The organism is Sinisalibacter lacisalsi (assembly GCF_014640115.1).
Taxonomy (GTDB): Bacteria; Pseudomonadota; Alphaproteobacteria; order Rhodobacterales; family Rhodobacteraceae; genus Sinisalibacter; species Sinisalibacter lacisalsi.
The window spans coordinates 57,672-166,846 of record NZ_BMGI01000004.1; the positions used below are offsets into that span (position 1 = coordinate 57,672).

Below are 109,175 nucleotides of genomic sequence, written 5' to 3' on the forward strand. Positions count from 1 at the left end.
ATCCGCATCGCGGGGGGCACGGCGATATAGGACGCGCTCGCCGCCAGCACCGCCACGAGCATCGTGCCGCCGACGTCGAACCCGAGGGGGAAGGCCCCGACCAGCGCGCCGATCGTGCCGCCGATCAGCGGCATGATGATCCCGAAGGCGACGAGCACCGCGCCGACGCGGCGGAAATCGGCGATCCGCCGGGCCGCCTCCATGCCCATCTCGAGCAAGAACAGGCACAGCACGCCCATGAAGATGTCGTCGACAAAGGGTTTGACCGTTTCGAGCGAGGCCGGCGTCGCGATCGCCGCGATCGCCATCGAGCCGAGCAGAAGAACCACGCTTCCGTTCGTGAATGCCTCGTGCAGCAGCTTCGACACCCCGAATCGCGCGCCCGGATCCTGCGCCGGTTCCGCCGCCGACCGAGCCTGGCGACGGGCCCAGGCGGCGAGCAGGATCCCGATCACGATGGCGGGCGATTCCATGATCGCGAGCATGATGACGGGGTAGCTGTCGTATTCGACGCCTGCGCTTTGCAGGTAGGCGATGGCGGTCAGGAAGGTGCCGGCGCTGACCGAGCCGTAGTGCGCGGCGATCGCCGAGGCGTTGAGCGCGTCGACCTTCCCGGTCGCCCGCATCAGCGTATAACCGATGACGGGAAGCGTCAGCCCCAGGACCATCGCCCAGAAAATCGCGTTCAGGGCGGTGCCAAGATCCGCTTTCGCGAGTTCGTAGCCGCCGTGAATGCCGATCGACACCAACAGGTAGATCGACAGGATCTTCGCAAGATCCGGGGGAAAGCGCAGGTCTGACCTGATGATGCGCGCGAGAAACCCGAGCGCGAAGAAGAGCACGGCGGGGACAAGAAGGTTCTGAAGGCCGGACATGGGGATGTCCTTCTCTGGTTTGCAGTGGAGTTGCCGGAAAACCTAGGAACATGAGGCGAAAAAATTAAATAGATAATTGAGATATACAATATTTATTAAAATCTATGATAAGGGATTAGCTGTCTGCCGGGCGGGTATTTTGAAGATCGCGCAATGTTCCATAAATATATTAAATATATTGGTTTTAGTCGCGATATGTGCCGACGGCATAAAAAAACATTATCCAGCCGCCCCGCGAGAAGTCGCTGAATAGGCCATTTGTTTAAATAGATACATGATATAGTGATAATCTATTTCCGTAATGATCCGCGCGCTCATATTCTCCGTCGTTGAGAATTGCAGGGCGGTGCAGGTTCATGTGCCGCGTCAGGAGAAAAGAGGGGCTGGCACGCGGCCATGGTTCCGGGAAGCAACCTGTCTTTCCGCGAAAACCTGGCCGAGCCGCCGCCCACCAAAACGGGCGCATGGCGTCGGAACGCACGTAACTCGGAATCGAAATTCACAGGAGTCGACGATGGCTGAAAAGAAATACCAGGCTGGTGTAAAGGACTACGCGGCAACCTATTGGACCCCCGACTACATCCCCTTGGACACGGATCTTCTTGCCTGTTTCAAGGTGGTGGCCCAGGAGGGCGTGCCGCCGGAGGAGGCGGCGGCGGCCGTCGCGGCCGAATCGTCGACCGGCACCTGGACGACCGTCTGGACCGACCTGCTGACCGACATGGATTACTACAAGGGCCGGGCCTACAAGATCGAACCGGTTCCGAACGATCCCACCGCATTCTATGCCTTCGTCGCCTATCCGCTCGACCTGTTCGAGGAGGGCTCGGTGGTGAACGTGCTGACTTCGCTGGTCGGCAACGTGTTCGGCTTCAAGGCGCTGCGCAGCCTGCGGCTCGAGGACATCCGGTTCCCGATCGCCTATATCAAGACCTGTGGCGGCCCGCCCAACGGCATCCAGGTGGAACGCGACAAGCTGGCCAAGTATGGCCGTGGCCTCCTGGGCTGCACCATCAAGCCCAAGCTCGGCCTCTCGGCCAAGAACTATGGCCGTGCGGTTTATGAATGCCTGCGCGGCGGTCTCGATTTCACCAAGGACGACGAGAACATCAACTCGCAGCCCTTCATGCGCTGGAACCACCGTTTCGATTTCGTGATGGAAGCGGTGCACAAGGCCGAGGCCGAAACCGGTGAGCGCAAGGGCCATTACCTGAACGTGACCGCTGGCACCGCCGAGGAAATGCTCGAACGCGCGGAATACGCCAAGTCGCTCGGCGCGCGCATCATCATGCACGATTTCTTCACCGCGGGCTTCACCGCCAACACCACGCTGGCGAACTGGTGCCGCAAGAACGGGATGCTGCTGCACATCCACCGCGCGATGCACGCCGTCGTCGACCGCAACCCCTACCACGGCATCCACTTTCGCGTGCTGACCAAGTGCCTGCGCCTGTCGGGCGGCGATCACATGCACTCGGGCACCGTCGTCGGCAAGCTGGAGGGCGACCGCGAGGCGACAATCGGCTGGATCGACCAGATGCGCGAATCCTTCGTGCCGGAAAACCGCGCGCGCGGGCTGTTCTTCGACCAGGACTGGGGCGCCATGCCCGGGGTTCTGCCGGTCGCCTCGGGAGGTATCCACGTCTGGCACATGCCGGCGCTGGTCTCGATCTTCGGCGATGATGCCTGCTTCCAGTTCGGCGGCGGCACGCTCGGCCACCCCTGGGGCAACGCCGCCGGGGCGACCGCCAACCGCGTGGCGCTGGAGGCCTGCGTGGCCGCCCGCAACATGGGCCGCGACGTCGAGCGCGAGGGCAAGGAAATCCTCCTTGAGGCGGCGAAGCACAGCCCTGAGCTGAAGGTCGCCCTCGAGACCTGGAAGGAAATCAAGTTCGAGTTCGACGTGGTGGACAAGCTGGATATCGCTTGAGGCAACGCCGCAACTCCGCCGCACCGATCAGAATTCAGAAAGGACACACGTCATGACCGCGATTCAGCCGTATAACGCCACTGAGCGAAAGGGCGAAACCTTCTCCTACCTGCCGCCGATGACGCCGGAGCAGATCCGCCAGAACATCCAGTTCATGGTGTCGCAGGGATGGAACCCGGCGATCGAGCACACCGAGCCGGAAAAATCCTTCTCCAATTTCTGGTATCTGTGGAAGCTGCCGTTCTTCGGTGAAACCTCCGTCGACCGGGTTCTTGCCGAGATCGAGGAGTGCCGCCGGATGAACCCGTCGCACCTGATCCGCCTGATCGGGTTCGACAACTTCACCCAGAGCCAGGGCACCGCGTTCATCGTTCACCACGGGTAACGAAAGGCCGATGTCGGGAATGGCGTTGTCTCCGCGCGGAGGTCGCCATCGTCCCGGTCCGCAAACCAAGTCGTTCGGAAAGAGAGTGGGATAATGCAACAGCAAGGCAGCCAAACGATGGCGAGGGGCGGTCGCGCAGCCTCCCGGCAACGCCGACAGCAGATGGCGGGCGGGAAGGTGGCCCTGCCGCCGAAAGCCGAGCGGACCCGGGTGTCGGTCCGCGAAACCGACGCTGTGCGCAGTGCCCTCGCTCCGGCCCCGGCCGCCGACGCCAGGCCCGCGGCCACGCCGCAAGCCTCTGCGGCCGCGCCGTCGCCCGCATCCGCGCCGGCCCCGGCCATGCCCAAAGGCGGCCAGGCGGCCTCGCGCGCCCGCCGCCGGGCCCTGGTCCAGGGCAAGAGCGGGCTTGCGCAGGTGTCCGGCGCGGCGGCGAAACCCGCGCCGACCCATGCGCCTGACGTCGCCCCGGTCAAGGCCGGGACCGGCCTCTCCGGCGGCCGCCGGATGGCGCAGGCGATGCGGGCCAGGCGCGCCCTGCAGGGCGGCGAGGCCGCCGAGGCATCGCGGCCGACCGGGCGCGTCCGCAACACCGAGGCGCTCGTCTATCCGGCCAAGGTCGAAGTGACCAGGACCTACGGCGCACAGAGCGTGACCGGTGTGCGCATCGGCCGGGGCCGCAACGTCACCGGCGACGAGCCGGGCGTCGACAAGCCGATCAGCGGCACGCAGTACATCGCCGCCGACGGGCAGGCGGCCTATCGCCCCCCCGGGGCGAAGGTCGGTGCCTCGAAAACCGTGAACGGCAAGGTGGTCACCGGCACGCAGGTGCGCAGCAAGGTGACGATCACCGGCGACGAGTTCCGCAACGCGGTGACGATCACCGGCGAGGCCGATCAGACCCTCGACGACGACGTGATCGAACGCGGCGGACCGGGGGTCTCGACCGCCGCCCAGTTCCGCCGCCAGAACAACCCGCACGGTGCCTCGGTGTTCGGCACCAACCTCGGGCGCAGCATCAAGCATGTCGGCTCGCGGGAGCGGGGAGTCGATGATCCGGCGATGGAGACCTCGCTGGGCGGCCACCGGATCTCCGGTTCGGCGATCGGCCGAAGCCCGATCGTGTCCGGTGACGAGTCCGGTGCCTGCCGTACGGTCACCGGCAGCCAGTATCTGCGCGCCGCCACCGACCAGCCGCTGTGCGAGATGCCGAACGCGCCCACCCCGGCGCTGGCCCGAGCGGGCTCGATGGCGGCGCGCGGCGAAACCGAGACCTGGGCGCGCCAGCGCATCACCGGCGTGGAAGTGGAGTTCAAGCCCGGTGTCACCGGCGATGAGCCGGGCACCTGTTCGCCGATCACCGGCACGCCCTATTCGGGCCCGGCCCAGTACGAGACCTATTGCGAGGCCGACATGGCCGAGCAGGCCGCCGCCCGGGTGGGGGCAAAGGGCAGGGGGCGTCCGCAGATCACTGGAAACCTGCCGCTGAACGCGGAGGGCGTCACCGGCACCCAGCGCGGCGCCGGGCGAGACATCAGCGGCACGCCCTATTACCGCCGGGGTGCGGAAGTCGCGGCCGGCGCGCAGGACGTGGGCGCCGTCGCCGGGAGGTTCAGCGTGAAGAGCCCGCAGCGCGACGCGCAGCTCGCCGGCGAGGGCCCGGGCCAGATCACAGGCTCTTTCGCGGTGGGTTCCGGCAAGGTGACCGGCAACAGCGAGTTCGATTACGTCGGGCGCTGGCAGGGCCGTGGCCCTGACGGGGCGCCCCCGGTCACCGGCGAGGGCCGCATGGAAGGGCCGAATATCACCGGCTCGGCCTGGAGTGCCAACGGCAAGGTGACCGGGACGGAAGGCTTCACCGCCGCCGGCCGCAACCCGACCGAGCGCACCGGCCAACCGCGGGCCTTTGCCGGCGCCGGGGCCTTCAAGGGCCAGGGCAATCCGAAATCGCCGACGCATGACGTCACCGGCATGGCGGGCACCGATCCCGTTGGCGGCGGCGACAAGCGCGCGGCACGTGTCACCCTCTCGGGCGGGGCCCGGGGTTAGTCGGAAGCGCCAGACAGGTAGTGTGGGATCAGGATCGTGACCAACCTTCTGAAAAATACGGGCAGCATGGCCGCGGCCGCGCCGAACCCGCTCCGGGCTTCGGCGGGCCATGGCCCCGCCGGGCCGCGCCCGGGCCGCGTCGGCAGTTTTCCCGTGGCCGCGCCCATCGCCCCTGCTACGCGCGTTGCACAGCCGCGCCCCCTGTCATCGGGCGGCGATCACCCGCTGCACGACACGCGCCACAATCGGCGCCTGCTCGACCAGGAAAACCGGATCCGGCAGGCCTTCGCCGGCATCGAGGCGGTGATGGCCGATATCGCCGCCGGCATCACCGGCGAAGACGCCGCCGACCGCATCCAAGCGATCGCAAAATCCCGGCTCGGCTTCGCCTTCCCCTCCGAATGGCTGCGCGGTTCATGGAGCCGCCCGGTCAACCTGCGCCGCCTCTATGCTTTCAGCGTGTTCAAGGCTTTCGAGAGGCTGGTGGCGCACCGCTTCGACCGCGCCCATGCCGAATGCGCCGACGGAGAGAGCGCGCCCGAGTTGATCCGCAAGTGGGGCTTTCACGCGATCGACATCACGCCCTGCGCCGACGGTCGGCTTGCCGGGGTGGTGGATTTCATCCTGCGGGTGCCGCCGACGGTGGTCACCAGCCGCCGCTCCTTCGCCGGGGCCATGTTCGACGTGGAGGAAAGCGTGCAGGATTGGGCTGATGTCGAGTTGCGCCGTCACCGCGATGGCCTGCCCAACCCGGCCGACGAGCCCACCCGCTATCTCAAGATCGGCGTCTATCACGGCAGCGGATCCGACCCCTCGCACGAAGGCTGCGCCGCCCATGGCAGCGACGAGCGCCAGGCCGCGCAGGCGCTACTCGACCGGCTGAACGCCTTCCGCGATGCCGTGGAAACGAGCTATGGCGGCGGCGCCACGGTGGCGACGCTGCTGGTCGGGGTCGATACCGACACAGATGCGATCACGGTGCACCTGCCTGACGCCTCGGGACGGCTCAGCCTCGACCGCGCCATCGACAACGCCGCGCTTTACCGGGCGACCCAGGGGCTTGAACGCGAGGCGGCCAAGGACGCGATCCGCGCCGAGGTGGCGCGGGTTACCGGCGTGGCCGAGGACGACGCCGCGACGGAGGGCATGCGCTGGTTCGCGGCCTACCTCCTGAAGAACAACATGGCGCAGATCGACTACGTCCGCGCCTACCATGACGGGCGCTACCCCGACCTCGGGCACACCGAACGGTTCATCACCGTCGGCGATGGTTTCGACGGCGTGCAGATGCGCAACCTGTCCTACCAGGCGCAAATGGCGACGGTCGAGGAGGGCGCGGCGGACATGGACGTGGGGATCAAGGTTTTCCGCGCCGTGAACCTCGCGCGCGGGCTGCCGATCCCGGTGTTCGTCCAGTTTCACTACAACGGCGGCGTCCCCGGCGCCCGCGATCGGGCCGCTGCCCGGGGGCTTCGGCTGGAGCGGGCGATCCGGGCGCGCTACGCCGATCTCGTCAACCAGGAATGGCTCTACACGTTCGTGTCGGTTCGCGATCAGGCCTCGGCCGGTGATCTCGAGATGATCGAGGGGGCCGAATTCGCGGCCGCGGGCGAGCGTTCGTGCGGCTGTGAAAAGAAGGGCTAGGAACCATGAAGATCTGTCAGGTCGAGAAAACCCTCGTTGCCACCGCACGGATCGGCGAGCTGGGCAACAAGCGCCTCCTCGTCGTGCAGGAGCGCGGCTCCACCAGCAAGCAGGTGGCGGTCGATCCGGTGGGGTGCAAGCCCGGCGACTGGGTGATCGTTTGTGGCAGTTCCGCGGCCCGTGATGCGGCCGGCAGCAAGGAGTATCCGAGCGATTTCACCATCGTCGGGATCATCGACTACTGGGAAGACGACGCGGCGGCGGAAGGGGCGCATTGACCATGGAGATTCAGCGCGTCGTCCGCGACCTGGTGACGACGAAGCGGCACGTCCTTCTTGGCAGCAAGTCGCTTCGCCTCGTCGAGGACAACAAGGGGGATCTGAGCGTGGCGCTGGACCCGGTCGGATGCAAACCGGGAGATTTCGTCATCACGATCGGGATCTCGGCGGCCCGCCTGGCCGCCGGCGATCCGAAGACCACCACGGATCTGACGATCGGCGGAATAATTGACGAATGGAGCGAGGCGGACTGGCGGGCCTAGCCAAGACCCGACACGAGGCCGGACGCAAAGAAGGCAGAGACAAGACCAACTTCAACACCGAAAGGAGAAAGACAATGGCAACTGAGAAAATGGGCATCGCCCTCGGCATGATCGAAACCCGCGGCCTGGTGCCCGCCATCGAGGCGGCGGACGCGATGACCAAGGCGTCGGAGGTCCGCCTGATCGGCCGCGAATTCGTCGGCGGCGGTTACGTGACCGTCATGGTCCGTGGCGAAACCGGGGCGGTGAACGCCGCCGTGCGCGCGGGCGCGGATGCCTGCGAGCGGGTCGGCGACGGCCTCGCGGCGGCGCATATCATCGCCCGTCCGCACTCGGAAGTCGAAAGCGTGCTGCCGTAAGGCAGCCGCACCGAGGCGAAACAGATCAATCAAGCCCATGAGCCTGGGCATCAAGAGGAGCGTAAGAGAATGGCAAGCGAAAAGATGGGTATCGCGCTGGGCATGATCGAGACCCGCGGCATGGTGCCCGCCATCGAGGCGGCGGACGCGATGACCAAGGCGTCGGAGGTCCGCCTGATCGGCCGCCAGTTTGTCGGCGGCGGTTACGTGACCGTCATGGTCCGCGGCGAAACGGGGGCGGTGAACGCCGCCGTGCGCGCGGGCGCGGATGCCTGCGAGCGGGTCGGTGACGGCCTCGCGGCGGCGCATATCATTGCCCGTCCGCACTCGGAAGTGGAGTCCATCCTTTCGGTCGAGACCGGTGGGGTCGACGGCGGTGGCGCAAGCACGGCCAAGACGAAAGGCTGATGCGGGCGAGGGGGTCGGGGAAGGAACGGCGCCTGCGCGTCCTTCCCCGCCATCCCGGCCCGGGGCCCGGCAGCACCGCCGTGGCTCGGTGCCAGCATGTCATGAGCAGGTGCAACAAGGGGAAGTGTGATGGGAAACCACGGGAACGACGACGCGACCTGGGCCGAACGCGAACGCCCCGCCACGCTGTCGAAACGGTTCACCTTCGCGAGCTACGCCGAGAACCGCGATTTTCTCGACCGGGTCGCGGCGCTTTCCGAGCAAACCGGTATTCACCCCGATCTCAGTTTCGGCCGCGATTACGCCAACCTGTCGGTCCACCCGGCCGAGGGCGAGGTGCTTCGCGACGAGGAGCGCGACTTCGCCCGGCGCGTCGATGCGATCGTCGCCGGGTCCGGTTGAACGGGAAGGAACACCCCGGCCATGCCCACACCCAAGAAACGGACGCTGTTGAAAAAACTCTTCGTGTTCGAGGCGATTGCCCGAAACCTGAGTTTCACCCGCGCCGCCCAGGAACTCGGCGTTTCGCAGCCGAACGTCTCCATCCAGTTGCGGCAGCTGGAAGAGGAGATCGGCGCGCCGCTGATCGAGCAGAACGGCCGGAAGCTGTCGATGACGCGGATCGGCGAGACGCTCTATCCCCATTGCCAGGCGATCCGGCAGGAATTGCTCAATACACAGGTGTGCATCGAGCGGCTGAAAGGGATCAAGCAGGGGCAGGTGAGCCTCTACATCGCCGCGCCGGCCAAGTATTTCACCCCGACCCTCATCGCCGCGTTCCAGCGCGACAACCCCGGCACGCAGTTCGATCTGCACGTTTTCGGGCGCGCCGAGATGATCGCGGGCCTGCAGGACAACGCCTGCGACCTGATCGTGATCGCCGACCTGCCGGACGAGACCGGATTGACCGCGGTTCCCTTCCTCGAAGATCCGCTGGTGCTGATCGCCAACCCGGGCCATCCGCTTGCGAATGCGCAGGAGATCTCGCTTGCCGAGGTGGCGGCGTTCCCGTTCCTGTTGCGGGAAGAGGAGGCGGAAACCCGGGCCGGGGTGGACGCCTTCCTCGCCGAGCATGATCTCGACGTCGCCTTGATCGCCAACAGCAACGAGGCGATCAAGAGCGCCGTGGCCGCGGGCATGGGGCTTTCGTTCGTCACCCGCCAGAGCGTGATCCCCGAAGTCGCCGCAGGACAACTGGTGATCCTCGACACCGCCATCGCGCCGCCGCGCCGGACCTGGCATCTGGTGCACCGCGACAACAAGCGCTTCTCGCATGTCGCCGAGGCCTTCCACGAGTTCGTCACCAAGCAAGCCGCCCGCGTGATCGACGAGAGCAACTCGGAGGTTTGGGGGCTCGCGGGTGTCAACGCGGCGGGATCGACATGATCTCGAACGCGCGCAAGCCTGTGGTCAACGTCGCTGCCGGTGTTCTGATGCGAGCGGACGGCAAGGTGCTGCTCGCCGAGCGCCCGGCCAGCAAGGCTTCGGGCGGGCACTGGGAATTCCCCGGCGGCAAGTTCGACGCCGGCGAAGACGAGCACCAGGCCCTTGCCCGCGAAATCGCGGAGGAAGTTGGCGTCGCGATCGGCGCGGCTGTGCGCTGGCTCACCTATGACCACGAATATGCCGACAAGGTCGTGCGCCTCCACATCCACAAGGTGTTGAACTGGCACGGGTCCCCACGCGGGCGGGAAGGTCAGCGCATCAGCTGGGAACACCCCGCTGAACTCTCCGTCTCCCCGCTCATGGAAGCCTACCGCCGCGCGCTCCAGGCGCTGCGCCTTGCGAACGTGATCGCGGTTGCCCGCGCGGAGTGCTGCGACCGGTCCGAATTGCTCGCCCGCATTGAACGGGTCCTGCGCGCAGGCGTGCGAACGATCGTGCTGCGCGAGCGCCGGATGCTGCCGGCCCAGTTCGCGCAAGTGGCGCGGCGGGGTGCGGAACTGGCCGGGCGATACGGAGCAACGATGCTGGTCGAGGGCGGCAAGGTTCACAGCGCCCACAGCCACGCGGATGGCGTTCACGTCTGCAGTGGTCGGCTGCTCACCATGGCGCCCCCGCCCGCGGGCGCGGTCTGGTCGGCGTCGTGCAGGACGGCCGACCATCTCGCCCGCGCCGGGGCCCACGGCGCCGCGTTCGCGCTGGTGCCCTCGCACGCCGAGGATGGCACCGATTGGGAGGCGTTCGGGCGGCTGATACGGCACAGCGCCGTGCCGGTCTTCGCCTCGGGTGAGGTAGCCCCGGCCGACATGGCAAACGCCCTCGGCGCGGGGGCCCATGGTCTGGCCGTGCCGCTTTCGGCGTGGTGAGCATGGGCCGTCACGCCATTCCCGGCGCTCAGCCAGTCGGCAGGTTTTCCTCGGGTCCGAGCCGGAAACGAAGGTCTTTCATGCCGGCTTCGAAATTCTCGATCGAGGTCCGGCCCTCGTTGCGCACGAAATCAATGAAGGCCTGGGCGACGATGCTCAGCTTGCGGCCTTTCGGATAAAGAACATACCAATCGCGCTCGATCGGGAACCCCTGGACATCGAGGATCGAGATCGGCCCGTTCTCGCCTTCCAGCACGAGCGACTGGCGCGACATCACCGACACCCCGAGATCGGCGACGATGGCCTGCTTGATCGCCTCGTTGCTGGCGAATTCCATCTTCGCCGGCGGCAGCGACATGCCCTTGCTGGCCACCAGTTGTTCGAACGCGGCACGGGTGCCGGAGCCCTGTTCGCGCATGATCAGCGGCTCCTGGATCAGCCGCTTGAGGGGGATGTGCTTTTCGCGCGCCAGCGGGTGGTCATAGCGGGCCATGACGACGAGCGGATTGGGCAGCAGCGGAAAGGCCTCGGCGTCGAGGCCCTCGGGCGGCTTGCCGAGAATGTAGAGATCGTCATCGTGGCGGTGGACACGCTTGAGCAGATTCTCTCGGTTCGTCACCTTCAACTCGATGTCGATCTCCGGGTAGACCCGGTGGAACCCGCCGATGACATGCGGGCCGAGATACTTGGCCGAGGTGAGGACCGCGATCTTCAGCCGGCCCCGCTTCATCCCCTCGACGGCGGCGATCTTCATTTCGAGGTTTTCCAGCGCGCCGAAGACATCGTGGCAGGTGGTATAGACCTCCTTGCCCATCTCGGTCATCTGGATCCGCCCGCCGGCCTGCTCGAACAGCGGGTGGCCGATGCTGTCGGCGAGTTTCTTGATCTGCATCGAGACGGTCGGCTGGGCCAGATACAACTCGTCGGCGGCGCGGGTGAAACTGCCGAGCCGGGCGACGGCCTCGAACACCTGCAGCTGGCGCAAGGTGGTGTATTTCACGAGGGTTCCGACAGGAAGCGTGCGGGCCATGGGTTCCGTTCCCTCAACGTGAAGCGCAGCCGTGGCCTGCGCGCGGGTCGACGTGGCAGAAACTATGCCACGCATCCGAACGGCGAGAAAGCGAAACGACCGCGCGCAAACGGCGCATCCAGGCACCGGAGGGTCGGGGGAATTTCCACGAGGGCATGAAAGAGGCCATGCAACCGGCGCTCTCGGCGCAGACCCGGTGATGCGGGGCTCGGAGGCCGGAAATGGAGGCGAGTACCGGAATCGAACCGGTGTGCACGGATTTGCAAGACTAGGTATGTAATTGTTTTGGCAAGGAGAAATGCTTAGACTTGGACAGGAATAGGGCGGAACATAGGAAGAATGCCTAGACGCGAGGTGGCGTGATCTAGCACCAAGTTGGTTGAGGGAATTGGCGAGGTTGTGTTCCGGCCCCGCACCGGACGGTCGGCGCGGGGCACCGCATTCCCCGAACCGGTCAATTTGGCAAGTTGCCGCAAATGCCGGAGGCCAGCCGCTTTCTTGACGTTCGTCCGGCGCGGGCACAGCATGGCCACAACATGCAAGACTGGGCGGATAGGAGACGTTCGCTGCGGCTGCGAAGCCCAGGACGTGATCTCGAAAAGCGGCCATGCAAAAGGAATCTTTCCGACTTTCGGGGGATGGAACGGACCATGCTGCGCAAATCGGGCCACCGTTCACCTGTCTGCGGGTCATTGAGTTCAGCTCAAAGCGATGTTCGCTCAATGAACTGCTACATCTCGCCGCATCCGGGCGGGATGTCACGGGGCTGTGATGAGACTCTGTCAGGCAGGCGGCACCGAAACCACTCCTGGAAGGAATCAGGAACCATGAAAAAGCTTTCGCTATTTTGCAGCACTGCCGCCCTCGCGCTGAGCGCCGGCACCGCCTTTGCGGCGGACATCGTCTCCGTCGAGTTCACCGACACCCCCGCGCCCACCGAGGCCGTTGAAATGGTGACGACGCATTCGAAATCTTCGGCCATCGTGCGCTACAGCGACGGCACCACCAAGGAATTCCCGCTGTCCTACGTCTCGATGTTCAAGAACACCGACGCTGTGGGCGCCGACACCGCTGCGGGTCAGCTCTTCAACGCCGAGGGCGAGCCGCTGACCGACATGAACGGTGACCCGATCATCGCCGAGACGCCGGATGCCAACAGCCTGCTGAACGTTGACGGCAACCTGTTCATGGTCACGCACTATGAATACGACTGGATCCTGGGCAACGGGGCCGAAGCCCGTCGCACCGAAGGCTGGTATTCGCGCATGCCGATGTCGATGTCGCTGGCTGCGGTCGAGCAGGACGCAGATGGCACGTTGACGGCGACCTCGGTCAAGCCGATCGACTTTTCCGGCGTCGATGGCCTGTGGATCCCCTGCGCCGGTGGTCCGACCCCGTGGAACACCCACCTTGGCTCGGAAGAGGATTACGATCTCTACTACCAGGCAGTTTCGGGCGAGAAGAATCTCCAACGGGCCACCGAGGGTCTGCGCGCGCTGAGCGAGATGTATCTCGATGGCGAAGAGGCCAACCCCTATCACTACGGCTTCATCCCCGAGGTAACGGTCAAGGCCGACGGCTCGACGGAAGTGGTCAAGCACTACTCGATGGGCCGCGCCACCTGGGAAATGGCCCGCGTGATGGCCGACAGCCGCACCGTGTATTTCGGCGATGATGGCGCCTATGTCGCGATGTTCATGTATGTTGCCGACACCGCCGAGGATCTGTCGGCCGGTGCGCTCTATGCAGCGCGCTGGAACCAGGTCTCGAGCCAAGGCGGCGGTTCTGCCACGCTCGACTGGGTCAAGCTGGGCCATGCAACCGATGCCGAGGTCAGGGCGATCATCGACAGCGGCGTGACATTCGACGACATCTTCGACTCCACCACCGCCGAAGCCACCCCGGACTGGGAAGCCCAGGGCTATCGCATGATCCGCGCCGGTCATTCGGGCGACGAGATCCTGCGCCTGAAGGACGGCATGGAACAGGCCGCGGCCTTCCTCGAATCGCGTCGCTACGCCGGCTACCTCGGCGCCACGACCGAGTTCAACAAGATGGAAGCCCTCGACGCCGACCCGAAGAAGAAGAACCTCTACCTCGCCATTTCCTACAGCGAGAAGGGCATGCAGACCGAAGAGGGTGCCCCGCAGGACCACATCCAGATCGACAAGACCAAGGCCGGTGCCACCTACGAGATCGCCATGGACGGCGGCCGCGTCGACATGAATGGCGAGCCGATCAACTCGGACTTTGTCGGCACCGCGATGCGGGTGCCCGCCGCCCTGCTGGGCGAGGATATCCCGGTCGACGCGCTGGGCAACATCGCCAACCCCGACAAGATCGCCAACCCCGACAACGTGTTCTTCTCGAACGAGATGCGCACGCTCTTCATCGGCGAAGACTCGGGCACCCATGTCAACAACTTCGTCTGGGCCTACAACGTCGATACCGGCAAGCTGAGCCGGATCCTCAGCCAGGCGTCGGGCGCCGAGGCCACCGGCCTGCAGGTCGTCGACAACATCGGTGATCACGCCTACATCATGAGCAACAACCAGCATCAGGGCGAGTGGATTTCCTCGATGCCCGAGGATCTGGTGGCAGAGCTGGAAGCCGCGGCGACCGAGCTTTACGGCACCAACGACAAGGGCACGATGAACTACAAGCTGGAGGCCCACATCGGCTACCTGGGCGGCATGCCCGGCCTCTGATCCGCTGACGTGACATCGGGGCCGGGCCTGTCACAGGGCCCGGCCCCATTCATTCTACCCATCAGCCCAAGGGGAAGCCCCATGCATCGCACAACCCTTCGCACCGTTCTTCTTGCCGGCACCGGCCTTGTCGCGATGACCGGCGCGGCCCCTGCGGAGGAGTATGCCGCACCGCTGATCGGCACCTACATTTCGCGCGCGCAATTCCCGAATCCGTACGCCCATATTCCCGCCCAGTGCTATATCGAGACCGCCGGCGGCACTCAAAACCCTTGCCAGGTTTGCCATACCGATGGTCTGGCCGACCGCAGTTTCGGCAACAACGCGCCGCAGGGCGGGGCTTCGCCCTTCATCGGCGATCTCACCGCCGAATACGCCTTTGCCGCGCTGAATTATCCGTTCCAGCCCAACGGTTCGATCAACCCGTGGGAAAACACCCTGTTCCCCGAGAAACTGCGCGCTGCCGTAACCGAGGCCGGGCATGACCCGGCCGCCTGGGACATGGAAACTTGGGTCCGGCAAGACAACTGGACCGCCGCCGCCGTGCGCCGCCCGGGTGATGCGCGCGACTGGGACAGCGGCGCGAAGGACGATCCGTTCCGCCTGTTCCCGGCGCTGTCGCCCGCCGACCTGCCCGCCGATGCCGATGGCTTCGTGCGCTCGGGCCGCGAAGTGGGTGCGTTCTTCAACGACGGGCGTGGCTGGATCACCGGTTGGCGGTCAGTCAATTTCGTCCCCCACGGAATATTCACCCCGCTGACCGGCTCGGTCTCCGGCATCTACATTCGCCTGCCCGACCGCTTCATGCGCGATGCCGAAGGGCGGTATGATATCAAGACCTATGCGGCCAATCTCGACCTCGTGGCCGCTGCTGTGTCCGACCATCTTCCCCAGGACGCGCCTACCACCTATCAGGGCGCAGCCGCAGACATTCCGGTGCAGCCCGGCCTTTACCCGCAGGGAACCGAGTTCGCCCACCCGCTGCACTACGTCGATACCGCCGCCGACGGCAGCGAGGGCGCCCCCGGCCGCTTCCCTGGCGCGCGCGCCGACCGGGTGAAAGAAATCCGCTACATGTACAAGATCAGGGCGTTCGACCCCGACTATGCCGGCCCCGAGATCAAGGAGGAAAGTGCCCCCGCCTATGCCAACCGCAAAGAGGGCTGGATCGACAACGGCGCGGGCTGGATCCTTGCCGGCTGGATCGAGGACGCAGGCGGTGCGCTGCGCGCCCAGACACCCTCGGAACTGGTGCAATGCGTGGGCTGCCATTCGGGGCATGAACCGCAGCGCGAAACCGGGGGCCATGCAACCTTTCAATCCGGCGTGGGCGTGACCATCGACGGCACTTGGGCGATGCCGCGCCGCCTGCCCGGCGAAGCCGGCTGGGGCGAGATGACCGCGATGGGCTATCGTGCGCCGGCCGATGCCGACGCGGTGGGCACAGCAGCCTATCCCGACCCGATCAACCGCGCTATGGCGACGGGGGAGTTTGCGCATTTCCTGGAAAATGTCGTGGGCGTAAGCCTTTACGGCGATATGCCGGCCAGCGTCGAGGCGTTCCTGTCGAACACGATCCGCGCGCAGAGCGGCTATTCCGCCGATTGGCCCGCGTTGGAAACCGCGTCGGCAGAGGCTTACGTGGAAACCCAGCGCCTTCGTGCCCGGCTCTTGAAAGAGTTGACCGCGAACGGCGCGTATCAGGATACCGAGGGTAACCTGGTCGGCGCGTTGCTTTATCCGCCACGATCCTCCGCGCTTGAAGCCGCGCGGGGCTACCGCATGGTCGTGGCCACCCAGCGATTTGATTTCGGCAAGGATGTGTTCCCCGAAACGCCCGTGACTTTCCGCTATTTCCGCGAACCCGAGACCGCATTCGCCCATCAGGATGGCCGCCCCTACGAGGTCGGCGAGACTGTCGTGGACCGCCCTATCGACGAGGATCGCACAAGCCTGACCTGGGGCGTAGGCATCGCGCCGACGGAAATCACAGACTCGCCCGACTACCAACCGATCCTCGACTACTTAGCCGAACATGCGGGGCCAAACAGGTGATGCCGACGACGGCCAAGCCTGAACTTGCCGCCGTCTCAAAGAGATTTTCCGGCAGGCTCGAACACGCTGTACCAACACTGACGAACTGTCGGTCGCGTCCGGAATGGTTGTCTGTTCTAGAGGAACTGCCACGCAGCGCAAATACCTCACTAAAGGGCGGGAGTGGGCCGTCCGTGAAGACGGCCCATGCCTTTAGATTTCGATAGCTTCGGCGATAGCCAGCGCATCTTCAAGCTCAACGCCAAGGTATCTGACAGTGCTGTCCATCTTGGTATGGCCCAACAACAGCTGGACTGCCCGAAGGTTGCCCGTTTTCTTATAGATTTGGGTCACCTTCGTTCGCCTCATCGAGTGCGTGCCATAGGCGCTGGCCTCCAGGCCAATGGATGTCACCCACTCACGGACAATACGCGCGTACTGGCGGGTCGAGATGTGAAGCCGTTCGTGAAAACGACCAGGCCAGAGGTATTCGGATCCGACCATGAGCGGCTCCCGCATCCACCTTGCGAGCGATGCCCGCGTGCCTTCTGAGATTTCGAAGCGGACGGGTTTCTGCGTCTTGCTCTGCAGAACCGACGCGCGTTCCTTGATTTGGCCTGACGCCATGACATCGACCACCTTCATCTTCACCAGATCGCAGCCGCGCAGCTTGCTGTCGATGGCAAGATTGAAGAGGGCCAGATCACGATGGTTCTGGGCCAGCTCCAGACGCACCCTGATCGCCCAGACGTGTTTGGGCTTGAGCGGCCTCTTCTGGCCGACAATTCGACCTTTGTTCCAGGCTGGGCGCAACGCGCGGATAGCGGGTAAGTTTGGTGTTTCCATGATGGTTCCTCCGATCCACCACGCCCCCCCCCACATCGACAACCCGACGTTGACAAGACATCATATCACACAATGCTGCACCGCACCCGAGGTCGGCTTCGAGCCCAGAGCGGACAGCGTTCTCGCTCAGGAAAAAGCAGTTCGCTCACCTACTTTTTTTTTCTGGTGGACCGTCTGCAAGCCTCCAGTGCGCCTGGTAGACCACGCCCGAGTTGATCGAGTCATCCGCATTGCGTCGATGATCTGGAAAGGCTTCGATGCCCGCGACGACCATGCTGATAGGCAAGGCTTCGCTGAGAAAGATTTGGAAGGCATTGTCGCGTGTGACCTGTATTCGGTTCGGACGGTCCAGCGCACCTCGATAGAGACCAATTTCCGGAAACCGCTCACCGGTCACCCACAGCGCGGAACCGCATTCTCCACAGAAGTGCCGTTTCAACCGTTTTCCGCTGCCGCCGAGATGTACGAATGTAGTGCTTTCGCCCTCGACCAATCGGAACTTGTCACGTTTGAAAAGTAGCTCGTGATTCACCTCAGTTCCCAACGACATCTGGCAAGATCGGCAGTGACAGACAACGACGAAGTCGGGTTTGCCATCCGCCTCGAACCGAACGGAGCCGCAAAGGCAACCGCCAGTATGAGGTCCTTCGGTCGGGTCGAGATCGTCGTGCAGAATATGAGCTTCAGAGACCACTTCCTGCGCAACAGAACCATCGGCTGGGTCGCAATGCCCGCGATATGCACGATAGCCAGCGGGCGTCACTGTGCCGGACTGCGCACTCTGCAGGTAAAGAAACAGGAGTGTTTCAGAACCGTAATCTACCGACTGTGGTCGGTCGAGCGACGTCGTGATGATGTTTTGAGAGTCGGGATACCTTTCGAACGTCATAAACAGGTGCGTGCCGCAATCCTCGCAGAAGTGGAGAAAGACCTTCTTGCCACTTCCCTGTGAGATATGCGTGTAGGTCTTGGGGTTTCCTTTGACGACTTCTATGTCACCTCTGAAAAAGCAATGTTCGAGGAGATACGGGCCTCCCGTAAATTTCTGGCAGAACCGGCAATTGCAGACAAAAGCATTGGCCGTGTGCTTGACGGTTCGATATCTGACTCGGCCGCACTGGCAGCCACCAGAGTGACCATCGGCGAAGTCTCGTTCCAAAATTTGTTCCCCTTGAACAGGCTTTCGAAAACTCAAGCGAAGCTAGGGCTTCGCCCCCAAGGCTAAGCAGCACGGACCGGCGTGTCAAAGTCTCTGCTGTCTCGAGGACCCAATCAAATCGAGGCGAAGTCCGAGAAGGAGTCATTCATCAGGGCTTTCCATGCGGCTTACATGAACGGCGGTCATGTCCCGCTCTGCCATCATTCGCCGATTGAAAATGCTGCGCGAGGCATGAATGGCCGCTTCGACGGGCCGCACCGCAGCATTGGGCTGGGTCGACCAGCGGCGGCTCTGGGCCGGTCGCGTCGCGAAGGGCGACCACAGTTCGCATCTTTGCACCGGCGGCGTCCTGCCATTAAGGTCGGTTGTTCCGGGCGACTCTAAGGGCAGCTATTGTGGGTGCTGCAGGTGTTACCCAGCACGGTTGCAACGTAGCTCCGCGCTCGAAGTTGTCATGATGTGGGAAAAACTTGTGCGAGGTGAGTTTAACCTGTGAGTGGGAAAACAGATCGGCCTGGGCAGTCTCTGAAGGCATCTATTGGAAATACGCATACGGTTGATACACAGGCACGGGAATGTAAGTCGGTCGGACTGACTGGGCTGCGATTATGGCGCTGTCGTCCGTCTTTGTGGCTTCACAAGCGAATGTGTGGATTTCCTCAGCGCTGAGGGGGCTGACTGCATTGCCACCTTTGTAGTTGGCGTATTTTCCAAACTTTGCGCAGTGCTGCACGGCGATTTCGCGAGCTTCCGGTGTAAGTGTCAATACTTCGTCATACGCCTCATAGCGCACCGCAATGCCGTTTGCCGACGCATGATGCAGAACTGGCGGAGTCGCGGCGCAGGCCGCCAATGCCGGAACAGCGACTGCAAGATAGATGATCTTCAATTTGTTCTCCTTGGGTTGCGGGTCAGGTGGGCGACCGGCAAAGTGCGCTAGCCGTGACAGGTGGAACGTTGCATTGATCCTTAACGCAAGTAAAGTGTCTGTCGGCGTATTCCAACCTATCGAAGCCGGAGCTTTCGACTACGCGAGAAAGTCGCCCCCGCTTTGCGGTGGATTTCGACCGGGCCGGGGAGAAATCTCGTATCGCCGCGCCGTTCTCCGCTATAGATCCGTCCAAATCGGCCTTGGGGCGCTGCTAAGGCACCAAAGTGCTCCGCAGGTAGAAATCAGCACGACCCGCAGCCCCGATCCCCCGTAGACGCCAGTCATCGGAGGGGGAGCGGGGCGGCACTCTATGCCCCCCTTGTTCCAGCATACATTTACTGACACCCCTACCGGCACTTCGGCGGCTTGGTGTGCGTCGCAATCCTGTGAGCGCGGCATAGCCGGAAGTCGTGGGTTTGGGCTAGCAGAGGTGGGTGCTGGTCAGTTGCATTGAATTCTTGGAAGTCAATCGAAAAAGAGACCTGCCCATCTTTGACGGGCATTTTCTATCTGAAAAGTTGCCCAAAAGTCACAAATCTAGCATGCAGTTACTGACACTCTCCAGCCAATTCCAACACGAAGGTTCGCGGCCTGCTTGCCGCTGAATCAGGCCCGGTCTAGATTCTTCCCTATAACAGTTTGCATGGGCGACTTGAGCACATTCAGCCAAATCGGATGCGCGAACTTTAAGTGATAGAAGGGCCTGCGGGTTGGTGAGAGATGGCAACGACAAACATAGAACAAAAAGCACTTGGCTTGCTGAACGCGTTTGAGCAAGCCGGAAAAGCGGTAAGTCGTGTCACAGTGGAGGGCCGAAAGATCGAAATCGTACTCTCGGCACCCAAAGTAGAAGACGAATTCGACAGGATTGATTTGCGCCATGACCAAACGTGAGCTTCCCAAGCACGTCTACCGGCAAAGAAATGGGCTTTATTTTCAGCGCCGCGGCTGGTCTTCCCAAAAGTTCCGAAGTGAATTCGGGACGCCGGAATTCTGGCAAGAGTACGCGGAAATTCTCAACGGAGATAGGAAGCCTGTGCGGGTGAGTTCGTGCACCTTTGATGCGTTGATTTCAAGCTATCGCGCCTCGCCGCGCTATAGGCACCTCAAGCCTCGGACAGCGCTCGACTATGATAAATACCTGGACTTCTTTCGGTCCCGTATGGGCGCGGCGAACCCAACCAAAATGAAACGTAAGGACGTGATCCGGCTTCGGGACACAAACGCGACCAAACCCTACTTCGCCAACTACTCGCTGCGCGTGTTGCGGGTGCTCATGGAGCATTGCGTCGATCTCGGCTGGCGCGACGACAACCCGGCCAAGGGTGTGCCGGAAATCAGGGTCAAGACCACGAAAGAGCGCGAGCCTTGGCCGCGTGACCTGCTCGCGGCCTACCGCGCGAGGTGTCCGATCAGCTCGCGGGAGCGGCTAGTGATGGAGCTGTGCGTTGGCACTGGCCAACGGATCGGTGACGTGTTGGAAATGCGGTGGTCCGATATCGAGGATGGGTCGGTCTTCGTGCGCCAGAACAAAACCCGCAAGGAACTGTGGGTGCCGATCCTTCCTGAACTTCAAGAGGCGCTTGACGCGGCCAGCCGCCATTCGGTCTTCATCGTGACCAATGAGCGGGGCACTAATCGCTGGTCCTATCGCGGGGCCTCGCAGGCTGTGCGCAAGGTGCGCGCCGAGATCGGCGCTTTGGACTACGACATTCACAGCTGGCGCTACAACGCCGCGACGGAGCTGCTCGAGGCCGGGTGCGCCGACGATCTGATCGCCGCCGTGACCGGGCAAAGCCCGGCGATGGTGGAGCATTACACGCGCAAGATTCGCCAGAAACTTCGTGCGGCGCAGGCGCAGCAGATGCGAACGGAACAAAAACGGAATGTTTAGACAGATGTTTAGACGCACTGGGCAATGCCCGGCTTCTGTCGTCTAACCCATTGAAAGATTGTGGAGGCGAGTACCGGAATCGAACCGGTGTGCACGGATTTGCAATCCGCTGCGTAACCACTCCGCCAACTCGCCGAAGCCAGTCGGCATTTAGCCCAAGCCGGGGAGCGGTGCAAGGGGCGTGATCTGTCGCCGGGATGCCGCAGCCGGGGCGATTGCGCGTCGGGGCGTGTTGCGGGGGGCGCGGATTCGTGGCAAGAGAATCCGACCCCGTAGCAATGGCAGTCCGGCAGGTTCAGACATGAGCGATTTTCAAGCCCTTCGCACGATGATGGTCGACACCCAGGTGCGCCCCTCCGACGTGGCGAAATACCCCGTTATCGAAGCCATGCTCACCATCCCGCGCGAGGTGTTCGTGCCGGACTCGCTGCGGTCCGCCGCCTACGCCGACACCGCGATCGATCTTGGCGCGGGCCGCGCCATGCTCGAGCCGCGCACGCTCGCCAAGTTGCTCGACGCGGTCGATATCGGCGATGACGACATGGTGCTCGATCTGGGCTGCGGGCTGGGCTATTCGGCCGCGGTGATCGCGCGGATGGCCGATTTCGTCGTCGCGATGGAGGAAGATGCCGGCCAGGTCGACGAGGCCGAGGCGCGGCTGAGCGCGGCCGGGGTCGACAACGTGGCGGTGATTGCCGGCCCGCTCGCCGAGGGCGATGCGCGCCATGGCCCCTACGACGTGATCGTGGTCGAGGGCGGGGTCGAGACGCTGCCCGAGGCGCTGGCCGACCAGCTCAAGGAAGGCGGCCGGATTGCGGCGATCTTCATCGAGGGACGGGTGGGGGCCGTGCGCATCGGCCACAAGCAGGATGGCCATGTTTACTGGCGTTTTGCCTTCAACGCCGGCGCCCCGGTGCTGCCCGGGTTTGAAAAAGTGACGGAGTTCGCGCTCTAGGGCGTAACAGATCTGCGCGTTCGCTGCGCGCCAAGACGAAGGACGTTCGCAATGCGACTGAGTGTCAAACGGATCGCCGCCGCCGCGCTGGCCTCGATGCTGGCCTTCGCCCCGGTGTCCGGCAGCGCCGAAAGCCTCTCTGACGCACTGGTCTCGGCCTACCGCAATTCCGGCCTGCTCGCCCAGCAGCGCGCGCTCCTGCGGGTGCGCGACGAGGATGTGGCGGTGGCCGTGGCTGCCACCCGCCCGGTGCTGAACTACGCGCTGAGCTCGACGTGGAACCTGACCGACAACGCCCTCGGTGTCTCGACCTCGCTCACCAACAGCCTCAGCCTCTCCTCCAGCCTCACGCTCTACGATTTCGGCCGGAGCCAGATGCGCATCGACCTTGCGCGCGAGAACGTGATGATGGCGCGCGACGCGCTGGTGGGGGTGGAGCAGAGCGTGCTGCTGCGCGCGGTGAAGGCCTTCCTCGATGTGCGCTCGGCGCATGAAACGGCGATGTTGCAGGCCAACAACGTGCGGGTCATCACCGAACAGCTGCGCGCCGCGCGCGATCGGTTCGAAGTGGGCGAGATCACCCAGACGGAGGTTTCGCTGGCAGAGGCCGCGTTGGGCGGGGCCAAGAGCGCCGAGGCCGCTGCGCGGGGCCAGTTGATGATCGCGCGCGAGGAATACAAGGCCGCGATCGGCCATTATCCCGACGGGCTGCAGGTGCCCCCGGCGGCCCCGATGGCGGCGAAAAGCCTCGACGGCGCCAAGGCCATGGCCCGCAGCCGTCACCCCGACGTGCTGTCGGCGCGCCGCTCGGTCACTGTGGCCGAGATGTCGACCGAGCTCGCCCGCCGGTCGATGCTGCCGACGATGTCGGCCGATGCCTCGCTGTCGCGGAGCTTCACCGACCCGACGACCCCGCCGACCGGTGCCTTCAGCACCAATGCGCGCGTCGGTGTGACCCTGTCGGGGCCGATCTACCAGGGCGGCAAGCTGTCGGCGCTCTACCGCCAGGCCAAGGCCCAGACCGAGGCCGCGCGCGCCGCGTTGCACATCGCCGCGCAGGGTGTTGAACAGCAGGTCGCCAATGCCTGGGCGCAGCTTGCGGTGGCGCAGGCAAGCCTGCGGGCGACCGATCAGCAGATCCGCGCCAACCGCGTGGCGCTGAGGGGTGCGCGCGAGGAGCAGGCGCTCGGCACCCGCACCACGCTCGACGTGCTCAACTACGAACAGGATCTGCTCGACGCGCAGGCCGCCCGGATCCGGGCGCAGGCCGACCAGTATCTCGCGGTCTACACCGTGCTGTCGGCCATGGGTATGCTCACGGCCGATCACCTCCGCCTCGGCATCGCGAGCTATGATCCCGAGGCCTATTACCGCGCGGTCAAGGATGCCCCGGTGTTCGAGGTGAGCCCGGAGGGCAAGCGGCTTGACGCTGTGATCGAGGCGCTCGGGCGGAAATAACCGCGCATTTCTTGGCCCCCGTTAAGGGTTTGTTTGCCAAAGCGTTGTGTGATGGCGGGGCGCTGGCTATGCTGCTCTACAAGGTGAACAGGGAATCTGCGATGTCCGAACCCGTATCCAATGCTGAAATCGAGGATGTTCTGTCGTCGATCCGCAGGCTCGTGTCGGAGAACGCCGGGGCGGGCCGCCGGGGCGACGCGGCGCAGGGCGCCCCCGAAAAGCTCGTTCTGACACCGGCGTTCCGCATCGACGAAGGCGAAGCGGAGGACGCGTCGGTTGCAGCGGAGGAGAGCGAGGTTGTGTCTCTCGATCGCGATCGTTGGACAGATGGCGGCCCTGAGGCGGTGGAGGAAGCCGTCGCCGCCGCGGTCGAGGATCTGGCCGGCGTGCAGGTTGACGACGAGGGCGCGGACCCGGTCGCGCAGGCGGGCGAGGACACCGCGATCGAATCGCCGCCGTCGGATGACGCCGCCGAGTTTGACCCGGCAACCGATGCCGCGCCGGAGAGCTACCAGTCCGAACTCGAACGCCGGATCGCCGAACTCGAAGCGGTGATCGCGCGCAGCGCGTCGGATTTCGAACCCGATGGCAGCGAAGACGATGCGATGGATGACCCGGTGATGTTCCACCACGGGGTGGAGATGGCCGAAGCCGAGCCCGAAAACGATATGGACGCGCCGGTCGATGACGCGGCGGACGAGGCCGGGGACCGGACGCGGCCCTGGACGGCGGAAAGCTTCGCCACGCCCGGAGAGACCGGGCAGCCCGAGTTCGCCGACGACGAGACCGGGGCGACCGACGAGGCACCGGCGGAAGAGTTGGCATCCTTCGAGGATGACCTGGTCACGCCCGAGGCACTGCATGCCGCCGGGGAGGCGGGCGCTGCGGATGCGTGGGAGGATGTCGAACCCACCGACGAGCCGGGCGAAGACGAAGACGCGGAAGCGGTGCTCGACGAGGATGCGCTGCGCGAGATGGTGTCGCGCATGGTGCGTGAAGAGCTGCAGGGATCGGTTGGCGAACGCATCACCCACAACGTGCGACGCATGGTGCGCCGCGAAATCGCCCGCGCTTTGGCGCTGCAGGACTTCGAGTAGACCGGCGCGGCCCGCTCACCCCGGGCCATCCCCCGTCGTAACCCCCGAAACAGCTGAACGGCGTTGGCTGGGCAATGGCGCACGAACGGCTTTTGTCCTTCCCCCGGACATACACCGGCGGCATCCGGCACGGCGCGCCACCGATCTCCTCGCCACGGTGCCGGCCCGAAGGTGGCGCGGCGGATCAGACCTCGCGCGCCAGCGCCAGCAGGGCGTCGAGGTCGATATGCGCCTCGATGTGTTCGGCCAGGGCGTTGAGCGTGGCGTCGAGCGCCTCGGAATAGGCAAAATCGGATGATCCCGCTCCGAGCTTGGCGAGAAAGGCGCGGCGGAACGCGTCGGAGGTGAACAGGCCGTGCAGGTAGGTGCCCATCACCCGCCCGTCGGCGCTCGCCGCCCCGTCCGTGCGCCCGTCAAGCCCGAGCCAGCCACGCGCCCGGTCGGGCCCCTCGGTCTGGCCGAGGTGGATCTCGTAGCCTTCCACGAGGTCGCCCGATGGCAGGTAGGTGGCGGTGGTCCGCGCCAGCGTCTTGGCCGGTTCGAGGCGGGTGGTGACGTTCAACAGCCCGAGCCCCGGCGCATGGCCCGGCGCGCCTTCGATCCCGTCGGGATCGGCGATCTCGGCGCCCAGCATCTGGTAACCGCCGCAGATCCCCAGCACCCGCCCGCCGCGCCGGACATGGGCGGCGAGGTCGATATCCCAGCCGTTGCGGCGGAAATCGGCGAGATCGGAAATCGTGCTTTTCGAGCCCGGGATCAGCACCAGGTCGGCGTCGCCCGGCAGCGCCCGGCCCGGCTCGATGATTTCCACCTGAACCTCCTGCTCCGCCGCCAGCGGATCGAGATCGTCGAAATTGGCGATCCGCCCGAGCCGGGGCACCGCGATCTTGATCGTGCCGCCCGGACGCAGGGTGGCAAGGTCCATCACGTCTTCGGCGGGCAGCCGCCATGCCTCGGAGAACCACGGCAGAACGCCGAGATCCTGCCAGCCGGTGCGGGTGGATATCTCGGTGCGGCCGGCGTCGAACAGCGTCACGTCGCCGCGAAACTTGTTGACGATGAAGCCGCGGATGCGGTCGCGGTCGGCGGCGGGCAGGATGGCGTTTGTGCCGACGAGCTGGGCGATCACGCCGCCCCGGTCGATGTCGCCCACCAGCACCACCGGCAAATCGGCGGCCTCGGCGAAGCCCATGTTGGCGATGTCGCCCTCGCGCAGGTTGATCTCGGCCGGGCTGCCGGCCCCCTCGACCAGCACCAGGTCGACGCCCCCGGCCAGCCGGTGAAAGCTTTCCATCACTCGTGGCAACAGTTCGGCCTTGGCGCGGCCATAGTCGCGCGCGCGCATGGTGGCGAACCGTTTGCCCTGCACGATCACCTGCGCACCGGTGTCGGTTTCGGGCTTGAGCAGCACCGGGTTCATGTCGATCAGCGGTTCGAGTCCGGCGGCGCGCGCCTGCAATGCCTGCGCCCGGCCGATCTCGCCGCCATCGACGGTGACGGCGGCGTTGTTCGACATGTTCTGCGGTTTGAACGGGGCGACGGAAAGCCCCCGCCGCAGGGCCGCGCGCGCGATGCCGGCGACGAGCAGGGACTTGCCCACGTTCGACCCCGCGCCCTGGATCATGATCGACCGTGTCATGGCATCCTCCCCCGTGAAAAGTTTACCGCTGGTCCCGGCAAAAGAAAAGCGCGCCACAATGGCGCGCCTTCCTTGTCGTCTGCATACTTGCGTGGGGGTCAGGCCGCTTCAGCCGCCTCTGCGGCATGGCGCCGTTCGCTTTCCTCGCGCGACAGCGCCACGGAGGTGCGCACACCTTTGCCGACGAATTCCATCAGGCCTTTCACAACACGCTCGTTCGGGTCGATCCCGGCGCAGGACAGCACCTCGCGGCCATCGCGCGAGCGGGCCCAGCGGGCGATCTGCTCGGGGCCGTTGCCGTACTTCTTGTCATCGGCGATCGCATCGTCGAGCGCCGCCAGAACGACGGCGGCAAAGAGTTTACGCGCACGGTTGCCCTGTTCGTGGTTGAACGCGGTACCGTCAACAGTGTCAAACATTCGGCGTCCTTTGTTTTTCTTGCTCTTGTGATTTCGGGCGTGATGGCCAATATGACGTTTCCTCGCCGATTCGATATCCCCCCAGGCGCATGACTGCCATGCTCTGGGCGCATACCTGAGAAGCGAGGGCACCATATTTGGCCCGCTTGCTTCGGGCGAACCGCCAAGATATAGGTGCCGCCGAATAAACGTCAACCTTTCGACACGGTTTTGCCCCATGCCAAAGATCAACGGAAACGAGATACGCCCCGGTAACGTGCTGGAGCATAACGGCGGCCTCTGGGTGGCCGTGAAGGTCGATCACGTCAAGCCCGGCAAGGGCGGTGCCTTTGCCCAGGTCGAGATGAAGAACCTGCGCAACGGCTCCAAGCTCAACGAGCGCTTCCGCTCCGCCGACAAGGTCGAGCGCGTGCGGCTCGAACAGAAAGACATGCAGTTTCTCTACGAGACCGACGGCATGCTGGTGTTCATGGATACCGAGACCTTTGACCAGGTCGAACTGCCCGCCGATATCCTCGGCGAGCGCCGCCCCTTCCTGCAGGACGGGATGACGATCCAGGTCGAGTTCCACGAGGCCGAGGCCCTGAGCGCGGCGCTGCCGCAGAAGGTGACCTGCACCATCGAGGAAACCGAGCCGGTGGTGAAGGGCCAGACCGCCGCCAACAGCTTCAAGCCCGCGCTGCTTGACAACGGCGTGCGCGTGAGCGTGCCGCCCTTCGTCGGCCCCGGCGAGGCGATCGTGGTGAACACCGAGACGATGGAGTACGCCGAACGCGCCTGACGGCGCTGTCGCGGCCACAGATTGAAGCCCCGGTCCCGTGCCGGGGTTTTTTCATGCCCTGGCGGCGGTGAGGAAGCCTTCGGCCATGGCATGATAGCCCGCGCCGAACAGCCGGACGTGCACCAGCGCCGGAAACAGCGAGTAGACCGCGCGGCGCAGCTCCCAGCCCGGGGCGAGCGGGCCGTAGGCTTGTGTGAAACCCGGCCCCGGTCTGCCGAAGAGATGCAGCATCGCGAGATCCACCTCCGCGTCGCCGTGGTAACAGGCCGGGTCGATGAGGTGGAACCGTCCGCCGGGGCCGGCGAGCAGGTTGCCCATCCACAGATCGCCGTGCAGCAGCGCCGGGGGCGGGGCCTCGGGCAGAAGATCGGCAAGGCGCATAGCCAGTCGCTCGACGCGTGCCGCGAGGCCCCGGGGCAGGTGCGTCAGGAACGGCAGGAGCCTGCGCCCGGCCCAGAAACTTGGCCAATCGTCGGCGGGCGCGTTGGGGATGTCGACCGCGCCGAAGGCGTAATCCTCGGGCCAGCCATAGCCCGCGCCGGTGCTGGCGTGGAGGGTGGCGAGATCGCGCCCGAAGGTTGCCCAGGCGCTCGGGCCCGGTGCGGCTTCGTCCAGCGCCTCCATCAGCAGCACGTCGCCGGCCACGCCCCACACCCGCGGGGCAGGGGCGCCGGCACCGGCCATGGCGGCCAGCATCCGCGCTTCCCGGGCGACCATCGGCCCGGTCTTGGCGACCACGTCGCGCCCGTCATCGAGCGTCAGCCGCACCACCTCCGACAGATCGCCGCCGTGCAGCGGGCGGCGGGAGACCGGCCGCGCCTTCAGCACTTCGGCGCAGGCGGCGGTCAGGGCGTCCATGTCACCGTGGCGTCGCCCGCCCGCATCGGACCCTTGGCGCGGTCGAAGCGCAGGTAGGCGATGGCCTTGTCGCCGGCAACGGTGGTGAGCTGCCCCGCCTCCTTGCCGTCTTCGGTGGTGATCGCCGTGCCCGCTTCGGCGGTGCCATCGAGATCGACGGTCACGAAGCCCTTGCGCAGCTCGGTCTTGTGCTTCATCCGCGCCGTCACTTCCTGGCCCACGTAGCAGCCCTTGCGGAAATCGACTCCGTGCAGCCGCTCGAACCCGGCTTCGAGGATGAAGGTGTCGGGGCCCAGTTCCGCCCCGGTCTCGGGAATGCAATGCGCCACCCGGATCGCGTCCCAGTCGATCTCGGGGGCGTCGCCGGGCGCGTCGGTGTAGAGCCGCCAGCCGAGCGCAGGGTGGCGCGGATCGGCATGGGCGCCCGCCGGCGGCGCGCCGAGGCCGCGGATGACATGCAGCCTGTCGTCTTCCTCGATCGTCACCTTGGCGCGCAGCTTGTAGAGCGCGAGCCTCTGGGCCACGGCCGGGGCGAGGTCGGCGGCCACGTCGAGCAGGATCGACTCGCCCTCCGGCACGAGGAAGAAATCGGCGATATACTTGCCCTGCGGCGTGAGCAGGGCGGCGTAGACCATCTGGCTCAGGCCGGTCACGTTGTTCGACACCACCCCTTGCAGGAAGGCCTCGCGGTCCTCCCCGCCGATCCTGAGCAGCTTTCGGTTCGCTTGCATCTCGCCCATGATTTCCTCCTGTTGCGCGTCCCTGCCAATATAGGTGCGCGGGCGGCAGAGGGAAGCCGGGGAGATTGACGCGGGCGCGGACCGGGCCTAACGCTTTCTGGCCCGATTCAGGAGATTGCAATGACGCTTGCCCACGGCCGCCCCTATCTCGCCATTCCCGGCCCTTCCGTGATGCCCGACCGCGTGCTGAACGCGATGCACCAGCCCGCGCCCAATATCTACGAAGGCGCGCTGCTCGACATGGTGGCGGGGCTGGCGCCCGACCTCAAGGCGGTGGCGCGCACGTCCGGCCACGTGGCGATCTACATCGCCAACGGTCACGGCGCCTGGGAGGCGGCGGCGAACAACACGCTGCGCCCGGGCGAGAAGGTTCTGGTGCTGGTCACCGGCCGGTTCGGCGCCGGCTGGGGCGAGGTCTTCACCCGGCAAGGGGTGGAGGTGCAGGCGATCGACTTCGGCAAGCGCGCGACGGTGGACCCGGCGCAGCTGGAGGCGGCGCTGGCGGCGGATGCGGCCCACGAGATCAAGGCGGTGGCGGTGGTGCATGTCGATACCGCGACGAGCGTGAAGAACGATATCGCCGCCGTGCGCGCGGTGATGGATCGGCTTGGCCACCCGGCGCTGCTGATGGTGGATTGCATCGCCTCGCTGGCGGTGGACCGCTTCGAGATGGATGCCTGGGGCGTCGACGTGATGGTGGCGGCGAGCCAGAAGGGGCTGATGACGCCGCCGGGGCTCGGTTTCGTCTTCTTCAACGACAAGGCCGCGGCGCGGCAGGTGGAAAGCCCGAGCTTCTACTGGGACTGGGGGCCGCGCGCGAACCCGGCGATGTTCTACCAGTATTTCGGCGGCACCGCGCCCACCCATCACCTGCTCGGCCTGCGCGCCGCGCTCGACATGATCGCCGAGGAAGGCGGGATCGAGGCGGTCTGGGCGCGGCACGAGAAACTCGCGCGCGCCGCCTGGGCCGCGTTCGAGGCCTGGGGGCAGGAGGGCCGGCTGGAGCTGAACATCGCCGATCCGGCGCTGCGTGCGCACGCGGTCACCGCCCTGCGCATCGGTGGCGACGACGGCTCGCGCCTGCGTGCCTGGGTCGAGCAGAAGGCGGGGCTCACGCTCGGGATCGGGCTGGGCATGGCCGAACCGGACGATCCGGCCTGGCACGGGTTTTTCCGGCTCGGGCACATGGGCCACATCAACGCCCACATGATGATGGGCGCGCTGGGGGTGATCGAGGCAGGGTTCGTGGCGCTCGGCATCCCGCACGGCAAGGGCGCGCTGGCAGCGGCGGCGGCGGTCATCGCGGAGGCTTGAGTTGCCGCCCTCGATGCACTTTTCGAACAATTTGGCCTGATCCTGTCGTGTCAGGCCAGGTAATCTTTCACTATTCCTGCATTTCCCGCGCAGCGGCGAGCGCCTTGGGCAGAGCGCTCGCGAAAACGTCGAGCATTTCCGGCGTGCCGGCCGAAACGCGGATGCAGCGATCGAGCGGGGCGACGCCGGGCATCCGCACGAAAACGTCGCGCTCGGCCAGTTCCTCCAGCACCCGGCGCGCGAAGGCGCCATCGCCGCCGCAATCGACGGCGACGAAATTGGTGGCCGAGGGCAGCGGCTTGAGCCCGTTGGCGGTGGCGATCTCGGCGATCCGCCCGCGCGCGACCGACACCTTGGCGCGCACTTCCGTTAGCCAGTTGCGATCTGCGAGCGCCGCCAGCGCCCCGGCCTGGCTCACCCGGGACAGGCCGAAATGGTTGCGCACCTTGTCGAAGGCGGCAACCAGCTCCGGCGCGCCCAGAGCGTAGCCCACCCGCGCCCCGGCGAGGCCATGGGCCTTGGAGAAGGTGCGCATGCGGATCACCCGCGGATCGTCCGGGTCGACCTCGGGCGCGGTGCCTTCGGGCGCGAACTCGATATAGGCCTCGTCGAGCACCATGAGCGTGCCCTCGGGCAGCGCCTCGATCATTGCCGTGATCCGCTCGGCGCCATGCCAGGTGCCCATCGGGTTGTCGGGGTTGGAGATGTAGACGAGCTTGGCCCCGGTCTCGCGCGCGGTGGCGATCAGCGCGTCGGGGTCTTCGCGGTCCTGCGAAAAGGGCACGGTGACCAGCTCGCCGCCGAAGCCGGTGACGTGGTAATTGAAGGTCGGGTAGGCGCCGCGCGAGGTGACCACCTTGTCGCCCGGGGCCACGGTGAGGCGCACGAGGTTGCCGAGCAGCCCGTCGATCCCCTCGCCGATGGTCAGGTGCGCCGTGCCCACCCCCAGCTCGGCGGCCAGCGCCGCCTTCAGCTCGAAGCTTTCCGAATCGCCGTATTTCCACGTGTCCGCCGCCGCCTCGCACATCGCCGCCACGGCATGGGGCGAGGGGCCGAAGACGCTCTCGTTGGCGCCGAGCCGGGCGCGGAACGGGCGCCCGCGCGCGCGTTCAAGCGCCTCGGGGCCGACGAAGGGCTCGCTGGCGGGAAGCGCGGCGACGAGCGGGGTGAAGCGGGGTCCGTGTGTCATGCCCGCATTTCGCCCGAAAGCGGGGCCGGGGGCAAGGGGGGGGCGCGCCGCGCTTGCAGGCCGGGCGGCTGCCGTCCTAAGATGAGGGGCAACTATCGACGTGGGGAAAGGCGATGAAAACGAGGTCAACCGGGCGTTTCGCCCTGGCCGCGCTGTTCGCCCTCGCCACCGCGGGCGCGACGGCCCAGGGCCGCAGCTTCAGCGCCGAAGGGTCCGACACGATCATGGGCGTCGGCGCGCGCCACATCGCGATGGGCGGCACCGGCACCGCCACCGCCGACGACCCGCACGCGGTGTTCTACAATCCCGCCAGGCTCGCCGGCATCGACTCGGTGATCGTCAGCGGCACCCGCCAACTCGACGCCACGCTCCGGCCCTACACCTTCATCGGGGCGACCCTGCCGATTGACCTGTTTTCCGACGCGGGCCTCGATCTCACCTTCGGCGTGGCGCGCTACAACCGGGTGCACGCGCGCTCCAGCGGCGCCTTCGGCGCGGGGGAGCCCGAGAGCATCTTCCTGCGCCTTCTGCTGCCCGGCATCTCCGGCACCTTCGACGGCGATATCGATTCCAAGACACTGGTAAACCGCTTCGCCGTCGGGCTGCGGCACGAGGCGATCCCGGGGCTGAGCATCGGCGCCAACGTCGACTGGATCGACTGCAAGACCGAAACCTGCGGGGTTCACGGCACCTCGAACGGCTTCGAGAGCCGCTCGGTGCACGCCACGGCGCTGAGCTTCGGCCTCGGGGTGAGCTATGAACTGACCGAGCGCCTCACGGTCGCGGCCTCGTTTTCCGACATCGCCACCACGCTCGACGTGAGCACCATCGTGACCGACGACAACGGCACGCGTGCGAGCGGGTTCCAGGCCGACCTGCCGCGCAAGCTGAACATCGAAGCCGCCTTCGCGATGACCGACCGGCTGCTCTTCGCCGCGGGCTACCAGAAGTTCTGGGGCACCTACGGCAATTACGCGCTCAATTTCGAAACCGTCCACGCCGGGGTGGAATGGGCGCGCAGCGACGCCCTGACCTGGCGCGCCGGGTTCTGGGCGCCGCTCGACCTTTCGGCGACCAATGGCTTGAGCTTCAACCCGCCGTTCCCGCTGGCGCCGACGCTGGGCATGGGCTGGCGCTGGGGCGCGATAACGACCGACCTGGCGCTCTACGCCCATCCGCTGATGACGATGCACGAGAAGGCGCCCGCGCTGTCGGCCGACCTCACGGTCAGCTACCGGTTCTGAGCCAGGGTCTCAGCGGCCGAGAAAGCGCAGCCGGGCCTCGCGGGCGATGGCGTATTTCAACTCGAGATCGGCGATCGCGGTCATCAGCCGCTTCTTGTCCGCCGGGTCGGTGGCCGCGGCCCAGGCCTTGCGGGCCTCGTCCAGGCGGGCTTTCAGCTTCAACTCCTCCGGCATAGCACCGGCCTCGGCCATGATCCGGTGGCCGATAGCGTCGCCGGGGTCGATGAAAGCGTCGCCGGGCCGGTCGGGCAGCGGCTTGCCCTCGCCGGCGAGGCCCTTGAGCTTGCCCTCGGCCTCGGCTTTGCGGATCTGCTGTTCGGTCAGGCGGTGCCAGCTTTTGATCATGTCACACCTCTCCCGGCATATGTCGGTGTTCCCGGGCGGGCGTGCAACAATGGAGCGCCTTCGGCGCGCTCTTTTGTCTCGGCCCCGTCCTGGCGGACGGGGCCTCGGGGGCCTCCGGCGGAGGTATTTTCGCCAGGATGAAGCGGCTCAGCCGATCTCGGCGAGGCGGGCGAGCGCCTCGCGCAGCTTGCCGGCTTCCTCCTCGCGCTGGGCGAGGTTGTCGCGCGCCTCGGCGACGATTTCCTCCGGCGCGCTTTCGGCGAACTTGGGGTTATCGAGCCGGCCACGCAGGCCGCCGATCTCCTTTTCGAGCTTGGCGAGGCTTTTCTCCAGCCGGGCCTTTTCCTCGCCGACGTCGATGATGTCGGCCAACGGCAGGGCGAAGGTGGCGCCCTCGGCGGGAATGGTGACGCAGCCCTTCGGCAGGGTTGCGAGATCGGCGAGGCTGTCGATCCGTGCCATACGCTTGATCAGTGCCTCGTTGGCGGCCCAGGCGGCGCGGGCGGCCTCGTCGCTTTCCTGCCGGATCACCGGGATTTTCAGCCCCGCGGGGACGTGCATCTGGGCGCGTGCCGAGCGGATATCCTCGATCAGCCGGATCACCCAGTTCATCTCGCGGTCGGCCGCCGGGTCGATCAGGCTGGCGCCGTATGTGGGCCAGTCGGCGTGGACGAGCAGTTCGTCGCGCCGGGTGATCTCGCCCCAGAGCTCTTCGGTGATGAAGGGCATGAACGGGTGCAGCAGGATCAGGCACTGGTCGATGACCCAGGCCATGGTGGCGCGGGTTTCGGCCACCACGGCTTCATCTTCGCTTGCAAGCAGGGGCTTGGAGAACTCGACGTACCAGTCGCAGACCTTGCCCCAGACGTAAGCGTAGAGGCCGTTCGCGGCATCGTTGAAGCGGTAGGCGGCGAGGGCTTCGTCGACGGTTTCGCGGATGCGGGCGGTTTCGCCGACGATCCAGGTGTTGACCGTCTGCTCGACCGAGGCCGGATCGAAGCCCTCGACGGGCTTGCATTCGTTCATCTCGGCGAAGCGCGCGGCGTTCCACAGCTTGGTGCCGAAGTTGCGGTAGCCCTTGATGCGCTCTTCCGAGAGCTTGAGCACGCCGCCGATCGCCGCCATCGAGGCATTGGTGAAGCGCAGCGCGTCGGCGCCGTATTCATCGATGATCTCCAGCGGGTCGATGACGTTGCCGGTGGTCTTCGACATCTTCTTGCCCTTCTCGTCGCGCACCAGCTGGTGCAGGTAGACGGTGTGGAAGGGCACTTCGCCGGTGACGGCGAGCTGCATCATCATCATCCGCGCGACCCAGAAGAACAGGATGTCGAAGCCGGTGACGAGCACGTCGGTGGGGAAGTATTTCTCGAATTCCGGCGTTTTCTCCGGCCAGCCCAGCGTGCCGATCGGCCAGAGGCCGGAGGAGAACCAGGTGTCGAGCACGTCCGCGTCGCGCCAGACCGGGTAGACCAGCCGGGTCGGATCCTGGTTGACGACGTAATCGGCGAGGCTCTCGGCCATCATCTCGACGGCAGCCGCCTTGTCGGCGACCTCGACGACGCGGGCATGGGCCAGAGGCGCCGGGGTGTCGGCGTTGTCGTCGAGGAAGCGATCCTTCACCGCCTCGAAAGTGGCGGCGCAGTGGTAGACCTCGCCGAGGTTCACCAGCCCGCCGTCGAGGAACATGCGCAGCACGTCGAGATGGTCGATCTCGCCGTCGTCGTAGACGTTGCCCTCGTAGGACAGATCGAGCCCGTACCAGACCGGAATCTGGTGGCCCCACCAGAGCTGGCGCGAGATGCACCAGGGCTCGATGTTCTCGAGCCAGTGGTAATAGGTCTTCTCGCCCGAGGCGGGGATGATCTTCGTGCGCCCCTCGCGCACGGCGTCGAGCGCGGGGCCCACCACCTTCTCGGCATCGACGAACCACTGGTCGGTGAGCATCGGCTCGATCACCACCTTCGAGCGGTCGCCGAAGGGCTGCATGATCGGCTTGCTTTCGACGTAAGGCACGCGGTTGCCTTCCTCGTCGGTGACCATGACGGCGAGGCCCTCGGCGTTGATTTCCTCGATGATCCGCTTGCGTGCCTCGAACCGGTCGAGTCCGCGCAGGTGGTCGGGGATGAGGTTCAGCGTGTCGACCTCTTCGAGGGTGAAGGAGGTGCCGCCGGCGATGGCCTGGGCGCGGCGGGCGCAGTCTTCGTAAGGCAGGCCGTCGTCGCGCATGTGGCCGCGCGTGTCCATCAGCCGGTACATCGGGATGCCGTTGCGGCTGGCGACGGCGTAGTCGTTGAAATCATGCGCGCCGGTGATCTTGACCGCGCCGGAGCCGAAATCCGGATCGGGGTAGTCGTCGGTGATGATCGGGATCAGGCGCCGGTGTTCGCGCGGGCCCACGGGGATCTCGCACAGCTTGCCGACGATCGGGGCGTAGCGCTCATCGGAGGGGTGCACCGCCACCGCGCCGTCGCCCAGCATGGTCTCGGGCCGGGTGGTGGCGATGGAGATCCAGTCGCGCTCCTCCTCGAAGACGACGTTGCCGTCCTCGTCCTTCTCGACGTAGGTGTAGGTTTCGCCGCCCGCGAGCGGATACTTGAAGTGCCACATGTGGCCGGCGACCTCGATGTTCTCCACCTCGAGATCGGAGATCGCGGTTTCGAAATGCGGGTCCCAGTTGACCAGCCGCTTGCCGCGGTAGATCAGCCCCTTCTGGTACATGTCGACGAAGACCTTGATCACCGCGTCGTGGAAATCGGGGGAGTTCTCGTGGCCGGTGCGCTGGTCGCCGGGGGCGCCGGCCATGGTGAAGGCGTTGCGCTCCCAGTCGCAGGAGGCGCCGAGGCGTTTGAGCTGCTCGACGATGGTGGAGCCGTACTTGCCCTTCCATTCCCAGACCTTGGCGAGGAAGTCCTCGCGGCTCAGGTCGGTGCGGCGCAGGTTGCTCTCGGCCTTGAGCATCTTTTCGACCTGCAGCTGCGTGGCGATGCCGGCATGGTCCTGCCCTGGCTGCCACAGCGTGTCGAAGCCGCGCATCCGGTGCCAGCGCACGAGGATGTCCTGCAGGGTGTTGTTGAAGGCGTGCCCGACGTGCAGCGCGCCGGTGACGTTGGGCGGCGGGATCATGATGCAGAAGCTCTCGGCCCCCGGCTTGGCGTTGGCGCCGGCGCGGAAGGCGTGGGCTTCGTCCCACTTGCCGATGATCCGCGGTTCGGCGGCGGCGGCGTCGAAGGTTTTTTCCATGGCCATGGCGGGATCCCGTTCTCGTCTGTCGCTTGTCGTCGGGTGTTTACCCGAGGGGCGCGGTGAGGGGAAGGCGAAAGCCCCGTTTGCGCCCGGTTTCGGGTGACAGGGCCGCCTCGAGGGCTATGCTGGCGCCGGGAGGTGCCCGGATGAACGATGTGCTCGCCTTTGCCTTCGCGCCCGATGGATCGGGCGGGGCGGTGGCCCCCGCGCCGCGGGCGGCGGATCAGCCCGTGCCCGAAGGCGGTTTTGCATGGGTGCACGTAAACGCCTCGGGGCCGGTGGGGCAGGGCTGGGTTGCCGGTGCGGGGTTCGACGCGATCACCCACGCCGCGCTCACCGCCACCGAAACCCGGCCGCGCGCCACCGTGCATGGCCAGACCGTGCTGATGTCGCTGCGCGGGGTCAACCTCAACCCCGGTGCCGAGCCGGAGGACATGGTTTCGCTCAGGATCTACGTTTCGGCCCGGCTGGTGGTGACGGTGGAGCGGCGCGAGCTGAACGCGGTCGATGACGTGATCGCCGGGTTCGAGCGCGGCCCGGGCCCGACCAGCCCCGGTGAACTCATTGCCCGGATCGCGCTGCGCAGCGCCGACCGGACCGAGCCGGTGGTGGCCGCCCTCAACGAGCGCATTGATGATCTCGAAGCGGGAGAGCCCGGCACCCGGACCCGTGCCGACCAGCGTGGCGAACTCGCCGATATCCGCCGCATGGCGATCCTGATGCGGCGCTACTTGTTTCCCCAGCGCGATGCGCTGTCCTCGCTGGAGATCGAGGATCTTGCTTGGCTGGACAGACACGCCCGCTCGCGGCTGCGCGAGGCGACCGAACGGGTGACCCGCCTCGCCGAGGAACTCGACGCGATCCGCGACCGCGCCCAGGTGGTGCACGACATGATCATCGACGCGCGTTCCGAGGCGATGAACCGGCAGATGCTTCTGCTCTCGGTCGTCTCGGCGGTGTTCCTGCCGCTCACCTTTCTCACCGGCCTGCTCGGGATCAACGTGGCGGGCATTCCCGGCGCCGCCTCGCCGCTGGCTTTCTGGTCGGTGGCCGGGCTGCTCTTGGCGCTGGCCGGCGGCCTGGTGTGGTTGTTCCGCAGGCTCGGGTTCCTCGGTGAAAGGCGAGCGAAGTGATCGGCCCCGCGGCGTTTCAGTTGCGCCGGTCGATCCGGGTGGAGAGGTGGATCAGGCTTTCCGAGCCGCGCACCCCGTCGAGCGCGCCGATCCGGTCGAGCGTGTCGTCAAGCTCCGCGGTCGAGCGCGCGGCGAGGCTCAGGATCATGTCGAACCGGCCCGAGGCGGTGTGGGCCGCCTCGACACCGGCCATCGCTTTCAGCCGGGTGAGGACCGCCGCGGTGGCGCGCGGCTCCAGCGTGAGCAGCACGGTGGCACGGATCGTCTCGCGGGCCGCGCTCTCGCCGAGCCGCAGGGCATAGCCGGCGATCACACCGCGCGCCTCCAACCGGTCGATTCGCGCCTGAACGGTGGAGCGCGCGAGCCCGAGTTTGCGCGCCAGCGTGGCCACCGGGGTGCGGGCGTTTTTCGAGAGCAGGCGCAGGAGCGCGGTATCGGTTTCGTCCATCTGTCGCTTCCTTCGGCGATATGACGACAAAATGTCGCGGATTCGCCGGTCTGTCACTTTGAATCGGCGGCACCGCTTCGCATTCTGAAAGAAACAGCGCAAGCGAGGTGAGCATGAGCCGGTTTCCACAGGTCTGGGCAAGCGAGAGCGAGCATCTGCGCGCGGCGCGGCCCGAACATCCCGTCTATTATTTCGCCCCCGAGGCGCTGGCGCGCACCGCGCGGCGCTTCCGCTCGGGCTTTGACGGGCTGGTGACCTACGCGGTCAAGGCCAACCCCGAGCGCGCGGTGCTGGAAAACCTCGTGGCGGCGGGGGTGACGGCATTCGACGTGGCCTCGCCCGCCGAAATCGCGCTCGTGCGCGAAATCGCGCCCGATGCGGCGCTGCATTACAACAACCCGGTGCGCTCGCGCAGCGAGATCGCGGCCGGGGTGGCCGCCGGTGTCGCCTCGTGGTCGGTCGACGGGATGGGCGAGTTCGCCAAGCTCGTCGAGCAGGTGCCGCGCGGGGCGGAGGTCTCCGTTCGGCTCGCCTTGCCGGTGACCGGCGCGGCCTACGATTTCGGCTCGAAGTTCGGCGAGGGGCCGGAGGGGGCTGCAGAACTGCTCACGGCGGTGGCCGAGGCCGGGTTCACCCCGTCGATGACCTTCCACCCCGGCACCCAATGCGCCGATCCGGCGGCCTGGGCGCATTATGTCGAAACCTGCGCCGCGATCTCGCGCGCCACCGGTGTGCGGCTGGCCCGGCTCAACGTCGGCGGCGGCTTTCCCTCCGACCGGGGGAAGGGGGCGACGGCGCTCGAAGAGGTGTTCGACGCGATCCACGCCGCGCGCGACGCGGCCTTCGGCGCCGAGGCGCCGGGGCTGGTCTGCGAACCGGGGCGGGCGATGGTGGCCGAGGCCTTCACCCTCGGGCTCCAGGTCAAGGCCGAGCGCGCCTGCGGCAGCCTGTTCCTGAATGATGGCATCTATGGCGCGCTCGCCGAGGCGCCGCTGATGGGAGCGGTGGAGCGCCTGCGCGTGGTCTCGCCCGAGGGCCGGCGGCGCCAGGGCGCGCCGCGCGCCCGGGTGCTCTACGGACCGACCTGCGATTCGATCGACCGCCTGCCCGAGCCGATCGACCTGCCCGGCGACGTGGCGGAGGGCGATTACATCCTGATCGACGGCATGGGCGCCTATTCCACCGCCACCACCACGCGGTTCAACGGCTACGGCGCCTACGAGGTGGCAACGGTGCGGCGGGCTGGACATCGCCGAGGCACGCTTTAGGGTCTCGAGCGACACAACGCGCGAGGCAAGGATGCGGAAATTCGGCAAGAGCCAGCCGGTGCGGCGGGTGGAAGACCAGCGTTTTCTGACCGGCACCGGCCGCTACATCGACGAGGACGCCCCCCGGGGCGCGCTGCGGGCGGTTTTCCTGCGCTCGACGGTGGCGCACGGGGAGATTTCGGCGCTCGACGTGAGCGAGGCAAGGGCGGCGCCGGGGGTGCACCTGGTGCTGACCATCGACGATCTGGTCGCCGCCGGGCTCGATGTCGAGATGACCGCGTCGCTGGTGAAACTGGCCGACGGCAGCCGCGGTGCGGCGCCGGCTCGGCCGGTGCTCGCCCGTGGCAAGGTGCGTTTCGTCGGCGAAGCGGTGGCGCTGGTGGTGGCCGAGAGCCTCGATGCCGCGCGCGACGCGGCGGAGTTGATCGAGCTGGAGATCGAGACGCTGCCGGCGCATCTCGGTCTCGCTGCCGGGGGCGAGCCGATCCATCCGGATCTGCCCGACAACATCGCCTTCGATTGGGAAACCGGCGAGGCCGACGCGGTCGATGCCGCGATCTCGGGCGCGGCGCATGTCGTGACGATGGAGATCGACGACAGCCGCCTCGTTGCCGCTTCGATGGAGCCGCGCGGGGCCTGGGCCGAGGTGATGGACGACGGGCGGCTGCATCTCGCGTTTTCCGGCCAGGGCGTCTGGGAGCCGAAGCGGCAGGTTGCGCGCGCGCTCGGCCTCGCGCCCGACGATCTGCGCGTGACCATCCCCGATGTCGGCGGCGGCTTCGGGATGAAGGCGCAGATGTATCCCGAGTATATCGTGATCGCCGAGGCGGCGCGGCGGCTCGGCCGCGCGGTGCACTGGATGGAAGACCGCTCCGAGGCGATGCTGGCCGACAATGCCGGGCGCGACCTCACCCACCGCGCCACGATGGCCTTCGACGCCGATCTGCGGATCACCGGCTACCGGGTTGAAACCGTCGCCAACCTCGGCGCCTACAACAGCCAGTTCGGCCAGATGATCCAGACCAGCCTGTTCGCCCGGGTGCTGACCGGGGTGTATGACATTCCGGCCGCGCATCTCGCCGTGCGCGGGGTCTTTACCAACACCACGCAGGTGGACGCCTATCGCGGTGCCGGGCGGCCCGAGGCGATCTATGCGCTGGAGCGGCTGATGGATCACGCCGCGCGCGAACTGGCGGTGGACCCCTGGGATCTGCGCGCGCGCAACTTCATCCCGCCCGCGGCCTTCCCCTACACCACCCGCACCGGCGAAACCTATGACGTGGGCGATTTCCCCCGCCTGCTTGCCCGGGTCGAAGAGGTGGCCGACCGCGCCGGCTTCGCCGCGCGCCGTGACGAGAGCGCCGCGCGGGGCAAGCTGCGCGGGCTGGGGCTGTGCTATTACATCGAGGCGATCCTCGGCGACCCGTCGGAAGACGTGACCGTGGAGTTCACCGATGACGCGCGGGTGCGGCTCTACGTCGGCACGCAGTCGAACGGGCAGGGGCACGAAACCGTCTTTGCCCGTTTTCTCGCCGACCAGACCGGCATCCCGATGGACCGGATCGAGGTGGTGCAGGGCGATTCGGACCGTATCGCGCGTGGCGGCGGCACCGGCGGTTCGCGCTCGGTGACGGTGCAGACCCACGTCACGCTGAAGGCGGTGGAGACGATGGTGCAGGGATTCGCGGATTTCCTCGCCGGCGAGTTGGGCGTGGCGCCGGGCGACGTGAACTTCGATGACGAGGTGTTTCGCGTGCCCGGCTCGAACCTGGCCCCGACGATGATGGACGTGGCCGCGCTGGCCCATGCCGCCGGGCGCAGCGATCTGCTCAAGGTGAGCGAAACCGCCAGGCTTCCGGCGCGCAGCTTTCCCAATGGCGCGCATGTCGCCGAGGTGGAGGTGGACCCCGAGACCGGTGCCGCGCGCGTCGATCGCTACAGCGTCACGGATGATTTCGGTAACCTCATCAACCCCTTGCTGGTGGAAGGGCAGGTGCATGGCGGGGTGGTGCAGGGGCTTGGACAGGTGATGATGGAGCGCGTCGTTTTCGACGACGACGGCCAGCCGCTGAGCGCCAGCCTGATGGATTACGCCCTGCCGCGCGCCGGCGACGTGCCGGAGATCTCTTTCACCACCGAGCCAGTGCCTTCGACCGCCAACCCGATGGGCATGAAGGGCTGCGGCGAGGCGGGCACCGTCGGGGCGATGGCCGCCGTGGGCAACGCCATGGCCGACGCGCTCTGGCAGGCGGGGGTGCGCGCGGCGCAGATGCCGTTCACGCCGGAGCGGGTCTGGCGGATGCTGGAGGACGCCAAGGGGCGGTGACGGGTCGGGCCGTGGCGTAATCTGCGGCGCCGGGCGCGTCCGTCACTTCGCGTAGAGCACGTACATGTCGTTGCGCCGCACCTCGGTGAGGGAGGTGCCGGCGGCATCGACCGCGTCGAAGACCAGCCCGCGCACCTTGGTCGAGACCGGGCAGCGGGGCACGATCAGGTAATCGGCTGCCTCGAACCCCGGCAGGCCGCCGTAATACCACGGGCTGGCCCCGGGCAATGGCTCGAACGCGCCGAATATCCAGAAGCCCGAGAGCACGTCGGCGGCGAAGGCGGTCTTGCCCTCGGCGAGGCCGGAGGCCAGAAGGTCGGCCGCGATGGCCTCGTGCCAGGCGATCAGGCCGTTCTCGACCATGCAGTCGGGCCAGGTTTCGCCGTTCCACTCGGTTCGGGTCGGGCGCAGGCTTGCGTCGAAATAGGCGGCGAAGGGTGATCCGGGCCCGTCCAGGGCCTGCCGGGCGTCGACCCTGAGCGCGCGCACCCGCGCGGTGCGCAGGTCTTCATGGATGCCGGAACCGGGCAGCACTGGCGTATGGGTCGAGACATCCTTCACAAGATGGCGGAACGGGCTGTAGGCGAGGTTGAAGGCCGAGGGCGCGGCGAAGGCGAAGACGGCGGCGGCGAGCAGGCCGAGCCCCTTGGTCACGTCCCACCCCAGCGCGTTCGTCACGCTGTGGGCGGGCTTGAGGGTGACGAGCAGCAGGCCCAGAAGCCCCAGCCATTGCGGGTCGTTGCCGTAGTTCTGGAACTGCACGTAGAAAAAGCCCGGCACCAGCAGCAGCAGAACCAGGCCCTCCAGCCGCCGCCCGGCCTGGCGCAGGAAGATCACCCCGAAGATCAAGGCAAGGCTGCCGCCCATGTAGGCGGGCGCGCCGAGGATGGCGGCGAAAGGCAGGCCGGGTTGCGGGCGGACCTCGGAGCCCGCGACGGTGGCGAGATCGCGCAGGTAGGCCAGCCAGAACAGCGGCGTGCCCGCCATCAGCGTTACCGCGAGCGCCACCGCGAGCCCGGCCAGGAGCGTGACCACCAGCGCGCGCCAATCCCTCCGGCCGATCAGCGCTACCGCGACGGGCAGCGCGAAGGCGGCGAAGTAGGTCACCTTCACCAGCGCGAGAAAGGCGAGCGCCACGCCGATCACCAGCCCGTCGGCGGTGGGCGCCGCGCGCCCGGGCCGGGGGGCGATCATCGCCGTCGCGATGGCGAGGTAGGCCGCCGCCCAGGCCCAGCGGTTGTAATGCATCGAGATCGAGACCGAGCGTTCGGTGGCGCCGTGCACCAGCGCGAGGATGAGCACCAGGGTGAAGCCGCCGAAGATGTAGGCCCAGGGCGCGGGAAAGCGGCTTTCGGCAACTCGCCAGATCGCCGGCAGGGCGATCGCGGCCACCAGCACCTGGGCGAGCAGGATCGCCATGCCGGCGCCGAAGCCGAGCTTGACGAACAGCGCGATCGGCGCGGTGGCGAGCACGCCGATCGGGGTCTGGAAATCGAGGTGCGGCCACTGGCCTTGCGCCTCGCGCAGCACGATCTGCAACAGGTGCAGCGTGTCGCCCTCGTGCTTGCCGATGTAGAACCCGCCCTTGGCGAGCGTCGCCCCGGCCAGCACCGCGAGCACCGCCAAAAGGAAAAGGCCGAGCTTCGCCCGGTTCACACTGCCCATGCCGCCTCTCTCCGTTTTTGTCTTTCGTTCATCGCGCGGGGGCGACAATGCCATAATATCGGCGGATTTTGTTGTTCAAATGGCGTCTCGAAGCTACGATTCAGGAAAAAATCAGGCACCCGAGCAGGCAAAGCGAACAGACCCATGAACATGCAGCCCACGTCCCGCGTGCAGGCCCCGCCGCCTTGCAGATCCATCGCCGATACCGGGCTCAGCCCGGTGATGATGCGCGATATCCTTCTCAAGACGATGTTCCGGATGAACATCGAGACGATCAGCGCGCTCGAACGCGTGCTCGCGGTGCCCGCCCGGGTGGTGCAGGAACTGATCGACGAGGCGCGCGGGCAGGCGCTGGTCGAGGCGCTCGGCACCCTGCACGCCAACTCGGGCGGCGAGATGGGCTACCGGCTGTCCGACAGCGGCAAGGCGCGCGCGCTCGATGCGCTGTCGCAGTCGGAGTATTACGGCGCCCTGCCGGTGCCGATGGAGGCTTATGCCGAACAGGTCAAGCGCCAGTCGATCCGCAATATCGAGATCACCCGCGAACAGCTGACCAAGGCCATGGGCCACCTGATCCTGCCGCCGGAACTGCTCGATCACCTCGGCCCGGCCGTCGGTTCGGGCCGCTCGATCCTGATGTATGGCCCGCCCGGCAACGGCAAATCCTCGATCTCCAACGGGATCCGCGACGCGCTGGGCGACAAGATCTACATCCCCCGCGCGATCGAGTACCACGGCCAGGTGATCACCGTTTACGACCCGATCGTGCATTCGCGGGCGGAGGAAACCACGGACGATCCGACGGCGATCCGCCGAACGGCCAACCGGTTCGACAAACGCTACGTGCTGTGCGACCGGCCCACCGTCGTCACCGGCGGCGAGCTGACGCTCGACATGCTCGATCTGAAATACAACCCCACCGCGCGCACCTACACCGCGCCGTTGCAGTTCAAGTCGACCGGCGGGGTCTTCATCGTCGACGACCTCGGCCGCCAGTCGGAGCCGCCGCAGGCGCTGATCAACCGCTGGATCGTGCCGCTGGAGGAAAACAAGGACATCCTCGCGCTGCAATCGGGCGAGAAATTCGAGGTGCCCTTCGACACGCTGGTGATCTTCTCCACCAACTTCCACCCCAACGAGATATTCGACAAGGCGGCGCTGCGCCGGATCTTCTTCAAGATCAAGATCGACGGCCCGAACCAGGAGGATTTCCTGAAGATCTTCGCGCTCGTGGCGCGCAAGAAGGGCATCCCGCTCGACGAGGCGGCGCTGGTGCACCTGCTGAAGAAGAAATACCCCACCATCGACAACATCTATGCCAACTACCAGCCGGTGTTCCTGATCGACCAGATGATCGCGATCTGCGAGTTCGAGGGCCTCCCCTACCAGATGACCCCCGACCTGATCGACCGGGCCTGGGCCAACATGTTCGTGCGCCAGGAGGCGATCGAGCACTGATCCGCCCGCGCGACGGACGCCCGGTCACGCGCAACCGCAGAATAACGGCGCGATGATGCGCGGGAAGAATTGATTCTCCGGGCTTTTGAGCCATATCAAGGATTGGCCCGCACCGCGGTGCGAAGTTGCCCGGGAGGGGATGATGGCCAGCCGCGTATTTCACACCGAAGGGATCACCAAGGTCTATCGCACCGGCAATGTCGAGGTGCATGCGCTGCGCGGCGTCGACGCCGAGTTGTTCATGGGTGAGTTCACCGTGCTGCTCGGGGCGTCCGGGTCGGGCAAGTCGACCCTGCTCAACATTCTCGGCGGGCTCGACAGCGCCACCGCGGGCAAGGCCTGGTTTCGCGACAAGGAGCTGACCGCGATGCGCGAGCGGGAGTTGACCCGCTACCGGCGCGATCACGTCGGCTTCGTGTTCCAGTTCTACAACCTCGTGCCCTCGCTCACCGCGCGGGAGAACGTGGCACTGGTGACCGAGGTGGCGAAGGACCCGATGAGCCCGGAAGAGGCCCTGGAGCGGGTTGGCCTCTCGGCCCGGATCGACCATTTCCCGGCCGAACTTTCGGGCGGTGAGCAACAGCGCGTGGCCATCGCCCGCGCCATCGCCAAGCGCCCCGAGGTGCTGCTTTGCGACGAGCCCACCGGGGCGCTTGATTCGAAAACCGGGGTGCAGGTGCTGGAGGCGCTCGACCGCATCAACCGCGACCTGGGCACCACCACCGTGATCATCACCCACAACGCCGGCATCCGGGCCATGGCGCACCGCGTCATCCAGATCGCCGACGGCGGCATTGCCGACGTGGTCGTGAACGAAACCCGCATCGACGCCAGCGAAATCGAGTGGTGACGACATGCGCGCGCTCGACAAGAAGCTGGTTCGCGATATCCGCCGCCTCTGGGCGCAATCCCTGGCCATCGCCGCGGTGCTCGCCGTCGGCGTGATGATCATGGTCATGGCGTTCGGCACCCAGCGCAGCCTGACCGAAACCCGCGATACCTACTACGAACGCTCCCGCATGGCCGACATCTGGTCGGGCGCCCAGCGCGCGCCGAAATCGCTGCTCCCCGAGATCGCCGCGATCGAGGGGGTGGCGCGGGTGGAGGCGCGGATCAGCCAGTTCGCCATTCTCGACATTCCCGGCATGGACGATCCGGCGATGGGCCAGTTGCTTTCGGTGCCCGCCGGCGGGGTGCCGGAGATGAACGTGCCGGTGCTGCGCGAGGGCCGCTTTCCCGAGATGGGCAAGGAAAACGAGGTGATGCTCGCGCTCGCCTTCGCCGAGGCCCACGGCTTCGGCCCCGGCGACAGCTTCGCGATCACGCTCAACGGCCAGAAACGCGAGGTGGTGGTCACCGGCGTCGCCCTCAGCCCGGAATTCATCTACACCATCGGCCCCGGCTCGATCATGCCCGACGATCAACGCTTCGGGGTGATGTGGATGGCCGAAGACGTGCTCGCCGCCGCCTTCAACCTTTCCGGCGCGTTCAACTCGATCACCCTCGGGGTGACCCGGGGAACCGATCTCGCGCCGGTCAAGGACGCGCTGGAGAACATCCTCAAACCCTACGGCGGCACCGGCCCCTATGACCGCGAGCAGCAGGTGTCGAACGCCTTCATCCAGGGCGAGCTGGACCAGCTCGACGTGATGGCCCGGGTCGTGCCGCCGATCTTCCTTGTGGTGTCGGCCTTCCTCGTGAACATGGTGCTCGGCCGTCTGATCACGTTGGAGCGTGAACAGATCGGGCTTTTGAAGGCGCTTGGCTACGGCGATGCCGAGATCGTCTGGCATTACCTCAAGCTCAGCCTCGGGATCGGCGCGATCGGCGTGCTCATCGGCTGGGGGGCGGGCTACGTGCTCTCCAGCGTGATGGCGAACATCTACGTCGAGTATTTCAAGTTTCCCTACCTCGTGTTCATGCAGCGCCCCTCGGTTTATGCCATCGGCGCGGCGGCGGGCCTGTTCTCGGCGATGCTCGGCGCGTTGTTGTCGGTGCGCAGGATCGCGCGACTGAGCCCGGCGGTGGCGATGAGCCCGCCGGCCCCGACGCGGTTCCGGCGCGGCATCTTCGACCGGCTGATCACCTTCTTCCGCCCGCGTCAGCCGACGATGATGATCCTGCGCTCGATCGGCCGCTGGCCGGTGCGCGCGGCGCTCACCAGTTTCGGCATCTCGCTCTCGGCAGCGATCATCGTGGCCGGGCTGTTCATGTTCGACAGTTTCGACGAGTTGATCGACATCGCCTTCGTGCAGGCCAACCGGCAGGACGCGATCCTCGATTTCGCGATTCCACGCCCCGAGTCGGTGCTCGACGATATCGAGAACCTGCCGGGGGTGATGGTGGCCGAGGGCGCGTTGACGATGCCGGCGCGGCTCTATCACGAGCATTATTCGCGCACCATCGCGGTCGAGGGCTACCGCGAGGGCAACCGGCTTGTGCGGGTGTTCGACGGCAACGAGCGGGTGGATGTGAAGCCCGAGCATGGCATCGTGCTGGCCGAGCGGCTGGCCGACCACCTGCAGGTGCGGACCGGCGACATGATCGAGGTCGAGTTCCTGCAGGTCGACGATACCCGCCACAAGGTGATCGTCACCGGCACCGTTTCACAGTTCTTCGGCCTCTCGGCCTATATGGACAACGACAACCTCGCGGCGCTGACTGGCCGCGCGCCGCAGATGCTGATGGCCAACGTGGTCATCGACGAGGCGTTCGAGAAGGAGCTCTACCAGGCGATCAAGGATGCGCCGGCGATCTCGGGGATCACCCTGCTCAGCCAGGTCCGCCGCGGGTTCGACGAGACGATCAAGGAGAGCGCCGGGATCACGCTCACGGTCTATACCTTTCTCGCCGCACTGATCGCGATCGGCGTGGTCTACAACTCGGCCCGGATCCAGCTGTCCGAGCGCGCGCGCGAACTGGCGTCGCTGCGTATCCTCGGCTTCACGCGGGGCGAGGTGAGCTACATCCTGCTCGGGGAACTGTTCATCCTCACCATCGTGGCGATTCCCCTGGGCCTGTGGATCGGCTATGGCATGGCGGCGGCGATGATCGAATCCTTCAAGTCCGACCTCTATGCATTGCCGTTGATCGTCACCGACAAGACTTATTGGCGCGCCGCGCTTGTCGTGGCCGGGGCCTCGCTTGCCTCGGCGCTGATCGTGCGCCGCCGGATCGACCGGATGGACCTCGTCTCGGTGATGAAAACAAGGGAGTAAACCATGGCATTTCCGATCAGGAAAATCCTCTTTGGCGCGGTCGTGGTCGCCGGGATCGGTGTGGTCGGCTGGCAGATCAGCCGGCCGGAATACGTGCCCGTCGATATCGCGACGGTGACGCACGCGCCGCTCGAGGTGACCGTCAACGCAGATGGCATGACGCGGATCAAGGACGTCTACGAAGTGTCGGCCCCGGTTTCGGGGCAGGTGCTGCGCAGCCCGGTGCGCATTGGCGACCAGGTCGAGCGCGGCGAAACGGTCGTGGCCCGGATCGAGCCGGGCGAGCCGGCCTTCCTTGACGAACGCGCCCGCGCGCAGGCCGCGGCCGCCCTCGGGCAGGCGCAGGCCGCGCTGGTGCTTTCGGAGGCCAACCTGCGCGCCGCCGAAGCCGACATGAACAACGCCCAGCGCCAGTTCGACAGGATCTTTTCCCTGCACGAGCGCGGAACGGCTTCCGACAGCCAGCTCGAACAGGCCGAGGTGGCGCTCGATCTCGCCGCCGCGCAATTCGACAGCGCCCTTGCCAACAGGTCGATGCGCGAGAGCGAGGTGACCGCGGCCGAAGCGGTGCTGATCGAACCCGGCGCGGCGAACAGCAGCGGCGACGAGTCCGGGGATTGCTGCATCACGCTCACCGCCCCGGTTTCTGGGCAGGTGCTCTCGATCACCAACGAAAGCGCGCGCATGGTGGCCGCGGGCGCGCCGCTGCTCTCGATCGGGCCGCAGAACGACCTCGAGATCACCGTCAACCTGCTTTCCACCGACGCGGTGCGCATCGCCCCCGGCGCGCGCGCCTATGTCGAGCGCTGGGGCGGCGAGAGGGCGCTCGAGGCGCAGGTGCGCAAGATCGAACCCGCCGCCTTCACCAAGGTTTCGGCGCTCGGGATCGAGGAACAGCGGGTCAAGGTGTTGCTCGACTTCGTCACGCCGGCCGAGGAGCGCCCCGCGCTCGGGCACAATTTCCGGGTCTACCTGCGTATCGTCGAATGGCGCGGCGAGGACGTGCTGCGGCTGCCGATCAGCGCGTTGTTCCGCGACGGCGGCGACTGGGCGGTTTTCGTCGTCGAGGATGAAACCGCGCGGCTCACGCCTGTCGAGATCGGGCGGCGCAACACCGAGTTCGCCGAGGTTCTGGGCGGGATCGCGGAAGGTGCGCGCGTCATCACCCATCCCTCCGACCGGGTCGACGATGGCGTTCTCGTGGTGAATCGCGAGAGCCTCGAGTAACAGTCTTGAATTATTGAGCCTTCGGCGGGAGTATTCCCGCCAGCACAAGGGGAGGCTCACATATGGATCAAGGCAGGGCGCCGTTTTCGCGCGCGGAATATGACCGGCGGCTGGCGCTTGTACGCGCGCAGATGGCGACCCGGGGGATCGACGCGCTGTTCGTTGAAGACCCTTCCAACATGGCCTGGCTGACCGGCTACGACGGCTGGTCTTTCTACGTCCACCAGGGCGTGATCCTGACCCACGAGGGCGAGCCGCTGTGGTGGGGCCGGGCTATGGATGCCAATGGCGCGCGCCGCACCGCCTGGATCGACGAGGAGAGCCTGCACGCCTACCCCGATCGGTTCGTGCAATCGACAGAGCGCCACCCGATGCAGCATCTCGCGGCGCTGCTCAAGGAGCTGGGCTTCGAGCGCGCGCGCATCGGTGTGGAGATGGAGAATTACTACTTCTCGGCCAAGGCCTACGTGACGCTTCTCAAGGAATTGCCTGATGCGGACCTGGTCGATGCCACCGCCCTGGTCAACTGGCAGCGGGCGGTGAAATCCGGCGAAGAGATCGCCTTCATGCGCAAGGCGGCGCGGATTTCGGAGAAGATCGTCGACGGGATTTTCGAGCGCGCCGAACCGGGGCTGGCCAAGAACGAGCTCGTGGCCGAGATCTACCGTGATGCGATTCGGGGCGTGGGCGATGATTGGGGCGATTACCCCGCCATCGTGCCGATGGTGCCCTCCGGTGCCGATGCCTCGGCGCCGCACATCACCTGGAACGGCGACCGGCTGCGCGAGGAACAGGCGACCTTTTTCGAGGTCGCCGGGGTCTACCGCCGCTACCATGTGCCGTTGTGCCGGACGGTCTATCTCGGCGAGCTGCCCGAGGAGATGCGGCTTGCGTCCGATGCGCTCGTCGAGGGGCTGGAGGCGGGGCTGGTGGCCGCCCGCGCCGGCAACCGGGCCTGCGATATCGCGCAGGCGTTGGGCGGCGTGCTGGAGAAGGCCGGAATCAAGCGCGGCGCGCGCTGCGGCTATCCGATCGGCCTGAGCTACCCGCCGGACTGGGGCGAGCGCACGATCTCGCTGCGGGCGGAAGACGACACGGTGCTGGAACCCGGCATGACCTTCCATTTCATGCCCGGGCTCTGGATGGATACCTGGGGGATCGAGATCACCGAATCCATCCTGATCCGCGAAAACGGCCCGGCGGAGTGCTTCTGCGATCGGCCGCGCGGCGTCTGGGTGAAGGACTGAGCGCCGGGCAGGGGAGGGCGGCGCCGGTCTCCGGCCCCGATTTCTGACCGAGGTTTGTTCGGCCGGCAGCCGGCGCAGGGCGCTGCCGGTCAGAGCCCCCAGGCGGCCCCGAGCGCGAGGTAGAACACCAGCGCACCGCCGAGGCAGAGACCCATGGGAAAATCCTTGCGCTGCCAGCTTTCCCAGCCCGGCGTGCGCGCCCGCACCCAGCCCGAGGCCCGCGCGATGCGGTGGACGGCGAAGCCGGCGAGCACCACGGCGGCGAAGAGATAGCCGAACATGATGAGGTCTTCGCGCAGCACGAACGGGGCCATGGCGGCGGCGAATTTCGCGTCGCCCGCGCCCATCAGCCCGGCGGCGTTGGCCACGAAGCCGAGCACCAGCACCACGACGAGATGAACCCAGCGCCAGGCCCAGGCCTCGAGCGGCAGCGCCACCAGCCCGACCACCGCGAAGACGGCGACGAGCGCCATCACCGCCTTGTTGGGGATCTTCATCCGCGCCATGTCCGACCACGCCACCCAGATCGCGATCGGGATCGCGAAGGGCAGGAACCACAGGGCGGCAGAGGCGGTCTGCGCGGTCATCGGCTCAGCCGCGCTGCACGTTCGCCTCAAGCGCGCGCAGGGCGCGCACGGCGGCGTCGAAGTGCTGCGGGTGGGTGTCGATCGCCTCTTCGAGCAGGGTCTTGCCCATGGTGAGATCGCCCTGCTTGATTGCGGCGAGGGCGAGGGTGTGCAGGAGCTGCGCGCGTTCGGTCTGGCTGCCGGCGAGCACCGGCATGTCGTATTTGCGCTGGGCGCCGCGTGCCATCATCAGGTTGTTCTTGGCGGTGAACATGCCGTCGTCGTAGGTGATTGCTTCGAGGAAGAGCTTTTCGGCGCCGGTGAAATCGCCGCGCGTGAGCTTGGAATAGCCCCAGTTGTTGAGAACCCGCGCGGGGTTGGTGGTCAGCCCGATCGCGGTTTCATAGAAACTGTCGGCCTTTTTCCAATCCTCGCCCGCGTCGGCCACCATCGCCTCGAGCCGGTAGCGGTCATAGGTTTCGACGGTGGGGGGAATCCGGTTGAGCACGTCTTCCGCCTTGGCCCAGTCGCCGGCGCGGATCAGCGCGTCGGCGTATTCCACCTGGTCGTTCGGTGTAGACTCGGCGCTGGCCACTACCTCGGCCCAGACCCGCGCTGCCTCGCTCGGCTTTTTCGCACGCACCAGCGATTGCGCGAGCCCGCGCTTGAGGTCGACCCGGTCGGGGTTCACCTGAACCGAGCGGCTGAAATAGGCCACCGCCTCGTTCGGGTCGCCGGCCTGGAGCATGATGTCGTTGAGCCCGGTCGCGTCGATCACGTTCACGCCGGCGACGGCGCGCTCCACTTCCTCGTCGCTCATCTGGCTTTCACAGCCCGACAGCGCCACCGCGCTGCCGAAGCAGAGGGCAAAAACATAAGTATGGCGCATTTGCCTGCGTCCTTTTTCCTGCTCGTCGGCGCTTCGCGTTTTTTATTGCTGCGCGAGGAGCAGGTAATCTCCCTGGCCTCTGCGCATCAGTGCGAATGTCGCCTTATCGGGGTCATCATACGAAATGTTTTCGGCTTTTGCGAGCGCCAAGGTGAGGTTGTCGCGGATCGAGTCGGTTTTGCCACTGTCGAGCCCGAACGCCACCCGGAACACCCGCGCGGCCTCCGCCACCTTGCCGCGTTCGATCAGCACCACGCCGAGGTTGTTCCAGGCCGCGGCGAAGCTCGCGTCTTTCTCGGTGGCCTGGCGGAGCAGGGTTTCGGCCTGCCCGAGACGGCCGAGCATGAGGTTGGCCGAGCCCAGTGCCGAGAGCACGTCGACGGTGATGCCCTGTTCGGCCGCCGAGCGGGTGTAGAACTTCAGCGCCAGTTCGTATTCGCGCGCCGCCATCAGCCGATGTCCTACGATCAGCCCGTCGACGCTGTCTTCCCCCATTGGCTGCGCGTCGGGGGCGTAGGCCCCGCCGCCGCGGTTGCCCAGGCCGTCGGCTTCGTCGCAAGCCGAAAGCGCCAGCAGAAATGCCAGCGCCGTCGACCATGTTATGCCCCGATGTGCGATGCTGCCCTCAGAAACTGATGTTTTCCAACGTCACGTAGACCTCGTAGACCGACGGCCCGATCAGGATGATCAGCAGCGGCGGCACGGTCAGCATCATTGTGGCAAGGGTCATCTTCGTGGGCAAGGTATTTGCCTTCTCCTCGGCGCGCATGACCCGTTTGTCGCGCATTTCGCCCGAATAGACGCGCAGCGCCTCGGCGATCGAGGTGCCGAAGGTGGCGGACTGGATCATCACGGTGGCAAAACTGGCGACGTCCGACACGCCGGAGCGCTCGCCGAAGTCGCGCATCACCTGCGCGCGGTCCTTGCCGGCTTTCATCTCGTGGGCGACGATCTCGAATTCCTCGCCGAGCGCGGGAAAGCCCAGCCGGATTTCCTTGGCGACGCGGATGATAGCCTGGTCGAAGGACTGGCCTGCCTCGACGCAGACCAGCAGCATGTCGAGCGCATCGGGAAAGCCGTTGACGATCTCTTCCTGGCGTGCCTCGACACGGCGGGTGACCCAGTATTTCGGCGCCATGTAGCCGACCGCGCCGGGGATCAGGATCGACAGGATCGTGGCCTGTGTCGACGGATCGCCGGTGGCGGATTTGAGCACGGCGTAGCCGACGCCGAGCAGCAGAAAGATGATGCCGAGGGAGAACTGGGCGAAGTGAAAGCTGCGCACCGCGTTCTTGCCCGGATACCCCGCCCGCAACAGCCTGAGCTGGATTGCGGAATATTCTTCCTTGTCCTTCGGTTCGAGGAAGGCGGCGTATTTTTTCAGCTTGTCGGGCGCGTTGGAATGGGCGCGCAGCGATTTCTTGTTCTCTTCCTTCGCCGTTTCATTGGCGGAGCGCTTGAGCTTGTCGAGCGGGTCTTCCGGCCGCTTGAGCATCATCGGCAGCACGGCGACGACGAGCAGAAGCCCGAGCGCGCCCACCGCGATCAGCGGGCCGAGCGGGCCGAGCATGTTGGTGAGCATCGTGTTGAGCGCGTCCATGTCGTGACCTCAGACCTTGATGTCGACGAGCGACCGCATGACGAAGACGTTCGCCACGAGGAACGCCCCGGCGACCAGCGCGGCGGGGATGAAGACGGCGGTTTCCTTCACGTCGTCGTAGTAATTGGGCTGGATCACGTTGATCATCACCAGCGCCACCAGCGGGAAGCCCGACAGGAAGGTGCCCGACCACTTGGCCTCGGCGGTGATCGCCTTGACCCGGCGAAACAGCTTGAAGCGAGCGCGGATCACCTTCGACAGGCCTTCGAGGATCTCGGCGAGGTTGCCGCCCGATTGCTGCTGGATCGAGACCGCGACGGCGAGGAAGCGCAGATCCTGCATGTCCATTCGTTCGGCGAGGTGCTTGAGGCTTTCGGCCACGTCGCGCCCATAGGCGCTTTCGTCGGCGATCACGCCCATCTCCGAGCCGAGCGGATCGGGCACCTCGCGCGAGACGATCTGCACCGCCGAGGAGAACGGGTGGCCAACGCGCAGGGAGCGCACCATCAGTTCCACCGCGTCGGGCAGTTGCTCCTCGATCATCGAGAGGCGCTTCTTGGCCTTGTTGTTGATCCAGACGTAGACGCCGCCGAAGCCCATCGCCAGCGCGAGAACGATGCGCACCGCGCCGCCGGCGGAGGTGCCCACGGTGAGTCCGATGTAGGCCACGAAGGACACGCCGACCATCAGCATGATGATCTGCCTCGGCGTGAAGGCGATATTGGCCTTTTGCGCCTTCTCCGCCAGCAGCGAATAGAGCGGGATGCCCTTCGCGTTCATGTGCTGGTGCATCTCCTTGCGGAGCTGTTCGAGCACCTGCTCGCGCGCGGCGCCCTTCTCGAGCATCTCGAGGCGGCGGTTCACCCGGTTGTTGAGCGAGATGGATTTGCCGAAGACGGTCAGGTAGATGCCCTCGACGAGCACGATCACGGCGATGAAGATCAGACCGTAGATCAGGGGTTCTGCGCTGAGGACCATGCGGGCTACTCCAGGGAGACGGGTTCGAAGAGCGAGGCGGGCAGATCGTAGCCCCACTGGCGGAAGCGTTCGGAGTAATGCGAGCGCACCCCGGTGGCGGTGAAATGCCCGAGGATCTTGCCGTCGGGTTCGAGCCCGACGCGCTGGAAGCGGAACACCTCCTGCATCGAGAGCACGTCGCCCTCCATGCCGGTCACCTCGGTGATCGAAGTCATCCGGCGCGAGCCGTCCTGCAGGCGGCTGGCCTGCACGATGAGATGCACGGCCGAAGCGATCTGCGCGCGCATCGCCTTCAGCGGCATCTCGATGCCGGCCATCGACACCATGTTTTCAAGGCGGCTGACCGCGTCGCGGGCGTTGTTGGCGTGGATCGTGGTCATCGAACCGTCGTGGCCGGTGTTCATAGCCTGCAGCATGTCGATCACCTCCTCGCCGCGCGTCTCGCCGACGATGATGCGGTCGGGGCGCATCCTCAGCGCGTTGCGCAGGCAATCACGCTGGGTGACCGCGCCCTTGCCCTCGACGTTGGCGGGGCGGCTTTCCATCCGGCCGACGTGGGTTTGCTGAAGTTGCAGTTCGGCCGTGTCTTCGATGGTGAGAATGCGCTCGCTGTCGTCGATGAAGGATGACAGGGCGTTGAGCGTGGTTGTCTTGCCCGAGCCGGTGCCGCCCGAGACGATGATGTTGAGCCGGCAGGCGACCGCGGCCTGAAGGTAGGCCGCCATCTCCTCGGAAAAGGCGCCGAAGCGCACCAGGTCGTCGATCCCGAGCTTGTCTTTCTTGAACTTGCGGATCGAGACCAGCGAGCCGTCGACGGCCACCGGCGGCACCATGGCGTTGAAGCGCGAGCCGTCGGCGAGGCGGGCGTCGACGTAAGGATTGCTCTCGTCGACCCGGCGGCCGACCGCGGAGACGATCTTGTCGATGATGCGCAGCAGGTGGCGCTCGTCCTTGAAGGTCACGTCGGTGAGGGTGAGCTTGCCGTCGCGTTCGACGAAGATCTGGTGCGGACCGTTGACGAGGATATCGTTGACGCTGTCGTCCTTGAGCAGCGGCTCGAGCGGACCGAGGCCGGTGACCTCGTCGAACAGCTCCTTGTTGAGCTGGGTGCGTTCCTCGCGGTTGAGGACGACGTTCATCTCCTCCAGCGCCTCGACGGCCAGATCGGTTATCTCGGCGCGCAGATCGCGCTCGGAGGCGGTTTCCAGCGCCGAGAGGTTCAGGTTGTCGAGCAGGTACTTGTGCAGCTCGCCCTTGATCTCGCCGAGCCGTTCCTTGCGCTTGCGTTCCTTGTCGGGCGCGGGGGCCTGCGTGGGCGCGCGTTTTTCACGGCGGTGCACCGCGGCCTTGGGCGCGGCGCCGGCGGCTGCGGCTGCGGCGGGGCGCGCGCTCTGCGGCGCCGGGCTTGCCGGCGCGGCGGGGGCGGCGGCGTGCAGCTTTTGCCTGGCCCCGGCATCGGCGGGCTTGGTCAATCCCGATTTCTTGTAACGCGAAAACACCTTCGGGCCTCCTATTTCGCTGCCGCTTCGGCGGAAACGCTGATTTCGTGCAGCGACTTGGCGATTTTAATGATGTCCTTGCGCAGGGCCAGCTTGGCGTTGTTTTCCGCCAGCGGCAGGCCATGGTCGCAGGCTTGCGTGACCGGCTTGCCGCCATCCGAAAGCTGCACGCCGATCTCGATGTCGAGGCTCTCGGCCATGCGCTTCACCCGGCCCTTGCCCGACAGGTCGGTGAATTTCGGCGCGCGGTTGAGCACGAAGCGCATCTTGTTGAAGGGCAGGTCTTCCGACTTGAGCAGGCGGATCATCCGCAGCGTGTTCTGCGCAGAGCGCATGTCGAGCTCGATCGGCGTGAAGTAGACATCGGCGGCGTTCAGCACCGTCTCGGTCCACATCACCAGCGTCGTCGGCATGTCGATCACGACGTAATCGAAATAGGCCCGCGCCATGTCGATGATCCGCTGGATATCCTCGCTCGAGACGAGGTCGAGCGGCAGCATCTCGCCTGGCGCGGTGAGCACGTGGAGCTTGTCGTTGAACGAGACCAGCGCGGCCTGGAAGCTTTCCTCGTCCGCCGTTTCGGTGTCCGACAGTAGCTCATAAACCGCATCGCGCCGGGGCAGGTCGAGATAGGTCGAAACCGAGCCGGTCTGCAGATCGAGGTCGATCAGGCAGACCCGCGGCGGCTTGTCCTTGTCGATATTGGCCAGTTCCCAGGCGAGGTTGACGGCGAAGGTGGTCGCGCCCACGCCGCCGGCGAGGCCGTGCACGCCGAACACCGCGCCGGAATGGCCGCCGCCGTGCTTCTGCAGCGCCGGTTGCGCGGGCTGCGGCGGGGCCTCCGGCTCGGGTTCGGGGCGGCGCAGCCGCTCGATCGCATCGTGCAGGGCGCCCTCGGGCAGCGGGTAGGGGACGAACTCCTCCGCGCCCATCTTCAAGAGCTGGTGCAGGGCGATCGGGCTCACCTCCTCGGCGATCACGATGGCCTTGATCTTGCGCTTCGCGGCCTGGCGGATCACCTCGGCGAAGCGGGCAAGATCGGCTTCGTCGCGGTCGTCCATCGCGACGGCGATGAACTCCAGCGTATCCGACTCGGGCTGGCCGAAGAATGCCAGTGCGTCCTCCACGGTCAGGTCGCCCCAGCCTTCGCCGAGCTCCGTCTCCATGTCTTCGATCAGGAGGTCGAATTCCTGAACGTCCCGCGAGATCGTGCATGCGATGATTGGCGCCGGATCTCGCTGGATGGCCGCGTTCCCACTCATATGCCTCGTTCCTTTTGCTGAGGGTGCGGCCGGTTACGGTGGCCCGGGTTTTCCCGTGACCATCCGGCGCACCCCCCGTGCGACTCGCACACGGGTCTGCTCGTTACGGGGAACAACGTCGCAATCAATCTCGGCAACATTACGGCGGAAAGCGCGAAATTATGCGGTCTTTCGACACGAACCGCCGGGTGCCGAGCGGGCTGTTTCCGGCTTGCCAACTCTGCCCGGACGCAAACGGCCGACACGAACGGTCGGCCGGTGCGCTTCTGTGAGGTGCGACGTGGCGGCGGCCTCAGCCGCCCCCATCGAGCAACCCGCTGCCGCCGCCGCAGTTCGAGCCGCATTCCGTCGCGGAGTCGACGTATTCGCGCCAGACAACGCGGGCGTATTTTCCGTTCAGGATCAGCGGGTGATCCTGCACGAAGCCGGAAACCTCGGTCACGGTGCGCCGGTTGCGGCGCTCGCGGTCTTGCGTGTTCACGAGTGGCCGGGTTTCGCCGTAGGAGACCATCGCCTCGAGCCGCGAGCGGCTCACGCCGCGGCTGGCGAGGTGGTTCACCACCGCCTGCGCCCGGCGCAGGCCGAGCGACTTGTTGTAGGCGTGCGAGCCGACGAGATCGGTGTGGCCGTAGACGCGGAAACGCACCTCGGGGAACTGGCGGATGAAATGGGCCTGACGGTCGAGCGCCGCGCGGGCCTGGGCGTCGAGCGTGGCGGAGTTGAACGCGAAGGTGATGGTGTCGGGCACTTCCTTCGCGAAACGCTCGGCGAGGCTGATCACGTAGATCTTTTCGCCGGTGTGGTAGGCGGTGTTGTTGGCCGTCGCGTCGCCGAAACTTCCCTGGTCGAGCCCGCTGCCGGCCTCGCCGTAGTTCGACAGGGTTTCCTCGCAGCCCGCGAGCAGGGCGATCACCGCGGTGGCCGCGACGAGAGATTTCACCGGGGTCATGGCCATGATCAATCCTCCATCACGTAGCCGTAGGAACCGCCGAAATCCTGCTGCGCCACCTCGCCGGCCGCGCCGGTGGTTGGCCGGTTGGGCGCGGCGGTGCGCCCGTAGAGGAACAGGTCGGCTTCCGAGGGCGGCCGGATCCGGTCGGTCGGCAGCGCCAGGGCCTCGCCGCGCGTTGGCGTGACCAGGTGCGGCGTGATGATGATCACCAGTTCCGATTGCGACCGCTCGTAATCGACGGAGCGGAACAGCGCGCCGAGGATCGGGATATCGCCGAGCCAGGGCACCTGTCCGTTGAGATCGCGGAAATCGTCCTGCAGAAGCCCGGCGATGGCGAAGCTCTGGCCATCGCGCATCTCGACGGTGGTCGAGGTTTCGCGCCGCTTGAACGAGTTCACGGTGAAGTTGCCCGAGCCGAAGGAGGCGGCATTGTCGAGCGCCGAGACCGCAGCGTTGAGTTCGAGGTTGATGATGTCGCCGTCGACGACGCGCGGCGTGAACTCGAGTTCGACGCCGAATGGCTTGTAGTCGATGAACACCCCGCCGTCCTCGTCCTGCACCGGGACGGGATATTCGCCGCCGGCGAGGAACCTGGCCCGCTGGCCGGAGAGCGCGGTGAGGTTGGGTTCGGCCAGCGTGCGCACCATGCCCTTGTTTTCAAGGGCTTCCAGCATCACCTGGAATTGCAGCGCGCCGGTGCCGAGGCCGAAGCCGAAGGCCCCTGCGCGGTCGTTGTTGGAGGCCACCCCGAGCGGATTGCCCACGGTGCTGCCGGAAAAGCTGGTGCCGCCGGTGAGGTTGCCGGTGCCGAAGGCCAGCCCCGCACCGATGCCGGTGCCCGCCAGTTCGCCGCCGAAGCCGAGCGATGTCGAGAGGCTTTTCGTCACCGAGCGCTGCATTTCGGCGAAGCGCACCTTGAGCATGACCTGCTGGGTGCCGCCGACGCTCATCAGGTTCGAGATCCGGTCGGGGGCATAGCGATTGGCCAGGTCGAGGGCGCGATCGAGCGCCGAGGCCGAGCTGACCGTGCCCGAAAGCACGATCCCGTCATTGGCCGTGCGCACCTCGATGTTCTCGCCGGGCAGGATCTGGCGCAGCCGTTCCTTGAACTCGGTGATATCGGGCGAGACCTGCACCTCGACGTTGGCGATCAGCGTGCCGTCGGGGGCGAGCAGGGTGAGCGTGGTGCGCCCTGGGGCCTTGCCGAGCACGTAGATCGTGCGGTCCGAGAGCGTCGATATGTCGGCGATGCCGGGGTTGGCGATCGAAAGCTCGGCGAAGGGCTCGTCGCTTTCCACCACCACGGCGCGGTTCATCGGCACGCTCAGCGAACTCGATACCGCCCCGGACAGCACCCGAAGGCCTTGCGCGCCCGCGGCGCCGGTGTACGCCGACGCCAGGGTCAAGCCCACGAGGGCCGCTCTAAAAGCGTTTTTGAATCTCATCGTGATCCTGCCTCTCCGATCACAGTTTCCGGGCGTGGCCCGCTGCCGATTGACGGCCGTTCTGCTCTGCTCTTGCCGCCCGCTTCGCGCGGGTCTGTGCAATTGGTCACTATCAGGATGCGCTACTTTTCTCTTTTTTGCAAGAATCAAGGGCTTGGGTCTCATTCTTGCTGCGTCCGGGGTGCAACACCGCAGCATTTCACCGGATGCCTGGCGCAAAATATGGGGGCGGAGCACGCTCCACCCCCCTGATTCTGCCCCGGTCTGGCTCAATTGGTCGGGCAAGGAATTTCGGTCACGATGATCTCGCCGCCGCGCCGTGTGCGCACCGTGCAGGTGGGTTCTTTCGGGGCTTCCACCGTTTCCTCGACTTCGATCCCGAGCAGGGCGTTCTGGTCGATCAGCACGTCGCGCGCCACGGTTTCGTCGCTGTGGCCGACGAGGGCGAGGGTGAGCCGGCCGGTGTTCTGCGCGAGGTTGAGCCGGCCGACCTGGTCGGGCGTCGCTTCCACGGTGACGGTGCGCGCCACCAGCGGCGCGGTCCGGTCTAGGTCGGCGCGCTGGTCGATGGCGATGATGTGCACGTTGGTCAGGATCAGCTGGGTGACCTCGCCGCCGCCGGCTTCGCGCCGCGACCCGGTTTGCCCGGTCCAGTAGACGTCGACCCTGTCACCCGGCGAGATGAAGCCCGAAACGCCGGAGGCGACGTCGACCTTGATCGCGAAGGCGCGCTTGCCGCTGGCCAGCCGGGCCGAAACGCCGGCGTCCTCGCCCGGTTCGGTCACCTTCACCTTCATGATGGCCTCGTCCTTTTCCATCGCGCGCAGCACGGTGCGGAATTGTTTCTCACCTTCCGGGAACAGTTCTTCGAACGCGGTATAGGTGCCTTCCGGCACCGCGCTCTTCGGCCACATGACGGCACGCACGTTTTCCTTGGTGATCTGTTGGCCGTAACGCATCGCCTGTTCGACCACGTAAACCTCGGTGGTCGGAACCACCTGGCCGCGCGCCGCGCGTTCGGTGGCCAGCGCTTTCTGGTAGTCGTCGAAGACGCCCTTGGCCATGTAGACCGCGAAGCCGGCCAGGCCGACGCCGATGATGAGCACGAATGAAAATACCGCGCGCATGGTGTGTCCTTTCCCGTTGCGACCGGGGACCGGCCATCAAGCTGTGGTTCACGCTGTCGCAAGAATGGGGCGAAAATCGGGATAAAGCGTGGATTTGCGGTGGTTTGTTCTCAGGCGGCAACCGCGTGGCTGCGGCCCACGCGTGCCGCGAGAGGCAGAGAAGGGCCGCATCCGGTCGGGATGCGGCCCTGTCTGGATCACGCGATCGGCGAGTGGTGTCGAGGATTACTCGACCACCTCTTCGCCGCCGGCTGCGCCGCCGTGGTCCATGATTTCCATCGAGCCCAGCTCACCCGAGATCGCGTCGGCGAGCGAGGTGGTGCCGCCGGACACCGAGGTCAGCACGGCGATGCCGAGGCCGACGATGGCGGCGGTGAGGACGACCCAGTCCACCGTCACGGCGCCGGATTCATCGTTCTTGAAGGTCTTGAAGAAGTTCACGATTTGCATGTCTTTGTCTCCTGGTTCGGCCCGATATGGACCGGTTGTGATGTCAGTCTCGAAGCGGTTCAGGCTTCAGGGTGATGGCCGCGAGGATTACTCGACGACCTCTTCGCCGCCGGCTGCGCCGCCGTGGTCCATGATTTCCATCGAACCCAGCTCGCCCGAGATCGCGTCGGCGAGCGAGGTGGTGCCACCGGACACCGACATCAGCACGGCGATGCCGAGGCCGACGATGGCGGCGGTGAGGACGACCCAGTCGACGGTTACCGCGCCGGATTCGTCATTCTTGAAGGTCTTGGCAAGTTTGAACAGTTTCATCTCTAGTCCCTCCGAAAGGATATACGCTCGTTTGGTTCCCGCCCTGCAGACCCCCCGAACCGCCTGTGAACCGATCCGATGCCCTGCTTGGCATGGTGCAAATACAACCCCAGATTGGGGCAGGAGTTGGACGGGTTTCGTACAATTTTTGGCGTCGGCCGGCGGGGCAGGGTGGAGCCGGTCAAGTATCTGAAAAGGCGATAAACTTTTTGGTAACTTTTTTAGGCAAGGGTGCTTTTCAAAGGCTGAAAGGGGGGCGAATCGCCTTGGCTGGTGAGAAAAACTGGCCTTCGGGGCGGAATTCTGAGACAGTTCAAAAAAATATAACAACCGGGCAGAGCAGGATTTCCCTTGCGTGGGCTGGCAGCAATGTTGATCGGCATGGCCGTTGCGACGGGTGCGCCCGCGTGGGCGCAGTCCAAGGCGCCCGCGCCGCAGGGCGATTTCACCTTCAAGCGCGTCGCCGCGCCGCCGAAAGGGCAGGGGCCGAAGATCACCGTGCAGGTCGATCCGGCCGACTACGCCGCCTGGATGAAGGGGCTGGAGAAGCCCGCCGCCAGCGAAAAGCTGCTGCCCGCCTCGGCGGCCCTGCCCGTGCCCTCGGGCTGGGACTGGTTCTGGCGCGAGGTCTCGACCGAGCTTGCCGATGCCGGCCCGGCCAACCTGGCCCGCGCCCTCGACGCGCTGGCCGGCGCAGAGGATGCGCCCGCGCCGCGCCTGCAGGCGCTGCAGGACATCGCCGCGCGGTTCGGCACCGAGATCCTCGCCGCCACCGTGGGCACCGACGTGTCGCCGGCGCTGGTGGTGGCGCTGATCGCGATCGAGTCGAGCGGGTACACGGGGGCCGAGAGCCATGCCGGGGCGCAGGGGCTGATGCAGCTGATCCCCGACACCGCCGCGCGCTTCGGCGTGGCCGACGCCAATGACCCGGGCGAGAACATCAAGGGGGGCGTGGCCTACCTGGCCTGGCTGATGGGGCATTTCGGGCGCGACCCGATCCTGGCGCTGGCGGGATACAACGCCGGCGAAAACGCGGTGACCAAGCACGGTGGCGTACCGCCCTTCGCCGAAACCCGCGCCTACGTGCCGAAGGTGCTGAACGCCTGGCGGGTGGCGCGCGGGCTGTGCCGCACCCCGCCGGAACTCATCACCGACGGCTGCGTCTTCACCGTTCAGGGTTGAGGCGCGGGCGCGCGCCCGCGCGAGGGGGCTGTCCGCCCCCTCTTGGCCTCAAGGCCAATTCACCCCCGAAGGTATTTGCGGACCCAAGACGCCGGTCAGATCGACAGTTTCTTGAAGATCCGCTCGGGGATCAGCTTGATGATCGTCATGATCACCCACCAGAAACCTGGCGTGTAGATCACGTTGCGCTGCTTTTCCACCGCCTTGACGATGGCGCGCGCCACCTTCTCGGGCGCGGCGACGAGGAACATGCCCTCCACCCCCCAGGTCATCGCGGTATCGACGAAGCCGGGTTTGACCGTGACGACGTGGCCGCCGGCGCGGGTGAGCCGGTTGCGCAGCCCGGACAGGTAGGTGGCGAAGGCGGATTTGGCGGCGCCGTAGGTGTAATTGCCGATCCGGCCGCGATCGCCCGCCACCGAGGTGACGCCGACCACCGTGCCGCAGGCGCGCGCCTCCATCACCGGCAGGAGCGTGGCGAGGAAGCGGGCGGGGCCGCTGAAATTGTCGGTGGCGACGGTGTCGATCAGGCTGGGGTCTGCGTCGATCTGGGCTTGCGGCGGCATCGAGCCGACGAAGACGGCGACGTTGATCTCGCCCGGTTCCAGCTCGACCTTGCGCAGGATCGGGGCGAAGGTTTTCGCATCGCGCGCGTCGAAGCGGATGGCCTCGGCCCCGGCCGCGCCGCGCGCCGAAAGGTCGGCGGCGAGCGCCTTGAGCTCGTCCATGTCGCGCCCCGCGAGCAGCAGCGTGTCGCCGCGTTCGGCGATCTGGCGGGCGAAGGCGCGCGCCATCGCCGAGGTGGCGCCGAGGATGATCCAGGTTCGTGTCATGCCGTCCCCCTGAGGTGCAGCCGGCGCACCATGTCGGTGATCAGAAGGCCCTCGGGATCGGCCTTCTCGGCCTCCGCCGCCCAGGCCTCCCATTCGGGATACATCGCCTTGATGGTGGCGCCCGACGCGAGCGCGTCCTTGCCGAGGTAGAGCCGCCCGCCGGCCTCCACCGTCATCGCCTCCAGCTCCGCGATCAGAACCTCGGCCTTCTCGCGCGCCGGGAAGTCGATCGCCAGCGTGTAGCCCTCCATCGGGAAGCTCAGCATGCCGGCGCGGCCTTCGCCCATGCGCTTGATCACCGCCAGCGGCGAGGCGAGGCCAGAGCGCGAGATCTTCGCCACGATCTGTTTCAGCACATCGGCGTTTTCGACCGGCACCACGCATTGGAACTGGTGGAAGCCGCGTTTGCCGTAGAGCCGGTTCCAGTCGTAGAGCTTGTCGAGCGGGAAGACATGGGCGGCGATCGGCATCACGCTGACGTTGCCCCTGCTGGGCACCTTGCGCCAGTAGGCGGCGTTGAACAGCTTCACCGTGGGCGCCGAAAGGGCGAAGGAGGGCAGATCGAGCGGCACGGTGACCGCCGGCAGCGCGCGGCGCTGGGGGCCGTCGGTGAGTTCGGCCTCCTCGAGGATGCCCCGGCCCATCGCCGCCCCGGTGGCGGTGCCGTCGATCCAGCCGACGTTGTAACGGAAGGTGGAGGCGTCGAGCAGGGCGAGGAACTCGTCGAAGTTTTCCACCCGGGTTTCCTTCACCCGCATCGAGGTGCCGGGCGTGGCGATCATCTGGAGCCTGGCCGAGAGGATTACCCCGGTCTGGCCGATGCCGCCCATGGTGGCGCGGAACAGCGTCTTGTTGCGGGCCGGCGAGGCCACCACGCGGCCGCCGCCCGGTTGCAGCAGGGTGACCGAGAGCACGTGCTGGCCGAAGGAGCCGAGGACGTGGTGGTTCTTGCCGTGGATGTCATGGGCGATGGCGCCGCCGACGGTGGGAAAGCCGGTGCCGGGCACCACGGCCGGGATCCAGCCGCGTGGCGCGAAGAGGCGCACGAGCTCGCCGATCTGCATGCCTGCCTCGACCTCGACCACCCCGGTTTCGGGATCGAAGGCGAGGATCTTGTCCATCCGCGTCATGTCGATGATCCGCCCGCCGTCGTTGAGCAGCGAGTCGTTGTAGCTGCGCCGCATCCCCATGGCGGGGGCGGGGGTCTCCTCCATCAGCTGCGCCAGTTGCGCGGCGCGCTCGGGGCGGGCGATCTGCCCGCGCGCGGTGTGAACCCGGCCCCAGCCGGCGTAGTCAGCGGTTTTCCACAGCATGTGCGTGCCTCAGCGAGAGTTTTTCGGCGATCGGGAAGATGGCGAAGCCGATCGCGATGGCGAACCAGAGGGTGGTGACCCGGATGATGGCGGTGGCGGGGATCGAGGCCTCCAGCGGCACGCCTTCGAGGCTCAGCAGCGCCACCATCGCGGCCTCCGCCCCGCCGACACCGCCGGGCGCGCCGGTCAGCCCGCCCGCGAGCCCGGAGAAGATGAAGATCGCCACCGCCTTGGCCACGCCGATATCTGCTCCCATCCACATCAGCAGGAGGTGAAAGGCATAGCCTTCCGCGAACCAGCCGGCAAGGCCGAGCAGCCCGGCAAGGCCCATCACACCCGGCGACGAGAAGGCCTTGAGCGAGCGCGCGGCGCGGCGCAGGCTGGCGAAGAGCCGCGCGAAACGGCCGGTGAGGCGGTGGCCGAGATCGGCGAGGCCGACGAGAAGCGCGGGGCGGGTGGCGATGACGGCCCCCGCCAGCGCAAGCAGCGTCACCGGCAGGCCGAAGGCGATGCCACTGGCCGAGAAGGCCAGCGCCGCGCCCAGCAGGACGCCCATGGCGGCGAGATCGGAGGCGCGGTCGACCAGCATGAGCGGCGCGGTGCGCGCGAAGCGCCAGCCGGTTTCGCGCCCGATCCAGCGCATCCGCACCAGTTCGCCCAGCCGCCCCGGGGTGACGCTCATCGCGAAGCCGCCGAGAAAGTGGCGCAGGCTCGCGCCGAGCCGCAGGTCGAGCCCGAGGTGGCGCGCGAACAGGTGCCAGCGCAGGCCGCGACCGAGGTAGTTGACCAGCGAAAGCGCCAGCAGCACCCCGAACTGCCAGAAATGGAGCCGCGCGATCTGGGCCAGGGTTTCTTCCCACCCGGTGGCGGCGGCGAGGGCGGCCAGCCCGGCCAGCACCAGCGCGAACAGCCCGGCGAGCACCAGCGTGTCTCGCAGGCGATGGCGGGGCGCGATACGGGCGCGGGAAAGGGGTTCGGTGCTCGACATGGGCCTGTGCCGCCGATCTACCGGCGGATTACGTCGATAGTATGAAATCGCGGCGCGAATGGAAACCGCTTTGCGCGCCGGTCCTGCCCGCACCGCGGCGCGGGCGCGGCCGGCCGGGCCAGGCTCACAGGTCCAGGCTCGCGTGGCGGTTCACGTCCTTGTAGAGCAGGTAGCGGAACGGCTCGGGGCCGCCGGCGTAGCAGGCCTGTGGGCAGAAGGCGCGCAACCACATGTAATCGCCCGCCTCGACCTCGACCCAGTCGCGGTTCAGCCGGTACACGCCCTTGCCGTGCAGCACGTAAAGGCCGTGCTCCATCACGTGGGTTTCGAGGAACGGGATCACTGCGCCGGGCTGCAGGGTGACGATCGTCACGTGCATGTCGTGGCGCAGATCATCGGGCGAGACGAAGCGGGTGGTGGCCCAGCGGCCCTCGGTGTCGGGCATCGGGGTGGGGTCGATCGCGGCCTCGTTGGTGACGATCGGTTCGGGCGCGGCGATCCCCTCGGCGGGGATGTAGCGCTTGCGGATCCAGTGGAACACCGCCGGGGCCGGGCCTTCGTTGTGCAGGGTCCAGTCGCAGCCGGGGGGCAGGTAGGCGTAGCCGCCGGGCTCCATCGTCTCGGGCTCGGCGCCGTCGATCGTGAGCGCAAGCGCACCGGCGGTGACGAAGAGCGCGGCCTCGGCCTGCGGGTTGGATTCGGGCTGGTCTGATCCGCCGCCGGGGGCGATCTCGCAGATGTAGTGCGAGAAGGTTTCGGCAAAGCCCGTCATAGGCCGCGCGATCACCCAGACGCGGGTGTCGCGCCAATGGGGCAGCGCGCTCACCACAATGTCGCGCATGGTGGCGCCGGGCAGCACGGCATAGGCCTCGGTGAACACCGCCCGGCCGGTCAGCAAATCGCTCTGCGGCGGAAGCCCTCCGGGGGGCGTGGCATAGCGGCGCTCTGTCATCGGTCATCCTTCCTTGCCTTTGCCTCGTATAGAGCGCGGGGAACGGCGCGCCAAGCGTGCGGTTGCGCGCGCGGGTGGTCGCGGCAACCACGGCCGGGACCGGAGAGAGGGGGCGCCGATGGCCGCAGCACGGCAGGAGGAAACGGTTGATTTCCTCGTCGCGGGCGTCGAGGTGAACGGCGGAGGGCGATTTCGACCGGGCCGGGAAACCCGCGATGGTCAAGGCGCTGATCGCGGATTATCCTTTCCTCGGCGAGACATGGGCGCGGCGGCTATGGCGCCACGCGCATCGAGGCGGAGGGGTGCCACGTGATGGCGCAGGAGTTCGCCAAAACGGCGGAGGAGATCGCCTGGCGGCGGTCGAAACCGGGGCTGAGGATGAATGCAGGCGAGATCGCGGCGCTCGACCGCTGGATCGCCGGGGAGGACAAGCCATGAGCCATATTCTCGCGATCGACCAGGGCACCACCTCGTCGCGCGCCATCGGGTTCGACGCGCGGATGCATCCCGTGGCGCAGGCGCAGGAGGAATTTCCGCAAGTCTACCCGCAAAGCGGCTGGGTCGAGCATGATCCGGAGGACATTTGGGCCAGCACGCTCGCCACCGCCCGCAAGGTCGCGGGCGAACTCGGCCCCGAGACCATCGCCGCCATCGGCATCACCAACCAGCGCGAAACCACGCTGATCTGGGACCGCGAGACCGGCAAGCCGATCCACAACGCCATCGTCTGGCAGGACCGCCGCACCGCCGACACCTGTGCGGCCTTGCGCGCGGAGGGATTCGAAGACGTGGTGCGCGCCCGCACCGGGCTGCTGCTCGACCCGTATTTTTCCGCCACAAAGGTGAAATGGCTGCTCGATCACGTCGAGGGTGCGCGCGCCGCCGCCGAGGCGGGCCGGCTCGCCTTCGGCACTGTCGATACCTACCTCGTCTGGCGGCTCACCGAGGGCCGGGTGCACGCCACCGACGCCACCAACGCATCACGCACCTTGCTCTATGATATCCACCGGGGGGAATGGGACGCGGAGATCTGCGACCGGCTCGGTGTGCCGATGAGCCTCTTGCCTGAGGTGCGCGATTGCGACGGCGATTTCGGGAGCACCACGCTTCTCGGCGGCGAGATCCCGATCCGCGGCGTGGCGGGCGATCAGCAGGCCGCCACGATCGGGCAGGCCTGTTTCGCGCCTGGCATGATGAAATCGACCTATGGCACCGGCTGCTTTGCGCTGCTCAACACCGGCGCGCAGGCGGTCATATCGCAAAACCGTCTGCTCACCACCATCGCCTACCGCATCGGCGGCCAGACCATCTATGCGCTCGAAGGCTCGATCTTCGTGGCCGGCGCGGTGGTGCAATGGCTGCGCGACGGGCTGGGCATCATCGGCAAGGCGAGCGAGGCCGGCGGCATGGCGCGCAAGGCCGACCCGGGGCAGGAGCTGATCCTCGTGCCCGCCTTCACCGGGCTGGGCGCGCCCTACTGGGACGCCGAGGCGCGCGGCGCGGTTTACGGGATCACCCGCAATACCGGCCCGCACGAGTTCGCCCGCGCCGCGCTCGAAAGCGTCGGTTTCCAGACCCGCGACCTGATGGAGGCAATGTGGGCCGACGCCGGGCGCGGCGAGGGCGTGCTCCGGGGCGCTGAGATGGCGACCCTGCGGGTCGACGGCGGCATGTCGGCCTCGGATTACACCATGCAATTCGTCGCCGACATCACCGGCGCGCCGGTCGACCGGCCGAAGGTGGTGGAAACCACCGCGCTCGGCGCGGCCTGGCTCGCGGGGCAGGCGGTGGGGCTCTACCCCGACGCGGGCGGCTTTGCCGAAACATGGGCGGTGGATACCCGCTTCACCCCGCAGATGGACGAAGCGATGCGCGAGGCGCGCTACGCCCGCTGGCGCGATGCGGTTTCGCGCACGCTGAGCCGGTAGCCACGGGTTTGCCCTTGCGCCCCGGCGCAAATCTCGCCAATGGCGGGCCCATGCTCGCCTTTCTTCGCCAGAACGCCCCCTTTCTCGCCGCGGGCACGCTGCTCACCTTCCTGTCGAGCTTCGGCCAGACGTTTTTCATCGCGGTGTTCTCGGGAGAGATCCGTGAAGCCTTCAGCCTCAGCCACGGCCAGTGGGGCGGGATCTACATGCTGGGCACGATGGCCTCGGCGGCGGTGATGGTCTGGGCCGGCGGCTTGACCGACCGGTTCCGCGTGCGCGTGCTGGGGCCGGTGATGCTGCTTGGCCTCGCCGCGGCGATGATCGCGCTGGCATTCACCCCCTGGGTCTGGGCGCTCGCCGTCGTGATCTTCGCGCTGCGGTTCTTCGGCCAGGGGATGCTGGGCCATGTCGCCGTCGTGGCGATGGCGCGCTGGTTCGTGAAAACCCGGGGGCGGGCACTCTCGATCGCCTCGCTCGGTGTGGCGCTCGGCGAGGCGAGCCTGCCCCTGCTTTTCGCCGCCCTCCTGACGATGGCCGACTGGCGGACGCTCTGGCTCGGCGCGGCGCTGGTGCCTGCGCTGGGCGTTCTGGTGATGCTCTGGCTGCTCGGCAAGGAGCGCACACCCCAGTCCCACGCCGAGAGTGACGTGAGCTTCGGCATGGGCGCGCGGCACTGGACGCGGGGCGAGGCGCTGCGCGGGCCGCTGTTCTGGCTGATGCTGCCGGCGATCCTCGGGCCGGCCGCATTCAACACCGCCTTCTTCTTCCACCAGGTGCATCTCGCCGAGGTGAAGGGGCTGGCGCATGTCCAGCTGGTGGCGCTGTTCCCGCTCTACACCGGGCTTGCGATCACGGCGATGCTGGTGACGGGCTGGGCGCTCGACCGGCTGGGCACCGCGCGGCTGATGCCGCTGTCGCAACTGCCCGTCGCGCTGGCCTTCGTGATCTTTTCGCTCGCCGAGGGGCAGGGGGGAATGTTCGTCGGCCTCGTCTTCCTCGCGCTCACCAGCGGGGCGAACGCGACGCTGCCCAACGCGTTCTGGGCCGAGTTCTACGGCACCGCCCATATCGGCGCGATCAAGGCGCTGGCGGCGGCGGCGATGGTGCTGGGCTCGGCGATCGGCCCCGGGTTGACCGGGCTTCTGATCGACCTCGGCATCGGCATCGAACGCCAATTCATCGGCGTCGCGGGCTATTTCCTGTTCGCGACCCTGCTGATGCGGCTGGGTATCCGCCGGGCCACGCGCCGGTTCTAGGCGCTCCCCTTGCCGGGGCTCAATCCACGCCCGCGCCCGATTTCTCGTCGAGATCGTCGCCCGAGATGTGCTCGGGCAGAACGAGGTTCAGCACGATCGAGAGGAAGGCCGCCGGCAGCAGGCCGGACGACAGCAGGATCTGCGCGGTCTCGCCGGTGTGCTGCAGCGCCGAGGGTTCGAGCTGCAGGCCGAAGCCGAGGCTGAGGCTGATGGCGAAGATCACCATGTTGCGCCGGTTCCACCTGACCTCCGACAGCATGTTGATGCCGCTCGCCGCCACCATGCCGAACATCACCACCACGCCGCCGCCGAGCACGTTGATCGGCACCGTGTTGACCACCGCCCCCACCTTCGGCACGAAGCCGGCGAGGATCAGGAACAGCGCGCCGAAGCTGACGACGTGGCGGCTCATCACCCCGGTCATCGCCACCAGCCCGACGTTCTGGCTGAAGGTGGTGTTGGGCAGGCCGCCGAAGGCCCCGGCGAGCGCCGAGCCGATGCCGTTTGCGAAGGTGGCGCCGATCACCTCCTTGTCGGTCACGTCGCGGCCCGCGCCGCTCTTGCAGATCGCCGAGGTGTCGCCCACCGTTTCGATCGTCGAGATGATCGCCATGAAGCACATGCCGATGATGATCGCCCAGTTCAGCTCGAAACCGAACTTGAACGGGATCGGCGCGGCAAGCAGGGCTGCGTCGCCGACGCCGGCGAAGCTGACCTGCCCCATGACCAGCGCCACCACGTAGCCCGCGACGATGCCCACCAGCACCGCTGCGACCGAAAAGAAGCCGCGCAGGAAGAACTTCGCCGCCAGCGTCACCACGATCACCACCAGCGCGGGGCCCCACATCTCGAGCGTGCCGAAGGCGGGGGTGCCCATCTTCGGCGCCCCGCCGGCGGCATACTGGACGCCGACGCGCAACAGCGCGAGGCCGATCATCAGCACGATCAGCCCGGTCACCAGCGGCGGCAGCGCCTTGCGCACCGGGCCGACCACGAAGCCGATCAGGATGTGGAAGATACCGCCGATCAGCACCCCGGTCATCAGCCCCGCAAGCCCCGCCGTGCCCGCGCCCGCCACCGCCGGGATCATCACCGGCACGAAGGCGAACGAGGTGCCCTGCACCAGCGGCAACCGCGCCCCCACCCGGCCATAGCCGACGGTCTGGATCAGCGTGGCGATCCCGGCGAACAGCATCGACATCTGGATCATGTAGGTCATGTCGGGAAAGCCGAGGCCCGCCTGGTCGGAGCCGAAGCCGATGCCGGCGGCGCCGGCGACGAGGATCACCGGCGTGACGTTGGAGACGAACATCGCCAGCACGTGCTGGATGCCCAGCGGCACCGCCTTGGCGAGCGGCGGGGTATAGTCCGGATCACGCAATTGTTCCGGCGTTCCGATCGAACTGTCGGCCATCGGTCTCTCCCTAGTCTGGCGGCGCGGTGACCACGCAAGCCTCGTCCAACCAGTGTTCCTCGAGGTTCGCGGTCTCCCCGATCCGGTCGATCACGGCGAACAGGCCGGGAGGCGCGAGCGGGGTCAACACGCCGTGCCACGTGCCCCGGTGCAGGTTGATGCCCTGGCCCGGCGCGGTGAGGAAGGCGCGGGGCGTGCCCGGTGCGCCGTCCGCGTCGGGGGCGACGATCACGAGGAAGGGATCGCGGCTCATCGGGATGAAGGCCTGGCTGCCCTCGGGATGGCGCTCGAACATGTCGAGCCTGTAGGGCAGGGCGCGGGCCTGCGCCTTGAACAGGCTGATCCCGGCGCGGCCATCTGGGCCGAAATCGAGCGCGGCACGGTCGTGGTAGCGGCCGCAAAGCCCCTGGTTGATGATCCGGTCGGGCGCGCCCTCGGCCTCCAGCACGTCGCCGAACGGGGCGAAGGCGTCTGCAGTGAGCGGCTCGGCGACGATTTCGCGGCTCACGGAAGCATCTCCTTCAGCCGCAAGAGGGCGATGCGCTCGACCTGGCGGCAGGCTTCCTCGAATTCCGCGCCGGTGGGGTTGTCGAGCCGGCGCTGGAAAGCGTTCAGGATGCCCGCCTTGTCGTGGTCGCGCACCGCGATGATGAAGGGAAAGCCGTGCTTCGCCACGTAGGCGGTGTTGAGCTTGGTGAAGGCCGCGCGCTCGGCGTCGGTGAGCGCGTCGAGCCCGGCGCTGGCCTGCTCCGCCGTGCTCTCGGCGGTGAGACGGCTGGCGGCGGCCAGCTTGCCCGCGAGGTCGGGGTGGGCGCGGAGCACCTCCAGCCGGGCCTCGTGGCCGGCGCTGCGAAACACCCGCGCAAGCGCGTTGTGCAGGCCCACGGCGCTGTCATGCACGGGGCCGAGCTCAAGCTCGAAGGCGCCCTCGGCGATCCATGGCGAATGTTCGAAAACGCCACCAAAACGCGCCACGAACGCCGCTTTTTCCAGCATCGAAGGTTGGATTTGTTCAACTGGCGGATGCACCTCGGCCCAATGCTGTGCGATCTCGATGCGGCGCGGGAACCACACGCCCTCGTGGCTTGCGGCATGCTCCATGAACCGCCGCAGCGCCATGATCCGCCCGGGCCGGCCGATCAGCCGGTTGTGCAAGCCGATGCTCATCATCTTCGGGCTGCCCGCCAGCCCCTCGGCGTAGAGTGCATCGAAAGAATCGCGCAGGTAGTCGAAGAAATGCCCGGCGGTGTTGAACCCCTGCGGCGTGGCGAAGCGCATGTCGTTGGCGTCGAGCGTGTAGGGGATGATCAGCTGATCGCGCCCGCCGATGCGCACCCAGTAAGGCAGATCGTCGTCATAAGTATCGGAAATATAGGCGAATTGCCCGGTTTCGGCGGCGAGGCGGACGGTGTTGACCGAACAGCGCCCGGTATACCAGCCCTCCGGGGCTTCGCCGACCACCTCGGTGTGCAGCCGGATCGCCTCGGCGATCTGGGTGCGTTCCTCGGCCTCGTCCATGTCCTTGTGTTCGACCCATTTGAGGCCGTGGCTGGCGATCTCCCAGCCCGCATTCTTCATCGCCGCCACCTGCTCGGGGCTGCGCGCCAGCGCGGTTGCCACGCCGTAGACGGTGGGCTTGATGCCGAATTCCTCGAACAGCCGGAACACGCGCCAGAAGCCGGCGCGCGCGCCGTAGTCGTAGATCGATTCCATGTTCCAGTGGCGTTGGCCCGGCCAGGCCTGCGCGCCGACGATCTCCGACAGGAAGGCCTCGGAGGCGGCATCGCCGTGCAGCAGGCAATTCTCGCCGCCCTCCTCGTAGTTCACCACGAATTGCACCGCGATCCGCGCGCCGCCGGGCCAGGCCGGGTCGGGCGGGGTGGCGCCGTAGCCGCGCAGGTTGCGAGGATAACGTGTCATTTCTCTCCCTCGGAAAGTTTCGCTTCCCGAAAGGGATAGGGGCTTGTGAAGCGGAGGGAAACTGTTTTCACTTGGTCCGAACCGCGCCCGACGGGCGCAACCGGGAGACCAGAACGATGAGCGGATACCTCACCACCCATGTGCTCGACACCGCCCGCGGCCGGCCCGCGGCGGGGCTCGCGATCGACCTCTACCGCGTCGAGGGCGAGGCGCGCGCGCATCTGCGGCGGATGGAAACCAACGACGACGGGCGCACCGACGGGCCGATCCTGCCCGAGGCCGAGTTCGAGATCGGCGACTACGAGCTGGTGTTCCACGCGGGGGCCTATCTCGAGGCCCACGCCGCCGCCCCGGAGGCGCCGCGCTTTCTCGGCGATGTGCCGATCCGCTTCACCATGTCGGAGCCGGCGCATTACCACGTGCCGCTGCTGCTCTCGCCCTACGGCTATTCCACCTACCGCGGCAGCTGACCCGGACCGCGCCAGAGGAGACCCCCATGCTCGACCCCACCGTGCTGATGGAATGGCTCGAATTCGCCGTGCGCTGGCTGCACGTGATCACCGCCATCGCCTGGATCGGCTCGTCGTTCTACTTCATCGCGCTCGATCTCGGGCTGCGCCCCTCGACGGATCGGCGCGCGGGCGTGTCGGGCGAGGCGTGGCAGGTGCACGGCGGCGGCTTCTATTTCATCCAGAAATACATGGTGAGCCCGGCCCGGATGCCGACCGAGCTGACCTGGTTCAAATGGGAAAGCTACGCCACCTGGCTGTCGGGCGCGGCGCTGCTGATGGTGGTTTACTATGCCGGATCGGAGCTTTACCTCGTCGATCCGTCCAAGGCCGATCTCCTTGCGTGGCAGGCGATCGCGATTTCCGCCGCCTCGCTCACCATCGGCTGGCTGGTCTATGACCGTCTGTGCAAATCCGGCCTTGCCGAAAAGCCGACGCTGCTGATGCTGCTGCTCTTCGTGCTGCTGCTCGCGATGGGCTGGGGATACAACGAGGTGTTCACCGGCCGCGCGGTGATGCTCCACCTCGGCGCCTTCACCGCCACGATCATGACGGCCAACGTCTTCTTCATCATCATCCCGAACCAGAAGATCGTGGTGGCGGACCTGATCGCGGGCCGCACGCCGGATGCGAAGTATGGCAAGATCGCCAAGCTGCGCTCGACCCATAACAACTACCTCACCCTGCCGGTGATCTTCCTGATGCTGGCCAACCATTACCCGCTGGCCTTTGCCAGCACGTGGAACTGGGTGATCGCCGGGCTTGTGTTCCTCATGGGCGTGACGATCCGGCACTTCTTCAACAGCCACCACGCCCACAAGGGCTACAAGTGGTGGACATGGCCGATCACCGCGGCGCTGTTTCTCGCCGCGGTCTGGCTCTCGACGCAAGGGCAGGAATACCAGAGCTGGGAAGAGGCCGAGGCGCGCGCGCTCACCCCCTACGAGCAGCGCTTCGCCGAGGCCGAGGGGTTTGAGGACGTGGCCGGGCTGGTGATGGGGAATTGCTCGATGTGCCACGCCCGCGAACCGGCCTGGGAGGGGATCGGCACCGCGCCCAAGGGCGTGCTGCTGGAAACGCCGGGCGACATCGCGCGCCACGCGAAGACGATCTACACCCAGGCGGGGCTGACCAACGCCATGCCGCCGCCCGCGGCGAGCTTCATGTTGCCTGAAGACCGCGCCGCGATCGTGGCCTGGTTCCGCGCCGGGCGGGGTTAGTGTTTCGGGTCGGCTGCCGCCGACCCGACCCGCTGGGGGGCAGAGCCCCCCAGACCCCCCGAGGTATTTTTGGACCCAAGAAGAGGGGCCGCGCGACCAGGGCGACCGACGTTCGGCCCGGTCCGCCCCCTGTTGCGGGGCGGTTGCGGGATCGGCTCAGAACGCCTTGAAGGTGAGCGTCGTGAGCGAGCGATCTATATTGGGGATGTCGAGCAGGTGGCCGTTGATGAACTTGCCGATATCCTCGTCCTCGGGAATGTAGATCTTCATCAGCAGGTCATACTCGCCCGAGGTGGAATAGAGCTCGGAGTGGATCTCGCGCTGGATGATCTCCTCGGCGACCTTGTAGGTGGTGCCCGGTTTGCAGCGCAGTTGGATGAAGACGGGTGTGCTCATGATCGGCCTCGCGGTGGTTCGGCCGCAAGGTGACACGGGCGCGCGGGGCGCGGCAAGCCCAATTGCCGCCTTTTCAGCCAGCCTCGCCGCGCCTATAAGCGCGGGGAAACCAGCGGGAGGGCGCCATGCGCAAGGCCAGCGTGAGCCGCAAGACGGCGGAAACCGAGATCAGCGTCGAGATCGACCTCGACGGCAGCGGTGCTTACGACAACCAGACCGGCGTGGGGTTCTTCGACCACATGCTCGACCAGCTTGCCCGCCACGCGCTGATCGACATGCGCGTGCGCGCCGTGGGCGATCTGCACATCGACGATCACCACACCGTGGAAGACACCGGCATCGCGCTCGGCCAGGCCCTGCGCGAGGCGCTGGGCGACAAGCGCGGCATCCGGCGCTACGGCGAATGCCACCTGCCGATGGACGAGGCGCAGGTGCGCTGCGCGCTCGATCTCTCGGGCCGGGCCTTCCTGGTGTGGAACGTGGACTTCCCGACGCCGAAGATCGGCACGTTCGATACCGAGCTGGTGCGCGAGTTCTTCACCGCCTTCGCCGGCAATGGCGGGATCACCCTGCATGTCGACCGGCTGCACGGGTTCAACAGTCACCACATCGCCGAGGCCGCTTTCAAGGCGGTGGCGCGGTCGTTGCGCGACGCGCTCGAGGTCGACCCGCGCAAGGCCGACGCGATCCCTTCGACCAAGGGCGCGTTGTGAGGATGGCCCGAAAAGTGGGAACCGGTTTTCGGGCCAAGCCATGCGACCAGGAGGCGTGACATGCTCACCGCGCTGATCGACTACGAATCTGGCAACCTGCACTCCGCCGAGAAGGCTTTCCAGCGCATGGCGCGCGAGACCGGCGCGGGCGAGGTGGTGGTGACCGACGACCCCGAGATCGTTTCGCGCGCCGACCGGATCGTGCTGCCGGGCGACGGTGCCTTCCCGTCGTGTCGGCGGGCGCTGTTCGAGCATTCGGGGCTGTTCGAAGCGATTGACGAGGCGGTGAACCGCCGCGCCCGACCGTTTTTCGGGATCTGCATCGGCATGCAGATGCTGGCAGATACCGGCCACGAATACGAGGAAACCCCCGGCTTCGGCTGGATCGGCGGCGAGGTGACGGCGATCACGCCGGCTGACCCCTCGCTGAAAGTGCCGCACATGGGCTGGAACGACCTGGTGATCGACCACGCCCACCCGGTGCTCAAGGGGATCGAAACCGGCACCCACGCCTATTTCGTCCATTCCTACCATTTCCGGGTGACCGACGCGGCCGAGCGGCTGGCGCATTGCGACTACGGCGGCGAGATCACCGCCATCGTCGGGCGCGACAATATCTTCGGCACGCAGTTTCACCCGGAGAAGAGCCAGGCCCCCGGCCTCGCGATCATCGCCAACTTCCTGGGCTGGCGGCCGTAGCGGGCGCCGGGCGGCTTCGCGAAAGCGCCCGGCACCGGCGAAGCAGGGCGCCGTTTATCGCCGCTATTGCAGCCGCGACCAGGTTTGCGTCTTGCACAGGAGCCCGCCCAGCACGCAGCCGTCGAGGAAGAGGCTGTCGCCGTTCATCTCCATCTTGCCGACGTAGGTCTTGTCGTTCGACGGCCGCCAGACGTTGCCCTCGTAACGCCCGCCGCCTTGCGGCTCCATGTTGATCACGATCACCTTGCCGATGTTTTCCGACTGGTATTCGCCGCTGTCGTCGAAGGTGCGGCGGATCCAGCCACAGACCTTGCCACCCGAGCACCCCGACATCTCGACATAGGCATAGGCGCCGTCATCGACCTCGGTTTTCCACATCCCGTGCACCGGGTCGGCGGCGAGGGTGGTGGGGGCGAGCGCGAGGAGCGCGGCGATCAGGGTTTTCTTCATCTCTTTCCTCCCGTGTTTGCGCCATCCTGCCGGGGGGCTGGCGCGCTGGCAAGCCTCTGCCTTGCCGCCCGGGGCGGGGCATGCGAAAAGCCCGCGCGAACGGCAAAGGAGTGGCCCGATGATCCTCTACCCCGCGATCGACCTCAAGGATGGCCAGTGCGTGCGCCTGTTGCGCGGCGAGATGGCGGCGGCGACGGTCTTCAACGACGACCCGGCCGCCCAGGCGCGCGCCTTCGAGGCGGCGGGCTGCGACTGGATCCACCTCGTCGATCTCAACGGCGCCTTCGCCGGCGAGCCGGTGAACGCCGCCGCCGTCGAGGCGATCCTCGCCACGATCACCGTGCCGGCGCAACTCGGCGGCGGCATCCGCGACATGGCCACCATCGAGCGCTGGCTCGACAAGGGGCTCGCGCGGGTGATCCTCGGCACCGTGGCGGTGGAAAACCCCGCGCTGGTGCGCGAGGCCGCCGCCGCCTTCCCCGGCCGCGTGGCGGTGGGAATCGACGCCCGGAACGGCATGGTGGCCACCAAGGGCTGGGCCGAGGAAACCGACGTTGACGCCACCGAGTTGGCGAAGAGCTTCGAGGATGCCGGCGTGGCCGCGATCATCTACACCGACATCCTGCGCGACGGCGCGATGCAGGGGCCGAACGTAGAGGCCACCGCGGCGCTCGCGCGTGCCGTCTCGATCCCGGTGATCGCCTCCGGCGGCGTCTCCTCGCTCGACGACCTGCGCGCGCTCAAGGCCTGCGGCGCGCCGCTAGATGGCGCGATCTCGGGCCGGGCGCTTTATGACGGGGCGCTCGACCTTGGCGAGGCGCTGGCGCTCCTGCGGGGTTGAGCGGTTTCGCATCGCCTGGCGGCGATCCGACCGGGCCGGGGGGCTCTGCCCCGTCGTGCCCAAGGCACGCCTCCCAGTCGCCGGGGGGCTCTGCCCCCCGGACCCCCCGAGGTATTTGTGGACCCAAGAAGACCGGAAACGGGCGCGGGCCGGAGGTGCGGCCATTCTTGCGCCCGTCCGGCTGAAGCCCTAAACCGGCGCCAAAAGGAGCCCGCATGCTCAAGACCCGCATCATCCCCTGTCTCGACGTGGCCGACGGCCGCGTGGTGAAAGGCGTGAACTTCGTCGACCTCGTCGATGCCGGCGACCCGGTGGAGGCGGCCAAGGCCTATGACGCGGCCGGGGCGGACGAGCTGTGTTTTCTCGATATCCACGCCACCCACGAGAACCGCGGCACGATGTATGATCTGGTCACGCGGACGGCGGAGCAATGCTTCATGCCGCTCACCGTCGGCGGCGGGGTGCGCAGCCACGAGGATGTGCGCCAGCTGCTGCTCGCGGGTGCCGACAAGGTGAGCTTCAACTCCGCCGCCGTGGCCGACCCCGAGGTGGTGGCCGGGGCCGCCGACCGCTTCGGCTCGCAGTGCATCGTGGTGGCGATCGACGCCAAGACGGTGGAGACCGACGAGAACGGCCAGGGCGTGCGCTGGGATATTTTCACCCATGGCGGGCGGCGCGCCACCGGGGTGGACGCGCTCGACTTCGCCCGCACCGTTGCCGCCAGGGGGGCGGGGGAGATCCTGCTCACCTCGATGGACCGCGACGGCACCCGGGCCGGCTTCAACCTGCCGCTCACCCGCGCGATCGCCGACGCGGTGAGCATTCCCGTCATCGCCAGCGGCGGTGTGGGCAATCTCGATCACTTCGTCGAGGGCGTGCGCGAGGGCCATGCCAGCGCCGTGCTCGCCGCCTCGATCTTCCATTTCGGCGAATACACCATCCGCGAGGCCAAGGAGCACATGGCCGCCGCGGGCATCCCCGTGAGGCTGACATGACCGCGCTCGACCGACTGGCCGACACCATCGAGAAACGCCGGGGCGTGAACCCGCGCGACAGCTGGACCGCGGCGCTGCTCGCCAAGGGGCCGGAGAAATGCGCCGAGAAATTCGGCGAGGAGGCGGTGGAGGCGATCATCGAGGCGGTGAAAGGGGACCGCGAGAAGCTTGTCGCCGAGGCCGCCGACGTGCTCTACCACATGCTGGTGATGCTCACCGCCCGCGACGTTTCGTTCGAGGATGTTCTGGCCGAGCTGGAACGCCGTGAAGGCACCTCGGGCATCGCCGAGAAGGCGTCGCGCCCGGACGGCTGAGCCGGGCGCGGGGTCAGCCCAGGAGCCGGGCGTGCTCGATCTTCGGGCAGCGGTCCTCGACGAAATCGAGCCCCTTCGCCTCTGCCATCCCCTGCGCCTCGGCGGAGGTGACCCCGATCTGCAACCACACCGTCTTGAGACCGGGCAGGTTTTCCAGCGCCGATTCGACGATCGGCATCACCATGTCGGAGCGGCGAAACACGTCAAGCATGTCGACCTGCGCATCGCCCGGGATCTGGCCGAGATCGGCGACGATCTCTTCGCCCATGAAGCTCTGCCCGGCGAGCCCGGGGTTGACCGGGATCACCCGGTAGCCGTTTTCGGCGAGGTAGCGCGCCACCTTGTGGCTCGCACGGTCGGGCTTGTTGGAAAAGCCCACCAGCGCGATCGTGCGGGTGCGCGCGAGAATGGTTTTCAGGCGTTCGTCGGTATTGGTGCTCATGCTGCCCTGATAATCCCTGCCCGCTGCGAAGGAAAGCCCGCGCCGGGGCGGAAAAGAAAGCGCCCGGGAGGGGGCCCGGGCGCAGTTTGTGGAACGAGGGACAGTGAATTGAGACTACGGGCGTTCCACGGCCCGCTCTCACACCTCTAGGTAAGATGCCCCCGGCTTTGCGGTAGGGGGAATAAAGATTCCGTGAACATCCGTGCCGAAAACGGCAGAAAACCGCCGATCTCGCGGTCAGCCCCGCCCGAGCGCGGCGGCGTAGAGCGCGACGGCGCCGGCGTTGGAGACGTTGAGCGATCCGAAGGCGCGGGCGTAGGGGATGCGCACGAGGCGGTCGCAGGTGGTGCGGCTGCGCTCGCGCAGGCCGGGCCCCTCGGCGCCGAGCACCAGCGCCACCGGGGTTTGCGCGAGGTCGGCCAGCACCGGGCCGAGCTCCTCCTCCGCCTCGCCGTCGAGGCCGATCACCGCGTAGCCCATGTCCTTGAGCCGGAGCATGGTGTCGGCCAGGTTGGTGACGCGCAGGTAGGGTTGGCGTTCGAGCGCGCCCGAGGCGGTCTTGGCGAGCGCCCCGGTTTCGGGCGCGGCGTGGCGCTTGGTGGCGATCACCGCCGCCGCGCCGAACACCTCCGCCGAGCGCAGGATCGCGCCCGCGTTATGCGGGTCGGAGACCCTGTCGAGCAGGACGACGACGGGCGCGGTGCCGGGCGGCGCGGGGCAGATCTCGTCGAGTCCGCCCCAATCCAGCGGGCGCACCTCGAGCGCCGCGCCCTGGTGCACGCTGCCCGGATCCAGCGGCGCGGGAAACTTGCGTGCATCGGCGATCTCGGGCTCGAGGTTGCCGGCGTCGATCGCGGTGCCGAGCCGGTCGGCGGCGTTGCGGGTGACGATCAGCCGGAGCTTTTCGCGGGCCGGGTTCATCAGCGCGTCGCGCACCGCGTGAAGGCCGAAGAGCCATAACGTCTCATCCGCCGCGGCCCGCTGCGTGCGTTCCTTCTGCACGACCCATTTGGGTTTTTTCGCCACCGTCGCCCCCTTGTTCACATCGGGCCGGACAATGGGCCGGGGCGCGGGGCGGCGCAAGGGATTTTCGGCTTGACGGACGCCGGGCGCCCGAGTATCCCCGCCCTCGTTCCGATGCCTGAGGCGTCGGCACGGGCGACGAGCTGCAAGGTGCGGCAGCGGACTGTAACTCCGCCGGGGAGACCCATGCCTGGTTCGATTCCAGGGTCGCCCACCATCCCCCCCCCTCCTTCCATCCAATGGGCGTTTAACCTTGCGGTTGAGTGGTGTGGGGGTGAATCCCTTGCTCTATGAGGCGTGTCTATCCGCGCTGTCACATCTGCGACGCCCCGGACGTGGCAACCTGTTTGCAGCCAACGGTTAGGTATCGCCTGCCGCAGCCACAATCGCGTCATGGCTGCGATCCAGCCGTTTCAGAAGCCCGTCGGCAACCGCAAGCCGGAGAAGGCGCAGGTAGGTCCGCCTTGCTCCTTCGTGATGCCGGACCTTGAGGATCCATTTCGGCATCAGAACGATCAGCACCGGCCAGAACAGCCAACCCGCAGCCTTGTGATACAGCAACAGGAGATTCCTGTGGTGGTAATAGGCCTTCCACAGAGGGCGAAACCGCTGGCCGGAATCGTTGTTCGTGAACGTGGTGAAATCGTGTTCGAACCTGATCTGCGGCGCAAAGCCTATGCGCCCGCCACGGCGGGAAAGTTCGAGCGTGTAGATCGCATCGTCGCCGTAGATGAACAGAGCCGGATCGGGAAAACCGCCGCGCTCAATCCCGGCGCGGGAGATGAAGAAGCCGACGAACGACGTCACGTCGATCGGGGCCATCGGCCCTTGATAGGCGGCATGTGGAATGTGAAAGCCGTTGCGTCCCTTGCGGACCGTTTCCCAGAAGCGCCGCCAGTGCCAGAAAGGGTTGCGGGATGGGCGGTTCATCTCGCAGATCTCGCCGCTCGGAAAATAGACAGCAGCCCCAAGCGCCTCCCAGCCTTCCCGCGCGGTCGCGTGGAAAGCGGCAAGCGCGCCCGGGGCAGGGCGGGCATCGTCATCCATCACCACCAGCCAGTCGGGATCATGCGCCTCGACCGCGTGACGCATGCCCATTTCGAAACCGCCGGCGCCCCCGCGGTTGTGCCGGCTGGTCACGATGTCGAGGCGGCTATCGGTCAGGGTTGCGAGCCAGGCCCCGGTGCCATCGGTGGAGGCGTTGTCGACCACGACCACCGCGCTCAACTCTTCCACCGGGCTCTCGAGCAGCCTTGCGAGAGTGGTCTTCAATTTGTCGAGCCGGTTGTAGGTGACAACCACCGCCACCAGCTTGTTCGGCACCGTGGGGTGTTCGTCAAAGGGCGTGGCGTCGGCCACGCCTGTTGCGTCCAGATTCACGGCATGACCCTTCTCGTTCGGCGCTTGTTCAGGTTCGGGCACAGAACCCACAAATGCCGCTGCGTGTCAATTCGAGCAGGCACGCCTTGCCCCGCGGTCGCGGTTTTCCACCCCGTCCGCTCATGCCCTTTGCCCCGTCGCGCAGGGCCTGCAAAGCCAAGAGCACCGAGGCAGCCAGACCTCACTTGTCGGCCATTTCCTTCGCTTTGCGCAACGCGGCCACCTCCGACCGCAGCTTGCGCAGTTCCGCCTGCAAGACCACGAGCGCCGCCATGATATCGGCGTTGTCGATATCATTCCGCATGCGCTTCGCTTCCGGCGAAACCAGGGGTGCTCGACGGCTGAGGCGCAGTCGTCGAGCTAAGTATCTCGCCGTCATTGCCGCGGCCCGCTTAGGTCCAGCCCTGCGCAGGTGGAACATCCCACGTTTGAAGAGCCGTAGAATTCTTGTTGGCAAAGACGGGAGGGCAGTGGTCGAGCCCGGAGGTTTTCGGTGCGATGTGGTCAAACGGCTTTGGGGATTATTCATCGGTCCTGTCCTTGAGAGCATCGCGCCTTGTCACGTCCGGATTCTTGACACCTGGCATCCGCGGGCGACGGCCCTTCGTCAGCGTATCAGGTGATTGACGATCCGTTTCGCGAGGCCGCCGGAGCCCTGTGTCCGTATGCGGGCGAGATCCGCGAGGTGGATGCGGCAGAGCAAATCACTGTATTGCATATCGAAGCGTGTTTTCAGATCGGGATCAAGCCGAGGCCCCGCCCAGTCGACCATGCGTTGGGCAAGCCCCCAGAACTGACGCGCATACATTCTGCTCCATTCCGGTCGATCCTCCAGGAAATCAAGTAGCTCGGACAGGGCGGCAAACATCTGGAGACGGTCTGCATTGAATCGGCTCGTCAAATTGCTGCCGGACTTGGACACCCGATGTGTGCAAAGCGTCTTGTTCATGAGCAAAACCTGTCGTGCATGGAGAAGCGCGTGCCAATGGCCCAGGAGATCATTGTGAACCTGGGTTTTGCCAAACTTAAGCCCGGCCTGGCGAAACCGTTCGGTGCGTAAAATCTTGTTCCATGGAAAGTTGTTCATCGCCAGTAATCCAGCCATGGCGTTGGGCGGACCCATCGCTTCGTCTCGACCGCCAAGACATTCGAGCAGAAGATCTTGATCGATCCGGGCCATGCCGAGAATCTCGGATGTCTCTCTCTTCTGACGGCTGTAGAACAAGATCGCTGTATCGAGAGTAGGGTGCATATCCATCCGGGCAAGGACTTGTGGAACAACGTCTCGGTGAATCGTGTCGTCCGCGTCGAAAAAAAGCGTGTAACGGCCCGTCGCCATCCGCCAGCCGACATTTCGCGCTATCCCTGCACCACGGTTCTGCCCATTGAAAGCAGAGACGATACTTTCGCTGGACCTGGCCAGATCTGAAATGACCTCCCGGCTCCCGTCGCTCGACCCATCATCAACGAAAATGCATTGGCAGGAAATGTTGTATTCCCTCAGAGCAAGGAAGTCTTCGGCCAGTTTCTCAAGGTACTGTGCTGCATTATACACCGGAACAACAACGCTGAGATCAGGACAAGACTTGCTATTCCCCTTGTCTTCGGGTGCGCTCATCAAAATGATCTCCAGGCTACTCGTGACATCACCTCAGCCGAACCTTCAAACCGGCGCCGAGAAAAATGCCGGCGGCGCTTCGCCTCGCTCCAGGCGGTCGATAAATCCGCGTGCTGTATCGAGGGCTTCGCGGATGGTCACGTCCATGTCGAGGTAACGATATGTCCCGAGCCTGCCCACGAAGGTAACCCCCGCCGTCTTTTCGGCCAATTCGACGTAGTCCGAGAGCAATGCCTTCTCTTTCACCAGCCGAATGGGATAATAGGGAACGTCGCCGGGTTCACAGGCGCGTGAATATTCGCGGTAGCAAACAGACCCCTCGTGGCACTCCCAAGGCGCGAAGTGCTTGTGCTCGGTGATCCTGGTAAAGGGAACCTCTTCCTCACCGTAGTTCATGACCGCACAGCCCTGGTAATCGCCATCGTAGCGGAATTCCTCGAAATCCAGTGTGCGATAACCGAGTCTGCCGAGCTCGTAATCGAAAAAGCCATCTAGGGGCCCCGAGTAGAAAACGTGGTCATAATGAGCGGCCATGTCTTGCTTGAAGTCGGTTTCAAGCTGAACCGTGATTCCGGGATGGTCGAGGATCTTCTCGATCAAAGCGGTATAGCCGTTCTCGGGCATTCCCTGGAACTTGTGAAAAAAGTAATTGTCGTCGTAGTTGAACCGCACCGGAAGGCGTTTCAGGATCGATGCGGGAAGCTCGCTTGGATGGCAGCCCCATTGCTTCAAGGTATAGCCTTTGAAAAAGGCCTCGTAGAGATCACGGCCGACAAAACGCAGCGCCTGTTCTTCGAAGGTCTTGGGGTCCTCGATCGACGTATCTGCCTGCTCCTCCTGGATGAAACGTCGCGCTTCGTCTGGCCGCATCGTGCGCCCGAAAAACTGGTTGATCGTGTGCAGGTTGATCGGAAGCGAGAAGACCTGCCCTCGCGCCGTCGTTTTCACGCGGTTCTTGTAGGGTTTGAACGGCTCGAAGGAATTGACGTAGTTCCAGACCTCTTCGTCGTCGGTATGAAAGATGTGGGGGCCGTAGACGTGAACCAGGACGCCGGTTTCCTCGTCGCGCCTGGTTTGGCAATTGCCGCCGATGTGATTGCGGCTGTCGATCACGTCGATCTCGTGACCAGCCTCCGCGAGGCAGCGCCCGATAACCGCGCCGGAGAGGCCCGCGCCGACCATGAGGTATCGTCCGGTAGGCATCTTTTCACTCTCCAGTAATCGTCGCGCTGATATTGGCGTGCACACTCTGAGATTGCACTATGATTGACATCACAATCTTAAGATCACGCCTGCGTTTCAAGCGCCGGTTGGTGGCCTGCGTTTCCTTGTTGCCCGGGTCGTGCCCGATTGGAGCAGGGTTTCGCACAAAACGGGCTTGAATGCCAAGTTCTCCAGCCGATCAATACGCTTGTGAGGCCGCATTCGCGCGGTTTCGGTCCGGGATCATGGACGCTCGTCGGCGTGCAGGCAGGTCGAGCGCAAGAAAAAACCGCTGCATCCATCCTTGCAAACGGAACGGCAACGGGGCCGAACCGCTTGCAAACAAAGTCATCCGGGCGATGCGACCGTTGGCTTTAGCCCCCACAAGAGCATGAGCCGTAACCGTCGCTCCGAGATCGCATGCCACTGAGATCTGGCGTGGCGGTTGACGATCTAGATGCGGTTCCGCGGCCCACCCACGCCTTGGCGGTCCGGTGATGTGTTTACCGGTCGCGGTCACCGTCCGCGCAAGCGAGTCGCCAGATCGCTTGGCTTTGCAGAACATGACCTTGTTTGTGCGGCCAACACAAAGGAAGTTGGCGATCAAGTTGACTCTTTATCACTATTCATCTGATGCGAAACACTTTTTGCCGAGTCTTCGCCGAACTGCTTTTCCCAGAAATCGGGCCGGCTCAGCCGCGCGTAGCCAGCCCGGTGAGCCTCGCGCAAGGCCGAATAATTCCGGAGCCATCGCACGGTCGCGCGCGCCGAACGCCAGATTATTGCCCAGGCGCGGCGCTTGTCATGTGTCACCGTGTAACTCTTCCTGCCGTCCGCATCATAGAAGGTCGCTTGACGGGCCCTCCATATCGGCCAAACCGCCGAGCGCAAGCGTACCGGGACTGTCGCGTGACGTCCTAGAAGACTCCAAAATGGTACGACATGGCCGTTGAGTAGCGCCAAGTACCACTTTCCCCATCGAGGACCGGGGTCGCGCGGTGGGGGTGCGTCGGACGAAAGTGGAGCCGTTTCGCGCCATTCTTCTCGCTCAATCAGCGACGAGATCTTTTTCCGTCGCGCCGACATATCGATTTCGTCTTCGAATAACGCGGGCCCCTTCATCAGATCATGCCATGCCAGAAGCTGCGCCTCGGCCGTCTCGTAATGCATGCGCACGATGGATCTCGCGATGAACCGCCATGCGATACTGGCAGTGCCGAGCGGACCGATCTCGAGGTTCGGGTGGACCAAATGGTGATGCAGGTGGTTTCGCAGATCAAGGTAGAGGGTATGAGGGCTTTCCTTGGCCGAAAAATCCTCTTGGAACGATACTACGCCGTTGATCGGAGAGATCTCGAAATCGTTGGCGAGCGAGAAAGAAATGTCGTCGCCGCGGACGAAGAACGGGAACGGGTCATGGGTGACCGCTGAAAGGGGGAAGGCGAAGTACCACCACCCCCCATAGAAATTGTGCGGCTTGGGCCGGGCGGAGCTCAGTTCCATTCTGCCAACCTCATCCGCGTGCCGCAGATCGGTGCCAAGAAACTGGGGACGGCAGACACGGTTGAAAGTTGCGCCGTTTTCCCACATCGCCCAGGGTGCGCCGGCTGAGATCATCGCACCGGCGACGGCGGCCCGGGTACTGCGGGCGAGTCGCAGAAAAGCGATCGTCCGGCGTAGGCTTTCAACCATGAAGGCGGCATCGTCATCGCAAAACAGCACATGGGTATGGCCGCCGGTCCGGGCTTCAGCGAGCCCGCGCGCGAAGCCACCGGACCCGCCAAGGTTCCTGTTCGGAACCAGGCGAAGGTGGGGATGGGGGGGCAGGTCCAGCGTCTGGCCGTTGTCGACAATGATCAGGTCCAATTGCGCGCCGAGTTGGGGGCCTTCGGCGTCGATGAACGCGGTCACGCGGCGCGCGGTCGCAGCCGTCTCGGCCTCGCGACGAAAGCTGGTAACGCTCATCGCGAGGCGGATGGAGGGCTCTTCCGGCGAGGCGTCGGCCAACCACGCGCCGGCCGTCAGACGGGCACCTTCCTCCAGGGCAGCGACGTGCAGGTGAACCAGTCCGGTTTGCGCGGGCACTTCGCCGGTCTCGTCCAGCGCACCGAGCAGCTTTGCCAACGGGATCTCGATGCCCTCTTCCGCAAGATCGTACTCGGCCTCATGGATCACGCTCTGGTCACGGGTCAGCCGGGTCTTGTCGTGATCCAGCTGTTCGTCGCTGTCGGGTTCTGGGGGCTCGTTGATGATGCTTCCGCGAAGTAGCCGCACGGAAACCCGACCGCTGCCCGCAAGGTGCAGGGCAAGCCCGGAGAGCCGGGTGCGCACGGTCCAGACCCCGAGGTTGAACAGGTTGAAATAGGTGTCGAAGCTCACCTCCGATCCGATCGTCAGCCGCAGTGCACCTGTTCCCAGGTCGAGCGAAACGCCGCCTCTACGCCGAAAGAACATCTCGTCGTCGGCGCAGATCTCGGGCTCCGGCATGGCAAGGCTCTGGATCCGTATCCTCGAGCTGTCCGCCGCCAAACGTGTCATGCTGTCCTGCCCTCTGCACGGCCTGCGCGCCACGACGGGTGCGCGATGGGTCGGTTCGATTTGGCCGGACCCTACATGCGCCTGCGCGCGGAGGTCCAGTGCTTCCGGCCGGTGCGACGAAACTGCTCGAATGAGGGATCGTTGCGGCATCGCGAACCCCATGCTAGGCAACGCCGGTTACTCCGCAGGAAGGGAAGCAGATGTTGCGATCCTGGCTTCGCACCATGATCGGCAAGGACAAGCGAAATACCGCGCGTCCGTTTCGCGTGGTCGTGTTCTTCGGGCATCACAAGGTTGGCTCTTCGGCTCTTCAGACCCACCTCGCCCGGATCGCCCCGGCCGCGTTGCGACAAGGCGTGCTGTATCCGGCGGTGACAGCTCAGGATCTCAAGCTGCTGGTGAAGCAAACCGAGTCCGGCGCGCAGGTTCAAAGGCTTTCGCGGAATGTCACCGAGGCTCATAACGCGCTCGCCTTCTCGATGCTTGGTGATCGCACCGGCGCGCCGATCCCGGCGATCCACCAGGGTCTGCCGCCGACCGAAGAGATGTTCGCGTTGATCCGCAGGCAAATTCGGGAATTCGCGCCGCATACCCTGGTTCTGGCCTCCGAGGTCTTCGCCAATTTCGCGGCGGTGACGCCCGAACTGATTGACGAGTTGTTCCGGGGATTGGGAATCGACAAGGATTCTTCGCAGATCGAACTGTTCGCCTATTTGCGCCGGGTGGATGACTATCTTGCGTCCTGGCACGCCCAGCGTGTGCGCTTCGGAGAGAGGGTGCGCGCGCTTCCGCAAGGCGCGCTCGGCCATTACCGCAAGGGGATCCATTTCGACTATCGCCTGATGGTTGAAGGCTGGATGGAGCAACTGCCGACCGCCCGGCTTGTTCTTCAACCCTATGACCAGACCGTGCGCGATGCCGGGTCAAGTCAGTTCTTTTCGGACCTGATGGGGATCGATCTTCCGAAGCTGGCCGATGCAGACAAGCAAAGGGTCAACGTTGGCCTGCATCGTGGACTTCTCGATATTGCGCGGCACGCGAATTTCGAGCTTGAGCCCGCCGAGCGCGGCAAGATGTTCAACGCGCTTCTCAGGATCGGGCCAGACCTCGATCTGCCACCCGGCCGCAATGTGGAGCTTTTCGGCCCTCGGGCACGCGCCGAACTCGCCGAGCATTTCGCGCCGATCCACGGCTGGCTCTCCGACATGCGGGGGCAGCCGTTCTTTGAAGATATTGGCCAGATCGGCACCTGCGCGCCGATCGATGAGTTCGACGTAAACCAGGAGGCGCTTGCGCAGATTCGCGAAAGGCACATCGGGGCTTTCACTTCCGCTGGATCGTCGTTTATCAGGGCTTTCGAACCCGCCCGAAATTTCCCGAATGAAACGCCAACCGGTTCAAAATCCGGGCAAAAACCATAACATCCTAGGAGAAAGAGCCCATGGTTGAAGAACTCGTCATACACATTGGCGATTGCAAGACCGGCACAACCTCGATCCAGACCACGCTGGCGCTCGGTCAGTTCGTGGCAGATGGTCGCGATCTGGTCTATCCGACGCGATTCAACCACATCCCCTTCGCCAAGAAGGTCGCAAAAGGGCCGTCTGAGGCACTTGGGGAGGCGCGCCAACTCGCTCGGGCGTTTCACAAAAGCGATGCCGCGATCGGCGTGATCTCGGCCGAGCACTTCGAATACGCGGGGCCATCCCACCTTGCCGCGCTCTTCGACGGGCCATTCAAACCCTGGCGGGACCGGGTGCGCGTGATTTCCTATATCCGGCCCCATGCGGAACGATTTCTCTCTTCGTTCGCCGAGCGATCCAAAAAAGGTGGGTTCGGGGAAAACATGGAGCGGCTGGCGGAAAACCTGTTAAACCAGGAACTCCTGTTCTATGCGCCTCGGGTTGCCAAGTGGCAGGCAGCCTTCGGCGAGCACTACACCGTCCGCCCCTTCATCCGCGACCTGCTGGAAGACGGCGACGTGGTGCGCGACTTCTTTTCCTTCGTATTCGGCGAGACCCCGGTCAGCTTCAGGAACAGGACCGCGCAGAACGAGTCTCTCTCGCTCGAAGACCTGGTCCTCATGCGGCACACTCAGTCGTTGATTCAGGAGCACCATCCGAACGCCAAGGAAGCAGGCAAAGCGCTGGGTTGGAATTTCTCGCCGATACTCTCGGGGCTGCCGGCGGAGAAATCCACCAAGATCCGTCTGCACCAGAGCCTCGCACGGCAGCTGCAGGACACCTATGCCGAAGACGCCGCCGCGCTCGATGCGCTCGCCTTCGAGGGCACGCCGATGACCGACCGGCTGTCCCGCGCGGTTGAAGATGCCATCGCCGAGCCGCAATCCCTGCGCCCGGAAGATCACCATTCGCCCGAGGTGCTGCGCCTCGCCGAGGCCCATGCGCTCATGCTCGGCCGTATCATGGCGGCAAACCCCGCGCATTTCCGCTGGGCCACCCGCCCAAGGGAATTCCGCGCGCCATTGAGGGAGATCGCCCGGCAGGAGCCGCGCCGAATGTTGCGGATTCTGTATCGTATGATCAGGAAAAAATGACTATCAATCCGGTCGGGGCCCGGGCCCGCCTCTCCTGAGGAGAACAAGGAACACCGCTATGGCCGACGATTCGAGGGCCGAGACAGCCGCCGGCATGGACGACCCCGACAGCCGTTTCGAGGCCGAGGTTCAGCGGGTTTGCGATATCTATCGCCGCTTGTTTCCGGGCCGCGAGATCAGGATCGCCTTCTATGAAGGCGACGACCCGTCGCACGGGCATCCTTCGGTGTTCGACGAAGACTTCTCGTTCAAGCAGGAGCACTACCGGCAGACCTATCGTGGCATGGTGATCCTGCCCAGCCCGGAGCCGCATGGCCGGACGGTCACCGTTGCGGTGTCGATCCCGCGAGTCCCGACCCCGGGCGAACTCGCGGATTCGGTCGTGACATGGTCCCCCCGGCTTCGTTTCAGGCCGCTGCTGGCGGTTTCGCCCGTGATACATGAGCAGGTGCACCATGCGCTCGAAGCTCGCCGAAAGCACAAGGTTGCATCGGTTCACCGTTTCACGCCGCTGCCCCGGCCAGACACCCTGCCGAGACTCACAGGGAGGCTCACCGAGGCCAACATGCCCGTGCCCGATCGTCCCGCGGTCCTGATCGGGTTCTACTGGCTCGAGATGGGTGGTGCCGAGAAGCTCGCCTTCGATACCGTCAATTGGGCGCTCGCGGCGGGGCTGCGCGTGTTCGTGGTCGCCGCCGTGCCGGCGGTCCAGCGGCTGGCGGGCAAGTTGCCCCGCCACCCGGACGTGATCTTCCTGCGGCTCGATCGCTACCTGGCGCACCGGCATTGGCCGAAATACCTGGAGCACCTGGTCAAGCAGGAGGGGATCCGCCTCATTCACATCCACCATTGCATGCCGCTCTATGCTTCTCTGGTGCACCTTCGGATGACCGCGCCCTGGGTGGAGGTGATCGACACCACTCATACCATCGGACACACGAACGGAGGGTTTCCGCGTGTCTCCGGGGTGCACACCAACCTGATCGACATGCACCACGTTATCAGTCTCGACCTGAAGGATTTCTACCACGACAGGTTCCATGTCACCGACAAGGTGAAGCTGGGCCGGATCATGGAAGTGGACGCCGATCCGCTCGACCTGCCCGACGTTTCGTTCACGGCTCGGGGCGAGACCCTGACCGCGGCCTTCATCGGGCGCATGGTCTACCAGAAACGCCCCATCGTTCTGGTCAAGATCCTTCAGCGGCTGGCGGCGTGGGCCGCGCGTAACGGCGTGAATTTTCGTGCGACGGTGGTCGGCGACGGCCCGTTCAAACCAACGGTCGCAAAGCTGGTGCACCGCTATGGCTTGAGTGACGTCGTGACGCTTGCGCCGGGGCACGTCGATGTGCCAGCGCTTCTGCGCGAGGCGGACATCCTTCTGCTGCCCTCCAACAACGAGGGCCTCGCGCTGGTCTGCTACGAGGCGATCGAACAAGGTTGTATCCCGATTTCAACTGATGTCGGTGCGCAGCGCGAGATCGTGCCCGAAAGCCTGTTGGTGCCTTGGAACCCGCTGGGAACGATCAGGGGCACGATGGCCGTGGTTGATCGGCTGTGGCGCGACGCTGCGTTTCTTGAGGAAAGCCAGAAGGCGTTGCACGCCCGCTACCGTGCCCTCGCCGCGGACACTACCGCCAAAGCGCTGTTGACGGAGGTCTATCAAAAAGTGGCCGAGGGCGATGCAATAACCACGGAGGTGGACGATGCCAAGTGATGTGACGGCCGTCATCGTTACATTCAACCGCTCGGCGAAACTGATGAATGTTCTCGACGCCCCCGCCGCAAGATCCGACGCATCCGTGTTTTGGCCCGGCGAATCGCACGCCGCGCAAGAATAGGCGGTGTGGGGGTGAACCAGGTCTCGAGATCATCATAGAAGACCTCGAGTCCGCCCTTTCGCCCATGCAGCAAGACTCTTTGCGGTAACCAGGACTGCACCGCCACGAAGGGTGCACTCGCCTCGTCAAAATGTGAGCGGGTGTATCGGCGATCCTTGTCGATGTAGGCTTTCCTAGGGTACCAAGCCGAAGCTTCCAGCGCCAGGAGCACATCCTCGTAACCGATCAGGTGATACTTGGCCCGCGCGTCGATCATCGACAGGAAGGCATAATAGAGCGCGTATTCGGTCCAGCCTTTTCGCTCGCGCAAGACATCCGCGAGAGCGGCGCCGTGTTGCGCCGAATCGGGGCATGGCGGCGCGTGCCGTTCGGTGGAATCGGGGCCGTTCCGCGCCCGGTTTTGGGCCTCTCCTGCAGCGCGGGGGCCGGTGCGGTTTGGTGCGGGAGATCGCGAGGCTCGGAGGGGCGCCCGGCAAGATTGTTACGCCTGCGCCCGCACGGTGGGCAGATCGTTGCGGGTGAATTGGACCGCTTGGGAAAAAACTCGCCCGCCGCGCCGGTTCCTTGTTCCAGATCATGGTTCGGCCGCGGCCAGGCCCGGTAAATGCCCGCAGTCCGGCGGGTCACGAGGCGCGTCGGCCTGCCCTGCGTGGGGCGGATGCAGCCGGAGAAAAAGACCATGATCGAATACCGAATTCACGGGCGGGGCGGGCAGGGCAGCGTTGCCGCCGCCTACCTGCTCGCGGCCGCCGCGTTCGAAGCGGGGTTCACCTGCCAGGCCTTTCCGGCCTTCGGCGCCGAACGGCGCGGCGCGCCGGTGATGGCCTTCGTGCGGATCGACGAAAAGCCGATCACCCTGCGCAGCCAGGTGCGCAACCCCGATTTTCTCATCGTCCAGGACGAAACCCTGCTGCTCGACCCGACGCTCACCAACGGTCTCAAGCCGGGCGGGGCGATGCTGGTCAACAGCCGCAAGACCTCCGACGAGATCGCCGAGAAATTCGACACCCGCGTGGTGGCCTTCCCGGCGACCGATCTCGCGGTGAAGATCATCGGCAAGCCGATCCCCAACACCGCGCTGCTCGCCGCATTCCTCGCGCTCACCGAGCATGTTCCGCAGGATGCGCTGGCCGGCGCGCTCAGGGGCCGGTTCCACGGCGCGACGCTGGAGAACAACCTCACGCTCATCGCCGAGGCGGCCGGGGCGGTGGAAGCCGGGGCATGGAAGGAGACAGCCGATGCGTGAAGCCCTCGAAGGATCGCTTGCCATCGCGCGGGCGGTGGCGCTGACCAAGCCCGACGTGGTCGCGGCCTATCCGATCACGCCGCAGACCCACATCGTGGAGAACATCTCCAAGCTCGTTGCCGACGGCGACATGCACACCGAGTTCGTCAGCGTCGAGAGCGAGTTCTCGGCCGCTTCCGTGGTGCTGGGGGCCGCCGCCGCCGGGGCGCGGGCCTACACCGCCTCCGCAAGCCAGGGCATCCTGCTTATGAGCGAGGTGATGTTCAACATCGCGGGTCTGCGCGTGCCGCTGGTGATGACCATCGCCAACCGCGCCGTGGGCGGGCCGCTGTCGATCTGGAACGACCAGTCCGACAGCATGGCGGTGCGCGACTCCGGCTGGATCCAGATCCACTGCATCTCCAACCAGGAGGCGGTCGACACCACGATCCAGGCCTTCCGCATCGCGCAGGAAACCGATCTGCCGGTGGCCGTCTGCATGGATGGTTTCGTGCTCACCCACACGATGGAGGTGATCGACATGCCGAGCCAGGAGGAAGTCGACGCTTTCCTGCCGCCATTCGAGTTCGCCGGTGCGCTCGACACCGCCAATCCGCGTTCGATGGGCACGCTGGTCGATCCCAATTATTTCGCCGAGGTGCGCCACAGCCACCACGCGGCGATGGGCAAGGCGCTGGCCAAGATCGAGGAGATCGACGCGGCTTATGCCGAGGTCACCGGCCGCGCCTCGGGCGGGCTTCTCACCGTCGACGGGCCGAAGAAGGCCAAGGTGGGCATCATCGCCATGGGTTCCGTCGTCGGCACGATGATGGCGGGCCGCGAGCACTACGGTGGCGAGGTGGGAGAGGCACGCATCGTCAAGCTGCGCAGTTACCGCCCGTTCCCGGCCAAGGCGCTGCGCGCGGCGGTCAAGGGGCTCGACAAGGTGATCGTGATCGACCGCGCGATCAGTCCCGGCATGGGCGGCGTGCTCGGCACCGAGGTTTCCGCCGTGCTCTCGACGCTCGACAAGGCGCCCAAGGTCTACAACTACGCCCTCGGTCTCGGCGGGCGCGACATTCCCGAAACCATGTATCGCGATCTGCTTACCACGATTGAGGCGAAAGACGCGCCGCGCTTCGCGGTGTTCGACGCCGATCTCGAAAAGCTGCCGCCGGAGGACAGGTAATGACCAAATCCGACACATCGACGCGCCTGAACGAGCTGAGGATGAAGCACGGGCGGCCCCCGGCGTCACCCAGCGAGCCGAAGGCCGAGAGAACCGAGACCCTGCGCGAGGCGCAGCCGCGCTTTCGCGGGCTGGAATCGGGCCACCGCGCCTGCCAGGGCTGCGGCGAGGCGCTCGCCGCGCGGCTGGTGATGGAAAGCGCGGGGCCGGACGTGATGGTGGCCAATGCCACCGGCTGCCTCGAAGTTTTCACCACGCCATGGCCGCAATCGGCCTGGCGGGTGCCGTGGATCCACTCGCTGTTCGAAAACTCGGCCGCCGTGGCGAGCGGCATGGAAGCGGCGATGAAGGCCAAGGGCAAGAACACCAAGATCCTGAGCTTCGGTGGCGACGGGGCCACCTACGATATCGGCTTCCAGTCGCTTTCGGGGATGCTCGAGCGCCACCACAACGTGCTCTACGTCACCTACGACAACGAAGCCTACATGAACACCGGCATCCAGCGCTCGTCGTCGACGCCGCACGCGGCCACCACCACCACCAGCCCGGCCGGCAAGGAACGGATGGGCAAGCGGCACCTGAAGAAGGATCTTCTCAGCATCATCGCCGCGCACCACATCCCCTATGCCGCCGCTGCCTCGGTGGCCTATCCGCAGGACCTGCAACGGAAAGTTCGCTACGCGATGGGGGTGGAAGGGCCGACCTTCCTCGTCATCCACTCGCCCTGTCCGCTCGGCTGGCGCCACGACAGCGCGCTCACCATCGAGGTGGCCCGCCGGGCGGTGCAATGCGGGCTGTTCCCGCTGGTGGAACTGGAGCGCGGGGCGCTGACCAACATCATGCCGATCCGCGAGCCGCGCCCGGTGGCCGACTACCTCGAACTCCAGGGCCGTTTCGCGCACCTGTTCAACAAGGATGACTACCGCGCGCAGGAGGAACTCGACCACCTCCAGGCGCTGGCGGATCACAACATCGACATCTACGGCCTGCGCGGCGACGGGGTGGACCCGGTGGACACCACCGGCATGAGCCACGTCAAGCGCGGCGGCCCACTGATGGGGGAACGCTGACATGACCCAGATCACACGCGGCACATGGGCCGAGGCCGGCACCTCGCTCGACTTCAAGACCGGCAACTGGCGCTCGACCCAGCGCCCGGTGCACATCCACGCCAAGGCGCCCTGCCACGGCGCCTGCCCGGCGGGAGAGGATCAACAGGCGTGGTTCGCCGAACTGCAGATGGGCCACCCGGAATCGGCCTGGCGATCGCTGGTGGCGGCCAACCCGCTGCCTGGGGTGACCGGGCGGGTCTGCCCGCACCCATGCGAGACGGCGTGCAACCGGGTGCAGCTCGACGGCGCGCTCGCGATCCATAACGTCGAGCGCTGGCTCGGCGACGAGGCGGTGCTGCAGGGCTGGGATTATCCGGTCACGCCGCCGGCCAAGGATGCGCCCGTGGTGGCGATCGTCGGCGCCGGGCCGGGCGGGCTTTCGGCCGCCTACCACTGCGTGCGGCTGGGGCTGCGCGCCGAGATCTTCGAGGCGTTGCCCGAGGCGGGCGGGCTGTTGCGCTCGGCGATCCCGCCCACGCGCCTGCCGCGCACCGCGCTCGACGCGGAACTGAACCGGCTGCTCGATCTGCCCGGCATCACGCTCAACCTGCGCCAGCGGCTGGGCCGCGACATCAGCGTCGAGGGGCTGCGCGAGCGCTTCGCCGCCGTGCTGCTCTCGCCCGGGTGCGAGAGCCCCAAGCCCTGGAGCGTGAAGGGCGCGGTGCCCGCCGATCTGCACGAGGGGCTCGCGCTCCTGCGCGATTTCATGGATCACGGCGCCTTGCCCGATGCGGCGAAAGGCGACGTGATCGTGCACGGCGGCGGCAACACGGCGATGGATATCTGCCGGATCATGAAACGCGCCGGGGCGAAATCGGTCACGCTGATCACCGCGAGCGGGCTGCCCGGGCCGGACACCGCGCCTGACGACCTCATCAACGTGGTGCCGCGCGAACTGGAAGAGGCGCAGGAGGAGGGGATCGAGATCATCGACCACGCCACCGTGAGCCGCCTGATCATGAAGGGCAGCCGGGTCACCGGCGTCGAGATCATCGCGCTGAGGAAGGAGCGGGGCAAGGACGGCCGCAAGCGCCGGGTCGAGTTCGAGGGCACCGAACGGGTGATCTCGGTCGACATGGTGGTGCCTTGCGTCGGCGAACAGGTCGCGCCCGAAGCCTTCGAAGGGTTGCTGAACGGCGCCTATTTCTGGCCCGACAACCTCTACGGGCGGATCGCCCCCCGGACCTTCAGCATCGGCGACGCCCGCGGCAACCGCGGCACGGTGGCGGCGGCGATCGGCGACGGGCGGATCGCGGCCGAAGCCGTCGCGGCGGAGCTGGCGGGCGAGGAAGACCCGGTGGCCGATGCCCGCCCGGAAATGGCCTTCGACGGGCTCAACACCGCCTATTACGCCGGCGCGGTCCGGGTGCCCGTTGCCAAGCTCCCGGTGGCCGAGCGCACCTTCGACGCCGAGATCGAGGGCGGTATCGGCCGAGCCGAGGCGCTGGCCGAGGCGCAGCGCTGCCTGTCCTGCGGCAATTGCCTGGCCTGCGACAATTGCTGGACGATGTGCCCCGACAACGCGGTGATCAAGACCACCGAACTGGCGATGGACGGCTCACACTACGTCTTCGACTACGATTACTGCAAAGGCTGCGGGCTCTGCACCGAGGAATGCCCGACCGGCTTCATCCAAAGCGTGCCGGAAACCAGCTGACGCCCTTGCTTTCGCAACGGCGCGCCTGCGGCGAGCGGGGCGGGGGGCTCTGCCCCCCGGCGACCGTTTCGTGTCCGAAACGATCGCTCCCCCCGAGGTATTTTCGGACCCAAGAACCGGAAAACCGCGGGCAGGCTTCTTGGGTCGGCAAATACCTCGGGGGGTGAATTGGCCGCAGGCCAAGAGGGGGGCAGCGCCCCCCTCCGGGTCGGCCCGCGCCAGCGGGACGAAACGGCTATTGCGCCGGTCGCTCGGCCCAGCCGGCGAAGATCTTCTCCAGTGCCACGACGACGTAGTAGAGCAGGATGCCGAGCACCGCGAGGGCGATCAGAACGGCGAACATCAGCGGGTAGTCGGAGTTGGTTTTGCCCGAGTCGAACAGCGCGCCGAGGCCGCGCCCATGCGGGCTGACGATCTCCATCAGGTTGGTGCCGATGAAAGCCAGCGTCACCGCCACCTTCATCGCGCCGAAGAACTCGGGCAGCGTTTTCGGCAGCGCGATCTTCCAGAAGATCGTCGATTGCGAGGCGCCGAGCGAGCGCAGGATGTCTCGGTATTCCGGCTCCAGCGTGCTCAGCCCGATCGAGACCGACACCGCGATCGGGAAGAACGAGATCATGAAGGCGATCAGCACGGTGTTGAAATCATGCGCGCCGACAAACATCAGCGCCACAATCGGCACCACGGTGGCCTTGGGGATGGCGTTGAAGCCTACCAGCAGCGGGTAGAGCGCGTCGCGCATCATCCGGCTGAACCCCATGATCATGCCAAACCCGGTGCCCACGACCACCGCGAGCAGAAGCCCCACCACGGTGCGCCAGAGCGTCTGCCAGCTCATGGTGACGAACAGCTCCCAGTGCTTGGTGTAGGCGGGCAGCAGGTCGGAGGGCGAGGCCATCTTGTAGTTCGGCCAGCCCGCGGCCCAGACCGCCGCCTCCCAGATCACGAGGAAGATGATCATCGCGATGATCGGCACGAACACCTTTTGCAGATTGCGATTCATCAGGCGGCCTCCCCCTCGGCGGGCGCGCGGCCCTGGGCGATCTCGATCTGGTGGCGCAGGATGGCGAGCATCTCGGCGGCCTCGGGCGTGTAGAGATGGTCGAGGTCGCGCGGACCGGTATCGGGCACGTCGAGCAGGTATTGCGTGCGCGCCGGGCGGCCCGAGAGCACCACCACCTGGTCGGCGAGGAAGATCGCCTCGCGCAGGTCGTGGGTGATGAGCACGCCGGTGAAGGGCTCGTTTTCCTTCACCCGGTGCATGGTCTGCCACAGGTCTTCGCGGGTGAAGGCGTCGAGCGCGCCGAAGGGTTCATCGAGGATCAGCACCTCGGGCTTGTGGACCAGCGCGCGGCACAGCGAGGCGCGCTGGCGCATGCCGCCGGAGAGTTCCGATGGGCGCTTGTCTTCGAAGCCTTCCAGCCCGACCAGCGTGAGCAGGTAGCGCGCGCGCTCCTCGCGCTCGGCCTTTGTGAGCGTGTTGGGCACGATCTCCAGCGGCAGCATCACGTTTTTCAGGATCGAGCGCCATTCGAGCAGAACCGGGTTCTGGAATGCCATCCCTACCGTTGCGCGCGGACCGGTGACGACCTCGCCGTGCAGCATCACCTTGCCCTCGTCGGGCTTCATCAGCCCCGAGATCAGCCGCGTGAGGGTGGACTTGCCGCAGCCCGAGGGGCCGACGACGGCACTGAAGCCGCCCTCTTCGAGCGACATCTCGAGCCCGTCGAGCACCGGAAGTGGGCCCGAGGGCGTCTTGTAGGCGTGGCGCACGCCTTCGATCTTGATCATCGGAAACATCTGCTCATCCCCGCCTGTTGGTCTTGTGGATCGGGTCGCGCGGAGTAGGTCCCCGCGCGACCCTGATTGCTTACTTCAGCGCGAAGCCGCCCTCGGGCAGGTAGGCATCGGTGAAATAGGCGCTCGCGTCGGGCTCGGCCTGGAACTCGTAGGTGAGCTTGATCTGTTCGATCGAGTTGGCGAAGCGGGCATCGTCGATGTCGCCGAAGCCGTTTTCAAGGGTCCAGTCGGTGACCACATTGGCGTCGAGCGAGAGCTGCAGGCGGCGCAGCTCCAGGTCGGCGTCGGCCGCGGGGTTGCGCTCGATCAGGCTCGGGATCGTGGAGGCCGGGTCGGCCACCGCATCGGCCCAGCCCTTGGCGACGGCGGCGAGGAAGCCCTCGATCAACTCCGGGTTGGCGCTGGCGAAATCGGTGTTGACGATGATCGCGTTGCCGTAGAGGTCCACCCCGTAATCGGCCATCAGCAGCGTCACAAGGTCATCCTCCGGCACCCCGAGACGGGCTGCGTTGAGGTAGGAGGTGAAGGAGAAGCCGGTGATCGCGGCCACGTTGCCCTCGGCCAGCATCGGTTCGCGGGTGGGGAAGCCCACCGGCTCGACCGTGATCGCGTCGACGTCGAGATTGTTCTCGGCGGCGAAGATCGGGAACTGCGCCCAGGCGCCGTCGGGCGGCGGGGCACCGAGCACGCGGCCTTCGAGGTCGGCCGGGGTTTCGATACCGAGCGACTTGCGCCCGATCACCGCGAAGGGCGGCTTGTCGTAGATCATCATCACCGCCGTCACCGGCGCGCCGGGGTTCTGGTCGAGGAACTTGATCAGGCTGTTGATGTCGGCGAAACCGACCGGAAAGGCGCCGGTGGCCACTTTCGGGATCGCGTCGAGCGAGCCGGAGCCGGCGGCGATTTCGACGTCGAGCCCGGCCTCGGCGAAATAACCCTTGTCGATGGCGACGAAATAGGGCGCCGCGGGGCCTTCGAATTTCCAGTCGAGCGCGAAGGGCACGGCGGTTTGCGCCGCTGCGGCGGTGGCGAGCCCGGCGGCGAGGATGCCGGCGAGCGCGAAGGGTTTGTAGGCCAAGTTGGATCTCCTTGTTGCGACTTTATTTGGCGGAGTTAAGCACGCAAGGCGCGTTCGGGCCAAGCCCCGGTTTCACCGACACGGGCGAATGGCGGGGGTGCCGCGGTCTTGGGCAGGCTCGGGGCGGGCTGCCTGTTGCTTGGGCGAAGGGCGGGCGGTGCCGCCGCACGGGTGCGGAGTTCAGCGCGCCGGGAGGAATTCCCCCCCCGTGCGCAGGCCGGTCCGGCTTGCGGCGGTCGTCTAGAGCAGACCGGGCAGGAACAGCACCAGCGCCGGCACCGCGATCACCAGCGCGACCACGAAGACATCGGCGATGATGAAGGGGATCACGCCCTTGAACACCTGCACCGTGGTCACGTGCGCCGCCGCGACGTTTCGGATCACGAAGACGTTCAGCCCCACCGGGGGCGTTATCATCCCCACCTCCAGCAGCTTGACCACCAGCACCCCGAACCAGACCAGCGAGATATCCTGCGCCCCGAGCACCGGCAGGAACACCGGCAGGGTGATCAGCATCGCGCCGAACGGTTCCATGAAGGTGCCGAGGATCAGGTAGATCACCACGATGATCAGCATCAGCCCGACATAGCTCAGATCGGCGCCGGCCACGGCCTGGGCGATGAAATTCTGCAACCCCGACAGCCCGAGGAAGCGGGTGAACATGGTTGCGCCGATGCCGATGATCAGCAGCGAGCCGGTGGTGGTGACGGTTTCGATCAGCGAACGCGAGATCGCCTTGCGGGTGAGCTTGCCGGTCGCGGCCGTGATCACCACGGTGCCGAGCGCGCCCACCGCACCGGCCTCGGTGGCGGTGAAGAGCCCGGAGAACAGCCCACCGAAGACGAGCAGAACAAGCGCGCCGACCGGCAGAAGCTTGACGAAGACGCGCGCGCCTTCTCCGCGTATGACCTCGGTGCGCGGCGGGATCAGGTCGGGCCGCGTGACGCTGATGATGACCACCACGATGGCGTAGGAGATCGCGGTGAGGATACCGATGGTCAGGCCGCCGAGGAAAACCTGGGTGACAGAGGTTTCGGCGATGATGCCGTAGATGATCATCAGGATTGATGGGGGTATCAGCGCGCCGATCGTGCCGCCCGCGGCGATCGAGCCGGCGGCGATCGAGGGCCTGTAGCCGGCGCGCACCATCTCGGGGATGGCGATCCGCCCCATCGCGGCGGCGGTGGCCACCGAGGAGCCGGAGACGGAGGCGAAGGCCGAGCAGGCGAAGATCGACGAGATCGCGAGCCCGCCGGGCAGGCGCGCGAGCACCACCTTGGCGGCGTCGAACAGCCCCGCCGTCATCCCGGTGTGGAAGGCCACGAAGCCCATGAGCAGGAACATCGGCACCGCGCTCATCGTCCAGCTGGCGACGAAGGAATAGGGGGTGTTCTGCAGGATGCCCATCGCGGGCTTGAGTCCGATCATCGCCCAGATGCCGGTGAACGACACGATGATCAGCGCCAGCGCCACCGGCAGGCGCAACACCAGCAGCACCCCGAGCGCGGCGACGCCCCAAAGCCCGATTTCAACGCTCATGGATGGCTTCCTCGATTGGCGTTCCGATCACGGGAAAGAGCCGCCCGAACGCGAGCAGCAGGCAGGCGACGGCGGCGAGGGTGAAGCCGATGGGCGCGAAGTAGAACGAGTGCCAGACCGCCATCTTGTAGTCGGCGATCTCGACGAGGGTGCCCACCCTGGTTTCGCGCATCGCCTTGCCCCAGTTGGTCCAGGCCAGGAGCCCGTAGACCACCGAGGCCAGCAGCATGACGCTTACGTCCGAGATCCGCCGGGCGCGGGCCGAAAGGGCGAAATCCAGAAGTTCCACCGAGATCATGTCGCGCCGCATCTCGAGCCAGGCCAGCGGCAGGAAGGCGAGCGCGGTCATGTAATAGCGCGCGACGATCTCGGGCACGGTGTTCATCGAGTAGCGAAAGGCGTTGCGCAGGATCACGTCGAGGCTGATGTGCAGCATCATCGCGACCACGGCGAGGGCGCCGATGTAGCCGAGCGTCTTGGCCAGGAGGGCGGCGAGCTTGACGAGGCGTTGCATGGGATCACCACGAGGGAGAGGGGGGTCGGCCCGCCCCTTGCGGAGCGGGCCGGTGCAGGCGCGTTACTGCCCGTAGGTTTCGAGATCGACCTTGGCCCAGATCTCGTCCCAGGCGCGGGCGGCCAGTGCCTCGGGGTCGTTACCGACCTCTTCGACGATGGCTTCCCACTTCTCGACCAGCGCCGCGAAATCCGCCGAGAGCGGGTTTTCGGCGGCCTTGGCAGCCACGTCGGCGGCCGCGAAGGCCTCCGAGGCGGCGAGGAAGTCGGCATCGGGGGTGATCACCTCGATGTCGCTGTTGGCCTCGACCGCGGCGCGCGCCTCGGCCGGAAGCTGGAAGCCCCAGCGGTCGGTCAGCTGCGGGTCACCCCGGTTGGCGGCCTTCACGAACTGGGTGCGCTGCTCCAGCGACATGTCGTTCCAGGTGTCGAGCGCCGTGGTGAAGTTCGAGGTCACGTGGTAGGTGCCGAGCGGCACGTCGGTGACGTATTTCGCCACGTCCACCAGCCGGTAGGACAGCATGTCGACGATCGAGGCCATGGTGCCGTCGATCGTGCCCTGGCTCATCGCCTCGAAGGTGTCGCCCACCGGCAGGTTCACCGGAGTCGCGCCGAAGTTCTCGGCCCAGCGCGAGTAGGGCGCGCCGCCCGAACGCAGGCGCAGGCCCTGGAGATCGTCGACGCTGCGCACCGGCTTGGTGGTGATCAGCACGTAGACGTCGGACGACCCGGCACCGAGGAACACCGCGCCGAACTCCTTGAACTCGTCCTGGCAGGGCGCGCAGGTCACGCCGAACTCGGTCATCGCCCAGGCCATCGCATGCGGGCTGCGGCCGAGCAGGGCAAGGTCGCCGGCCACCCCGGTCTGCGGGAAATCGGCGGCGAAGTAGAGCGGCAGGGCGTTGCCCACGTTGGCGAGCCCGGTCTGCAGCGCATCCTTCATTTGCGGCAGCGAAACCACTTCCGGCCCGAGAACCGTGCCGGTCATCGCACCGCCAGATTCCTCTTCGAGGAAGGTGGCGAATTGCTGGTACATGTAGTTGGCCGGGTGCGGACCCGGCGCCGCCGGTGCCAGCAGCAGGTTCTGCGCCTGTGCCGCGCCGGAGATCGAGAGCGAGGCCGCAACCGCGAGGCCCGCGAGTTTGAACAGTCGTGTCATGTCTTTCCTCCCTTTTTTCGCCCCTCAGAGACCGAACAGCCTCCGAGCGTTTTCCTTCAGGATGAGCGGGCGTACCTCATCCCGAAATGGCGCGTTTTCGAAGTCGCCCAGCCAGCGGTCGGGCGTGATCGCCGGCCAGTCGGACCCGAAAAGCATTTTCTTCTTCAGCATCGTGTTCGCGTAACGCACGAGAATGTCGGGGAAATATTTCGGGCTCCAGCCCGAGAGGTCGATGTAGACGTTGGGCTTGTGCTGGGCCACGCTCAGCGCCTCCTCCTGCCAGGGGAAGGCGGGGTGGGCCATGATGATCCGCAGGTCGGGAAAATCGACGGCGATATCGTCGATGTTCATCGGGTTGGAATACTTCAGTCGCATCCCCATGCCGCCGCGCATCCCCGAGCCGACGCCGGTCTGCCCGGTGTGGAACAGCGCCACCACGCCTTCCTCCTCGAGCACCTGGTAGAACGGGTAGGCCATCGGGTCGTTCGGCCAGAAGCCCTGGAACGTGGGGTGGAACTTGAAGCCCCGCACGCCGAAATCGCGGATCAGCCGGCGTGCCTCGCGGGCGGCCATCTTGCCTTTCCACGGGTCGATCGAGGCGAAGGGGATCAGGATATCGTCGTTCTCGGCGCAGATTTCGGCGACTTCCTCGTTGGAATAGCGCCGGAACCCGGTTTCGCGCTCGGCGTCGACCGGGAAGATCACCGCGCCGATCCGCCGCGCGCGGTAATAGGCGGCGGTTTCCTGGACGGTCGGCAACATGCCCTCGGCCCCGGCGGGATTGCGGAAATAGGCCGCCATGCCCTCCTGGAACTCGTTGTAACCGTCGTCGCGGGCATGGTTGCAGGGTTCTTCGGCGTGGGCGTGCACGTCGATGGCGATCAGGTTGTCGATGTCGAGGCTCATGGCCGGGCCTCCGCTATGCCGGTGAATTTGCGCAGGAGCGCCGCGAACTGCTCGAACTCGTCATCGTCAAGCCGCGACCGCTCCGCCTTGTGGAAATTGATCAGGTCGTCGCGGTTCTTCCGCACGAAGGCCTTGCCGGTGCTGGTGAGCATGAGCCGCACCGAGCGGCGGTCGTCGGTGGGAATGATCCGGCTGATGTAGCCGGCATCGGCGAGCCGGGCGACGAGCTTGGTCATGTGCGCGGGCTTGATGTGCAGCGCGCGCGCGATGGTGCCCTGCCGCAGCCCGGGGTTGAGATGAATCACCCAGAGCACGGTGAACTCCCCCGGCTTCATCCCGTGCACGGACAGGGCGGCGTAGAACTCGTCGAACACCTGCACCTGCGCGATGCGCAGCAGGAACCCGAGCGAGCCGGCCATTTCACCAAGCTCGATGACGTCGTCGTCAAGAGCGGCCGCCGTCTGGTTCATGCCTTGTCCCCGGGCCGCGCCACCTTGCCCACCTTCTTCTGCAGGAAGGCGTTCAACCGCTCTTCCGCTTCCGGGCTGGTGGCGGTGAACGAGGCGATGAAGCTTTCGACGAACAACCCGTCGTCGGTGCCCATGTCCTGGATCCGGGGCAGGGCGTTGATGATCGCGTAATTGGAGATCTCGGCGTTGGTGGCGGCGCGGGCCGCAAGCTCCACCGCCCGCTCCAGCGCCAGGCCCTCTGGCACGACGTATTGCACGATGTTCCAGCGTTCGGCCGTTTCCACGTCGATCGAGCGCCCCGTGAGCATCATGTCGGTCATCCGCGCCAGTCCCATCAGCCGGGCCGAGCGCACCGAGGCGCCGCCGCCCACGAAGATGCCGCGCTGGCCTTCGGGCAGGGCGAAGAAGGCGGTGCTGTCGGCCACCCGCACCTGCAGCGACGAGGCCAGTTCCAGCCCGCCGCCCACCACCGCGCCGTGCAGGGCGCCGAACCACGGCAGCTTGCCGCGATGCAGCCAGCCGAACACCTCGTGCCAGCGCCGCGAGCCGTGCACGCCCTCGAAGGGGGTTTTCTTGACGTGTTCGGCCAGGTCGAGCCCGGCGCAGAAATGCGGGCCATGGCCGTGGATCACGCCCGCCTTGGCCTCGCTTTCGGCGCGCCGGATCACCTGGGCAAACTCCTCGATGAAGGCATCGGAGATCGCGTTGCGTTTCTCCGGCCGGTTCAGTCCCAGAATCGCCACGTCGCCCCTGAGCTCGTAGGTCAGGTAATCCATCAAGCATCCTCCCTTGCGACTTCTGCGAGTCGCTGTCTTGTTTTCACTATCTCGGGAAATAGTTTCCACGTAAACTAATTTTTGAGAAGACTCGGCCGCAGAGCCGAAAAGGGAGGACAACATGACCAAGCCGAGATTGCGGCCCGTCAAGCTGTGGGATGCCGAGATCGACTGGGAAACGCGGCCCGACGGGGCCATCCTAGTGCGTCAGACGGCGCCGCTGGGGGATTTTCCGGCAACGATGTCGGAGCGGATCGAGCATTGGGCCGAGGTGCGCCCCGAAACCACCTGGATGGCCGAGCGCGCGCCCGGCGGTGGCGACTGGGTGCGGGTGAGCTACGGCGAGCTGCTCGCCCATGTGCGCGCCATCGGCCAGGCGCTGCTCGATCTCGGGCTGTCGGTCGAGCGGCCGCTGGTGATCCTGTCGGGCAACGCGATTCCGCACGCGCTGGTGGCGCTGGGCGCACAATACGTGGGCATCCCCTCCGCCGCGCTGGCGCCGGCCTATTCGCTCTTGTCGAAGGACCACGGCAAGCTGAAAAGCATCCGCGAGCAGATCACGCCCGGCGCGGTCTTTGCCGACGATCTGGACAGGTTCGCGCCCGCCATCGCGGCGGTCTTCGCCGATCTGCCCCGCCTCGGGGTGACGGGGCAGGGGGCCGACTGGGCCGGGCTTCTGGCCACCCCGGTGACCGAGGCCGTCGCCGCTGCCCGCGCCGCCACCGGGCCCGACACGGTGGCCAAGTTCATGTTCACCTCCGGCACCACCGGCAACCCCAAGGCGGTGATCCAGACCCAGCGGATGCTCACCGCCAACATGGAGCAGGTCACCGATTGCTACGCTTACCTGCGCGACGAACCCCCGGTGATCCTCGACTGGGCGCCGTGGAACCACGTCGCCGCGGGTAACCTGATCTTCAACGTCGCGATCTACAACGGCGGCACCTTCCACATCGACGGCGGCCGCCCGACGCCCGATGGCATGGGGGAAACGATCCGCAACCTGCGCGAGATCGCCACCAACTGGTACTGGAACGTGCCCGCCGGTTTCGAGATGCTGCTCGAAGCCATGGCCAGAGATCGCGTGCTTGCCGAGCATGTCTTCCGCGATCTCAAGATCATGTATTACGCCGGCGCGGCGATGGCGCAGCACACCTGGGACGCGCTGAAGCAGGCCGCGATCGACACCACCGGCGAGGAGATCCTGCTTGCCACCGGCCTCGGCGCGACCGAGACCGCGCCCTTCGCGCTGTTCCAGACCGAGCCGCAGGCCAGCCCCGGCAACATCGGCATTCCCGCCAAGGGGCTGACGCTCAAGCTGGTGCCGAACGACGGCAAGTGGGAGGCGCGGGTGAAGGGGCCGAACGTCACCCCCGGCTACTGGCGCGACGAGACGCTCACGGCGGAGGCCTTCGACGAGGAAGGCTTCTACAAGCTCGGCGACGCGCTGCGCTTCGCCGACCCCGACGATCCGGGCAAGGGCTTTTTCTTCGACGGCCGGGTGGCGGAAAACTTCAAGATGTCGACCGGCACATGGGTGGCCGTGGGTGCGCTGCGCGCCCGGCTCACCGACGCGCTGGGCGGGCTTGCGCGCGACGCGGTGATCGTCGGCGAGGGCGAGGACGAGTTGGGCGCGCTGCTGGTGCCGTTTCGCCCCGCCTGCGAACGTATCGTGCCCGGTGGCGACGCGATGGACGATGCCACGCTGTTCGCCCACCCCGCGCTGGGCGCCGAGATCGCCGCCCGCCTCGCCGACTACAACGCAACCGCTACCGGCGCCTCGCTGCGCATCCCCCGGGTGATCGTGATGCGCGAGCCGCTCGATCTCGACCGCGGCGAGGTGACCGACAAGGGATCGGTCAACCAGCGCGCGGTGCGCAGCCACAGGCCGCACCTGGTGGCGATGCTCTACGCGGGCGATCCGCGGGTGATCGAGGCCGGCTCTCCCGCCTGACGCCCCGGCGGCGGGGCGGATTGTCCCGTCCCGATCCCGGGTCAGGTGGATGACGCTGACCCCGCCGAGATCCCGGCGCCCGGCCCCGGTCAGGTCCAGCACCGCCACTGGCCCGTGGGCCTCGGCGGTGACAGCCATGATCCGGCAATCGCCCACCGGCTCGGGCAGGATGCAGCCCCTCCGCGCGAGGCCGGTGACGCCAAGGATCGCCGATCCCTTGAAACGCCGCCGCCGCGTCAGTAGCCTGCGGAAATGATTTCCAGTGACGTGTTGAACTCGACCGCGACGGCCACCAGGAACGAGGAGCCATGAACCGCACCGGACACCGCCCGACCGAAGCAGATTTTACCGAAATATTCCGGTGCCGAATCCCACCCGGGCCGGGCGCCGCCCCCGAAGCCCTGCGCCGCCGCCCCGGATCATTCACAAGACCCATGCCGACAGGCCGGCGACTTGAAACATGCAAGCAATTTTTCCAAGCAAGGACGATCCCATGCGCAAGATCTTACCGATTTTCCTGACCTCTCTCGGCATCGCGATGACGGCGGCCCCCGCCGGTGCCGCCGATGACGTCATGGTCGTTTTCGACGGCTCGAATTCCATGTGGGGCCAGATCGACGGCACGGCAAAGATCGAGATCGCGCGCGGTGTGATCGGCAACCTCACTGCCGAGCTCGATCCGCAAACCAACGTCGGGTTGATGGCCTACGGGCACCGTCGCCGCGGCGATTGCAGCGATATCGAGATCATCCTGCCGCTCGCGCCGCTGGACCGGGCCAGTTTTCTCGCCGAGATCGAGAAGATCACGCCCACCGGCAAGACGCCGCTGACCGACGCCGTGGCCCAGGCCGCCGAGGCGCTCGCCTTCCGTGACCGGCCGGCGACCGTGGTCCTGATCTCGGACGGGGTGGAAAGCTGCCAGCGCGACCCCTGTGCCCTGGCCGGTCAGCTTGAGCGGGCCGGCGTCGATTTCACCGCGCACGTGGTCGGCTTCGGGCTGGGCGCGGATCAGGACACCGCCTCGCTCGCCTGCATCGCCGAACAGACGGGCGGCGAATACCTCGCCGCGGCGGATGCCGCCGAACTGGGCGCGGCGCTGAGCACGGTCGGCCTGGCCGTGTCCCGGGTCGAGCCCGAACCGGAACCCGAGCCTGAACCGGAGCCGGAACCCGAACCGGAGCCGCAGATTGCCCTGACGGCGCCGCAAAGCGTGCTGCAAGGCGCTGCGTTCGACTTTTCCTGGCAACCCGCCGGCGATGACCCGCGGGATTTCGTCACCATCGTTCCGGCTGGAGCCGAAGAGGGCGCGTATGAAAGCTACGTCCGGGTCGAGGAGGATACCTCCGGTCGCCTCGTCGCCCCGGCCGAGCCCGGACTTTACGAACTGCGCTACATGCTGAACGAAGCGCGCACCACCGCAGGCCGGACAACGCTGGAAGTCGTGCCCGCCGAGGTCACCGTCAGCGGACCCGAAAGCGCGGTGACCGGGTCGAGCTTCGACGTGACGTGGACCGGCGCGGTGCACGAGCGCGACTATATCACCATCGTTCCGATGGGCGCCGAGGACGGCACCTACGAGAGCTATTTCCGGGTCAAGGACCGCAGCAAGGACAGCCTCGTCGCGCCTGCGGAACCGGGCCTCTACGAACTGCGCTACATGCTGAACGAGGGGCGCCGGGTGATGGCGCGCGCGCCGATCGAGGTGACCGAGCCGGAAGTTACCGTCAGCGGACCCGAAAGCGCGGTGACCGGGGCGAGCTTCGAGGTGACGTGGACCGGCGCGGTGCACGAGCGCGACTATATCACCATCGTTCCGATGGG

At 66.3% G+C, this 109,175-nt stretch carries 102 protein-coding genes and 2 tRNA genes (1 of these 104 only partly in view); 51 read left to right on the top strand and 53 right to left on the bottom strand.

Annotated elements, in window-relative coordinates; all coding sequences use genetic code 11:
* Window positions 1-875, bottom strand: partial view of a sodium-dependent bicarbonate transport family permease gene (locus tag IEW01_RS12260; RefSeq protein ID WP_188528094.1) — the 5' portion only. Its footprint begins 124 nt before the window's first position; the window shows 875 of its 999 coding nt (coding positions 1-875); its start codon is at window positions 873-875; its stop codon lies beyond the left edge, outside the window.
* 514 nt (window positions 876-1,389) lie between these two features.
* Between IEW01_RS12260 and IEW01_RS12265 the strand changes: the two genes are divergently transcribed.
* The 11 genes from IEW01_RS12265 (at window position 1,390) to IEW01_RS12315 (ending at window position 10,497) form a co-directional block, all read left to right on the top strand.
* A complete protein-coding gene (locus IEW01_RS12265; protein ID WP_188528096.1) occupies window positions 1,390-2,805 on the top strand; it encodes a form I ribulose bisphosphate carboxylase large subunit in 1,416 nt (471 codons plus the stop codon).
* A 52-nt stretch (window positions 2,806-2,857) separates the two neighbouring features.
* Window positions 2,858-3,190: a ribulose bisphosphate carboxylase small subunit gene (locus IEW01_RS12270; protein ID WP_188528098.1), complete on the top strand. Its 333-nt coding sequence runs from the start codon at window positions 2,858-2,860 to the stop codon at window positions 3,188-3,190.
* A gap of 339 nt (window positions 3,191-3,529) precedes the next feature.
* Entirely contained in the window at window positions 3,530-5,236 is a 1,707-nt protein-coding gene (locus IEW01_RS12275; protein ID WP_188528100.1) for an alpha-carboxysome scaffolding protein CsoS2, read from the top strand.
* A 36-nt stretch (window positions 5,237-5,272) separates the two neighbouring features.
* Window positions 5,273-6,880, top strand: coding sequence for a carboxysome shell carbonic anhydrase (locus IEW01_RS12280; protein ID WP_229738239.1), 1,608 nt, complete (start codon window positions 5,273-5,275; stop codon window positions 6,878-6,880).
* A gap of 5 nt (window positions 6,881-6,885) precedes the next feature.
* On the top strand, window positions 6,886-7,158 hold the full coding sequence (gene csoS4, locus IEW01_RS12285) for an alpha-carboxysome shell vertex protein CsoS4 (protein ID WP_188528102.1): 273 nt from the start codon (window positions 6,886-6,888) through the stop codon (window positions 7,156-7,158).
* 2 nt (window positions 7,159-7,160) lie between these two features.
* On the top strand, window positions 7,161-7,421 hold the full coding sequence (locus IEW01_RS12290) for a carboxysome peptide B (RefSeq protein ID WP_188528741.1): 261 nt from the start codon (window positions 7,161-7,163) through the stop codon (window positions 7,419-7,421).
* Window positions 7,422-7,495: 74 nt separating this feature from the next.
* The gene (csoS1, locus tag IEW01_RS12295) at window positions 7,496-7,780 is read left to right on the top strand and encodes an alpha-carboxysome major shell protein CsoS1 (protein WP_188528104.1); all 285 of its coding nucleotides are present in this window, start codon (window positions 7,496-7,498) and stop codon (window positions 7,778-7,780) included.
* Between the two features lie 69 nt (window positions 7,781-7,849).
* Complete coding sequence (gene csoS1, locus IEW01_RS12300) at window positions 7,850-8,188, top strand: alpha-carboxysome major shell protein CsoS1 (RefSeq protein ID WP_308418949.1); 339 nt, start codon at window positions 7,850-7,852, stop codon at window positions 8,186-8,188.
* A 129-nt stretch (window positions 8,189-8,317) separates the two neighbouring features.
* On the top strand, window positions 8,318-8,590 hold the full coding sequence (locus IEW01_RS12305; RefSeq protein ID WP_188528106.1) for a 4a-hydroxytetrahydrobiopterin dehydratase: 273 nt from the start codon (window positions 8,318-8,320) through the stop codon (window positions 8,588-8,590).
* A gap of 21 nt (window positions 8,591-8,611) precedes the next feature.
* Window positions 8,612-9,574, top strand: coding sequence for a LysR family transcriptional regulator (locus IEW01_RS12310; RefSeq protein ID WP_188528108.1), 963 nt, complete (start codon window positions 8,612-8,614; stop codon window positions 9,572-9,574).
* Complete coding sequence (locus IEW01_RS12315; RefSeq protein ID WP_188528111.1) at window positions 9,571-10,497, top strand: NUDIX domain-containing protein; 927 nt, start codon at window positions 9,571-9,573, stop codon at window positions 10,495-10,497. The genes IEW01_RS12310 and IEW01_RS12315 overlap by 4 nt, the downstream gene beginning before the upstream one ends.
* Window positions 10,498-10,525: 28 nt before the next feature.
* Here IEW01_RS12315 and IEW01_RS12320 read toward each other — a convergent pair whose 3' ends face one another.
* Complete coding sequence (locus IEW01_RS12320) at window positions 10,526-11,527, bottom strand: LysR family transcriptional regulator (RefSeq protein WP_188528114.1); 1,002 nt, start codon at window positions 11,525-11,527, stop codon at window positions 10,526-10,528.
* A gap of 827 nt (window positions 11,528-12,354) precedes the next feature.
* On the opposite strand from IEW01_RS12320, the gene IEW01_RS12325 reads away from it, so the two are divergent.
* Both IEW01_RS12325 and IEW01_RS12330 read left to right on the top strand, forming a co-directional pair.
* A complete protein-coding gene (locus IEW01_RS12325) occupies window positions 12,355-14,235 on the top strand; it encodes a PhoX family protein (protein WP_188528116.1) in 1,881 nt (626 codons plus the stop codon).
* 81 nt (window positions 14,236-14,316) lie between these two features.
* Entirely contained in the window at window positions 14,317-16,290 is a 1,974-nt protein-coding gene (locus tag IEW01_RS12330; protein WP_188528118.1) for an Aq_1262 family (lipo)protein, read from the top strand.
* 192 nt (window positions 16,291-16,482) lie between these two features.
* On the opposite strand, the gene IEW01_RS12335 is transcribed toward IEW01_RS12330, so the two are convergent.
* The 3 genes from IEW01_RS12335 to IEW01_RS12345 form a co-directional block, all read right to left on the bottom strand.
* The gene (locus IEW01_RS12335) at window positions 16,483-17,115 is read right to left on the bottom strand and encodes a tyrosine-type recombinase/integrase (RefSeq protein WP_188528120.1); all 633 of its coding nucleotides are present in this window, start codon (window positions 17,113-17,115) and stop codon (window positions 16,483-16,485) included.
* A 145-nt stretch (window positions 17,116-17,260) separates the two neighbouring features.
* Window positions 17,261-18,274, bottom strand: a complete 1,014-nt coding sequence (locus tag IEW01_RS12340; RefSeq protein WP_188528122.1) for a GFA family protein — start codon at window positions 18,272-18,274, stop codon at window positions 17,261-17,263.
* A gap of 535 nt (window positions 18,275-18,809) precedes the next feature.
* Window positions 18,810-19,163 carry a hypothetical protein gene (locus tag IEW01_RS12345; protein WP_188528125.1) on the bottom strand — a complete coding sequence of 118 codons (354 nt, stop codon included), beginning with the start codon at window positions 19,161-19,163 and terminating at the stop codon, window positions 18,810-18,812.
* A 762-nt stretch (window positions 19,164-19,925) separates the two neighbouring features.
* Here IEW01_RS12345 and IEW01_RS12350 point away from each other — a divergent pair.
* Together IEW01_RS12350 and IEW01_RS12355 are read left to right on the top strand one after the other, a co-directional pair.
* Window positions 19,926-20,099: a hypothetical protein gene (locus IEW01_RS12350; protein WP_188528127.1), complete on the top strand. Its 174-nt coding sequence runs from the start codon at window positions 19,926-19,928 to the stop codon at window positions 20,097-20,099.
* Window positions 20,086-21,099: a tyrosine-type recombinase/integrase gene (locus IEW01_RS12355; protein ID WP_188528130.1), complete on the top strand. Its 1,014-nt coding sequence runs from the start codon at window positions 20,086-20,088 to the stop codon at window positions 21,097-21,099. Before IEW01_RS12350 ends, IEW01_RS12355 begins: the two co-directional genes overlap by 14 nt.
* Window positions 21,100-21,160: 61 nt before the next feature.
* Here the strand turns inward: IEW01_RS12355 and IEW01_RS12360 are convergent.
* A tRNA-Cys gene (locus tag IEW01_RS12360) sits at window positions 21,161-21,234 on the bottom strand.
* A gap of 166 nt (window positions 21,235-21,400) precedes the next feature.
* Here IEW01_RS12360 and IEW01_RS12365 point away from each other — a divergent pair.
* The 3 genes from IEW01_RS12365 (at window position 21,401) to IEW01_RS12375 (ending at window position 24,609) form a co-directional block, all read left to right on the top strand.
* Window positions 21,401-22,054: a protein-L-isoaspartate O-methyltransferase family protein gene (locus IEW01_RS12365; protein WP_188528132.1), complete on the top strand. Its 654-nt coding sequence runs from the start codon at window positions 21,401-21,403 to the stop codon at window positions 22,052-22,054.
* 51 nt (window positions 22,055-22,105) lie between these two features.
* Window positions 22,106-23,512, top strand: coding sequence for a TolC family outer membrane protein (locus tag IEW01_RS12370; protein ID WP_188528134.1), 1,407 nt, complete (start codon window positions 22,106-22,108; stop codon window positions 23,510-23,512).
* A 101-nt stretch (window positions 23,513-23,613) separates the two neighbouring features.
* On the top strand, window positions 23,614-24,609 hold the full coding sequence (locus IEW01_RS12375; protein WP_188528136.1) for a hypothetical protein: 996 nt from the start codon (window positions 23,614-23,616) through the stop codon (window positions 24,607-24,609).
* Window positions 24,610-24,793: 184 nt separating this feature from the next.
* Here the strand turns inward: IEW01_RS12375 and IEW01_RS12380 are convergent, their stop codons facing one another.
* Together IEW01_RS12380 and IEW01_RS12385 are read right to left on the bottom strand one after the other, a co-directional pair.
* Complete coding sequence (locus IEW01_RS12380; protein WP_188528138.1) at window positions 24,794-26,248, bottom strand: cobyric acid synthase; 1,455 nt, start codon at window positions 26,246-26,248, stop codon at window positions 24,794-24,796.
* A gap of 98 nt (window positions 26,249-26,346) precedes the next feature.
* Entirely contained in the window at window positions 26,347-26,667 is a 321-nt protein-coding gene (locus IEW01_RS12385) for a DUF6280 family protein (protein WP_188528140.1), read from the bottom strand.
* A gap of 217 nt (window positions 26,668-26,884) precedes the next feature.
* Here IEW01_RS12385 and efp point away from each other — a divergent pair, with 217 nt between their 5' ends.
* Window positions 26,885-27,448, top strand: a complete 564-nt coding sequence (efp, locus tag IEW01_RS12390) for an elongation factor P (RefSeq protein ID WP_188528142.1) — start codon at window positions 26,885-26,887, stop codon at window positions 27,446-27,448.
* Between the two features lie 51 nt (window positions 27,449-27,499).
* Here the strand turns inward: efp and IEW01_RS12395 are convergent, their stop codons facing one another.
* Window positions 27,500-28,306, bottom strand: a complete 807-nt coding sequence (locus IEW01_RS12395; RefSeq protein WP_188528144.1) for a fructosamine kinase family protein — start codon at window positions 28,304-28,306, stop codon at window positions 27,500-27,502.
* A complete protein-coding gene (gene ygfZ / locus IEW01_RS12400) occupies window positions 28,294-29,046 on the bottom strand; it encodes a CAF17-like 4Fe-4S cluster assembly/insertion protein YgfZ (protein WP_188528146.1) in 753 nt (250 codons plus the stop codon). The genes IEW01_RS12395 and ygfZ overlap by 13 nt, the downstream gene beginning before the upstream one ends.
* Window positions 29,047-29,166: 120 nt before the next feature.
* Between ygfZ and IEW01_RS12405 the strand changes: the two genes are divergently transcribed.
* Window positions 29,167-30,360 carry a pyridoxal-phosphate-dependent aminotransferase family protein gene (locus IEW01_RS12405; RefSeq protein ID WP_188528148.1) on the top strand — a complete coding sequence of 398 codons (1,194 nt, stop codon included), beginning with the start codon at window positions 29,167-29,169 and terminating at the stop codon, window positions 30,358-30,360.
* 70 nt (window positions 30,361-30,430) lie between these two features.
* Here IEW01_RS12405 and IEW01_RS12410 read toward each other — a convergent pair whose 3' ends face one another.
* Window positions 30,431-31,549 (bottom strand): pyridoxal phosphate-dependent aminotransferase, encoded by a 1,119-nt coding sequence (locus IEW01_RS12410; protein WP_188528150.1) that lies wholly within the window; start codon window positions 31,547-31,549, stop codon window positions 30,431-30,433.
* Window positions 31,550-31,662: 113 nt separating this feature from the next.
* Here IEW01_RS12410 and IEW01_RS12415 point away from each other — a divergent pair, with 113 nt between their 5' ends.
* Window positions 31,663-32,793, top strand: coding sequence for an OmpP1/FadL family transporter (locus tag IEW01_RS12415; protein WP_188528153.1), 1,131 nt, complete (start codon window positions 31,663-31,665; stop codon window positions 32,791-32,793).
* A gap of 9 nt (window positions 32,794-32,802) precedes the next feature.
* Here IEW01_RS12415 and IEW01_RS12420 read toward each other — a convergent pair whose 3' ends face one another.
* Together IEW01_RS12420 and IEW01_RS12425 are read right to left on the bottom strand one after the other, a co-directional pair.
* Entirely contained in the window at window positions 32,803-33,138 is a 336-nt protein-coding gene (locus tag IEW01_RS12420; protein ID WP_188528155.1) for a DnaJ family domain-containing protein, read from the bottom strand.
* 147 nt (window positions 33,139-33,285) lie between these two features.
* The gene (locus tag IEW01_RS12425; protein WP_188528157.1) at window positions 33,286-36,384 is read right to left on the bottom strand and encodes a valine--tRNA ligase; all 3,099 of its coding nucleotides are present in this window, start codon (window positions 36,382-36,384) and stop codon (window positions 33,286-33,288) included.
* 143 nt (window positions 36,385-36,527) lie between these two features.
* On the opposite strand from IEW01_RS12425, the gene IEW01_RS12430 reads away from it, so the two are divergent.
* Window positions 36,528-37,514: a zinc transporter ZntB gene (locus tag IEW01_RS12430; RefSeq protein ID WP_188528159.1), complete on the top strand. Its 987-nt coding sequence runs from the start codon at window positions 36,528-36,530 to the stop codon at window positions 37,512-37,514.
* 16 nt (window positions 37,515-37,530) lie between these two features.
* Here IEW01_RS12430 and IEW01_RS12435 read toward each other — a convergent pair whose 3' ends face one another.
* Window positions 37,531-37,962, bottom strand: a complete 432-nt coding sequence (locus IEW01_RS12435) for an Lrp/AsnC family transcriptional regulator (protein ID WP_188528161.1) — start codon at window positions 37,960-37,962, stop codon at window positions 37,531-37,533.
* Window positions 37,963-38,075: 113 nt separating this feature from the next.
* Here IEW01_RS12435 and IEW01_RS12440 point away from each other — a divergent pair, with 113 nt between their 5' ends.
* Together IEW01_RS12440 and IEW01_RS12445 are read left to right on the top strand one after the other, a co-directional pair.
* Entirely contained in the window at window positions 38,076-39,230 is a 1,155-nt protein-coding gene (locus tag IEW01_RS12440) for a type III PLP-dependent enzyme (protein WP_188528164.1), read from the top strand.
* Between the two features lie 31 nt (window positions 39,231-39,261).
* Window positions 39,262-41,556 carry a xanthine dehydrogenase family protein molybdopterin-binding subunit gene (locus IEW01_RS12445; protein WP_188528166.1) on the top strand — a complete coding sequence of 765 codons (2,295 nt, stop codon included), beginning with the start codon at window positions 39,262-39,264 and terminating at the stop codon, window positions 41,554-41,556.
* Window positions 41,557-41,598: 42 nt separating this feature from the next.
* Here IEW01_RS12445 and IEW01_RS12450 read toward each other — a convergent pair whose 3' ends face one another.
* Window positions 41,599-43,221: a hypothetical protein gene (locus IEW01_RS12450; RefSeq protein WP_188528168.1), complete on the bottom strand. Its 1,623-nt coding sequence runs from the start codon at window positions 43,219-43,221 to the stop codon at window positions 41,599-41,601.
* A gap of 144 nt (window positions 43,222-43,365) precedes the next feature.
* Here IEW01_RS12450 and IEW01_RS12455 point away from each other — a divergent pair, with 144 nt between their 5' ends.
* From IEW01_RS12455 to IEW01_RS12475, 5 genes are all read left to right on the top strand, one after another.
* On the top strand, window positions 43,366-44,679 hold the full coding sequence (locus IEW01_RS12455; RefSeq protein ID WP_188528169.1) for a DUF8689 domain-containing protein: 1,314 nt from the start codon (window positions 43,366-43,368) through the stop codon (window positions 44,677-44,679).
* Window positions 44,680-44,821: 142 nt separating this feature from the next.
* Window positions 44,822-45,529 (top strand): ABC transporter ATP-binding protein, encoded by a 708-nt coding sequence (locus IEW01_RS12460; protein ID WP_188528171.1) that lies wholly within the window; start codon window positions 44,822-44,824, stop codon window positions 45,527-45,529.
* Between the two features lie 4 nt (window positions 45,530-45,533).
* Window positions 45,534-47,897 (top strand): ABC transporter permease, encoded by a 2,364-nt coding sequence (locus tag IEW01_RS12465; protein WP_188528173.1) that lies wholly within the window; start codon window positions 45,534-45,536, stop codon window positions 47,895-47,897.
* A gap of 3 nt (window positions 47,898-47,900) precedes the next feature.
* Window positions 47,901-49,124, top strand: a complete 1,224-nt coding sequence (locus IEW01_RS12470) for an efflux RND transporter periplasmic adaptor subunit (RefSeq protein ID WP_188528175.1) — start codon at window positions 47,901-47,903, stop codon at window positions 49,122-49,124.
* Between the two features lie 62 nt (window positions 49,125-49,186).
* Entirely contained in the window at window positions 49,187-50,371 is a 1,185-nt protein-coding gene (locus tag IEW01_RS12475) for a M24 family metallopeptidase (protein ID WP_188528177.1), read from the top strand.
* A gap of 89 nt (window positions 50,372-50,460) precedes the next feature.
* Here IEW01_RS12475 and IEW01_RS12480 read toward each other — a convergent pair whose 3' ends face one another.
* The 12 genes from IEW01_RS12480 to IEW01_RS12535 all read right to left on the bottom strand — a co-directional run bounded on the left by IEW01_RS12480 (window position 50,461) and on the right by IEW01_RS12535 (window position 61,451).
* Window positions 50,461-50,958 carry a prepilin peptidase gene (locus tag IEW01_RS12480; protein ID WP_188528179.1) on the bottom strand — a complete coding sequence of 166 codons (498 nt, stop codon included), beginning with the start codon at window positions 50,956-50,958 and terminating at the stop codon, window positions 50,461-50,463.
* A gap of 4 nt (window positions 50,959-50,962) precedes the next feature.
* Window positions 50,963-51,826 carry a tetratricopeptide repeat protein gene (locus IEW01_RS12485; protein ID WP_188528182.1) on the bottom strand — a complete coding sequence of 288 codons (864 nt, stop codon included), beginning with the start codon at window positions 51,824-51,826 and terminating at the stop codon, window positions 50,963-50,965.
* 42 nt (window positions 51,827-51,868) lie between these two features.
* A complete protein-coding gene (locus IEW01_RS12490) occupies window positions 51,869-52,321 on the bottom strand; it encodes a tetratricopeptide repeat protein (RefSeq protein ID WP_188528184.1) in 453 nt (150 codons plus the stop codon).
* A 130-nt stretch (window positions 52,322-52,451) separates the two neighbouring features.
* Entirely contained in the window at window positions 52,452-53,426 is a 975-nt protein-coding gene (locus IEW01_RS12495; protein WP_188528186.1) for a type II secretion system F family protein, read from the bottom strand.
* A 9-nt stretch (window positions 53,427-53,435) separates the two neighbouring features.
* Window positions 53,436-54,404, bottom strand: a complete 969-nt coding sequence (locus IEW01_RS12500) for a type II secretion system F family protein (RefSeq protein WP_188528188.1) — start codon at window positions 54,402-54,404, stop codon at window positions 53,436-53,438.
* Window positions 54,405-54,409: 5 nt separating this feature from the next.
* Window positions 54,410-55,903, bottom strand: coding sequence for a TadA family conjugal transfer-associated ATPase (locus IEW01_RS12505; protein WP_438810824.1), 1,494 nt, complete (start codon window positions 55,901-55,903; stop codon window positions 54,410-54,412).
* An 11-nt stretch (window positions 55,904-55,914) separates the two neighbouring features.
* Window positions 55,915-57,165 carry a CpaE/TadZ family protein gene (locus tag IEW01_RS12510; RefSeq protein ID WP_188528190.1) on the bottom strand — a complete coding sequence of 417 codons (1,251 nt, stop codon included), beginning with the start codon at window positions 57,163-57,165 and terminating at the stop codon, window positions 55,915-55,917.
* 292 nt (window positions 57,166-57,457) lie between these two features.
* The gene (locus tag IEW01_RS12515) at window positions 57,458-58,120 is read right to left on the bottom strand and encodes an OmpA family protein (RefSeq protein ID WP_188528192.1); all 663 of its coding nucleotides are present in this window, start codon (window positions 58,118-58,120) and stop codon (window positions 57,458-57,460) included.
* 2 nt (window positions 58,121-58,122) lie between these two features.
* Entirely contained in the window at window positions 58,123-59,562 is a 1,440-nt protein-coding gene (locus IEW01_RS12520; RefSeq protein ID WP_188528195.1) for a type II and III secretion system protein family protein, read from the bottom strand.
* A gap of 269 nt (window positions 59,563-59,831) precedes the next feature.
* The gene (gene cpaB, locus IEW01_RS12525) at window positions 59,832-60,689 is read right to left on the bottom strand and encodes a Flp pilus assembly protein CpaB (protein ID WP_188528196.1); all 858 of its coding nucleotides are present in this window, start codon (window positions 60,687-60,689) and stop codon (window positions 59,832-59,834) included.
* 225 nt (window positions 60,690-60,914) lie between these two features.
* Window positions 60,915-61,139 carry a Flp family type IVb pilin gene (locus tag IEW01_RS12530; RefSeq protein WP_188528198.1) on the bottom strand — a complete coding sequence of 75 codons (225 nt, stop codon included), beginning with the start codon at window positions 61,137-61,139 and terminating at the stop codon, window positions 60,915-60,917.
* An 87-nt stretch (window positions 61,140-61,226) separates the two neighbouring features.
* A complete protein-coding gene (locus IEW01_RS12535; protein WP_188528200.1) occupies window positions 61,227-61,451 on the bottom strand; it encodes a Flp family type IVb pilin in 225 nt (74 codons plus the stop codon).
* A gap of 381 nt (window positions 61,452-61,832) precedes the next feature.
* On the opposite strand from IEW01_RS12535, the gene IEW01_RS12540 reads away from it, so the two are divergent.
* Window positions 61,833-62,633: a lytic transglycosylase domain-containing protein gene (locus tag IEW01_RS12540; protein WP_188528202.1), complete on the top strand. Its 801-nt coding sequence runs from the start codon at window positions 61,833-61,835 to the stop codon at window positions 62,631-62,633.
* A gap of 95 nt (window positions 62,634-62,728) precedes the next feature.
* Here IEW01_RS12540 and IEW01_RS12545 read toward each other — a convergent pair whose 3' ends face one another.
* The 4 genes from IEW01_RS12545 to IEW01_RS12560 all read right to left on the bottom strand — a co-directional run bounded on the left by IEW01_RS12545 (window position 62,729) and on the right by IEW01_RS12560 (window position 66,719).
* Window positions 62,729-63,466 carry an SDR family oxidoreductase gene (locus IEW01_RS12545; RefSeq protein ID WP_188528204.1) on the bottom strand — a complete coding sequence of 246 codons (738 nt, stop codon included), beginning with the start codon at window positions 63,464-63,466 and terminating at the stop codon, window positions 62,729-62,731.
* Window positions 63,463-64,779, bottom strand: a complete 1,317-nt coding sequence (locus tag IEW01_RS12550; protein WP_188528206.1) for an FAD-binding oxidoreductase — start codon at window positions 64,777-64,779, stop codon at window positions 63,463-63,465. Before IEW01_RS12550 ends, IEW01_RS12545 begins: the two co-directional genes overlap by 4 nt.
* Window positions 64,760-65,767: a lysylphosphatidylglycerol synthase transmembrane domain-containing protein gene (locus tag IEW01_RS12555; RefSeq protein WP_188528208.1), complete on the bottom strand. Its 1,008-nt coding sequence runs from the start codon at window positions 65,765-65,767 to the stop codon at window positions 64,760-64,762. Before IEW01_RS12555 ends, IEW01_RS12550 begins: the two co-directional genes overlap by 20 nt.
* 124 nt (window positions 65,768-65,891) lie before the next feature.
* Window positions 65,892-66,719, bottom strand: coding sequence for a bifunctional allantoicase/(S)-ureidoglycine aminohydrolase (locus IEW01_RS12560; RefSeq protein WP_188528210.1), 828 nt, complete (start codon window positions 66,717-66,719; stop codon window positions 65,892-65,894).
* A gap of 312 nt (window positions 66,720-67,031) precedes the next feature.
* Here IEW01_RS12560 and IEW01_RS17775 point away from each other — a divergent pair, with 312 nt between their 5' ends.
* From IEW01_RS17775 to IEW01_RS12570, 3 genes are read left to right on the top strand one after another with little or no spacing between them, the layout of a single operon-like run.
* The gene (locus tag IEW01_RS17775; RefSeq protein ID WP_268236824.1) at window positions 67,032-67,157 is read left to right on the top strand and encodes a hypothetical protein; all 126 of its coding nucleotides are present in this window, start codon (window positions 67,032-67,034) and stop codon (window positions 67,155-67,157) included.
* Complete coding sequence (gene glpK / locus IEW01_RS12565; RefSeq protein ID WP_188528212.1) at window positions 67,154-68,647, top strand: glycerol kinase GlpK; 1,494 nt, start codon at window positions 67,154-67,156, stop codon at window positions 68,645-68,647. The genes IEW01_RS17775 and glpK overlap by 4 nt, the downstream gene beginning before the upstream one ends.
* Window positions 68,648-68,697: 50 nt before the next feature.
* The gene (locus IEW01_RS12570; RefSeq protein WP_188528214.1) at window positions 68,698-69,903 is read left to right on the top strand and encodes an MFS transporter; all 1,206 of its coding nucleotides are present in this window, start codon (window positions 68,698-68,700) and stop codon (window positions 69,901-69,903) included.
* Between the two features lie 19 nt (window positions 69,904-69,922).
* Here IEW01_RS12570 and IEW01_RS12575 read toward each other — a convergent pair whose 3' ends face one another.
* The 3 genes from IEW01_RS12575 to puuE are packed head-to-tail and all read right to left on the bottom strand — an operon-like array spanning window position 69,923 to window position 73,237.
* Window positions 69,923-71,317: a uracil-xanthine permease family protein gene (locus IEW01_RS12575; RefSeq protein WP_188528216.1), complete on the bottom strand. Its 1,395-nt coding sequence runs from the start codon at window positions 71,315-71,317 to the stop codon at window positions 69,923-69,925.
* A gap of 10 nt (window positions 71,318-71,327) precedes the next feature.
* Window positions 71,328-71,825 carry an ureidoglycolate lyase gene (locus IEW01_RS12580; protein ID WP_188528218.1) on the bottom strand — a complete coding sequence of 166 codons (498 nt, stop codon included), beginning with the start codon at window positions 71,823-71,825 and terminating at the stop codon, window positions 71,328-71,330.
* Window positions 71,822-73,237 (bottom strand): allantoinase PuuE, encoded by a 1,416-nt coding sequence (gene puuE, locus IEW01_RS12585; RefSeq protein WP_188528220.1) that lies wholly within the window; start codon window positions 73,235-73,237, stop codon window positions 71,822-71,824. The genes IEW01_RS12580 and puuE overlap by 4 nt, the downstream gene beginning before the upstream one ends.
* Before the next feature lie 116 nt (window positions 73,238-73,353).
* Between puuE and uraH the strand changes: the two genes are divergently transcribed.
* The gene (gene uraH / locus IEW01_RS12590; protein ID WP_188528222.1) at window positions 73,354-73,707 is read left to right on the top strand and encodes a hydroxyisourate hydrolase; all 354 of its coding nucleotides are present in this window, start codon (window positions 73,354-73,356) and stop codon (window positions 73,705-73,707) included.
* A 26-nt stretch (window positions 73,708-73,733) separates the two neighbouring features.
* Complete coding sequence (locus tag IEW01_RS12595; protein ID WP_188528224.1) at window positions 73,734-74,966, top strand: urate hydroxylase PuuD; 1,233 nt, start codon at window positions 73,734-73,736, stop codon at window positions 74,964-74,966.
* Window positions 74,967-75,122: 156 nt separating this feature from the next.
* On the opposite strand, the gene IEW01_RS12600 is transcribed toward IEW01_RS12595, so the two are convergent.
* Window positions 75,123-75,362 (bottom strand): Lrp/AsnC ligand binding domain-containing protein, encoded by a 240-nt coding sequence (locus IEW01_RS12600; protein WP_188528226.1) that lies wholly within the window; start codon window positions 75,360-75,362, stop codon window positions 75,123-75,125.
* 125 nt (window positions 75,363-75,487) lie between these two features.
* On the opposite strand from IEW01_RS12600, the gene hisB reads away from it, so the two are divergent.
* Window positions 75,488-76,075, top strand: coding sequence for an imidazoleglycerol-phosphate dehydratase HisB (gene hisB, locus IEW01_RS12605; RefSeq protein ID WP_188528228.1), 588 nt, complete (start codon window positions 75,488-75,490; stop codon window positions 76,073-76,075).
* Window positions 76,076-76,135: 60 nt separating this feature from the next.
* Window positions 76,136-76,774, top strand: a complete 639-nt coding sequence (hisH, locus tag IEW01_RS12610) for an imidazole glycerol phosphate synthase subunit HisH (protein WP_188528230.1) — start codon at window positions 76,136-76,138, stop codon at window positions 76,772-76,774.
* Window positions 76,775-76,837: 63 nt separating this feature from the next.
* Here hisH and IEW01_RS12615 read toward each other — a convergent pair whose 3' ends face one another.
* Window positions 76,838-77,224, bottom strand: coding sequence for a DUF2147 domain-containing protein (locus IEW01_RS12615; RefSeq protein WP_188528232.1), 387 nt, complete (start codon window positions 77,222-77,224; stop codon window positions 76,838-76,840).
* Between the two features lie 118 nt (window positions 77,225-77,342).
* On the opposite strand from IEW01_RS12615, the gene hisA reads away from it, so the two are divergent.
* The 3 genes from hisA (at window position 77,343) to IEW01_RS12630 (ending at window position 79,374) form a co-directional block, all read left to right on the top strand.
* Window positions 77,343-78,065: a 1-(5-phosphoribosyl)-5-[(5-phosphoribosylamino)methylideneamino]imidazole-4-carboxamide isomerase gene (gene hisA, locus IEW01_RS12620; RefSeq protein ID WP_188528234.1), complete on the top strand. Its 723-nt coding sequence runs from the start codon at window positions 77,343-77,345 to the stop codon at window positions 78,063-78,065.
* 215 nt (window positions 78,066-78,280) lie between these two features.
* On the top strand, window positions 78,281-79,060 hold the full coding sequence (gene hisF, locus IEW01_RS12625) for an imidazole glycerol phosphate synthase subunit HisF (RefSeq protein ID WP_188528236.1): 780 nt from the start codon (window positions 78,281-78,283) through the stop codon (window positions 79,058-79,060).
* The gene (locus IEW01_RS12630; protein WP_188528238.1) at window positions 79,057-79,374 is read left to right on the top strand and encodes a phosphoribosyl-ATP diphosphatase; all 318 of its coding nucleotides are present in this window, start codon (window positions 79,057-79,059) and stop codon (window positions 79,372-79,374) included. The genes hisF and IEW01_RS12630 overlap by 4 nt, the downstream gene beginning before the upstream one ends.
* A gap of 13 nt (window positions 79,375-79,387) precedes the next feature.
* Here the strand turns inward: IEW01_RS12630 and IEW01_RS12635 are convergent, their stop codons facing one another.
* Together IEW01_RS12635 and rlmB are read right to left on the bottom strand one after the other, a co-directional pair.
* Window positions 79,388-79,816 carry a CoA-binding protein gene (locus IEW01_RS12635; RefSeq protein ID WP_188528240.1) on the bottom strand — a complete coding sequence of 143 codons (429 nt, stop codon included), beginning with the start codon at window positions 79,814-79,816 and terminating at the stop codon, window positions 79,388-79,390.
* Between the two features lie 237 nt (window positions 79,817-80,053).
* A complete protein-coding gene (gene rlmB / locus IEW01_RS12640) occupies window positions 80,054-80,842 on the bottom strand; it encodes a 23S rRNA (guanosine(2251)-2'-O)-methyltransferase RlmB (RefSeq protein ID WP_188528243.1) in 789 nt (262 codons plus the stop codon).
* A gap of 130 nt (window positions 80,843-80,972) precedes the next feature.
* Between rlmB and IEW01_RS12645 the strand changes: the two genes are divergently transcribed.
* Window positions 80,973-81,056 (top strand) — tRNA-Tyr (locus IEW01_RS12645).
* 143 nt (window positions 81,057-81,199) lie between these two features.
* Here IEW01_RS12645 and IEW01_RS12650 read toward each other — a convergent pair.
* From IEW01_RS12650 to IEW01_RS12665, 5 genes are all read right to left on the bottom strand, one after another.
* A complete protein-coding gene (locus IEW01_RS12650) occupies window positions 81,200-82,219 on the bottom strand; it encodes a glycosyltransferase (RefSeq protein WP_308418950.1) in 1,020 nt (339 codons plus the stop codon).
* A gap of 181 nt (window positions 82,220-82,400) precedes the next feature.
* Window positions 82,401-82,523, bottom strand: a complete 123-nt coding sequence (locus IEW01_RS17780; protein WP_268236826.1) for a hypothetical protein — start codon at window positions 82,521-82,523, stop codon at window positions 82,401-82,403.
* Window positions 82,524-82,826: 303 nt separating this feature from the next.
* Entirely contained in the window at window positions 82,827-83,837 is a 1,011-nt protein-coding gene (locus tag IEW01_RS12655; RefSeq protein ID WP_188528246.1) for a glycosyltransferase family 2 protein, read from the bottom strand.
* Between the two features lie 45 nt (window positions 83,838-83,882).
* Window positions 83,883-85,019, bottom strand: a complete 1,137-nt coding sequence (gene glf / locus IEW01_RS12660) for a UDP-galactopyranose mutase (RefSeq protein WP_308418951.1) — start codon at window positions 85,017-85,019, stop codon at window positions 83,883-83,885.
* A gap of 624 nt (window positions 85,020-85,643) precedes the next feature.
* The gene (locus IEW01_RS12665) at window positions 85,644-87,578 is read right to left on the bottom strand and encodes a glycosyl transferase (protein ID WP_188528251.1); all 1,935 of its coding nucleotides are present in this window, start codon (window positions 87,576-87,578) and stop codon (window positions 85,644-85,646) included.
* Window positions 87,579-87,802: 224 nt separating this feature from the next.
* On the opposite strand from IEW01_RS12665, the gene IEW01_RS12670 reads away from it, so the two are divergent.
* Genes IEW01_RS12670 through IEW01_RS12680 form a run of 3 tightly spaced genes read left to right on the top strand, consistent with a single transcriptional unit; the run spans window position 87,803 to window position 91,852 of the window.
* Window positions 87,803-88,999: a hypothetical protein gene (locus IEW01_RS12670; protein ID WP_188528253.1), complete on the top strand. Its 1,197-nt coding sequence runs from the start codon at window positions 87,803-87,805 to the stop codon at window positions 88,997-88,999.
* Window positions 89,000-89,019: 20 nt separating this feature from the next.
* Entirely contained in the window at window positions 89,020-90,135 is a 1,116-nt protein-coding gene (locus tag IEW01_RS12675) for a hypothetical protein (protein ID WP_188528255.1), read from the top strand.
* A gap of 58 nt (window positions 90,136-90,193) precedes the next feature.
* On the top strand, window positions 90,194-91,852 hold the full coding sequence (locus IEW01_RS12680) for a glycosyltransferase (protein ID WP_188528257.1): 1,659 nt from the start codon (window positions 90,194-90,196) through the stop codon (window positions 91,850-91,852).
* A gap of 23 nt (window positions 91,853-91,875) precedes the next feature.
* Here IEW01_RS12680 and IEW01_RS12685 read toward each other — a convergent pair whose 3' ends face one another.
* The gene (locus tag IEW01_RS12685) at window positions 91,876-92,286 is read right to left on the bottom strand and encodes a DUF6492 family protein (RefSeq protein ID WP_188528259.1); all 411 of its coding nucleotides are present in this window, start codon (window positions 92,284-92,286) and stop codon (window positions 91,876-91,878) included.
* A gap of 369 nt (window positions 92,287-92,655) precedes the next feature.
* Here IEW01_RS12685 and IEW01_RS12690 point away from each other — a divergent pair, with 369 nt between their 5' ends.
* The 4 genes from IEW01_RS12690 to IEW01_RS12705 are packed head-to-tail and all read left to right on the top strand — an operon-like array spanning window position 92,656 to window position 97,159.
* Window positions 92,656-93,222, top strand: coding sequence for a 2-oxoacid:acceptor oxidoreductase family protein (locus IEW01_RS12690; RefSeq protein ID WP_188528261.1), 567 nt, complete (start codon window positions 92,656-92,658; stop codon window positions 93,220-93,222).
* Window positions 93,215-94,390 carry a pyruvate ferredoxin oxidoreductase gene (gene porA, locus IEW01_RS12695; protein WP_188528263.1) on the top strand — a complete coding sequence of 392 codons (1,176 nt, stop codon included), beginning with the start codon at window positions 93,215-93,217 and terminating at the stop codon, window positions 94,388-94,390. Before IEW01_RS12690 ends, porA begins: the two co-directional genes overlap by 8 nt.
* Complete coding sequence (locus IEW01_RS12700; protein ID WP_229738240.1) at window positions 94,390-95,460, top strand: thiamine pyrophosphate-dependent enzyme; 1,071 nt, start codon at window positions 94,390-94,392, stop codon at window positions 95,458-95,460. Before porA ends, IEW01_RS12700 begins: the two co-directional genes overlap by 1 nt.
* A 1-nt stretch (window position 95,461) precedes the next feature.
* Entirely contained in the window at window positions 95,462-97,159 is a 1,698-nt protein-coding gene (locus IEW01_RS12705) for an FAD-dependent oxidoreductase (protein WP_188528265.1), read from the top strand.
* 235 nt (window positions 97,160-97,394) lie between these two features.
* On the opposite strand, the gene IEW01_RS12710 is transcribed toward IEW01_RS12705, so the two are convergent.
* The 9 genes from IEW01_RS12710 to IEW01_RS12750 form a co-directional block, all read right to left on the bottom strand.
* The gene (locus tag IEW01_RS12710; protein ID WP_188528267.1) at window positions 97,395-98,162 is read right to left on the bottom strand and encodes an ABC transporter permease; all 768 of its coding nucleotides are present in this window, start codon (window positions 98,160-98,162) and stop codon (window positions 97,395-97,397) included.
* On the bottom strand, window positions 98,162-98,959 hold the full coding sequence (locus IEW01_RS12715; protein ID WP_188528269.1) for an ABC transporter ATP-binding protein: 798 nt from the start codon (window positions 98,957-98,959) through the stop codon (window positions 98,162-98,164). The genes IEW01_RS12710 and IEW01_RS12715 overlap by 1 nt, the downstream gene beginning before the upstream one ends.
* 70 nt (window positions 98,960-99,029) lie before the next feature.
* On the bottom strand, window positions 99,030-100,037 hold the full coding sequence (locus IEW01_RS12720; RefSeq protein WP_188528271.1) for an ABC transporter substrate-binding protein: 1,008 nt from the start codon (window positions 100,035-100,037) through the stop codon (window positions 99,030-99,032).
* Window positions 100,038-100,277: 240 nt separating this feature from the next.
* Entirely contained in the window at window positions 100,278-101,576 is a 1,299-nt protein-coding gene (locus IEW01_RS12725) for a TRAP transporter large permease (protein WP_188528273.1), read from the bottom strand.
* Entirely contained in the window at window positions 101,566-102,090 is a 525-nt protein-coding gene (locus IEW01_RS12730) for a TRAP transporter small permease (protein ID WP_188528275.1), read from the bottom strand. Before IEW01_RS12730 ends, IEW01_RS12725 begins: the two co-directional genes overlap by 11 nt.
* A gap of 63 nt (window positions 102,091-102,153) precedes the next feature.
* Window positions 102,154-103,248 carry a TRAP transporter substrate-binding protein DctP gene (gene dctP, locus IEW01_RS12735; RefSeq protein WP_188528278.1) on the bottom strand — a complete coding sequence of 365 codons (1,095 nt, stop codon included), beginning with the start codon at window positions 103,246-103,248 and terminating at the stop codon, window positions 102,154-102,156.
* A 24-nt stretch (window positions 103,249-103,272) separates the two neighbouring features.
* Entirely contained in the window at window positions 103,273-104,154 is an 882-nt protein-coding gene (locus tag IEW01_RS12740; protein ID WP_188528280.1) for an amidohydrolase family protein, read from the bottom strand.
* Window positions 104,151-104,624: a MarR family winged helix-turn-helix transcriptional regulator gene (locus tag IEW01_RS12745; protein ID WP_188528282.1), complete on the bottom strand. Its 474-nt coding sequence runs from the start codon at window positions 104,622-104,624 to the stop codon at window positions 104,151-104,153. Before IEW01_RS12745 ends, IEW01_RS12740 begins: the two co-directional genes overlap by 4 nt.
* Window positions 104,621-105,400, bottom strand: a complete 780-nt coding sequence (locus IEW01_RS12750; protein ID WP_188528284.1) for a crotonase/enoyl-CoA hydratase family protein — start codon at window positions 105,398-105,400, stop codon at window positions 104,621-104,623. The genes IEW01_RS12745 and IEW01_RS12750 overlap by 4 nt, the downstream gene beginning before the upstream one ends.
* 121 nt (window positions 105,401-105,521) lie before the next feature.
* Between IEW01_RS12750 and IEW01_RS12755 the strand changes: the two genes are divergently transcribed.
* The 3 genes from IEW01_RS12755 to IEW01_RS12765 all read left to right on the top strand — a co-directional run.
* Window positions 105,522-107,354 (top strand): feruloyl-CoA synthase, encoded by a 1,833-nt coding sequence (locus IEW01_RS12755; protein ID WP_188528286.1) that lies wholly within the window; start codon window positions 105,522-105,524, stop codon window positions 107,352-107,354.
* A gap of 45 nt (window positions 107,355-107,399) precedes the next feature.
* A complete protein-coding gene (locus IEW01_RS12760; RefSeq protein ID WP_188528288.1) occupies window positions 107,400-107,597 on the top strand; it encodes a hypothetical protein in 198 nt (65 codons plus the stop codon).
* Window positions 107,598-107,847: 250 nt separating this feature from the next.
* Window positions 107,848-109,175: vWA domain-containing protein (locus IEW01_RS12765; protein ID WP_188528290.1), on the top strand; the 1,328-nt coding region annotated here is incomplete at its 3' end.

Bases quoted from the DNA above. Each gene is read 5' to 3' on its own strand.
- IEW01_RS12365 (WP_188528132.1), top strand. From the start codon at position 21,401: ATGAGCGATTTTCAAGCCCTTCGCACGATGATGGTCGACACCCAGGTG.
- IEW01_RS12315 (WP_188528111.1), top strand. From the start codon at position 9,571: ATGATCTCGAACGCGCGCAAGCCTGTGGTCAACGTCGCTGCCGGTGTT.
- IEW01_RS12535 (WP_188528200.1), bottom strand. From the start codon at position 61,451: ATGAAACTGTTCAAACTTGCCAAGACCTTCAAGAATGACGAATCCGGC.
- IEW01_RS12370 (WP_188528134.1), top strand. From the start codon at position 22,106: ATGCGACTGAGTGTCAAACGGATCGCCGCCGCCGCGCTGGCCTCGATG.
- porA (WP_188528263.1), top strand. From the start codon at position 93,215: ATGCGTGAAGCCCTCGAAGGATCGCTTGCCATCGCGCGGGCGGTGGCG.
- IEW01_RS12635 (WP_188528240.1), bottom strand. From the start codon at position 79,816: ATGAGCACCAATACCGACGAACGCCTGAAAACCATTCTCGCGCGCACC.
- IEW01_RS12430 (WP_188528159.1), top strand. From the start codon at position 36,528: ATGAACGATGTGCTCGCCTTTGCCTTCGCGCCCGATGGATCGGGCGGG.
- IEW01_RS12375 (WP_188528136.1), top strand. From the start codon at position 23,614: ATGTCCGAACCCGTATCCAATGCTGAAATCGAGGATGTTCTGTCGTCG.
- IEW01_RS12265 (WP_188528096.1), top strand. From the start codon at position 1,390: ATGGCTGAAAAGAAATACCAGGCTGGTGTAAAGGACTACGCGGCAACC.
- IEW01_RS12515 (WP_188528192.1), bottom strand. From the start codon at position 58,120: ATGGCCATGACCCCGGTGAAATCTCTCGTCGCGGCCACCGCGGTGATC.
- IEW01_RS12750 (WP_188528284.1), bottom strand. From the start codon at position 105,400: ATGGATTACCTGACCTACGAGCTCAGGGGCGACGTGGCGATTCTGGGA.
- hisA (WP_188528234.1), top strand. From the start codon at position 77,343: ATGATCCTCTACCCCGCGATCGACCTCAAGGATGGCCAGTGCGTGCGC.
- IEW01_RS12600 (WP_188528226.1), bottom strand. From the start codon at position 75,362: ATGAGCACACCCGTCTTCATCCAACTGCGCTGCAAACCGGGCACCACC.
- IEW01_RS12670 (WP_188528253.1), top strand. From the start codon at position 87,803: ATGATCGGCAAGGACAAGCGAAATACCGCGCGTCCGTTTCGCGTGGTC.
- IEW01_RS12310 (WP_188528108.1), top strand. From the start codon at position 8,612: ATGCCCACACCCAAGAAACGGACGCTGTTGAAAAAACTCTTCGTGTTC.
- IEW01_RS12335 (WP_188528120.1), bottom strand. From the start codon at position 17,115: ATGGAAACACCAAACTTACCCGCTATCCGCGCGTTGCGCCCAGCCTGG.
- IEW01_RS17780 (WP_268236826.1), bottom strand. From the start codon at position 82,523: ATGCGGAATGATATCGACAACGCCGATATCATGGCGGCGCTCGTGGTC.
- IEW01_RS12425 (WP_188528157.1), bottom strand. From the start codon at position 36,384: ATGGCCATGGAAAAAACCTTCGACGCCGCCGCCGCCGAACCGCGGATC.
- glf (WP_308418951.1), bottom strand. From the start codon at position 85,019: ATGGTCGGCGCGGGCCTCTCCGGCGCGGTTATCGGGCGCTGCCTCGCG.
- IEW01_RS12540 (WP_188528202.1), top strand. From the start codon at position 61,833: ATGGCCGTTGCGACGGGTGCGCCCGCGTGGGCGCAGTCCAAGGCGCCC.
- IEW01_RS12680 (WP_188528257.1), top strand. From the start codon at position 90,194: ATGGCCGACGATTCGAGGGCCGAGACAGCCGCCGGCATGGACGACCCC.
- IEW01_RS12740 (WP_188528280.1), bottom strand. From the start codon at position 104,154: ATGAGCCTCGACATCGACAACCTGATCGCCATCGACGTGCACGCCCAC.
- IEW01_RS12745 (WP_188528282.1), bottom strand. From the start codon at position 104,624: ATGAACCAGACGGCGGCCGCTCTTGACGACGACGTCATCGAGCTTGGT.
- dctP (WP_188528278.1), bottom strand. From the start codon at position 103,248: ATGACACGACTGTTCAAACTCGCGGGCCTCGCGGTTGCGGCCTCGCTC.
- IEW01_RS12595 (WP_188528224.1), top strand. From the start codon at position 73,734: ATGCTCGACCCCACCGTGCTGATGGAATGGCTCGAATTCGCCGTGCGC.
- IEW01_RS12490 (WP_188528184.1), bottom strand. From the start codon at position 52,321: ATGGGGGAAGACAGCGTCGACGGGCTGATCGTAGGACATCGGCTGATG.
- IEW01_RS12575 (WP_188528216.1), bottom strand. From the start codon at position 71,317: ATGGCCGACAGTTCGATCGGAACGCCGGAACAATTGCGTGATCCGGAC.
- puuE (WP_188528220.1), bottom strand. From the start codon at position 73,237: ATGACACGTTATCCTCGCAACCTGCGCGGCTACGGCGCCACCCCGCCC.
- IEW01_RS12455 (WP_188528169.1), top strand. From the start codon at position 43,366: ATGAACATGCAGCCCACGTCCCGCGTGCAGGCCCCGCCGCCTTGCAGA.
- IEW01_RS12510 (WP_188528190.1), bottom strand. From the start codon at position 57,165: ATGAGTGGGAACGCGGCCATCCAGCGAGATCCGGCGCCAATCATCGCA.
- IEW01_RS12480 (WP_188528179.1), bottom strand. From the start codon at position 50,958: ATGACCGCGCAGACCGCCTCTGCCGCCCTGTGGTTCCTGCCCTTCGCG.
- IEW01_RS12655 (WP_188528246.1), bottom strand. From the start codon at position 83,837: ATGAGCGCACCCGAAGACAAGGGGAATAGCAAGTCTTGTCCTGATCTC.
- IEW01_RS12330 (WP_188528118.1), top strand. From the start codon at position 14,317: ATGCATCGCACAACCCTTCGCACCGTTCTTCTTGCCGGCACCGGCCTT.
- IEW01_RS12415 (WP_188528153.1), top strand. From the start codon at position 31,663: ATGAAAACGAGGTCAACCGGGCGTTTCGCCCTGGCCGCGCTGTTCGCC.
- hisH (WP_188528230.1), top strand. From the start codon at position 76,136: ATGCTCACCGCGCTGATCGACTACGAATCTGGCAACCTGCACTCCGCC.
- IEW01_RS12560 (WP_188528210.1), bottom strand. From the start codon at position 66,719: ATGACAGAGCGCCGCTATGCCACGCCCCCCGGAGGGCTTCCGCCGCAG.
- IEW01_RS12380 (WP_188528138.1), bottom strand. From the start codon at position 26,248: ATGACACGGTCGATCATGATCCAGGGCGCGGGGTCGAACGTGGGCAAG.
- IEW01_RS12325 (WP_188528116.1), top strand. From the start codon at position 12,355: ATGAAAAAGCTTTCGCTATTTTGCAGCACTGCCGCCCTCGCGCTGAGC.
- IEW01_RS12270 (WP_188528098.1), top strand. From the start codon at position 2,858: ATGACCGCGATTCAGCCGTATAACGCCACTGAGCGAAAGGGCGAAACC.
- IEW01_RS12470 (WP_188528175.1), top strand. From the start codon at position 47,901: ATGGCATTTCCGATCAGGAAAATCCTCTTTGGCGCGGTCGTGGTCGCC.
- glpK (WP_188528212.1), top strand. From the start codon at position 67,154: ATGAGCCATATTCTCGCGATCGACCAGGGCACCACCTCGTCGCGCGCC.
- IEW01_RS12445 (WP_188528166.1), top strand. From the start codon at position 39,262: ATGCGGAAATTCGGCAAGAGCCAGCCGGTGCGGCGGGTGGAAGACCAG.
- IEW01_RS12615 (WP_188528232.1), bottom strand. From the start codon at position 77,224: ATGAAGAAAACCCTGATCGCCGCGCTCCTCGCGCTCGCCCCCACCACC.
- IEW01_RS12630 (WP_188528238.1), top strand. From the start codon at position 79,057: ATGACCGCGCTCGACCGACTGGCCGACACCATCGAGAAACGCCGGGGC.
- IEW01_RS12730 (WP_188528275.1), bottom strand. From the start codon at position 102,090: ATGCAACGCCTCGTCAAGCTCGCCGCCCTCCTGGCCAAGACGCTCGGC.
- IEW01_RS12405 (WP_188528148.1), top strand. From the start codon at position 29,167: ATGACGCTTGCCCACGGCCGCCCCTATCTCGCCATTCCCGGCCCTTCC.
- IEW01_RS12320 (WP_188528114.1), bottom strand. From the start codon at position 11,527: ATGGCCCGCACGCTTCCTGTCGGAACCCTCGTGAAATACACCACCTTG.
- IEW01_RS12700 (WP_229738240.1), top strand. From the start codon at position 94,390: ATGACCAAATCCGACACATCGACGCGCCTGAACGAGCTGAGGATGAAG.
- uraH (WP_188528222.1), top strand. From the start codon at position 73,354: ATGAGCGGATACCTCACCACCCATGTGCTCGACACCGCCCGCGGCCGG.
- IEW01_RS12410 (WP_188528150.1), bottom strand. From the start codon at position 31,549: ATGACACACGGACCCCGCTTCACCCCGCTCGTCGCCGCGCTTCCCGCC.
- IEW01_RS12675 (WP_188528255.1), top strand. From the start codon at position 89,020: ATGGTTGAAGAACTCGTCATACACATTGGCGATTGCAAGACCGGCACA.
- IEW01_RS12440 (WP_188528164.1), top strand. From the start codon at position 38,076: ATGAGCCGGTTTCCACAGGTCTGGGCAAGCGAGAGCGAGCATCTGCGC.
- IEW01_RS12465 (WP_188528173.1), top strand. From the start codon at position 45,534: ATGCGCGCGCTCGACAAGAAGCTGGTTCGCGATATCCGCCGCCTCTGG.
- IEW01_RS12520 (WP_188528195.1), bottom strand. From the start codon at position 59,562: ATGAGATTCAAAAACGCTTTTAGAGCGGCCCTCGTGGGCTTGACCCTG.
- ygfZ (WP_188528146.1), bottom strand. From the start codon at position 29,046: ATGGGCGAGATGCAAGCGAACCGAAAGCTGCTCAGGATCGGCGGGGAG.
- IEW01_RS12555 (WP_188528208.1), bottom strand. From the start codon at position 65,767: ATGTCGAGCACCGAACCCCTTTCCCGCGCCCGTATCGCGCCCCGCCAT.
- IEW01_RS12725 (WP_188528273.1), bottom strand. From the start codon at position 101,576: ATGAGCGTTGAAATCGGGCTTTGGGGCGTCGCCGCGCTCGGGGTGCTG.
- IEW01_RS12755 (WP_188528286.1), top strand. From the start codon at position 105,522: ATGACCAAGCCGAGATTGCGGCCCGTCAAGCTGTGGGATGCCGAGATC.
- IEW01_RS12435 (WP_188528161.1), bottom strand. From the start codon at position 37,962: ATGGACGAAACCGATACCGCGCTCCTGCGCCTGCTCTCGAAAAACGCC.
- IEW01_RS12690 (WP_188528261.1), top strand. From the start codon at position 92,656: ATGATCGAATACCGAATTCACGGGCGGGGCGGGCAGGGCAGCGTTGCC.
- IEW01_RS12475 (WP_188528177.1), top strand. From the start codon at position 49,187: ATGGATCAAGGCAGGGCGCCGTTTTCGCGCGCGGAATATGACCGGCGG.
- IEW01_RS12665 (WP_188528251.1), bottom strand. From the start codon at position 87,578: ATGACACGTTTGGCGGCGGACAGCTCGAGGATACGGATCCAGAGCCTT.
- IEW01_RS12460 (WP_188528171.1), top strand. From the start codon at position 44,822: ATGGCCAGCCGCGTATTTCACACCGAAGGGATCACCAAGGTCTATCGC.
- IEW01_RS12715 (WP_188528269.1), bottom strand. From the start codon at position 98,959: ATGTTTCCGATGATCAAGATCGAAGGCGTGCGCCACGCCTACAAGACG.
- IEW01_RS12275 (WP_188528100.1), top strand. From the start codon at position 3,530: ATGCCCAAAGGCGGCCAGGCGGCCTCGCGCGCCCGCCGCCGGGCCCTG.
- IEW01_RS12420 (WP_188528155.1), bottom strand. From the start codon at position 33,138: ATGATCAAAAGCTGGCACCGCCTGACCGAACAGCAGATCCGCAAAGCC.
- csoS1 (WP_308418949.1), top strand. From the start codon at position 7,850: ATGGCAAGCGAAAAGATGGGTATCGCGCTGGGCATGATCGAGACCCGC.
- IEW01_RS12545 (WP_188528204.1), bottom strand. From the start codon at position 63,466: ATGACACGAACCTGGATCATCCTCGGCGCCACCTCGGCGATGGCGCGC.
- IEW01_RS12350 (WP_188528127.1), top strand. From the start codon at position 19,926: ATGGCAACGACAAACATAGAACAAAAAGCACTTGGCTTGCTGAACGCG.
- cpaB (WP_188528196.1), bottom strand. From the start codon at position 60,689: ATGCGCGCGGTATTTTCATTCGTGCTCATCATCGGCGTCGGCCTGGCC.
- IEW01_RS12570 (WP_188528214.1), top strand. From the start codon at position 68,698: ATGCTCGCCTTTCTTCGCCAGAACGCCCCCTTTCTCGCCGCGGGCACG.
- IEW01_RS12305 (WP_188528106.1), top strand. From the start codon at position 8,318: ATGGGAAACCACGGGAACGACGACGCGACCTGGGCCGAACGCGAACGC.
- efp (WP_188528142.1), top strand. From the start codon at position 26,885: ATGCCAAAGATCAACGGAAACGAGATACGCCCCGGTAACGTGCTGGAG.
- hisB (WP_188528228.1), top strand. From the start codon at position 75,488: ATGCGCAAGGCCAGCGTGAGCCGCAAGACGGCGGAAACCGAGATCAGC.
- IEW01_RS12705 (WP_188528265.1), top strand. From the start codon at position 95,462: ATGACCCAGATCACACGCGGCACATGGGCCGAGGCCGGCACCTCGCTC.
- IEW01_RS12385 (WP_188528140.1), bottom strand. From the start codon at position 26,667: ATGTTTGACACTGTTGACGGTACCGCGTTCAACCACGAACAGGGCAAC.
- IEW01_RS12500 (WP_188528188.1), bottom strand. From the start codon at position 54,404: ATGGTCCTCAGCGCAGAACCCCTGATCTACGGTCTGATCTTCATCGCC.
- IEW01_RS12450 (WP_188528168.1), bottom strand. From the start codon at position 43,221: ATGGGCAGTGTGAACCGGGCGAAGCTCGGCCTTTTCCTTTTGGCGGTG.
- IEW01_RS12550 (WP_188528206.1), bottom strand. From the start codon at position 64,779: ATGCTGTGGAAAACCGCTGACTACGCCGGCTGGGGCCGGGTTCACACC.
- IEW01_RS12530 (WP_188528198.1), bottom strand. From the start codon at position 61,139: ATGCAAATCGTGAACTTCTTCAAGACCTTCAAGAACGATGAATCCGGC.
- hisF (WP_188528236.1), top strand. From the start codon at position 78,281: ATGCTCAAGACCCGCATCATCCCCTGTCTCGACGTGGCCGACGGCCGC.
- IEW01_RS12485 (WP_188528182.1), bottom strand. From the start codon at position 51,826: ATGCGCCATACTTATGTTTTTGCCCTCTGCTTCGGCAGCGCGGTGGCG.
- IEW01_RS12395 (WP_188528144.1), bottom strand. From the start codon at position 28,306: ATGGACGCCCTGACCGCCGCCTGCGCCGAAGTGCTGAAGGCGCGGCCG.
- IEW01_RS12290 (WP_188528741.1), top strand. From the start codon at position 7,161: ATGGAGATTCAGCGCGTCGTCCGCGACCTGGTGACGACGAAGCGGCAC.
- IEW01_RS12355 (WP_188528130.1), top strand. From the start codon at position 20,086: ATGACCAAACGTGAGCTTCCCAAGCACGTCTACCGGCAAAGAAATGGG.
- csoS1 (WP_188528104.1), top strand. From the start codon at position 7,496: ATGGCAACTGAGAAAATGGGCATCGCCCTCGGCATGATCGAAACCCGC.
- IEW01_RS17775 (WP_268236824.1), top strand. From the start codon at position 67,032: ATGGCGCAGGAGTTCGCCAAAACGGCGGAGGAGATCGCCTGGCGGCGG.
- IEW01_RS12495 (WP_188528186.1), bottom strand. From the start codon at position 53,426: ATGGACGCGCTCAACACGATGCTCACCAACATGCTCGGCCCGCTCGGC.
- csoS4 (WP_188528102.1), top strand. From the start codon at position 6,886: ATGAAGATCTGTCAGGTCGAGAAAACCCTCGTTGCCACCGCACGGATC.
- IEW01_RS12710 (WP_188528267.1), bottom strand. From the start codon at position 98,162: ATGAATCGCAATCTGCAAAAGGTGTTCGTGCCGATCATCGCGATGATC.